General features: G+C 43.4%; 109 protein-coding genes, 1 other RNA gene and 1 other annotated feature (2 of these 111 only partly in view). Of the genes, 22 read left to right on the top strand and 88 right to left on the bottom strand.

What is annotated here, in order from left to right:
- From KCX82_RS07005 to KCX82_RS06980, 6 genes are all read right to left on the bottom strand, one after another.
- Window positions 1-76, bottom strand: the beginning of a protein-coding gene (locus KCX82_RS07005; RefSeq protein WP_227017735.1) for an NADH-quinone oxidoreductase subunit B family protein. Its footprint begins 392 nt before the window's first position; 76 of the gene's 468 nt are visible here — the first part of the coding sequence; it begins with the start codon at window positions 74-76; its stop codon lies beyond the left edge, outside the window.
- Window positions 77-89: 13 nt separating this feature from the next.
- Entirely contained in the window at window positions 90-965 is an 876-nt protein-coding gene (locus tag KCX82_RS07000; protein WP_227017734.1) for a respiratory chain complex I subunit 1 family protein, read from the bottom strand.
- 1 nt (window position 966) lies between these two features.
- Window positions 967-2,868, bottom strand: coding sequence for an NADH-quinone oxidoreductase subunit 5 family protein (locus KCX82_RS06995; protein ID WP_227017733.1), 1,902 nt, complete (start codon window positions 2,866-2,868; stop codon window positions 967-969).
- Between the two features lie 289 nt (window positions 2,869-3,157).
- Entirely contained in the window at window positions 3,158-4,861 is a 1,704-nt protein-coding gene (locus KCX82_RS06990) for an APC family permease (RefSeq protein ID WP_227017732.1), read from the bottom strand.
- Window positions 4,862-5,164: 303 nt separating this feature from the next.
- On the bottom strand, window positions 5,165-6,709 hold the full coding sequence (locus KCX82_RS06985) for an amino acid permease (protein ID WP_227017731.1): 1,545 nt from the start codon (window positions 6,707-6,709) through the stop codon (window positions 5,165-5,167).
- 565 nt (window positions 6,710-7,274) lie between these two features.
- The gene (locus tag KCX82_RS06980; protein WP_227017730.1) at window positions 7,275-7,535 is read right to left on the bottom strand and encodes a pro-sigmaK processing inhibitor BofA family protein; all 261 of its coding nucleotides are present in this window, start codon (window positions 7,533-7,535) and stop codon (window positions 7,275-7,277) included.
- An 82-nt stretch (window positions 7,536-7,617) separates the two neighbouring features.
- Here KCX82_RS06980 and KCX82_RS06975 point away from each other — a divergent pair, with 82 nt between their 5' ends.
- Together KCX82_RS06975 and KCX82_RS06970 are read left to right on the top strand one after the other, a co-directional pair.
- Entirely contained in the window at window positions 7,618-7,881 is a 264-nt protein-coding gene (locus KCX82_RS06975) for a YaaL family protein (protein ID WP_227017729.1), read from the top strand.
- A 122-nt stretch (window positions 7,882-8,003) separates the two neighbouring features.
- Window positions 8,004-8,267 carry a hypothetical protein gene (locus tag KCX82_RS06970; RefSeq protein WP_227017728.1) on the top strand — a complete coding sequence of 88 codons (264 nt, stop codon included), beginning with the start codon at window positions 8,004-8,006 and terminating at the stop codon, window positions 8,265-8,267.
- A gap of 252 nt (window positions 8,268-8,519) precedes the next feature.
- On the opposite strand, the gene KCX82_RS06965 is transcribed toward KCX82_RS06970, so the two are convergent.
- The 13 genes from KCX82_RS06965 to KCX82_RS06905 form a co-directional block, all read right to left on the bottom strand.
- Window positions 8,520-9,665, bottom strand: a complete 1,146-nt coding sequence (locus KCX82_RS06965) for a GTP-binding protein (protein ID WP_227017727.1) — start codon at window positions 9,663-9,665, stop codon at window positions 8,520-8,522.
- Window positions 9,666-9,675: 10 nt separating this feature from the next.
- The gene (locus KCX82_RS06960; RefSeq protein WP_227017822.1) at window positions 9,676-10,482 is read right to left on the bottom strand and encodes an MIP/aquaporin family protein; all 807 of its coding nucleotides are present in this window, start codon (window positions 10,480-10,482) and stop codon (window positions 9,676-9,678) included.
- Between the two features lie 41 nt (window positions 10,483-10,523).
- On the bottom strand, window positions 10,524-10,913 hold the full coding sequence (locus KCX82_RS06955; RefSeq protein WP_227017726.1) for a PadR family transcriptional regulator: 390 nt from the start codon (window positions 10,911-10,913) through the stop codon (window positions 10,524-10,526).
- A 188-nt stretch (window positions 10,914-11,101) separates the two neighbouring features.
- Window positions 11,102-11,701, bottom strand: a complete 600-nt coding sequence (gene recR / locus KCX82_RS06950; RefSeq protein WP_227017725.1) for a recombination mediator RecR — start codon at window positions 11,699-11,701, stop codon at window positions 11,102-11,104.
- A gap of 9 nt (window positions 11,702-11,710) precedes the next feature.
- A complete protein-coding gene (locus tag KCX82_RS06945; protein WP_227017724.1) occupies window positions 11,711-12,070 on the bottom strand; it encodes a YbaB/EbfC family nucleoid-associated protein in 360 nt (119 codons plus the stop codon).
- A 12-nt stretch (window positions 12,071-12,082) separates the two neighbouring features.
- Entirely contained in the window at window positions 12,083-13,669 is a 1,587-nt protein-coding gene (gene dnaX / locus KCX82_RS06940) for a DNA polymerase III subunit gamma/tau (RefSeq protein ID WP_227017723.1), read from the bottom strand.
- Between the two features lie 69 nt (window positions 13,670-13,738).
- Window positions 13,739-13,838, bottom strand: an RNA gene (ffs, locus tag KCX82_RS06935) — signal recognition particle sRNA small type.
- A 576-nt stretch (window positions 13,839-14,414) separates the two neighbouring features.
- Window positions 14,415-15,410, bottom strand: a complete 996-nt coding sequence (locus KCX82_RS06930; protein ID WP_227017722.1) for an AIR synthase family protein — start codon at window positions 15,408-15,410, stop codon at window positions 14,415-14,417.
- A 139-nt stretch (window positions 15,411-15,549) separates the two neighbouring features.
- Window positions 15,550-17,043 (bottom strand): tripartite tricarboxylate transporter permease, encoded by a 1,494-nt coding sequence (locus KCX82_RS06925; protein ID WP_227017721.1) that lies wholly within the window; start codon window positions 17,041-17,043, stop codon window positions 15,550-15,552.
- 15 nt (window positions 17,044-17,058) lie between these two features.
- The gene (locus KCX82_RS06920) at window positions 17,059-17,502 is read right to left on the bottom strand and encodes a tripartite tricarboxylate transporter TctB family protein (protein WP_227017720.1); all 444 of its coding nucleotides are present in this window, start codon (window positions 17,500-17,502) and stop codon (window positions 17,059-17,061) included.
- 90 nt (window positions 17,503-17,592) lie between these two features.
- On the bottom strand, window positions 17,593-18,576 hold the full coding sequence (locus KCX82_RS06915) for a tripartite tricarboxylate transporter substrate binding protein (RefSeq protein ID WP_227017719.1): 984 nt from the start codon (window positions 18,574-18,576) through the stop codon (window positions 17,593-17,595).
- A gap of 91 nt (window positions 18,577-18,667) precedes the next feature.
- Window positions 18,668-20,353, bottom strand: coding sequence for a dihydroxy-acid dehydratase (ilvD, locus tag KCX82_RS06910; RefSeq protein WP_227017718.1), 1,686 nt, complete (start codon window positions 20,351-20,353; stop codon window positions 18,668-18,670).
- A gap of 424 nt (window positions 20,354-20,777) precedes the next feature.
- Window positions 20,778-22,817: a sigma 54-interacting transcriptional regulator gene (locus KCX82_RS06905; RefSeq protein WP_227017717.1), complete on the bottom strand. Its 2,040-nt coding sequence runs from the start codon at window positions 22,815-22,817 to the stop codon at window positions 20,778-20,780.
- Between the two features lie 246 nt (window positions 22,818-23,063).
- Here KCX82_RS06905 and KCX82_RS06900 point away from each other — a divergent pair, with 246 nt between their 5' ends.
- The gene (locus KCX82_RS06900; protein ID WP_227017716.1) at window positions 23,064-23,849 is read left to right on the top strand and encodes an HpcH/HpaI aldolase family protein; all 786 of its coding nucleotides are present in this window, start codon (window positions 23,064-23,066) and stop codon (window positions 23,847-23,849) included.
- 14 nt (window positions 23,850-23,863) lie between these two features.
- On the top strand, window positions 23,864-24,802 hold the full coding sequence (locus tag KCX82_RS06895; RefSeq protein ID WP_227017715.1) for an AEC family transporter: 939 nt from the start codon (window positions 23,864-23,866) through the stop codon (window positions 24,800-24,802).
- Between the two features lie 108 nt (window positions 24,803-24,910).
- Here the strand turns inward: KCX82_RS06895 and KCX82_RS06890 are convergent, their stop codons facing one another.
- From KCX82_RS06890 to KCX82_RS06820, 15 genes are all read right to left on the bottom strand, one after another.
- Window positions 24,911-25,456 carry an N-acetylmuramoyl-L-alanine amidase gene (locus tag KCX82_RS06890; RefSeq protein ID WP_227017714.1) on the bottom strand — a complete coding sequence of 182 codons (546 nt, stop codon included), beginning with the start codon at window positions 25,454-25,456 and terminating at the stop codon, window positions 24,911-24,913.
- Window positions 25,457-25,554: 98 nt separating this feature from the next.
- Window positions 25,555-26,322 (bottom strand): creatininase family protein, encoded by a 768-nt coding sequence (locus tag KCX82_RS06885; protein ID WP_227017713.1) that lies wholly within the window; start codon window positions 26,320-26,322, stop codon window positions 25,555-25,557.
- Between the two features lie 56 nt (window positions 26,323-26,378).
- The gene (locus KCX82_RS06880; RefSeq protein ID WP_227017712.1) at window positions 26,379-27,551 is read right to left on the bottom strand and encodes an ABC transporter substrate-binding protein; all 1,173 of its coding nucleotides are present in this window, start codon (window positions 27,549-27,551) and stop codon (window positions 26,379-26,381) included.
- Complete coding sequence (locus KCX82_RS06875; protein WP_227017711.1) at window positions 27,548-28,723, bottom strand: branched-chain amino acid ABC transporter permease; 1,176 nt, start codon at window positions 28,721-28,723, stop codon at window positions 27,548-27,550. The genes KCX82_RS06880 and KCX82_RS06875 overlap by 4 nt, the downstream gene beginning before the upstream one ends.
- Window positions 28,723-29,661, bottom strand: coding sequence for a branched-chain amino acid ABC transporter permease (locus KCX82_RS06870; protein ID WP_227017710.1), 939 nt, complete (start codon window positions 29,659-29,661; stop codon window positions 28,723-28,725). The genes KCX82_RS06875 and KCX82_RS06870 overlap by 1 nt, the downstream gene beginning before the upstream one ends.
- A complete protein-coding gene (locus tag KCX82_RS06865; RefSeq protein WP_227017709.1) occupies window positions 29,624-30,331 on the bottom strand; it encodes an ABC transporter ATP-binding protein in 708 nt (235 codons plus the stop codon). Before KCX82_RS06865 ends, KCX82_RS06870 begins: the two co-directional genes overlap by 38 nt.
- The gene (locus tag KCX82_RS06860) at window positions 30,324-31,100 is read right to left on the bottom strand and encodes an ABC transporter ATP-binding protein (protein WP_227017708.1); all 777 of its coding nucleotides are present in this window, start codon (window positions 31,098-31,100) and stop codon (window positions 30,324-30,326) included. The genes KCX82_RS06865 and KCX82_RS06860 overlap by 8 nt, the downstream gene beginning before the upstream one ends.
- A 461-nt stretch (window positions 31,101-31,561) precedes the next feature.
- Window positions 31,562-31,732: a hypothetical protein gene (locus KCX82_RS06855; RefSeq protein ID WP_227017707.1), complete on the bottom strand. Its 171-nt coding sequence runs from the start codon at window positions 31,730-31,732 to the stop codon at window positions 31,562-31,564.
- 48 nt (window positions 31,733-31,780) lie between these two features.
- Window positions 31,781-32,656 carry a permease prefix domain 1-containing protein gene (locus KCX82_RS06850; RefSeq protein ID WP_227017706.1) on the bottom strand — a complete coding sequence of 292 codons (876 nt, stop codon included), beginning with the start codon at window positions 32,654-32,656 and terminating at the stop codon, window positions 31,781-31,783.
- Window positions 32,656-32,994 carry a PadR family transcriptional regulator gene (locus KCX82_RS06845; protein ID WP_227017705.1) on the bottom strand — a complete coding sequence of 113 codons (339 nt, stop codon included), beginning with the start codon at window positions 32,992-32,994 and terminating at the stop codon, window positions 32,656-32,658. The genes KCX82_RS06850 and KCX82_RS06845 overlap by 1 nt, the downstream gene beginning before the upstream one ends.
- 258 nt (window positions 32,995-33,252) lie before the next feature.
- Window positions 33,253-35,229 carry an NAD-dependent DNA ligase LigA gene (ligA, locus tag KCX82_RS06840; RefSeq protein ID WP_227017704.1) on the bottom strand — a complete coding sequence of 659 codons (1,977 nt, stop codon included), beginning with the start codon at window positions 35,227-35,229 and terminating at the stop codon, window positions 33,253-33,255.
- Between the two features lie 13 nt (window positions 35,230-35,242).
- Window positions 35,243-37,546 (bottom strand): DNA helicase PcrA, encoded by a 2,304-nt coding sequence (gene pcrA, locus KCX82_RS06835; protein ID WP_227017703.1) that lies wholly within the window; start codon window positions 37,544-37,546, stop codon window positions 35,243-35,245.
- A gap of 113 nt (window positions 37,547-37,659) precedes the next feature.
- A complete protein-coding gene (gene rbr, locus KCX82_RS06830) occupies window positions 37,660-38,196 on the bottom strand; it encodes a rubrerythrin (RefSeq protein WP_227017702.1) in 537 nt (178 codons plus the stop codon).
- A gap of 137 nt (window positions 38,197-38,333) precedes the next feature.
- A complete protein-coding gene (locus tag KCX82_RS06825) occupies window positions 38,334-39,248 on the bottom strand; it encodes a carbohydrate kinase family protein (protein ID WP_227017701.1) in 915 nt (304 codons plus the stop codon).
- Window positions 39,245-40,909: a nucleoside kinase gene (locus KCX82_RS06820; RefSeq protein WP_227017700.1), complete on the bottom strand. Its 1,665-nt coding sequence runs from the start codon at window positions 40,907-40,909 to the stop codon at window positions 39,245-39,247. The genes KCX82_RS06825 and KCX82_RS06820 overlap by 4 nt, the downstream gene beginning before the upstream one ends.
- Before the next feature lie 96 nt (window positions 40,910-41,005).
- Between KCX82_RS06820 and KCX82_RS06815 the strand changes: the two genes are divergently transcribed.
- The 3 genes from KCX82_RS06815 (at window position 41,006) to KCX82_RS06805 (ending at window position 43,593) form a co-directional block, all read left to right on the top strand.
- Entirely contained in the window at window positions 41,006-41,206 is a 201-nt protein-coding gene (locus KCX82_RS06815; protein ID WP_405127675.1) for a DUF378 domain-containing protein, read from the top strand.
- Window positions 41,207-41,354: 148 nt separating this feature from the next.
- Window positions 41,355-41,612 (top strand) — a binding site (T-box leader).
- A 285-nt stretch (window positions 41,613-41,897) separates the two neighbouring features.
- On the top strand, window positions 41,898-43,196 hold the full coding sequence (locus KCX82_RS06810; protein ID WP_227017698.1) for a phenylacetate--CoA ligase family protein: 1,299 nt from the start codon (window positions 41,898-41,900) through the stop codon (window positions 43,194-43,196).
- Between the two features lie 16 nt (window positions 43,197-43,212).
- Complete coding sequence (locus KCX82_RS06805) at window positions 43,213-43,593, top strand: ACT domain-containing protein (RefSeq protein ID WP_227017697.1); 381 nt, start codon at window positions 43,213-43,215, stop codon at window positions 43,591-43,593.
- A 195-nt stretch (window positions 43,594-43,788) separates the two neighbouring features.
- Here the strand turns inward: KCX82_RS06805 and KCX82_RS06800 are convergent, their stop codons facing one another.
- A complete protein-coding gene (locus tag KCX82_RS06800; protein ID WP_227017696.1) occupies window positions 43,789-44,028 on the bottom strand; it encodes a YdbC family protein in 240 nt (79 codons plus the stop codon).
- A 154-nt stretch (window positions 44,029-44,182) separates the two neighbouring features.
- The gene (locus KCX82_RS06795) at window positions 44,183-45,124 is read right to left on the bottom strand and encodes an AEC family transporter (RefSeq protein WP_227017695.1); all 942 of its coding nucleotides are present in this window, start codon (window positions 45,122-45,124) and stop codon (window positions 44,183-44,185) included.
- Between the two features lie 162 nt (window positions 45,125-45,286).
- On the opposite strand from KCX82_RS06795, the gene KCX82_RS06790 reads away from it, so the two are divergent.
- Entirely contained in the window at window positions 45,287-46,840 is a 1,554-nt protein-coding gene (locus tag KCX82_RS06790) for an ABC-F family ATP-binding cassette domain-containing protein (protein WP_227017694.1), read from the top strand.
- Window positions 46,841-47,068: 228 nt separating this feature from the next.
- Here the strand turns inward: KCX82_RS06790 and KCX82_RS06785 are convergent, their stop codons facing one another.
- The 39 genes from KCX82_RS06785 to flgB form a co-directional block, all read right to left on the bottom strand.
- Entirely contained in the window at window positions 47,069-48,634 is a 1,566-nt protein-coding gene (locus KCX82_RS06785) for a methyl-accepting chemotaxis domain-containing protein (protein WP_227017693.1), read from the bottom strand.
- Window positions 48,635-48,857: 223 nt separating this feature from the next.
- On the bottom strand, window positions 48,858-52,190 hold the full coding sequence (locus KCX82_RS06780) for a methyl-accepting chemotaxis protein (RefSeq protein ID WP_227017692.1): 3,333 nt from the start codon (window positions 52,188-52,190) through the stop codon (window positions 48,858-48,860).
- 257 nt (window positions 52,191-52,447) lie between these two features.
- The gene (locus KCX82_RS06775) at window positions 52,448-55,735 is read right to left on the bottom strand and encodes a methyl-accepting chemotaxis protein (RefSeq protein ID WP_227017691.1); all 3,288 of its coding nucleotides are present in this window, start codon (window positions 55,733-55,735) and stop codon (window positions 52,448-52,450) included.
- 242 nt (window positions 55,736-55,977) lie between these two features.
- Complete coding sequence (locus KCX82_RS06770) at window positions 55,978-59,082, bottom strand: methyl-accepting chemotaxis protein (RefSeq protein ID WP_227017690.1); 3,105 nt, start codon at window positions 59,080-59,082, stop codon at window positions 55,978-55,980.
- A 198-nt stretch (window positions 59,083-59,280) separates the two neighbouring features.
- Window positions 59,281-60,312: a protein-glutamate methylesterase/protein-glutamine glutaminase gene (locus tag KCX82_RS06765; RefSeq protein ID WP_465250632.1), complete on the bottom strand. Its 1,032-nt coding sequence runs from the start codon at window positions 60,310-60,312 to the stop codon at window positions 59,281-59,283.
- Between the two features lie 179 nt (window positions 60,313-60,491).
- Complete coding sequence (locus KCX82_RS06760; protein ID WP_227017688.1) at window positions 60,492-60,986, bottom strand: chemotaxis protein CheW; 495 nt, start codon at window positions 60,984-60,986, stop codon at window positions 60,492-60,494.
- A gap of 110 nt (window positions 60,987-61,096) precedes the next feature.
- On the bottom strand, window positions 61,097-61,585 hold the full coding sequence (locus tag KCX82_RS06755; RefSeq protein WP_227017687.1) for a chemotaxis protein CheD: 489 nt from the start codon (window positions 61,583-61,585) through the stop codon (window positions 61,097-61,099).
- Complete coding sequence (locus KCX82_RS06750; RefSeq protein ID WP_227017686.1) at window positions 61,582-62,202, bottom strand: chemotaxis protein CheC; 621 nt, start codon at window positions 62,200-62,202, stop codon at window positions 61,582-61,584. The genes KCX82_RS06755 and KCX82_RS06750 overlap by 4 nt, the downstream gene beginning before the upstream one ends.
- Before the next feature lie 15 nt (window positions 62,203-62,217).
- Window positions 62,218-62,766 (bottom strand): late competence development ComFB family protein, encoded by a 549-nt coding sequence (locus KCX82_RS06745; protein ID WP_227017685.1) that lies wholly within the window; start codon window positions 62,764-62,766, stop codon window positions 62,218-62,220.
- Window positions 62,747-63,535 (bottom strand): ParA family protein, encoded by a 789-nt coding sequence (locus KCX82_RS06740; protein WP_227017684.1) that lies wholly within the window; start codon window positions 63,533-63,535, stop codon window positions 62,747-62,749. The genes KCX82_RS06745 and KCX82_RS06740 overlap by 20 nt, the downstream gene beginning before the upstream one ends.
- 32 nt (window positions 63,536-63,567) lie before the next feature.
- A complete protein-coding gene (locus KCX82_RS06735; RefSeq protein WP_227017683.1) occupies window positions 63,568-64,215 on the bottom strand; it encodes a PilZ domain-containing protein in 648 nt (215 codons plus the stop codon).
- 43 nt (window positions 64,216-64,258) lie between these two features.
- On the bottom strand, window positions 64,259-65,668 hold the full coding sequence (locus KCX82_RS06730) for a DUF342 domain-containing protein (RefSeq protein ID WP_227017682.1): 1,410 nt from the start codon (window positions 65,666-65,668) through the stop codon (window positions 64,259-64,261).
- A gap of 60 nt (window positions 65,669-65,728) precedes the next feature.
- The gene (locus tag KCX82_RS06725) at window positions 65,729-66,430 is read right to left on the bottom strand and encodes a flagellar hook-basal body protein (RefSeq protein ID WP_227017681.1); all 702 of its coding nucleotides are present in this window, start codon (window positions 66,428-66,430) and stop codon (window positions 65,729-65,731) included.
- A gap of 20 nt (window positions 66,431-66,450) precedes the next feature.
- Window positions 66,451-67,209, bottom strand: coding sequence for a flagellar hook-basal body protein (locus KCX82_RS06720; protein WP_227017680.1), 759 nt, complete (start codon window positions 67,207-67,209; stop codon window positions 66,451-66,453).
- A gap of 21 nt (window positions 67,210-67,230) precedes the next feature.
- Window positions 67,231-67,998: a sigma-70 family RNA polymerase sigma factor gene (locus KCX82_RS06715; RefSeq protein WP_227017679.1), complete on the bottom strand. Its 768-nt coding sequence runs from the start codon at window positions 67,996-67,998 to the stop codon at window positions 67,231-67,233.
- Between the two features lie 54 nt (window positions 67,999-68,052).
- Window positions 68,053-70,113 carry a flagellar biosynthesis protein FlhA gene (gene flhA / locus KCX82_RS06710; protein ID WP_227017678.1) on the bottom strand — a complete coding sequence of 687 codons (2,061 nt, stop codon included), beginning with the start codon at window positions 70,111-70,113 and terminating at the stop codon, window positions 68,053-68,055.
- Window positions 70,110-71,180, bottom strand: coding sequence for a flagellar biosynthesis protein FlhB (flhB, locus tag KCX82_RS06705; RefSeq protein WP_227017677.1), 1,071 nt, complete (start codon window positions 71,178-71,180; stop codon window positions 70,110-70,112). Before flhB ends, flhA begins: the two co-directional genes overlap by 4 nt.
- A gap of 15 nt (window positions 71,181-71,195) precedes the next feature.
- On the bottom strand, window positions 71,196-71,963 hold the full coding sequence (locus KCX82_RS06700) for a flagellar biosynthetic protein FliR (protein WP_227017676.1): 768 nt from the start codon (window positions 71,961-71,963) through the stop codon (window positions 71,196-71,198).
- A 45-nt stretch (window positions 71,964-72,008) separates the two neighbouring features.
- Window positions 72,009-72,275 (bottom strand): flagellar biosynthesis protein FliQ, encoded by a 267-nt coding sequence (gene fliQ / locus KCX82_RS06695; RefSeq protein ID WP_227017675.1) that lies wholly within the window; start codon window positions 72,273-72,275, stop codon window positions 72,009-72,011.
- Between the two features lie 17 nt (window positions 72,276-72,292).
- Complete coding sequence (fliP, locus tag KCX82_RS06690; protein WP_227017674.1) at window positions 72,293-72,946, bottom strand: flagellar type III secretion system pore protein FliP; 654 nt, start codon at window positions 72,944-72,946, stop codon at window positions 72,293-72,295.
- A gap of 3 nt (window positions 72,947-72,949) precedes the next feature.
- On the bottom strand, window positions 72,950-73,291 hold the full coding sequence (locus KCX82_RS06685; protein ID WP_227017673.1) for a FliO/MopB family protein: 342 nt from the start codon (window positions 73,289-73,291) through the stop codon (window positions 72,950-72,952).
- A gap of 18 nt (window positions 73,292-73,309) precedes the next feature.
- On the bottom strand, window positions 73,310-73,669 hold the full coding sequence (locus KCX82_RS06680) for a response regulator (RefSeq protein WP_227017672.1): 360 nt from the start codon (window positions 73,667-73,669) through the stop codon (window positions 73,310-73,312).
- A gap of 48 nt (window positions 73,670-73,717) precedes the next feature.
- Window positions 73,718-74,977, bottom strand: a complete 1,260-nt coding sequence (gene fliY, locus KCX82_RS06675) for a flagellar motor switch phosphatase FliY (RefSeq protein WP_227017671.1) — start codon at window positions 74,975-74,977, stop codon at window positions 73,718-73,720.
- Entirely contained in the window at window positions 74,974-75,990 is a 1,017-nt protein-coding gene (locus KCX82_RS06670) for a flagellar motor switch protein FliM (RefSeq protein ID WP_227017670.1), read from the bottom strand. The genes fliY and KCX82_RS06670 overlap by 4 nt, the downstream gene beginning before the upstream one ends.
- Window positions 75,991-76,001: 11 nt before the next feature.
- Window positions 76,002-76,781 carry a flagellar motor protein MotB gene (locus KCX82_RS06665; RefSeq protein ID WP_227017669.1) on the bottom strand — a complete coding sequence of 260 codons (780 nt, stop codon included), beginning with the start codon at window positions 76,779-76,781 and terminating at the stop codon, window positions 76,002-76,004.
- Window positions 76,782-76,839: 58 nt separating this feature from the next.
- A complete protein-coding gene (locus KCX82_RS06660; RefSeq protein ID WP_227017668.1) occupies window positions 76,840-77,688 on the bottom strand; it encodes a motility protein A in 849 nt (282 codons plus the stop codon).
- Between the two features lie 38 nt (window positions 77,689-77,726).
- Window positions 77,727-77,918, bottom strand: coding sequence for a flagellar FlbD family protein (locus KCX82_RS06655; protein WP_227017667.1), 192 nt, complete (start codon window positions 77,916-77,918; stop codon window positions 77,727-77,729).
- A gap of 93 nt (window positions 77,919-78,011) precedes the next feature.
- Window positions 78,012-79,535 (bottom strand): flagellar hook-basal body complex protein, encoded by a 1,524-nt coding sequence (locus KCX82_RS06650; RefSeq protein ID WP_227017666.1) that lies wholly within the window; start codon window positions 79,533-79,535, stop codon window positions 78,012-78,014.
- Between the two features lie 78 nt (window positions 79,536-79,613).
- The gene (locus KCX82_RS06645) at window positions 79,614-80,024 is read right to left on the bottom strand and encodes a TIGR02530 family flagellar biosynthesis protein (protein ID WP_227017665.1); all 411 of its coding nucleotides are present in this window, start codon (window positions 80,022-80,024) and stop codon (window positions 79,614-79,616) included.
- Window positions 80,017-80,541, bottom strand: coding sequence for a flagellar hook capping FlgD N-terminal domain-containing protein (locus KCX82_RS06640; protein WP_227017664.1), 525 nt, complete (start codon window positions 80,539-80,541; stop codon window positions 80,017-80,019). The genes KCX82_RS06645 and KCX82_RS06640 overlap by 8 nt, the downstream gene beginning before the upstream one ends.
- A gap of 13 nt (window positions 80,542-80,554) precedes the next feature.
- Window positions 80,555-81,886 carry a flagellar hook-length control protein FliK gene (locus KCX82_RS23130; RefSeq protein ID WP_227017663.1) on the bottom strand — a complete coding sequence of 444 codons (1,332 nt, stop codon included), beginning with the start codon at window positions 81,884-81,886 and terminating at the stop codon, window positions 80,555-80,557.
- A gap of 47 nt (window positions 81,887-81,933) precedes the next feature.
- Window positions 81,934-82,383 (bottom strand): flagellar FliJ family protein, encoded by a 450-nt coding sequence (locus KCX82_RS06630; RefSeq protein WP_227017662.1) that lies wholly within the window; start codon window positions 82,381-82,383, stop codon window positions 81,934-81,936.
- Entirely contained in the window at window positions 82,380-83,687 is a 1,308-nt protein-coding gene (gene fliI / locus KCX82_RS06625; RefSeq protein WP_264373211.1) for a flagellar protein export ATPase FliI, read from the bottom strand. Before fliI ends, KCX82_RS06630 begins: the two co-directional genes overlap by 4 nt.
- 17 nt (window positions 83,688-83,704) lie before the next feature.
- Window positions 83,705-84,454, bottom strand: a complete 750-nt coding sequence (locus KCX82_RS06620) for a FliH/SctL family protein (RefSeq protein ID WP_227017661.1) — start codon at window positions 84,452-84,454, stop codon at window positions 83,705-83,707.
- Entirely contained in the window at window positions 84,447-85,451 is a 1,005-nt protein-coding gene (gene fliG, locus KCX82_RS06615) for a flagellar motor switch protein FliG (RefSeq protein ID WP_227017660.1), read from the bottom strand. The genes KCX82_RS06620 and fliG overlap by 8 nt, the downstream gene beginning before the upstream one ends.
- Before the next feature lie 18 nt (window positions 85,452-85,469).
- Window positions 85,470-87,017, bottom strand: coding sequence for a flagellar basal-body MS-ring/collar protein FliF (fliF, locus tag KCX82_RS06610; RefSeq protein WP_227017659.1), 1,548 nt, complete (start codon window positions 87,015-87,017; stop codon window positions 85,470-85,472).
- 65 nt (window positions 87,018-87,082) lie between these two features.
- Window positions 87,083-87,436, bottom strand: a complete 354-nt coding sequence (gene fliE / locus KCX82_RS06605) for a flagellar hook-basal body complex protein FliE (RefSeq protein ID WP_227017658.1) — start codon at window positions 87,434-87,436, stop codon at window positions 87,083-87,085.
- Window positions 87,437-87,642: 206 nt separating this feature from the next.
- Window positions 87,643-88,080: a flagellar basal body rod protein FlgC gene (flgC, locus tag KCX82_RS06600; RefSeq protein ID WP_227017657.1), complete on the bottom strand. Its 438-nt coding sequence runs from the start codon at window positions 88,078-88,080 to the stop codon at window positions 87,643-87,645.
- A 2-nt stretch (window positions 88,081-88,082) separates the two neighbouring features.
- A complete protein-coding gene (gene flgB / locus KCX82_RS06595) occupies window positions 88,083-88,484 on the bottom strand; it encodes a flagellar basal body rod protein FlgB (RefSeq protein ID WP_227017656.1) in 402 nt (133 codons plus the stop codon).
- A gap of 487 nt (window positions 88,485-88,971) precedes the next feature.
- Here flgB and KCX82_RS06590 point away from each other — a divergent pair, with 487 nt between their 5' ends.
- The 8 genes from KCX82_RS06590 (at window position 88,972) to KCX82_RS06555 (ending at window position 95,256) form a co-directional block, all read left to right on the top strand.
- Complete coding sequence (locus KCX82_RS06590) at window positions 88,972-89,289, top strand: flagellar biosynthesis anti-sigma factor FlgM (protein ID WP_227017655.1); 318 nt, start codon at window positions 88,972-88,974, stop codon at window positions 89,287-89,289.
- A 40-nt stretch (window positions 89,290-89,329) separates the two neighbouring features.
- Window positions 89,330-89,833 carry a flagellar protein FlgN gene (gene flgN / locus KCX82_RS06585; RefSeq protein WP_227017654.1) on the top strand — a complete coding sequence of 168 codons (504 nt, stop codon included), beginning with the start codon at window positions 89,330-89,332 and terminating at the stop codon, window positions 89,831-89,833.
- 21 nt (window positions 89,834-89,854) lie between these two features.
- A complete protein-coding gene (gene flgK / locus KCX82_RS06580) occupies window positions 89,855-91,414 on the top strand; it encodes a flagellar hook-associated protein FlgK (RefSeq protein WP_227017653.1) in 1,560 nt (519 codons plus the stop codon).
- Between the two features lie 18 nt (window positions 91,415-91,432).
- Window positions 91,433-92,461: a flagellar hook-associated protein FlgL gene (flgL, locus tag KCX82_RS06575; RefSeq protein ID WP_227017652.1), complete on the top strand. Its 1,029-nt coding sequence runs from the start codon at window positions 91,433-91,435 to the stop codon at window positions 92,459-92,461.
- A gap of 65 nt (window positions 92,462-92,526) precedes the next feature.
- Window positions 92,527-93,132, top strand: a complete 606-nt coding sequence (locus tag KCX82_RS06570; RefSeq protein ID WP_227017651.1) for a hypothetical protein — start codon at window positions 92,527-92,529, stop codon at window positions 93,130-93,132.
- 10 nt (window positions 93,133-93,142) lie between these two features.
- A complete protein-coding gene (gene fliW, locus KCX82_RS06565) occupies window positions 93,143-93,598 on the top strand; it encodes a flagellar assembly protein FliW (RefSeq protein WP_227017650.1) in 456 nt (151 codons plus the stop codon).
- A complete protein-coding gene (locus KCX82_RS06560) occupies window positions 93,592-93,843 on the top strand; it encodes a carbon storage regulator (protein ID WP_227017649.1) in 252 nt (83 codons plus the stop codon). The genes fliW and KCX82_RS06560 overlap by 7 nt, the downstream gene beginning before the upstream one ends.
- Before the next feature lie 138 nt (window positions 93,844-93,981).
- Window positions 93,982-95,256, top strand: coding sequence for a flagellin N-terminal helical domain-containing protein (locus tag KCX82_RS06555; RefSeq protein ID WP_227017648.1), 1,275 nt, complete (start codon window positions 93,982-93,984; stop codon window positions 95,254-95,256).
- A gap of 111 nt (window positions 95,257-95,367) precedes the next feature.
- Here KCX82_RS06555 and KCX82_RS06550 read toward each other — a convergent pair whose 3' ends face one another.
- The 4 genes from KCX82_RS06550 to KCX82_RS06535 all read right to left on the bottom strand — a co-directional run bounded on the left by KCX82_RS06550 (window position 95,368) and on the right by KCX82_RS06535 (window position 99,279).
- Window positions 95,368-96,804 carry a Kelch repeat-containing protein gene (locus tag KCX82_RS06550; RefSeq protein WP_227017647.1) on the bottom strand — a complete coding sequence of 479 codons (1,437 nt, stop codon included), beginning with the start codon at window positions 96,802-96,804 and terminating at the stop codon, window positions 95,368-95,370.
- Window positions 96,805-97,096: 292 nt separating this feature from the next.
- Entirely contained in the window at window positions 97,097-97,399 is a 303-nt protein-coding gene (locus tag KCX82_RS06545) for an EscU/YscU/HrcU family type III secretion system export apparatus switch protein (protein WP_227017646.1), read from the bottom strand.
- Window positions 97,386-98,828 carry a hypothetical protein gene (locus tag KCX82_RS06540; protein ID WP_227017645.1) on the bottom strand — a complete coding sequence of 481 codons (1,443 nt, stop codon included), beginning with the start codon at window positions 98,826-98,828 and terminating at the stop codon, window positions 97,386-97,388. Before KCX82_RS06540 ends, KCX82_RS06545 begins: the two co-directional genes overlap by 14 nt.
- A 37-nt stretch (window positions 98,829-98,865) precedes the next feature.
- Entirely contained in the window at window positions 98,866-99,279 is a 414-nt protein-coding gene (locus KCX82_RS06535; protein WP_227017644.1) for a helix-turn-helix domain-containing protein, read from the bottom strand.
- A gap of 166 nt (window positions 99,280-99,445) precedes the next feature.
- Between KCX82_RS06535 and KCX82_RS06530 the strand changes: the two genes are divergently transcribed.
- The 5 genes from KCX82_RS06530 to KCX82_RS06510 all read left to right on the top strand — a co-directional run bounded on the left by KCX82_RS06530 (window position 99,446) and on the right by KCX82_RS06510 (window position 105,320).
- Window positions 99,446-101,647, top strand: a complete 2,202-nt coding sequence (locus KCX82_RS06530) for a chemotaxis protein CheA (RefSeq protein ID WP_227017643.1) — start codon at window positions 99,446-99,448, stop codon at window positions 101,645-101,647.
- A 27-nt stretch (window positions 101,648-101,674) separates the two neighbouring features.
- Window positions 101,675-102,487 (top strand): CheR family methyltransferase, encoded by an 813-nt coding sequence (locus KCX82_RS06525; RefSeq protein WP_227017642.1) that lies wholly within the window; start codon window positions 101,675-101,677, stop codon window positions 102,485-102,487.
- Between the two features lie 68 nt (window positions 102,488-102,555).
- A complete protein-coding gene (gene fliD / locus KCX82_RS06520) occupies window positions 102,556-104,466 on the top strand; it encodes a flagellar filament capping protein FliD (protein WP_227017641.1) in 1,911 nt (636 codons plus the stop codon).
- A 26-nt stretch (window positions 104,467-104,492) separates the two neighbouring features.
- Window positions 104,493-104,870: a flagellar export chaperone FliS gene (locus tag KCX82_RS06515; RefSeq protein ID WP_227017640.1), complete on the top strand. Its 378-nt coding sequence runs from the start codon at window positions 104,493-104,495 to the stop codon at window positions 104,868-104,870.
- 30 nt (window positions 104,871-104,900) lie between these two features.
- A complete protein-coding gene (locus KCX82_RS06510) occupies window positions 104,901-105,320 on the top strand; it encodes a flagellar protein FliT (RefSeq protein ID WP_227017639.1) in 420 nt (139 codons plus the stop codon).
- A 139-nt stretch (window positions 105,321-105,459) separates the two neighbouring features.
- Here KCX82_RS06510 and KCX82_RS06505 read toward each other — a convergent pair whose 3' ends face one another.
- The 5 genes from KCX82_RS06505 to KCX82_RS06485 form a co-directional block, all read right to left on the bottom strand.
- Window positions 105,460-106,740, bottom strand: a complete 1,281-nt coding sequence (locus KCX82_RS06505) for a DnaJ domain-containing protein (protein ID WP_227017638.1) — start codon at window positions 106,738-106,740, stop codon at window positions 105,460-105,462.
- Window positions 106,741-106,757: 17 nt separating this feature from the next.
- Entirely contained in the window at window positions 106,758-107,828 is a 1,071-nt protein-coding gene (locus KCX82_RS06500; protein ID WP_227017637.1) for an HD-GYP domain-containing protein, read from the bottom strand.
- Window positions 107,829-107,926: 98 nt separating this feature from the next.
- Window positions 107,927-108,820 carry a PHP domain-containing protein gene (locus KCX82_RS06495; RefSeq protein WP_227017636.1) on the bottom strand — a complete coding sequence of 298 codons (894 nt, stop codon included), beginning with the start codon at window positions 108,818-108,820 and terminating at the stop codon, window positions 107,927-107,929.
- Complete coding sequence (locus KCX82_RS06490) at window positions 108,817-109,356, bottom strand: DJ-1 family glyoxalase III (RefSeq protein WP_227017635.1); 540 nt, start codon at window positions 109,354-109,356, stop codon at window positions 108,817-108,819. The genes KCX82_RS06495 and KCX82_RS06490 overlap by 4 nt, the downstream gene beginning before the upstream one ends.
- Window positions 109,357-109,370: 14 nt before the next feature.
- Window positions 109,371-110,009, bottom strand: coding sequence for a lipoprotein intramolecular transacylase Lit (locus tag KCX82_RS06485; RefSeq protein ID WP_227017634.1), 639 nt, complete (start codon window positions 110,007-110,009; stop codon window positions 109,371-109,373).
- Between the two features lie 199 nt (window positions 110,010-110,208).
- Between KCX82_RS06485 and KCX82_RS06480 the strand changes: the two genes are divergently transcribed.
- Window positions 110,209-110,700, top strand: a complete 492-nt coding sequence (locus KCX82_RS06480) for a MogA/MoaB family molybdenum cofactor biosynthesis protein (protein ID WP_227017633.1) — start codon at window positions 110,209-110,211, stop codon at window positions 110,698-110,700.
- A 158-nt stretch (window positions 110,701-110,858) separates the two neighbouring features.
- Here the strand turns inward: KCX82_RS06480 and KCX82_RS06475 are convergent, their stop codons facing one another.
- The 4 genes from KCX82_RS06475 to KCX82_RS06460 all read right to left on the bottom strand — a co-directional run.
- Window positions 110,859-111,785, bottom strand: coding sequence for an ABC transporter permease (locus KCX82_RS06475; protein ID WP_227017632.1), 927 nt, complete (start codon window positions 111,783-111,785; stop codon window positions 110,859-110,861).
- Window positions 111,786-112,859, bottom strand: a complete 1,074-nt coding sequence (locus tag KCX82_RS06470; RefSeq protein ID WP_227017631.1) for an ABC transporter permease — start codon at window positions 112,857-112,859, stop codon at window positions 111,786-111,788.
- Window positions 112,856-114,379 (bottom strand): ABC transporter ATP-binding protein, encoded by a 1,524-nt coding sequence (locus KCX82_RS06465; protein WP_227017630.1) that lies wholly within the window; start codon window positions 114,377-114,379, stop codon window positions 112,856-112,858. Before KCX82_RS06465 ends, KCX82_RS06470 begins: the two co-directional genes overlap by 4 nt.
- Before the next feature lie 89 nt (window positions 114,380-114,468).
- A protein-coding gene (locus KCX82_RS06460) for a BMP family ABC transporter substrate-binding protein (RefSeq protein WP_227017629.1) crosses the window boundary here: on the bottom strand, window positions 114,469-115,343 show its 3' portion. It continues 238 nt past the right edge of the window; only the last 875 of its 1,113 coding nucleotides appear in the window; its start codon lies off the right edge, out of view; its stop codon occupies window positions 114,469-114,471.

The raw sequence follows: 115,343 nt of genomic DNA, 5'->3' as shown, positions 1-115,343 counted from the left end.
ATACTTCTATGTCACATCCGTTACAGCTTGAACCGTCATAATGGATGACCCAGGGAGATTTTGTTACATATGACATTAATTACACCTCCTTAAAACGACATAAAATATAGAACCAGCAGATTTACAAATCCAAGTGTAATGGCTACAATCCAGGATGAATTAATCGCAATCTGCCACTTCATTCTTGCATAGCTGTTGTCGATGAGTATTTCTATAAAATAGGTAACCAGACAAACGAGAACAGCTAAAATTGGGCTCCAGCCGGCAGCATAATCGAAGAAGAGATATACAAAGCCCAACAGGAAGATATTTTCATACCAGTGAGCGATCTCGATCATGGCCATGGTTTTACCGGAGAATTCGGTTGTCAAACCTTTAACAAGCTCCTGATGTGCATGATGGGACATGCTTAAATCAAAAGGTGATTTTCTGAGCTTAATAGTTAGAATAAACACAAATCCCAGAAATATACCTGGCAGGAATTTAATTGCCATGACAGGAGCGGAAACGATATCGGCAATGTTGAAACTGCCGTTGATTACGTAGAAACCTACGGCTGTTATCAGCACCATCGGTTCATATGCCATCATCTGCAGCAACTCTCTTTCAGCACCGATCTGGGCATAAGGAGAATTGGAGGAAAAGGCTGCCACTACCAGGAAAATGCTGGCCAGAGTCAGCGTAAAGATGATCAGCAGCAAGTCTCCTCCCGCAAAGAAGAAGCAACCTGTGATGATGATAAAAATAAGGAAGCACATGACATAAAAGTCCTGAACCTTATTTACCGTGATGGGTTCTTTTTCCATCAATTTGAAAAAGTCATAAAACGGCTGCAGTACCGGAGGACCAAATCTGCCCTGCATTCTTGCAGAAATCTTTCTGTCTATTCCGGCTAAAAGCCCGCCTGCCAAAGGTGCAAGCACTAAATATGCCACAACGCCGATAATACTTGTTGTTAAATTCATTTTACAGCACCCCCCCTAATAAGATTGAGAATGCCGTTATAATAACCACAACTGTGGTAATTACTCCTATTACATTCATTTTCTTTTCGCCAAAATATCCTTCCATGTACCAGTTCTTCAGGGATACGGAAATATCCTTGTCCATGGAACCTTTAAATGTCAAATCGTCACCCATATTGGCACCTGCCATATAAATCGGTACAATCTTTTTATTTGTTTTACCGTAGAACAGCAGCGGCAGAAGAATCACAAGAGCAAGCATCGCCGACATGATGTACATGTTGCTGGATGATAATGCCAATGCTGCAACGGAAGAGTAAATTACCTTTAAGAAAGGTACGATCATAAAGGTTGAAATCACAGGGAACAACAGGCAAATCGCGATAGTCAGTATCGTCAGTGCAGTAAGTACAAGCCATTCCTCTTTGTGAACGCCGCTTTGTATGTTTTCTCTTTTTGCCATGATTGCAACCATTTTTCCAAGCCACTTTGTCCAGTAGAAAAGCGTAGCCGCACTTCCGAATACAATCATCATAACCAGCAGTACGTTTCCGGAATCAACAAATGCTTTCATGGTTGCCCATTTTGAAATCAGCATTCCGAAAGGTGCCAGGAACATGCCGCAAATACCGATGATCATATAGGTTGCAAGTTTAGGCATTCTGCCGAACAGGCCATCCATGTCCTCAATATCTCTGCTTCCGATATTATGTTCTGCAGTACCAACGCAAAGGAATAAAAGTGATTTTGTTACCGCATGGAAGATGATCAGCATAATCGCTGCCCATACTGCCGCATAGCTTCCGATACCTCCGCAGGCTACGATCAATCCAAGATTTGCTACGGTTGAATAAGCAAGAACTTTCTTTGCATTGCTCTGAGAAATGGCAGCAAAGGAAGCAATCAGGAAAGTGATTCCGCCTACCAGCATAGTCATTATTCCCGCAATATTCCATCCTAATACCGGAGCAAGCTTTACGATGAGGAATACTCCAGCTTTAACCATGGTAGAAGAGTGAAGCAAGGCGGATGTCGGAGTAGGTGCCACCATCGCACCCAGCAGCCAGCTTGAGAAAGGCATTTGAGCCGCTTTTGTGATTCCTGCAAAGGCAAGGAGCGCTGCAGGCAAAACCACACTGATGCCCATCATACCCATGGCGAGCATCTGATTTAATTCTAAAATTCCGTAGAATTTTCCAAGTACAACGATTGCAAGTACAAATGCAAGACCGCCCAGCAGGTTCATGATCAGAGCCCTGAAAGAGTTTCTGATGGCTTCCGGTGTTCTTGTGTACCCGATAAGGAAGAAGGAACATAAAGTTGTTATTTCCCAGAAGAAGTACAACCATACCAGATTGTTGGAAACAACGATTCCAAACATAGCTGATAGGAATACAAACATCAGGAAGAAGAATAACGGCCTTCTATCCGGTTGGTCATGGTGATGATGCTGGAAGTCTTTCATATATCCCAGCGAATAGACAGTAATTAAACTGCCGATGATACCTATAATCAGGATCATGATAACAGACAGTCTATCCACATATAAATTGTTTGAAACTTCAATGTGGTGACCTACGTTTAGCTCAAACCAAACCATAATTGGAGTTTGTACTGCCGCAAGAACCGAAGCCAGATACTTCTTGTGTTTGATGCCCAGAATAAATATCATGACTGCCAAACATACTTCAACGGCCATCATCACATAACCGATTGTTTCGTTTTCAAAGTCAAAATATTCTCCGTCCGAACCGAAGTATTGGAATGCAAGATAGATGGAAGCTGCCGCGATAATAACAGCGGAAAGCTTAACAATGATATCTCTTGCAGCATCGGCCTTGAGAACCAAAAGAGCTAACGCAATTACAAATGAAAACACGATTAGAAAAAAAATAATGCTCAATTTAATCCTCCTATTTCTTCTAGTGATGAATAAAAAAATCACCCATTTTTTTGATTTCGTAATTTGCTCTTTTTTTATTTCCCTAGAATCAAAATCATACGTATACATTATACGTCTGGTATATCTAAATAACAAGTATTTTGTCAAATATTTATCATTTAATTTTCATAAATTATCGAAAAATTATGTCTATTAAATCATTTAAAACAAAGGATCTAACGGGCAGCCCCGTGCAACGAAAAAACCGGCATAAACGCCGGTTTTTTCGTTGTATGATTTCACTTTACATTTAGGCAACTTCCTCAGTCATTTTGTTTTCGATTTGCTTTTTGGGTTCTACTTTCACCGCGATGAGTGCGCACAGGATTCCTATAATCAGGAACACCACAGCTGCGATTTTAATGGCAGAAAGCATTCCTTCAAAGCTGCTGAAGAACCCGCTTCCATACTCTTCCAGGTAATAATCCGGTCCCCACTCTCCTTCAAACCATGGAAGCCAGGCCATAGCCAAACCGCCAAGTGCGGCAAGACCACAGAAGATGGAGGAGATTTTCTTCAGATCTCCCACAGCAAGACCTGTTTTGGGATTGACAGGATACTTGACAGGATCCTTCTTGGCAAGTCCGCCATACATCTTCTTCCAGATGACATAAAGGACAGGCCCTGATACGATACCCAGCATACCGCCGATGAAATAATCCGTTCCATTGATAAAGAAAGCAATGAAAGCGATAATACATGGTACGATACAAAGAACACAAAGGAACCCATAGCCGCCCGGAATTTTGAACTTTAATTCTTCCTCCGGAATTCTCTTTCTTAAAATCATTGCAGATATAAAAATCATAACGTAAGAAGAAACCAGCAGGAATACGTCAATTACGACTACTGTGGTAAATGCAAACTGGCAAAGAATAATATTGACAATAGCAACGGATAATACGGCCACATAAGGCACTCCATGCTTCTTATCACATTTTACCAGAATGGGAGGTGCAAGATTGTCATCCGCAAGAGCAAAGAAGCCTCTTGAGCCTGATGCAATATAAGTGTTGTAAATGGAACATTGAGCCAATACGGCTACGATAACAAAAAACAGTCCGAAGGAAGGCCCCCAGAATCTCGTAACAACGTCCGCGTAACCAATGGAACCGGCTTCTGTTCCCCAATCGCCCCATTCGCCCATGGACCCGAGTCCGGCCATGGTTGGAAGAATGTATACGCACATGATCAACGGAACGGTAATCATCGTAGCCTTTGGAATTACCTGAGGATTTTCCACTTCTCCCGCAATGGTGGACATGGATTCGTATCCTGAATACATCCACATACCGAGAGCTATGCCCATTCCTATGTAATAAACCCAGTCGGCAAAACCAATGCCGGAAAGTCCCATGATCTCTCCATCTGCAGTGAACGGGAGGAAGGGATTTTGATTCCAGTTCATGAAACCGCAGATAGCAACCATACCGAATGCCACGATAACGAGAACGGAAAGAATCGTGCTGACGATGCCCACATCTTTTACACCGCGAATATTAATATAAGTAAAAACTAAAATCATTCCAATTTTAAATGCCATTTCGGTACCCCAGGATAAATCCCAGGTATTTGCAACATATCCGCCTGCAAGAATGACATAAAGAGTATTATCAATATAAATCGAAATGGTTCTCCACCAGCCCGCCTGGAAGCCCCAGAATTCTCCGCATGCTTCCTGCACCCATTTGTAATAGCCGCCTTCCTGTGGTCTCGCGGAGCCTAATTCAGATGCTACCAGTCCAAGCGGAGTACTCCAAATAAAGGGGAGAACGATCAGCATTATAAGAGTAAGACCCGGTCCTGATTCCGGAATCATTTCCTCTATACCATAGGCACCTGCAGCACAGAGACAAAAGATCATGAAGACAACCGTTGAAACTTTCATGTTGTGTTTTTTCAAGCCATGCTCCCCAACATCAACGGCAGCTGCGCGCTTTTCAATGTCGCTCATTTGCTATTTTCCTCCTTTAAAAAATAATGTAACGATTCTGCATGATTGTAAAATAGTGTAAAGTTTTATAACAAATTAAAACTGAACATAATCGCCACCTAAATTTTACTTAATTTTCTGAAAACACTCAAGAACCATCTTGCTTAAAAGTTATAACACATTTGCTGAAACCCGCATAAAACGAATAAGCGCTGATGCGGACGACCATCCTTGCCGCATCAGCCCTGCCCTAATCAGATCCCTGCAAAGCAAAAACCACTCTGATGTCAGGCATCATGAGTGGTTTCGCCTAGCGTTTTATGTTTAATTCTTAATCGGGAATTTTTCGTCAAAGGTTACTTCATCAGAACCCAGGGTAACCACCGTTCTGATCTTGCCACGCTTCTTTTGGAGCGCATAGACAGTGATTGGCAGGAAGATCGCGATTAGCGAAATGATAAACACCGGCATTCCTCCGTCTTCAAATACCAGAAGAATCATGGCACCGACCTGCAGAGCGATAGCAAAATATGCAAGTCCCGGATACCATTTTGCTTTTACTGTCAGCACTTCATTCGGATCATATCCCCTCTCCTTCAGCTTCTTTCTGAAGGTTACCTGTGACCAGCAGATACCTACCCAGCAAAGAGTACCGGTAAAGCCGGAGATCCCCAAGAGATTGGCATAAAGAGGAAGACCATTTGCTCCCCAAAGTCCTAGTTCATCAGATGCAAATCCAAGAAGGAATACCAGCCAGATTGGGATGATTGTAAATATGGTAGCATTCTGAGGTGTATTGAAACGATTCAGGTTTGACAGGAATTTCGGAGCCATACCTTCAACAGATAATCCGTATAAAGCACGTACGGTTCCATACAGCCCGGAATTTGCACAGCTGAATGCCGCTACCAGCGTAACGATGGTGAACAGTCCTGCTGCCCAACGCAGTCCATATGCGCCTAAGGTATAAGCAAAGATGGATTCATCCAAACCGGCTTCTGCATAAGGTACAACTAAAGTTAATGTAAATACAGGAATCAAATAGATTAAAATGATACGGAACGCGACTCTTCTGCATGCAAGAGGTACATTAGTAGCTGGATCCTGAGTTTCAGCGGCTGAAAGTCCTACGATTTCCGAACCCTGGAAGTTAACAAGTGTCCAGATCATATATGTGATAATAATGAAGCCGCCTGCCGGGAACAGTTTCTCCACTATTGAACCTTCTCCTCCTCCTAACAGGATCTGAGATCCGATAAATCCGCTTCCATCTGTAAACGGATGAAGGTTTCCGCCGATCACGCCCATCCAGATTCCAACAGCACACAGTACGAATACGGCGATCGCTAAAATCTTAATGATAGCCATAACGGATTCGATGTGTCCAAACCATTTTACATGATAAAGGTTTACAGCTGTCAATAAAGCCAGAGCAACAACACCCCATACAAAGGTGCTCCATGCTTCATTTTCAAAAGGCAAAGTAATAAAATAGTTCATAAATACCGCAGTTGCCAATGCTTCTGACGGAACATAGGCTACCCAGTTTGCCCAGAAAGCCCAGCCGATACCGGCAGATGCAGTATCTCCCATGAATTCTCTCGTATAGGATACAAAGGAACCTCTTCTCGGAATATTTACCAAAAGCTCAGCAAAGGATTGCATTACACCATAAATCGTAAGACCGGCAATGGCATAAGCGATTAATACAGCGCCAGGCCCCATTTCAGAGAAAGTAAGTCCCAGACCCAGGAAGTAACAGGAACCGATGATTCCGCCCAGGGCAATCAAAGAAACGTGCCAGGGCATGATCCCACGGCTAAGGGTACGTTCACTTTTCTCTACATTATTCTTTCCTTGTTCTGTCATTGTTTTTGCCTCCTTTTTCTCACATATCAACTATGATTAGATTTTTTGCATTCCGGTATCTGATTTTATAAAAATAATGATTTCTGACTCTTTAAAATTTTCAGATACCTTATTGCGCGAAAAAGCCTTCCGAAGAATAGCCTATTCTATTCCGTTCCCATTGAATTTGCGATTTTTACATACCTCCCTGTTTACAACATCATTCAGATTTTTGGCTAACTAACTTAACTAAAAACATTATTTCAAGTTCCATGCCAAAGTAAGATATTTTTTGCCATGCTATTTAAATTTTCTGAATTCATATGCAATTTCAACGGAATTGCTTGTACCAATTTTTGTATCTTATCTTATTGACCTGATGTCATTCTTATATCTGGTACTACATTACCGCCGCTTTCTCATTTTTGAGATTTTGCAATCTTAATGATTTGGAAAAGAATTTTTCCTGAAAGAGCTTTCATTAGAGCTGATAGACAAAAATATATAAACCTATTTTACAGGTTTTCCGTAAGAAGTCAACACTATAATCCTTCTCCGTTATTCGCTGATGCAGACGGAGAAGGAATCATAGAAACAGAAGAAGAATGGCGCCCGGCAAACCTAAGATCCCGACAATGACTGCTGTAAATACATTTAACGGGATATGGACGTCCCACGTGGTGCCGATCCAGTTTACCACGATAATGAAAATCCCGCCCAGAATACTGTTGGCGACCAGCCGAAGCATAATCTTAATGGGTACCAAAAACATATATCCGATCACATAAAGGGCAAAAATGCCGATGGCATAGGCCAGTAAGATTCCAAGTTCCGTACTCATTTCCATATTATTCGCACCCCCATTGTATAATTTATGACTTTTATGAATAAAATAGAATATATAACTTGACGAAAGGATGCGAGAACAAATGAGTACACCTTTTGACAATATCATGAATACTGCAAGTAAAGTATACCATCAGGTATTGAATGTACCTTACCCCCAGTCCGAAGACGAACAATTAATCAGCTCCATTAAAACTGCCCAATCCGACTGGCAGAGAGCTGAAGCCCTGTTTCATGAGGCAACGGACCCTGATTTAGTAGATCACGCCATCTACGATATGATGGCTGCAAGAACACGATACAGTTATTTAATAAAAACTGCCAAGGAAAAAGGTCTGCATTGGTAGATTCCTAAACTATAAACTTTCAGGCACCATTCATTTCCATCGTTTTCCTGAAACCGGATTTGTTCACACATTCTGTTCTGTTTCATAAAATGAAACAAAACAGAAAGGGGGAATACGTTGCAATGTTTGAGAATCAAAATCAGTGGTCCTCTACGATGCCACCGCCTGATCGGAACATCCCTTACCCTGTCAGGCAAATGGGTGATCCGGGATTGAAACACTGTATCAATCAAATGACTTACATCTGGTTAAAAAACGGAAATGAGTTTTGGTTCTATCCTACCTTTGTCGGAAGACAAACGATGCTGGGATTTAGATGGAGAAGAATGGGCTGGACACGGGATCGGGTCAATATTAAAAATATCCGCTCTTTTCAGTGTTTCTGATCATTTATCCTCTGTAATCTGAACATTCATACTCTGTAAAATATTCAGTGTTGATATAAAAAAAGAGCGAATTACGAAATCAAAGATTTCTATTCGCTCATGTTGCCTGAGGGCAACAATACCATAGTACTTTCTTCGAAACATACGAAAATATCCTAATAGGTAACGATATTTCCTATGTTATAAAAAATCATGGTGCACAAGGTGAAAATCTTATGCCCATGATTTTTATAAATTCAGCAGACTATTTATTTATCCGATTATTCTATCATATCGGTATGTCGGATTAGGCCTCCCCGGGCTCAGGCATTTTATCGAAAGAAACTTTGACGAAATACTGCTTCCGCATACTGACCTCATTTCCTCTTTTACGATTTCTTCCAGCTTTTCCGGAGACAGTTCAACCCGTGCATTCAGCGTCATTTTCGCTTCTAGCCCGCCTCCCGATGTTCCTCGTAGGCTTAGGGTTTTTTCTTTCCCTGTCAGGTTGCCGACAGAACCGCCCTGGTCTGTTTCTACAAATACTTTAACATGCCCCACCGTTGCATTTAGACGGTCGAATCGTCTGCTCAGCGAGTGAAGAAAGTTTTCTTTAAAATGATCCCAGTCAGTATTTTCGCTCTGCAGCTCTACAGTGGCGTTCAGCCAACCCAGGACTGCTTCCCCTTCCGCATAGATATCGTAATCCACCTCTGCCAGATGGTTTCCTGCATCCTGACGGCGGGTTACCTCTTCGAGCCATTGCTCCAATCCATCTCCTCTCGCTGCACTAACAGTAAGAACCGTGGCTAAGGGCCACTCCCGAGCTGCTCTTTTTTTCAAGGGTCCGATATCTTCCTCCTCTATCAAATCAACCTTGCTGATTAAAATGATATCAGCCTCTTCCAGTTGTTTTCTGATAATGTATGCAGCGCTGGAATGAAGTCCTGAGGTTTCTCCGTCCAAAATATCCGACAAGCGAATCGGGTCTATGAGCACTGAAAGCGGAGCTATTGCAAGATCTTCTTTCATCTTCTCCTTTAACGGCTGCAAGATGGTTGCGGAAAGGTCCGTACAGCTGCCTACGGGCTCAGCGATAATATAATCAACCTGTTTGTCCGAATTCATATGCGAAACCGCATCCATAAGGCCTTCGAAATTACAGCAAAAACAACTTCCGCTTACTTCTGCTACAAATCCGCTTGTACGCTTTAATAATGCCGTATCCACCAATTCGGAAGCCTGATCGTTGGTAATAAGTCCGACACACCTGCCATTTTCGGTAAGCTTTTTAGAGATTTCTCCAAGAAGTGTCGTCTTTCCGGCTCCCAGAAATCCACCGACAAATATGATCCTGGCCATTTTATCCCTTCTTTCTATTATTTTTCCAAACTCACTTGATGAAAATTTTTGGTTCATTCAAGAATCTCTACCTGCAGCAATTCGTAACGGGTCTGTTCATTAGCGGTTCTAATAGGCGTGTAAAGAGCAGCCCGGCCAATTGACCGCCGATACAGGGTGCCAGTATGTAAACGAAAAAAAATCCGCCTGTCTGATCCGGGAATGCCGCAGAACCCCATCCAAAGATCCAGGCTACCATCCTTGGCGCAAAATCCCGTGCAGGGTTCAGTCCGGCTTGTGTTAGCGGCCCGACCAGGCAAATAATGGCAGTTACCGTTATTCCGATAAAAATTGGTGCAAGATTATTATCCGGCCTGCCCAGATTGCATCCCTCAGTCAAAGAAAATATGATGAGTACCAGTAGAAACGTGCCGAAGGCTTCTGCTCCCATGGCCAAGGGCATGGAGATCTCCCATTTTCCGGGCTGCCGATAGTATTCCCCAAAGATCTTTGCAATTTGAACGGATTCTTCTGTGCCTCTTACGATACCATGCACATTTTCATAATTCATAATCACGGAAGAAAACATGAGATACAATGTTAATCCGGCAAAAAAAGCCCCCAGGAATTGAGCGAGGAGATAAACCGGAACCTTTCTCACGGACATTCTTCTGCCGGCTGCCATTGCTAAAGTCACTGCAGGATTCAAGTGAGCGCAGGATAGATGTCGCGTGACATAGATAGCAAGACTTACACCGAAACCCCAGACCAGTGCAATTTGCAGCAGTCCTTGATAAGCGTCAAATAAAACCGATACCGTAACAGCTCCGCATCCGAAGATTACCAGTAAATAGGTCCCTATCAATTCTCCGATAAATTCGCGACTATATTTGATATTACCATCTCCTCACATTTTTTAATACCGGGTCAGATTCCTTACTTTAGTGCCTCTTTTGCATCCTCCACAATTAAGGCTATGGTTTTCTGGTAATCTTCAAGCGTTTTTACCCAGTTGGATAGACAGGATTTCCCTTCCTCCGTTATCTTATAGATCTTTTTTGCAGCCCCTGCACCCTCTACGTTCCATTCAGAATCTACCAGCTGCCTTTCCTCAAGGGCTTTCAAAGTTCGATAAATGCCTGCATTGTCGAATTTTTCATTTTTTAAGGAACTTTTATTCTCAAGCTCTTGAATGATGGAATAGCCATGCAGGTTCTGGGTGGCTAAAAGCGACAGAATACTTGGCTGCAAGAATTTCTCCAAATTATTCCCCTTGCAGGAGCATTTGTCATTCACACTTACCTGACTTAGTCTCTTATATGACATGGTCATCACCTCTTTCTATATATTACCATAAAAATTTTATCTTTCAATCTTTACTATAAAATTTTGTTGATTTTATTTCTCCATTAAAAAAATCATGGAGATGGGCGTTGCTGCAACCTCATTCCATGATTTATTTCTTTCATAAGCTGTTTTTGGTTATTGCTGTCAGACTGGTTAAATATTTGGTACTACAGCTCTCTTCTGCCTTCCATGGCTTTGGATAACGTGATTTCATCCGCATATTCCAGATCCCCCCCTACGGGAATCCCGTGGGCGATTCTGGAAACCTTGATTCCGGAGGGCTTGATCAGGCGTGCCGTATACATGGCGGTTGCTTCCCCTTCAATGTTGGGATTCGTAGCAAGAATGACCTCCCGAATATCATTTTGCTGTAATCTGATGATCAACTGCTTCAGATTGATATCCTCAGGTCCGATACCATCCATAGGGGAAATGGCGCCGTGGAGAACATGATACAACCCATGGAATTCTTTCATTCTTTCCATGGCGCTGACGTCTCTCGGGCTTTCCACAACACAAATAATGCTTTGATCCCTTCCCGGGTCGGTACAGATTCTGCACGGATCTACATCAGTAAGATTGCCGCAGACGGAACAATATTTCATATTCCTCTTTGCATCAAGAATCGCTTCGGCTATAGCCGCCGCCTCTTTATCTTCCAATGCCAGAATATGAAATGCCAGCCTTTGGGCTGTTTTGCCTCCGATTCCCGGCAGCTTTGACAGTTCACCAATTAAATTGCTCAGTGGTTTTGCATAATTCTTCATAGGGGACCCTTACATCATGCCAGGAATAGAGAGTCCTCCGGTCAGCTTGCTCATCTCGCTCTGGGACATTTCTTCAATCTGACGCAGCGCTTCATTTGCAGCAACCATGATAAGATCCTGCAGCATTTCCACATCATCCGGATCAACAACCTCCGGCTTAATGACTACCTTGACAATTTCTTTTTTTCCGTTGGCGGTCACGCTTACAGCACCTCCGCCTGCGGTGGCTTCCACTTCTTTGGTTTCCAGTTCAGCCTGCATTTGCTCCATCCTTCTTTGCATCTGCTGCATCTGCTGAATCTGCTTCTGCATATTGCCTGCACCGCCTCCGGCACTTGGCTTTTTCCCGGCTCTCATGCCTTTTCCCATTGTTCCTACCTCCTATTGTATTTCTATGTTAATTCCAAATTTATTACCGATTTCATCCGCCAGCTCTTCTGCCGTTTTTTCTTCTTCTCTTCTTCCCTCATCAGAGCAGACCAAACACTCCATCCGAAGTTTTCTGCCGATATGCTTTTCCATGATCCGTTCAAGATCCGCAGCGTTTTCCTGTGCATATTTTAAAATCAGGTCACTGGTTGCTTCTATGATAAAGCTTTGATTTCCGACCTCTTTCAGCTTTGTGCCTAAGCGAAGAAGATTGAAACTGCTTTTTAAGCTTTCCCCGTCTTCAAAAACTGCATGCCAGAGCGACGAATAATCCATATCTTCAAGCCCTGCCGGTTTTAGAGGAGAGCCTTCTCCTTGGTTATTATTAGAGACCTCCATGCGGTTTTCAGTCTTTTTCTCCTCAGATACTCCGGACAGTTCCTGCACAGGCTTACCCGTCTTAGACTGCATGCTTACTTGCCGGCGGGGCTGCTCCCGAGGGACAGGATAGGCTTCCTCACCCGTTGCCAGCTTCACCACGCAGAGTTCCAGTAAAATCCTCGGCTGCGTTGACCATTTTGCTTCTGATAAAGTCTGTGAAATTTTTATGATACAATCATTGATAAAGGACAAATCTGTCTGCTCACTCTGCCTTCGCACCCGTTCCACGTTTTCACAGGACATATTCAATATGTCCTCGGGATTTTTTATAAACTTGGTCATCAGCAAGCTTCTGAAATGAGAGACCCAATCCTTCATAAACTGACGGACATCTTTCCCGTCTGCAATGACCTTATCCAAAAGAAGAAGGGCTTCCGCCACCTGGTGTCCAAGGATCAAATCGGTCATTTCCACAAAGATTTCCTCTCCGGCTGTACCCAAAAGCTCCAAAACCGCTTCTCTGGTTACCGATTGTTCTCCTGTGGAAATGCACTGATCCAAAAGACTTAGCGCATCCCTTACGGAACCGTCCGCATTGGCTGCAATAAGGCCCAGGGCAGCATCGGATATTTTGACTCCGATTGTACCGCAGATTTCTCTCATACCCTGTTTCAGAATTTGCTCCGGTATTCTTTTAAAATCCAGCCGCAGGCATCTGGACAGGATCGTTGCCGGAAGCTTTTGCACCTCAGTGGTAGCCAAAATAAACATTACCCGCTCCGGCGGTTCTTCCAGCGTCTTCAGCAGAGCATTGAAAGCTCCGGTAGACAGCATATGAACTTCATCGATAATATAGACCTTGCATTTCCCCGCAACCGGCGGATATTTCACACTCTCCCGAAGTTCCCTGATATTTTCCACACCGTTATTGGATGCCGCATCTATTTCAATGACATCCATAAAAGTACCGTCCTTGATGCTCAGGCAATGGGCGCATTGACCGCAGGGTTTATCATGATCACTGCTTAAACAGTTGACACCTTTTGCCAGAAGTCTTGCCGTAGTTGTCTTCCCGGTACCCCTGGTTCCACAGAATAAATAGGCATGTCCGGTGGTTTCTGTTTTAATCTGATTTCTTAATATTTTTACGATATGCTCCTGGCCTAAAACAGCATCAAAGGTTTCAGGACGAAAAGAGCGGTAAAGAGCTGTATACATATTCCGTCTCCTACTATCAGTACGAAAAATCCTTTGCATAAAAAGTGCCCTTTAGCAGCTTCGCAGGCGATGGAGAAGGCTTGTCTGCGGCACATAAGAGGTTCCGCTTATCGCTGCTTCCTTCCGGACCTGACGAGGTTCACAGATTCTTATTGCGCAGGACCCAAACCATGCCAGGCGAAGCTACTAAAAGGCACCCTATTATTATATTTATTTTAATTGATAAAGTCAATATTTTTATCTGCTATAGAAAGCTGGTATTTCTAACCGTCATAAAAAGCTCCGCTGGCCCTGCTCCCGGCAAATGACCTTGCCCGATGCCTGCAGTTCTATTCCTTCATTGTTGAGAACTGCCACGGCCCTGGACTGGCATTTCTAAGCGTCATTGCCAGCTCCGCTGGCCCTGCTCCCGGCAAATGACCTTGCCCGATGCCTGCAGTTCTATTCCTTCATTGTTGAGAACTGCCACGGCCCTGGACTGGCATTTCTAAGCGTCATTGCCAGCTCCGCTGGCCCTGCTCCCGGCAAATGACCTTGCCCGATGCCTGCAGTTCTATTCCTTCATTGTTGAGAACTGCCACGGCCCTGGACTGGCATTTCTAAGCGTCATTGCCAGCTCCGCTGGCCCTGCTCCCGGCAAATGACCTTGCCCGATGCCTGCAGTTCTATTCCTTCATTGTTGAGAACTGCCACGGCCCTGGACTGGCATTTCTAAGCGTCATTGCCAGCTCCGCTGGCCCTGACGCTAAGAAATGACCTTGTATAGTTCGTCGCTGGCAGGGGGATCAATGGGCTGCAGTTCTCCATCCACTGCAAGGCAAATACCTTCCCCCCTGGTTTTTATCCTGCCTATGCAGGACACTAAAATTCCGGCCTCGGACAATGTCTTCATCATCTGCTCTTTTTTTTCAGGCTGAACCATGATCAGCATACATCCGCTGGAAATCAGCCTCAGATAATCCAAGCCAAAGTGCCTGCAGATTTTTGCGGTGACCTCGGCGACCGGAATCTTCTCAAGCCAAACCTCAGCGCCTAGTTTGGCAATTTCGCACATTTCCCAGACTGCGCCTAGAATTCCGCCTTCCGTGATATCGTGCATACCATGAGTGCCGATGGCTCCTGCAAGCACGCCTTCCTTCACCACACTCACCTGCTCCAGCATACGAAGAGCCGACTCCAATTCTTCCTCAGTAAGAACGCTCTTCAAGGAATCTTTGAAGTCTGCTGCAAGAATACCGGTTCCTTCCAAGCCTGCCTGTTTGGTTATGAGAATATAATCACCGGGCTGCATGCTTTCTGCCTTTTGGGAAGCACCCTTCTTGGCCTTGCCCAGGGCGGTTGAAATGATCACGGGTTTTACCACTGCCGGCGTTATTTCCGTATGCCCTCCGATGATCTCCACTCCAACCTCTTCCGATGCTTTACCGGCCTGTTTCATAATGAGCTCAATATCTTCCTCAGTGGTTCCTACCGGTAATAAAACTGTCAGGAGAATGCCCAGAGGCTCTACGCCGTTGGAGGCCACATCATTGCAGGAAATATGTACTGCAAGGCTGCCGATTTCAGAGACAGCACCTGTTATAGGATCAGTGGACAGAACACATTCATAATCTCCGAAATCCGCTACGGCGCAGTCTTCTCCGATTCCGGGCCTTGTGAGGATTTCAGGACGCTTAAAGGTTATATTTTGAAATACGATTTTCTCTAATAATTTACTGTCAAGCTTTCCGGGTTTTAGCATGGTTCTCACCTTCCAACATTTAATGATCTTATTATACCTTTTTTGCCGATAAATTACTACACTCTATCAATTGTTTTCCTGCGACGAATGTATAGTAAAAGCCAGCGCTTTCAGGCGCTGGCCAGTGAAGATTATGACATTATGCTATTTTAACCTTTTTTACTTTATATTTCCGCCAGATAGGAACTGCCAGCAGCAAAACACTTGCAATCAGTAGAATCAGTGAGATAGGACGCTCTACCAGCACGCTGATGCCGGAATACATTTCCGCACCTCTTCTCAGTTGCAGCTCTGCCATAGATCCGAGAATGAAGCCTAATACGATTGGTGCCACACCGTATCCCAGTTTGGTAGCAAAATATCCGATGACACCAAAAAGAAGCATAACCTTAACATCAAAAAGGTTTGAACTTGCACCATATGCGCCGATGGTACACAGAACCAGCACCAACGGAGTCAAAAGGTGTCGCGGAACCTTCATAATTTTTACAAATAATCTGATTCCCACGAACTGAAAAATAAGCATTGCTACATTAGCCAAAAGCAAAGCAAAAAAGATACCATAGACCACGTCCATGCTGTCCTTGAAAAGTAATGGTCCTGGTCTTAGCCCATGTATCAGCAAGCCTCCCAACATTACCGCAGTACAGGTATCCCCAGGAATGCCTAGAGCAAGCATTGGCACCAGCGCACCTCCTGTCATGGCATTATTGCTTGTTTCGGACGCAACAACACCCTCAATATTTCCGCTCCCAAAGGTGTCAGGTTCCTTCGACATTCTCTTAGCCTGATCGTATGCCACAAAGGAAGCAATGCTCCCGCCTGCGCCGGGAAGGATTCCAACAAGAGTTCCAATCATCGAGGAACTGAGGAGAATCTTCCACTTGGAAACCAAAAGGCTAAACTTGGGAAATTCACCCTTAACCTTTCCCTTTACCGAAAGTTCCGCAGGTTTTTCCTCGCCAACTTTTTCTGCCTCGCTAAAAGCTTGGGAGATAGCAAACAATCCAATGAGTACCGGCAATAGACTTAACCCACTGAGAAGGTTGGCATTGCCGAAGGTCAGTCTTGACATTCCGGTCACTTGATCAATGCCCACAAAAGAAGCAAAAACCCCTATAAGGCCTGCCAGGAGTCCCTTTATCATGGATTCTCCAGAGATGCTGGCTATAATGGTAAGCCCTAAAATTGCCAGCGAAAAATATTCCAAAGGCCCAAATTTCAGAGCAAACCGTGCAAGTTGAGGTGCCAGCAGGGATAAGACAAGCAAACTGAAAATCCCACCGATAAAAGAGCAGATTACCGAGGTTCCCAAGGCAAGCCCGGCTTGTCCTTTCTGAGCCATAGGGAAGGCATCAAAAGTGGTACATATGGAGGATGGAGTACCTGGAATCCGAAGCAGCGTTGCAGAAACCGAACCGCCAGCAGTCCCTCCGCAAAAAGCACCTACCAGCATTCCCATACCTGCCACCGGTCCCAGACCAAAGGTAACCGGAATCAAAAGCGCCACCGCCATGGTGGATGTCAATCCCGGCAGTGCTCCGAAAATAATGCCCAATACTGTTCCCAGAATAGTAAACAGCATTGCCTCAGGCTGAAATGCAGTCTCCAGTCCTAATAATAAACTTGACATTGTCTTCTCCTTTCTTTATGGCAATAATACTCCAAAAAAATTATTAAATAGATAGTATAGCGCTATTGTTGCAATTACAGAGAATATTGCAATTTTTATAAGACCTTTGTCTGTTTTTCCATAAAAGAAGGATGATAATACAAACAAAAATGCGATGTTGGATATAGCAAATCCAACATATTCCAATGCTGCTATGTAGAGAACAAACAGCACAAAAGTAACAAAAGTTCTGATAAACTGTGCCTTCGTCGCAAAGGCTGTGCCGGACTCCTCTTTATTTTTGAGAGTCATGCCAATCACAGTGATGGAAGCAATGATAATCAGAAACAGAACAGCATGAGGGAAGACCTTTGAGCCAATCACTTCATACCCAGCCTCTTTTATAACATTAACCCGTGTCCATAAAAAACCCGAGATTAAAATCAGAACCGTAGAGGCAATAATGTTTGCTTTACGCATACCTGAAACTCCTTACTAATTCTTTTCAACGAAGAGAAGGCGGTCAAGGCCGGCTTCCCTTCAATTTATTCGAAAGGATGAACCTTACATTTATTTTTCTTCAGTCAATCCAAGTTCCTTCATCAAAGGACTGATCCATGCATCCTCAGAATCCAGCCAGGATTCAAATTCATCTCCCGTTATACAATCTACTCTTGCCAGGAGGATTTCTTCTACTTCAGCCTGGAATTCCGGGTTGTTTGCAATTTCTGTCAAAGCTTCCTCCCATTTTGTTTTTACTTCTTCCGGAAGACCCTTAGGAGCAGAAATTCCTCTCCACTGATAAGTAGCAAAATCGACGCCCTGTTCTTTGGCTGTGGGAATATTGGCAAGAGCATCACTAGGATGTCTTTCATCAGACATAATTGCAAGTGCCTTTAATTCACCTGCTTCAAATTGAGAAGCAAATTCTCCAGGCTGCTGCATACAGAAATCCACGAAGTCTCCCATTACACCAACAACAGCCTCAGAACCGCTGCCGTATCCGATATTACCTACCTTCATGCCGGTATCGTTGATAAATTTTGCTGCTGCAAGATGAGTAAATCCACCAAGGCCTGCAAAACCAACTTTTAATTTCCCCGGATTTGTCTTAGCATCCTCAATTAAATCCTGCAGACTGGTATAAGGGGAATCTTTTGACACAAGGAGAACTTCATCTTCTATAATCATTCTGCCCAAATTATCGAAATCCTGGTAGGTAAAATCTACATTGCCCGAAGCTCCAATTGTTAAAGATGCACCGTTTGAAATAGTCACTGTATATCCGTCCGGCTTATTCTGAAGAGTCTGGGTAAAGCCTATCGCACCACCGCCGCCGTTTACATTTGTAACCACGACGGTCTGTCCCCACAAGTCTTCCAGATACTTAGCAACTAGTCTGGCGAAGATGTCAGTGGAGCCGCCAGCACTGTAACCTACAATCATATTAATGGATTTTGTCGGGAATTCAACACTTTGCGCTTTTGCGTCACCGCCTGCTTCTTTTTTGCTACTGCAGCCTGCCAAAACTGCTGCCAGTAACGTAATTGTCATAATTATTGCGATCAATTTTTTCATTTCTTCTTTACTCCCTTTCTTCTCTTTTCTATTCCATTTACTGATTATCAATAGCGATTCTCAAATATCATATCTTTGAGCCGTCACCAAGTTGTGCACCGTCCCATACGCTTCCAACTAAATTACTGTACCTTGTCAGATATTTCCCAACAGCTTTTGGCGGAAGCGGCTGCCATGTTTTTCTTCTTTCCGTAAGTTCTTCGCTGCTTAATGCAACTGAGATCTCTCTTTTAGGGATGTCGATATGGATCATGTCGCCGTTTTTAATCAAAGCGATAGGACCTCCTGCTGCCGCCTCCGGAGAAATGTGTCCAATGAGAGGCCCCCTGGAGGCACCAGAGAATCTGCCATCTGTGATCAGCGCGGTGCTTGTGCTAAGTCCCATACCAACCAGAGCAGTAGTTGCGGCATGCATTTCTCTCATACCAGGCCCGCCCTTTGGCCCTTCATATCTTATGACTATGACGTCCCCTTCCTGAATCTCGCCCTTCTTCATTGCATCAATGGCATCTTCCTGAGATTCATACACTCTGGCGGGTCCTGTATGGACTTTCATATTCTCTACAATTGCAGACTGTTTGCAAACTGCACCCTCAGGAGCAAGATTACCTTGCAGTATTGCAATACTGCCTTCCTCATGAAGAGGCTTATCCAGTGTTGTAATGATATCATCAATGATGGACTGCCTATTTACTGGGTACTGGCCTAAGGTAATTCCATTCACAGTCATTACCTTTAAGTCTAAATGTTTTTCTCCTAATTCCTGTATAACCGCAGGAACGCCGCCAGCTTCATCAAACTCCTGCATGGCATATTTACCGGAAGGCTTCACATTGGCAAGGTGAGGAGTCGACCTGCTCACTCTTTCAAAATCCCGGGGAGTTACCTTATATCCAAATTCAGAGGCAATTGCCGGAATATGAAGTGTCGTATTTGTTGAACCTCCGATTGCCATATTAATTGTCAGCATATTCTCAACGGAAGCTTTCGTAACAATATCCCTGGGCTTTATATCCTCCTTAACAAGCCTGACCACAGTAATTCCGGATAGCTTTGCTTCCCGTTTCTTTCTGGAATATACCGCTGGAGTAGTAGAACTTCCAGGTATGGTCAATCCCAGCGCTTCTGCAAGACAAGCCATGGTATTTGCTGTCCCAAGCATGGAACATCCACCCGCAGTGGGGCAGATAGCTTCTTCCATTACCTTCAGTTCCTCTTCAGAAACACCGCCTGTAGAAATCTGCGCACTAACTTCTCTGATCTGGTGGATTGCAAGATTCCTTCCTTTGTATCGACCCGAAAGCATGACACCGCCGCAAAGGATGACCGCCGGAATATTCAGCCTTCCCACTGCCATGATAGCTGCCGGAACAATCTTATCGCACGTCGCAATGATAACAATTCCATCCAGGCGCTGTGCTTCCGCCGTCACCTCAATTGAGTCCACAATAACATCTCTGCTGGGCAGCACCGAACACATTCCTATATTCCCCTGAGTGATACCATCGCATATTGCTATGGTATTGAACTCAAAAGGAATACCGCCTTCTCTTCTGATACCGTCTTTTACTGCCTGCGAAAGCTCCTGCAGATGCATATGCCCCGGATGCATTTCATTAAAGGTGTTAACAACACCGATAAAAGGTCTTTCTAATTCGTCTTCAATGAGTCCCACACATTTTAAATGAGCTCTGTTACCCGCATGCTCAGGACCTTCCACAACATCCCTGCTGCGGTAAGATTTTTCATTCATTCTTGCTTTCTTCCTCCTTGTGTCTAAATCATGATTACAATCAGTGCTGCTTAACGCCACCCTGATTTTCGCCTGTAATCGTATGGCCACAAGAATTGTTATAGCAAAAGCTGCGCCAAAATTTAAAATAAACTCGCAGTATTTAGCAGATTTATAAAAAATTCTTAACCGGATTTTACTGTTAATGTTGCCGTACTGATTCAAAGCACTGCCTTTCACAGGTTTTTTCCACATAACTATATTCGGTCAAAATATTTTAAATGAAGATAATAAATTACTTTATTTTTTTATTTTTTAAACCCTAAATAATTTGTGCCAGGCAGGTTCACGTTTCCTATTGCATCATTTTGTTTCATTATATTTAATCATTATTCATTTTATTTAACCTTACCAAGTACAACACTTAATCAGCAGTATCTCTGCCTTACTTCATTTGAGGCCAATACTTTTTCATTTTTCGCCATAGTGTCGCCCTACTCATCCCAAGCATTTCCAGCGCACCGGTTCTATTATAATTGCAAAGCTCCAAGGCATTCATAATCCTGGCGGCTTCAAATCTCTCTTCTCTGTTTACACAATTTGCAAAAATATCTTCTATCCCATCTATAGCATGTTCTGTGAGAGTAAGGCTCTCTTCCTTCCTATCAGCATCTTCTTTATCCATCAGTATCGGCCGTTTTACGTTTCGAGAGTCTTCGGATACGCAGCAATCGGCAGCTTGCAGTAAGCGACTCATTTCATTTGCATCAATGATACCGCTTTTATTCAGTACGATTGCTCTTGTGCAGATATTTTTCAACTGCCGTACATTTCCTTTCCATTCCGCCTTCTCCAGCACCTCTTTGGCATTGTCCATCATAATGATATTAGGCATGCCATAGTACACTCCATATTTATTGATAAAGTGGTCAGCGATCAGCGAGACATCCTTACCCCTTTCCGACAGATCTGGCAACTTGATGGTTAATACATCCAATCGATAATACAGATCTTCCCTGAATAAATTCTTCTTTACAAAGTCACTGAGTTTTTTATTTGTAGCTGCAACAACACGAATGTCTATCGGAATAATTTTATCATCTCCCAGCCGCATGACCTCCCGCTCCTCCAGTACCCTTAGCAGCTTGCTCTGCAAATCGATAGGCATTTCTGCAATTTCATCAAGGAATATAGTCCCGCCATGAGCCTGCTCAAAGAGTCCTTGCTTTCCGCCCTTCATGGCGCCGGTAAACGCTCCCTCAACATACCCGAACAACTCACTTTCCAAAAGATTCGCCTGAATCGCTGCACAGTTAATGGCGACAAAGGGTCCCATGTTCCGATTACTGAAATTGTGAATACTCTGTGCGAAAAGCTCTTTTCCTGTACCTGAGTTTCCTAATATCAATACATCCGAATCAACCACGGCAAACCGTTTGGCATTTTCAATGGTTTCAAGAATCGCCTCGCTCTTTCCAATGATGCTGTCAAAGTTATGCTTTGCAACATAACCCTTTGTATTGATTTTTTTACGGATGACTCCTTCCATCTGTTGAACCCGCGTGATATCCTCCGAGGTTACAACCAGACCGGTTGCTTTGTTCTTAACCTTAACCTCAGCAAGATTTACAGTCATTGTTATATTTCCGTATTTCACCAGTTCATCCTTGCAAGGCTCTTTTTTTTCAATTAATTCCAAAAGCATTCCCTGCTGGATAACAGATTTCACGGGTTTGCCTATAGCATCATTGTCAAGACCCAGCATTTCCTGGGCAGTAACATTGCATACAGTTAGATAACCGTTGTTATCAACTTCCAGAATACCGCTTTGTGCATAATCCAGAATAGCCTGAACCCTCTTTGCTTTAGCCTGCTCTACCAGTGAAATCTGCGCCGCACGCTTTGCTTCTCTCAGCGCCTGCCAGAATGCTTCCTTTCCAGTTCTGATCACTAATGCACAAAGCCCCATTTCTTCTGCATAGGAGCAGCTTTTCACTCCTCCTACTATGATCTTGCAGCCATCTGCAATAGCCTCGTCCACCCTTTCCTTTGCATCATCCGGGGTTTGTCTGAAGTAAGGGCGAAGTTCCATTCCCACTATTTCTGCCATGCCTTCTACACCGTAAATCATACGTTCACTGCCTATTACGCCGGTTTTGTAATTACCATATCGTTTTTTCGCCTCAAACAAACTCCTTACCAGATCGTTTCCAACTACCGGAATCTCAACCACCGGGATGTCTCCCACCTGTCTTTTTATGATTGCTGCGGTAATTCCACGTGATATAATCACATCAATATCCTTTATTTTTTCCATATCTACAATATTATTAGGAACTAGGATTTCTTCCACTGTATATTCAATATCTTCCCCGTCATGAACAGCGATTTGATTCTTTCTGTTAGAGTCTTTATCGGCTCTGATGACCTCCTCAGCAACATGGAAGAATCCGCTCCACGGAAACATCATAGCAATATTAATCATTTTTACCTCCTCAGGAATTCACTTCGTTTCATTTTATTTCATTTGGTATCATTTCGCAAACCTTTTGTTTTTTTAGCTGCTTGACTAATCCGATCATATATACTATGCTAAAGAAAATCATGATTTCGCCTATAATTATAATGCACCGCTTTGGCCAGGTGCTTTTTTGCGTGTAATAAACGTAATAATAACGAATGAATGAAAGAGGTAAGAAAGATGAGTCGAAATTTTTTTGATCATACAATAATGAATAAATTAAAACATCAAGAACCTGTTTCTGCAGCTTGGGCACAGCTCGGAAGCAATCTGAGTGCAGAAATATTAGCAGAGGCCGGTTTTGAGGTCCTTGTAATCGACATGGAACATGCTCCTATAGACATGTCCACTTTAATAACTTTAATACAAGCCACAAAAGGCACTGATTGTGTTCCTTTTGTCAGAGTACCTTGGAATGATATGGTTTGGTGTAAACGTGTTCTTGACGCAGGTGCATATGGAATTCATATCCCCTATGTTTCAACAAAAGAAGAAGCGGAATATGCCGTTAAATCCTGTAAATATGCACCTCAGGGTTTTCGGGGAATTGCAGGAAGTCAGAGGGCAGTGAATTTCAGTTTAAACAAGTCTGAATACTACGAGCGCGCCAATCAGGATATTTTAGTTATGGTTGCTATTGAAACTCCCGAAGGAGTTGACAATATTGATGACATCGCTTCAGTAGAAGGAGTAGACGGAATCTTTATCGGTCCTTCAGATTTGTCTACCTCTATGGGGTTTCTGGCAAATCCTGCGGCACCGGAGGTGCAGAGTGCTATCAGAAAAATCGAAGAAGGTACAAAAAAAGCCGGCAAGTTTTTAGGAACCATTGCACCTGATATCCATACTGCGAAAAAATTATATGCACGTGGTTACAGTTTAGTTTATTTTATGTCTGACGCAACGGATCTTGCAAAGCTTGCAGCGACTTCCGTAAAAGAATTTCAGGCAGAATTTCAAAACAATCATTCTCAAAAAGACAGGACAAACAAGTAATATGGGGTAGGCTAATGGAAAATCTTATAATATCATTTAACGCCGTGATCCCCATGTTCATCTGGATGGTTCTGGGCTATTGCATACGCTTGAGAGGGTTGTTAAGCGAAACCTCCCAGAGTCAGGTTAATAATCTTGTGTTCAAGGTCTTTATGCCGACTCTGCTTTTTTATAATATTTATAAAACTGATATCGACATGGCACTTCAGCCTAAATTGATGTTTTATATATTTGGGGGCATCCTCTTGATGTGGCTTTTGGCTATCCTCATAGGCGTAAAGGCAGAAAAATACGCTCAGAAAAGGGGAGCTATGATTCAGGGAATGTTTCGCAGCAACTTTATTCTTTTCGGACTGCCTTTGGTAATCAACCTCTTTGGAACCGAAGGCGCAGGAATTACAAGTATGGCCATTGCCATTGTTGTTCCTGCCTATAACATTCTATCCGTTATTACATTGGAACTCTTCAGAGGCTGCCGCATTTCCATCAGAGAAGTTCTTGCAGGAATTGTAAAAAATCCATTAATTATAGCTTCATTCATCGGAATGGGCTTCTTGTTCCTGAAAATTCCAATACCTTATTTTCTCGAGAGTGCTGTATCCGGACTGGCCGATATAGCCACTCCCCTGGCTCTTGTTATTATGGGTGCGGCTTTCCAGATTACCGTGGTGAAGGAGAATTCTCGTAATCTCATCTTATCAATCATAGTGAAACTGGCCGTCATGCCGTTAATATTTGTGACATCAGCCATTTTTACAGGTTTCAGAAATATAGAACTGGCTACAATTATGATAGTATTTGCAGCACCTACAGCGGTAGCATCCTTTCCTATGGCAAAACAAATGGGCAGTGATGCGGATCTTGCATCGGAAATCATAGCATTTACTACCTTGATTTCCTGCTTTACTATATTTCTCTGGATCTTTGTTCTCAAGCAGATTGGATTGATATAGGTGCTAGGATTCAGGAGCTGCCGTTCAGATTATGTCAGCTCCAAAAGGCAATATAGAATTTTAATAGAATGGGTTCTCGCTGAAACCCATTCTAAACAGCTATGTTAATTAGGGTGCTATGGGGCGGCTTGCATCCAAGGGGATATTGAAGAAATCCGTCAAGGCCAGCACTAGAATTCTTGCAATCCGAAAAATATTTTCGCGGATCCATTCTGCGTCTTCCGGGTTTTTGTTATTCCCAAGATCCACAATCACAGCAAGTGCTCTGGTGCGAATAATGACATCTTCGGTTGCCGTAGGTACGATATTGACATATTCCGGCTCAGGATAAATAATCCAGAGACTTCTGGCTATTTTATAAGCGATGGACTGCCCGTCAGGACTGAACATATTGTAGTATATGATAGGTCCGTGCAGAGCCTCCATAGTGGGCTCAGTACGTAAGGAAAGATGCAGGTCGAAAGGCTCACTATTGGATTGCCGTATGATATCTTCCACTGTATCATTGGGATTATTTCTGACAAAATTAATTCCGGCAAGCCTTAAATAAGGGACCATGGCATCTGCGATCCGATTCATATACTCCTCTTCACTGCCGCCGCCAACAAAGGTATTTGTCTCATCCGTTGAGGGATCCAAATAAATGGTAGGCATGGGAATACTCCCTCCTTTTTTCATGATCCATTCATATTATGATCCCCCCTGGAGAGTTGTGATTTGTTATGGGTTCTCCCTGAGAGCTGTGATTTGATTCATTTTTCTCTGACTGCCGTTGTACGATAATCCCAATTCACTACATCCAGCTTTTGAATGGCATCCACAATGCAGTCAACAAGGGCATGCGTCATTTTTTTTCCTTTTTCGGCAGTCCCTTTCGTTGCATCACCGGTATTTGCCGTATTGGTCAATTCCGAAAAGTCCCATTTGATTTCAATCTTTTCCGGCAGAGAATCCGGTACCACGCAATGGGCCTGGTCCTTTTCACACCACTGGGGAAACAAATGATAGGCAATGGAGGTTTCTCCTTCTCCCGCATGGCCCAAACCGTTCCATACCTCGAAAGTGTCCGGCGGAAGGAGCTCGCCTGCCGTTACCCACCATTGGGGCAGAGAGGCAATTCTTGCCTCCGGATATTTTTCCTTTATTTTTCGCGAAGCAATTTCCATGGGTGCAATATTACCGTCATGTCCGTTCATCAGAAAGATTCTGGTAATTCCGTTTCTTAAAACGGATTCCATAATATCATAAATCACCTGGGTTACCGTATCATAGCCTAAGGTCAGCGTGAACGGAAAAGAGTCATAGTGGCCGCTGTAGCCCACATTGACGGGAGGCAGCACCAGCATGCCTTCCACCCGGTCTGCCACCAGGCAGGACAATTGATAGGATACCAGCGTATCCGTACCTTCCGCCAAATGCATTCCATGGGCCTCACAGGAGCCGATGGCCAGGATCACCTTGTCATAATTTCCGTTGAGCACCTGATTTGCCGTTAGTTTTAACAATTCATGATTTGCCATGTGATGTTACCTCTCCCTTTCCAAACCTTCTCTTACAGATATTGTTTTTTTCATTGCTATTTCAGGAAGACTTCCTTCATAAATACGAATTTGCCGTCTTCTACCTTATTTATGGTAACAGATTTCGTCGGAACGTGGCTTCCGTTCTCGTAGGTTACGGTACCGGTCACTCCTTTTAAGCCCTCCGTAGCGGCGATGGCATCCCGAATGGCTGCAGGATCTGCAGGATCTGAAGCACGGGATAAGGCATCGGCAATGAGGTACATCGTATCATAGCCGAGTCCGGCAAAAGCATTTTCAGGTGCAACACCGTAGGCTTCTTTATAGGCCGCAATGAAATCCTGCATCAAAGGATCCTGGTTATCCAGAGAAGCATGGGTTCCTACATAGGTATCGTTTGCAGCATCTCCCGCAATCTCAATGAGCAGCGGCGTATCGAATCCGTCTCCGCTGATGATGGGAAGGGTAACGCCTTTGTCGCGGAGCTGTTTGACCACCACACCGGCATCATCGGGCACACCGGAGATGAATATGATTTCGGCACCGCCCTTATTCGCTATAAAACGATCGATCTGAGCGGAAAAATCAGGATCCTTGTTCATGTAATTATCCTTCAGCACAATTTCCCCGCCGTTGGCCGTATACCTTTCTTCAAAGAAATGGGCCAGAGTCTTGGTAAATTCCATGGATTGGTCGGTTAAAAGATAGCACTTTTTCAGACCCAGATCATCGAAGGCATAATCTGCGGCAGCATAAGCCTGCACGTTATCTCCAAAGGGAGCGAGAAATGCAAAATCCCCCACTTGGTCGGGCAGCGTAGGCAAGGTAGCGCCGGAGGTAATAAACGGAATGCCCTTCTCCTGGCATATGTTCCCTGCTGCCAGCGCATAGTTGGAATCTGATAAGCCTGCAACGACGACGCACTTGTCTACATCGATCATCTTTTTGGTATTGTTGGCTACCGTAGTTTGTTCGGTTTTTCCGTCGTAGGACACCACATTGATCAGCTTTCCGTTAATTCCGCCATTGGCATTAATTTGATCCGCAGCAAGCTTGAAACCGTTGTAGGATGGCTGATCAAGAGATGCCTGACCCCCTGTCAGATTGTACAGCGCTCCGATATTGATGGTTTCTTCTGCCGGTTCTTTTTCCCCGCCCCCGCAGGCAGCAAAGGAAAAGATCATAGCGAACGCCAACAGCATTGCCATTATTTTGCGAAACCTTTTCATTTTCTTATCTCCTCTCTCTTATTATGGTCAGTACCGAATTTCTTCGATAACCTGCCAGTCACCTCAGCAGGCAGATGGATCAGCCCCACTGCCTTATTTTTGAATATGATACAAAGGTTGATGTATTCCGATTTTTTCAGCAAACTGCTGTAGGTCCTTCTTGAAAAGATGGACTCAAGAATGATTTCACTGTACCCCATGATTCCCTGGCGCCGGAATATAATGATGAGAATGAGAAGTACTGCAATAATCAGATTGGATGCTCCGTAAAGCTCCGGAAGCCGTACCCCAAAAAAAGTTGCTCCATTTTCCAAAGGAGCCAGAAATTCCGGAAGAAATGTCATCAAAAAAGAGCCCACTACAGCGCCGCTTAAGGAAGACATGCCCCCGATAATGGAAGTTTCCACTATTTTAAAGCTGGTATCGATATAGAAAAACTTTGCCGATATAACACTTTGCATATGGCCCCAAAGCCCTCCGGCCACACCCGCCATAAAAGCACTGATGCAGAATGCCGAAATTTTTTTGACCGTAAGGTGAATGCCCAGAGTTTGTGCCGCCGTATCATCATCTCTCATTGCCGCAAGTCCGCGCCCGTAAGCGCTTTTGATCAGACGATACAGGATAAACAGGCAAAGAATTGCTGTTGAGAATATTACCCAGGTGGAGGCGTAGTCGGGAAGACCGGTAACACCCCTGGCTCCGTTTGTCAGCTGATCCTCATTATCCAGAACCGCTCTGACGATAACAATAAGCCCTATGGTAGCCACGGAAAGGTAATGACCTTTAAACCGCAGAACGGGGAAACCGATCAGCAGCGCCGTGGCTGCCGCCAGGGTGCCGCCAAGGAGCAGCGCTAACGGAAACGGCAGGTTCAGGCTGATCAGCCATTCCGGAAGTCCCGGCATGGCGATCATTTTTTGCTCTGCAGATAAAGTCAGCATGGCGGAAGCATAGGCGCCAATAGCCATAAAGGCGGCATGACCCATGGAAAACATCCCGGAGAAACCGTTGACCAGATTCAGGCTGGCCACCAGTATGATATTAATTCCGAAAAGATTGATGAGTCCTGCATAATAATTACTGCTGTTTCTTCCGCATAGAACGATGACTGCCAGCGGCAATAATACGAAGATTATCAGTTTAAACAAGTCGCTGTCCCGCAATCTCATCAGCTTCGCCCTCCATCCTTCGTTCCTAAAATTCCGTTGGGACGTATGAGCAATACAACAATCAGCAGAATAAAGACAAAGGCATCCCTGTAGGGCGTAATTTCCGTCGGCATGAGTCCTGCGAAAAGCATCTCCGCAATACCAAGAACAAATCCTCCCAGAACCGCCCCGCTAAGACTGCCGATGCCTCCGAGAACTGCTGCACAGAAAGCCTTTAAGCCCGGAACAAATCCCATCAGCGGATCAATGGTTTTATATTCCCCTGCCAGCATCAGTCCTGACAAGGCCGCCAGCCCGGAACCGATGGCAAAGGCGGTGACAATGACTGTGGTAATGTTGATTCCCATCAGTCTGGATGCATTCATGTTGTCGGAGCAGGCTCTCATCGCCATTCCTATTCTTGTATTTTTTATTATATAGGACAGGATCAGCAGGATAAGAAACACGGCAATGAAGGTGATTATATTCATGGTAGAAAGCTTTACCGTACCGAAGCTATGAAGATAGGACAGAGAATCGGGCAAATGAAAAGCCTTTCGCTGGGGTGAAAATATCATCACCATCAGATTCTGCAGAAAGATGGAAACTGCCAGAGATGAAATCAACGTGGTCTCCTCGCCTGCTGTACGCAGGGGACGATAGGCCACCCGTTCCGCAGTGAGTCCGACACAGACGGCTATGATCACAGAGATGATGACAGTTGCCCAAAGGGGCATGCCGAATGCCGTAGATAACACTAATATGGTATAGACTCCTACCGTCATGATATCTCCATGGGCAAAGTTTATCAGTCTCAGAATGCCATATACCATGGAATACCCGATGGCCACCATGGCATATACACTTCCCAGCTTTAACCCATTGACTAACTGGCTGAAAAAATAGGTAAACTCCTCTATTTCAATCACCTCCCAGATACGCTCTTTTGACGTTGGCATCTTCTATCAGATCGCTGCTTTTCCCTTCCATGACGATGCTTCCGGTTTCCAAAATATAGGTACGATCGGAGATTTCCAGGGCATCGTAAGCATTCTGTTCCACCAGAAGCATCGTGATTCCTTCCTGCTTCAATATTTTTAAGGTGTCAAAAACCTGCTGGGTCATCAAAGGTGATAATCCCATAGATGGCTCATCCAGCAAAAGCAATTTCGGATTGCTGAGCAAGGCCCTTCCGATGGCAAGCATCTGCTGCTCGCCTCCGGACAAGGTGCCCGCAAGCTGGCGAAGCCGTTCCTTCAGAATGGGAAATAAGGTGATGGCTCTTTCAAAATTTTGAGCGATTACTTTTTTATTTCTTTGCAAATAAGCTCCCAGCTTCAGGTTTTCTTCAATGGTCATACGGGTAAAGATCTGCCTGCCCTCCGGCACCTGTACAATGCCGCCGGAAACGATGCCATGGCTTGGAAGTTTCGTAATTTCCTTTCCTAAAAAGCAAATACTTCCGGTTTCTGCTTTTATCAGTCCGGATATAGCTTTTAGGATGGTGGATTTCCCGGCTCCGTTAGCGCCGATCAGAGACACCAATTCTCCTTTTTTGATATTCATGGAGACTCCATGAATGACTCGGATCGTATCATATTTCACACTCAAATCCTGAATCTCAAGCATCTTTTTTTGCCCTCCCCAGATATGCCTCGATAACCTTAGGATCTTCTCGGATCACTTTCGGTTCTCCTTCCGCAATAATCTGCCCTGCAGCCATTGCGTATATATATTCACACAGGCTCATGACAACCTTCATATCGTGTTCAATGAGCAAAATGGCCAACTCGAATTCTTCCCGAATCTTTTTCAGTCTCTGCACCAGTTCCAGGCTCTCCTGAGGATTGAGGCCTGCGGCAGGCTCATCCAGAAGCAAAAGTTTCGGAGAAGCCGCCAATATTCGGGCGATCTCCAATTTTCTCTGGGCTCCGTAAGGCAGAGAATCGGCTCTTTCCTTTGCATAATCTTCAATGCCCATAAGCTCCAGCATATTCAGCGCCTTCTCTTCCAGCTTCCTTTCTTCCTGCCGGAACCTTGTCATCCCTAAGATTGCCTCTATATTGGAATAGGATTTATCAATCTGTGCACCGATCATCACGTTCTGAAGGACAGATACCTTTTTAAAGAGACGAAGATTTTGATAGGTTCTCAAAATTCCCAATTTGGCGATTTTATCCGGCCTCTCTCCCGTAATCTCTATTCCCCGAAAGAAAACAGACCCTGCAGATGGTTTCAGGACTCCCGAAAGCATATTGATAACCGTGGTTTTCCCGGCTCCGTTTGTGCCTATCAAGCCATAGATCTGATTCTCGGAAAGCTTAGCCGAAAAGCCGTTTACCGCCTTCAATCCTTTAAAATTCTTTTCAAGTCCGTTCACCGTCAGCAATTCAGGCATTTTTTCTTTCCCCTTTCAGAAAAATAATGTTTGTACATTATATATCCAAGCTGTTATTTTTAGGCCAAGTTTTTTCTGTCATAATTGTGGAGATATGTTTTCTAGTCCATTTCAAACGTATAAAAAAGCTGCCCCTAAAGGCAGCTATACAATATATAAAATGTATCCGTTTCTTCTATGATAAAGTTTCGAAGGCAATAAAGTTAAAAGAAAACGATTCACATGATAAACAAATTCCGAACAGAAAAAACGTGTATTGTCCTGATGTTTTTTGTTGAACAGGTTTCCGGCCAAACCAAGATAATTGTAGCTGTAGATATGGCTGTTCAGAAGAAACGTCCCAATTTGTCCTGAAATGTTCCGGTACTGCACAGGTGTTACCGGTATTTCAAGGATGACGCCGGGCAGATTGGAGCAGAACTTATAAATTCCGTCATCCAATCTTTCACGTCTGAAGCACCCTATGAAAGGATTCGAGGCTCGCCGCCTTCCGAAGCTGAACATATATTGCATACTTCTATCGGCGACAGAGCGGCATGGGTATATTGGTGACCCTTTAACATGTGGATTGTCCGTGACAGCGCCGTCTGGCTGCGGGACAATACCACATAAACTGATTGATTTGCGTTCATTTTAGTCTTTTTCCTTTCACCGGCCCGGTTCACCGCAGGCACATACGCTTATTCTCCCTTCTTGGAGAAAGCTGACAGAATAAGCATCTGGCCAATGACTCCTGCTGGAAAAGCCAGCCAGGAAAATTTGATACCGACGGTGATGGTTAAGATGATGAAAACAGCAATGGCAGCGATCCAGAGCGCCCCGGAAACAAGACCAAATCTTTCTTCCTGGGCCGGGTTCGCGAAACGCTGCATTTCACGCTCCATGGCTTTCTTGCGAAACTCCACCACCCAAGGCTTACTCCTGTCTTTTTCCGTCAATATCAGGAATACCCCCAAGGCCAGGCTGGGTAAACCGAATGGAATGAGCGTTGCGACAGCGTACGGCAACCCAAGCCCGTCAAGAAAATAGGTCATGATGAAAACAATGATGCCGAACAGGAAAACGCCTGAAACACCTACATACCAAAGCGCACGTTTCCAGGACATGGCCTCCCGTGCTGCTGTTTCCTGTGTCAATCCGAGGAAGACAAAGCCTAAAACAGCAATCTCACTGAAAATTAGCAGTGTTCCCAAAAATGCATTTATTTCGCCTGAGAAAGACCATGCAAGCGCAGCCGCGATGATGCCAAAACAAAGAATTACCCCGCATAGAATGTAAAGTACCATACGCCAAGGTTTCATATAGCTTTTCGTTTTCATATACATTTCAGAAAATACCTCCTGTCTCTTTTTAAGGCTCAGTTCATCCGCCAGAGCAGATACGTCGCCAAGCTCTGAGATTGCCTTGTTAAAGGCTGCCTTATCATCAAGCCCCTTTTTCATAAGGCTTTTGATTCTGTCGTCCATATTACTTTTAATTTCTTGCTTGAAATCAGCCAGTGCTTCTGTTTCCTCGTAACCTGAAAACAAAGTATCGATATATTGTTTTATATCCATTATTCTTCCCCCTTTAATAAATCATTTAAAATTGTCTGCGTAAACTGCCAATCCAATATGTTTTGCCGATACAGCTCGCGTCCTTTTTCCGTGATGCGATAATATTTCCGTCGGGCTCCCCGTGTTTCATCACCCCAATAGGAGGTAATGTACCCTTCTTTTTCAAGACGTTTGTAGCTGGAGTACAGCGTAGTTTCCTTCAGCTCATAGGCTTCACCTGTTCGTTCCAAGATTCTGTTATAAATTTCAAAACCGTACCGATCTGTTTGCATCAGGCTCCCCAGTACAATGGTATCCGTATGGCCTCTGAGCAGATCCGATGATAATTTTGGTTCCATAGTTCATATCCTTTCTGTCATAGATGCTATGAATTGGGTAATATTTATCTGTCGTTATATATTATCTATCGTATTACTACGACTGTCAAGTATATTTTTTAAAATTTTTTATAAGTATGATAAGCGAATGTGATAAAAATACCTTTAAAAACAAAAAACAGCCGCGCTTCTAACGCGTGGTTTTCTGCATACAAAAAAACAAGCCTTTTATTTCAATAGCAGGCTTGTCATTTCTGTTTTAATATTACTGCTTTAATATTACTGCGGCCGTATTCCCTTATCCAGCCATTCCACCATTTGATTTTCCGTGATAATCGGAACGCCCAGTTCTTTTGCCTTTTTGTTTTTAGAAGAATTCGACAGGATATCGTTATTGATAAGGTAGTCTGTCTTTGATGTGACTGAATCTGTTACTCTGCCTCCTTTTTCTTCTATGGTATCCTTCAACTCATTTCTGTTCTTAAAGTGTTCTACGGTGCCGGTAATAACAAAACTCAAATCATTCAGGAATCCATCTGTGACGGCAGCTTCTTTTCGGATTTCAAAGGTTACTTCCTGTAAGATATCCCTGATTCTTTCTCTGTTTTTCTCATCACTGAAAAAGGTGACGTAAGAATTGGCCATAATTTCGCCGATTCCATTGATTTGGACCAACCGTTCTGCCGCAGCATTTTGAATCCGATCCCAATCGTAATCAAATTCTTTGCAGATGGTTTTGGCATTGGACAGACCGATGGTTGGAATACCTAAACTGTAGAGCAATCTCACCGCATTGGTTTTACGTGCCTTGTCTATGGAAGCAATCAGGTTTTGATAGGATTTCTCTCCGAAACCCTCCATTTTTACGATCTCTTCCTTGTGCTTTTCTATTCGGAAAATATCCGCAGGTTCTTTAATCAGTCCCCTTGAGATAAATTTTTCTATGGTTGCCTCAGAGAGACCGTCAATCCCGATGGCGTCTCTGCTCACAAAATGTGTAAAGGACTTTACATGCTTCGCCGGACACTCTTCATTGGTACAGAATAAAGACTTAACGCCGTTCTTCTGCCTAATCTCCGTACCCCCGCTGCATACCGGGCAATCCTCAGGGATGTCCAGTCCTCCGCTTCTGGTCAGGTTTTCCGAAATCTGAGGGATAATCATATTGGCTTTATAGACACCTATGGTATCTCCGATTCCCAGTTCCAATCCTTCCAGAATGCTCAAATTATGCACACTGGCCCGGCTCACCGTAGTACCCTCCAATTCAACGGGTTCAAAAATTGCTATAGGATTGATCAGGCCGGTTCTCGAAGCACTCCATTCAATCTCAAGAAGCTTCGTTTCCTTGATTTCATCACGCCATTTAAAGGCTATGGAATCTCTTGGAAACTTTGCGGTAGCCCCTAGGGATTCCCCGTAAGCGATGTCGTCAAAGGTCAGCACCAGCCCGTCGGAAGGCAAATCGTTATCCGTAATATGCTCTGCAAACCAGGCAACCGACTCTTCCAGATTTTCAGAATCTACTCTCCGATATTCGGCGATATCAAAGCCCTGACTTTCCAGCCAGCTCAATTGAGATATGCGGGAGTTCCCGAAGTCTACCGCATCTGCTTTCACAACGGAAAAGGCAAAGAAGCGGACGTTTCTTTCTGCCGTTATCTTGTTGTTCAACTGTCTGACGGAACCGCTGCAAAGATTTCTTGGATTTTTATACTTTGCCTCTACTTCTTCGATTTCCTGGTTGATTTTATAAAAATCAGAGTAGCGGATCACCGCTTCTCCTCTTAAAATCAGATTTCCCGTGTAAGTAATGGAAACGGGCAGATTGGCAAAAACCTTCGCGTTATTTGTGACAACTTCACCGACGACGCCATTGCCTCTGGTCACTGCCTTATTCAGCTTGCCGTCCTGATAAGTCAAAACAATCGTCAAACCATCCAGTTTCCAGGAGAGCATTCCCACTTTATCTCCAAGCCAGTCCTTTAAAGCCGCTGCATCTTTTGTTTTATCCAAGGAAAGCATGGGCTTTTCATGTTCTTCCTTCGGCAGTCCGCTCACCAGCTCGTATCCTACATGAACAGTGGGACTGTTGGAAAGAACAACACCGGTCTCTTTTTCCAATGCTTCCAGTTCATCATAGAGCCTGTCATACTCTATATTGGGCATGATTTCCCTGTTTTCCTGGTAATAGGCCTTTGCAGCCTCATCCAGGATTCTGATTTTTTCTCGCATCAATTGGAGTTTGTCACTCATAGGGCTTGCTCCTTTAAATTTTTTTAATCGGAGCAAGATCCTTCGCCAGTTTCTTGACTCCTACGGAATCAAAAGCAATGGTAATGGTGCTCCCGTCTACGGAAATCACCAGGCCTTCACCGAATTTGCTGTGACTTACCTTGTCTCCGTTCTGATAATCTCCGCCTTTAGAGCTTTGAGAAGTTCTCTGGTTTTCCTTGATATATTTTAACTGATCAAAAGGACGGAAAATTTCACCGCTGTTAAAGCCGTCATTTCCTCCCTGGCTCCATCCCGGATTTCTGTAATTGCCGGGGAAACCGTTGAGGGACGTTCCGGACATGCTTTTCTTCTGGTAAATAGCATCACCATCCACCAGAGATTTATCCAGTTCCTTTAAAAATTGTGATTCCTTGGTATAGTCTGTTTTACCATACAGGGTACGAAGCTGTGCACTAGTCAGATATAGCTTCTGCATCGCCCTTGTCATACCCACATAGCAGAGTCTGCGCTCTTCGTCAATCCCTCCGGGCTTCTCCAACGACCTCCAGCCAGGGAAAAGGCCATCCTCCATGCCTGGTATAAACACCACAGGGAATTCCAAGCCCTTGGCACTGTGCATAGTCATCAGCACCACCGCATTTTCATCGGCATCGTGGTTATCGATCTCCGCGATTAAAGCGATCCTTTCCATAAATTCGGACAGGGACAGCTGAGGATTTTCATTTTCATAATCATAGATGACAGACTTGAATTCCAGCAGGTTTTCAACACGTCCTTCCGCTTCCACGGTGTCCTGCTGCTCCAGACTTTTTAAATATCCTGTTTTTACAAGAAGACCGTCGTAAATATCGGAAACCCTTAAATTTTCTTTTTCCAGACTGTATTGTTCAATGGTTGCCACCATCTCTTTAATGCTCTCCACTGCTTTGGAAGGCAAACCGTCTACAATCTCCTCATCGGTCAGCAGCTGGAACAGGCTTTCATTTCTTACTGAAGCAAGGGTTCGCAGCTTCTCTAAGGTTTTCTCTCCGATACCTCTTTTGGGCTCGTTGATGATTCTCGCCAGGCTCAGATCATCGGCAGTATTCTGCACCAGACGCATATAAGCCATAATGTCTTTAATTTCTTTCCGGTCGTAATACCGGATTCCGCCCAGTACCCTGTATGGAATATCTCTGGCGGAAAGAGCCTCTTCAAAGGTTCTGGACTGGGCATTGGTCCGATATAAAATTGCAAAATCCTTATATTTCAATTCTCCCGTTCGGAGTCGGTCGATTTCCTGTGCAATGTATCTGGCCTCATCCTTCTCATCCTCAGCACGGTAGTATTTTACCTTCTCTCCTTCTTCTTTATCGGTCCAGAGCTTTTTATGCTTTCTTCCTTTATTGTTCTCTATTACCGAGTGGGCAGCTTCCAGTATATTGCCGTGTGAACGGTAATTTTGCTCCAGCTTGATTACTTTTGTATTTTTAAAATCCTTTTCAAAATCAAGAATATTCTTGATATCCGCGCCTCTCCATTGATAGATGCACTGATCGTCATCTCCTACAACGCAGATATTGTTATGTGCTTCCGCCATCAGCTTAATAAAGCGATACTGCATATAATTGGTGTCCTGGTACTCGTCCACCATGATATAACGGAAACGATCCTGATAATAAGCCAGCACCTCGTCATCCTTTTCAAAGAGCTGAACCGTCCTTAAAATCAAGTCATCGAAGTCCATGGCATTGTTTTTCTTCAATACGTTTTCATAAGCTGCATAAAGTCCATGAACCGTTTTGCCCTTAAAGTCATCTCCGTTTTCCTGACCAAACTTTGCCGGGCTGATGCCCTTTTCCTTGCAGTCGCTGATGATGCTCAGGACATAAGCCGGGGGATATTTTTTTTCATCTACATTTTGCTCTTTGATGCAGTTCTTTATAACTACTTTCTGGTCTGTCGGATCATAAACCACAAAATCCTTGCTATAACCGATCCTTTCGGCATAGGTCCTTAAAATCCTCAGGCATGCGGAGTGAAAGGTAAGAATCCACATATTGACTCCCGCGCCTATGAGGTCTTCTACTCTGTCTCTCATTTCTTTGGCCGCTTTATTGGTAAAGGTAACTGCCAGAATATGATAAGGGGATATGCCTTCCTCCTTGATCAAATATGCAATCCTGTGTGTCATGGTGCTGGTTTTACCGCTGCCCGCACCTGCCAGGATGAGCAAAGGGCCTTCTTTATGTATGGCAGCTTCTCTCTGCTGCGGATTTAGTTTGTTCAAATAATCCATATGTTTTCCGTCAATTACCTTTCTATCTTGTTTTCTGTTCAGGCTTTGATCACCCAAAATTTCCTTCCTATTTTACCATAAAAAAAGCGGCTGCGCCACTTCTACGTTTGTGAATCCTGTCAGCCGAAAAAAAGAAGCCGGTGGAAACCGGCCTCTTGGTTTATTCTATTTTAATAATTTCTTGATTTTAATTCAAAGTATGCCTTCGGATGTGCACATACCGGACATTGTTCAAAGGCTTTCTGGCTTGTATAAACATATCCGCAGTTGCCGCATTTCCATTCAACGACTGCATCCTTCTCAAACACTTTACCTTCTTCAATGTTTTTCTTTAGGGATCTGTATCTTTCTTCGTGTTCTTTTTCAACGGAAGCCACGCCTTCCATCTGTGCCGCTATTTCAGGAAATCCTTCTTCTCTTGCTACTTTTGCCATATTGGCATACATATCTGTCCACTCATAATTCTCTCCGTTAGCCGCATCTTCCAGATTTTCCGAAGTCGTGCCAATCCCATGGGCTAATTTAAACCATAATTCCGCATGCTCTTTCTCATTGGCTGCAGTTTCTGCAAAAATTGCGGAGATTTGTTCGTAGCCTTCCTTTTTTGCCTTTGAAGCATAATATGTATACTTATTTCTTGCCATGGACTCTCCTGCAAATGCTTCAAGCAAGTTTTCCAGTGTTTTTGTACCTTTTAAATCTTTCATGATTTTTTTTTACCCCCATTTTCAAAATTTTATATTCAATCGTGACGATATAATTATACCATAGCCCTATTTTTCTTAAACATATTTTTTTCCAACATTTTTCTTAACCTGCTGCAGTGAAAGGGTAATAAAAATGTTTACTCCGAAAGATATGCTTTTAGTTTTTCCTGAGACATCATGCTGTTTACCGAGGTTTTAGATTCCAGCGTGACGGCGGCGGCTGCCATTCCATATAGGGCTGTTTCTTTGACGGAAAGTCCCTGCACAAACCCATATAGCACAGCTGCCGAGAATGCATCCCCTGCTCCGGTGGCACTGACCACTTTTACCGGTTTCGGCCTGAGGATTCCGGAATCTGTACGATCTGTAAAGTAAACTCCGCCGGCCCCCAGTGAAATAAAGACTCGTTCAACACCTTCCGAAAGAAACCATTGTCCCGCTTTTTCCAGTTCTTCTTCACTGGTTATTCTGATACCCGAAAGTACCTCCGCTTCCATACGATTGGGTTTTATGGTGTGAAACCTGCCTATGATGTTTTTCGCTCTTTCCGCTTTGGTTACGGAAACAGGATCCAGGAATAACGGAATTCCGGAGAGCTTGTCCGCCGTATCCGCCAGGGTTTCCGCCGTAAGATTGGTATCAATCCCAATGATTGCCGAATCCCCGATATCCTCTGCTACCTCATCTATAAAGGTATTGGAAATACGTTCTAATACATCCATATTGCAAAGAGCCAGCTCCATATCACCGACAATATTTAAAATCGACATATACACCGCCGTGTTTTCTTCCGGCAGAAGTTTCACATGCTCAACGTTGACTCCCAACTCTTTCAGCTCTCTTAAGGCGCCCCTGCCGGGGAAATCGTCCCCGGCCACAGAAACAAAGCCAACATTGGCTCCCATCCGCGCCAGATTCTCGGTGATATTTCTTCCCACGCCGCCATAGGACAAGGTAATTTTTCCGGGATTGGAATCACCATGGATCAACCGGTTATAGGGAGTTCCCTCTATATCTGCCGTGATTCCGCCTATAATGCTGATTTTTTTCATACAAAAATGCTCCCTCCGATGAATTCTCTTAAGATGGAATTATTCGCGATGATGGAATCATCTTCAATGGTTTTAAAGAACTGCAAAAATTTCAGCATTCTGACTGCTTCACTGTATTCCGGCTCTTCCCGGGTGATATTCTTGAGAAGAGGCTCCGCATACTTTTTCAATACTGCAAGCTCATAAATATGAACGGAATTGAAAAAAACATCCGCCTCACCGTTAAAGGGGAAAATATTTTTATCCTCTCCTTTACGTACCTTGGGCCAAGCCCTGATAGTGCTTTGGGCAGAATGACCGCGAAACTGGTAATCTCTTACCATACGCCTGAGCATTCTGGCATCCGTTGTGGGGATTCTGTTATGATCGTCAATATTCAGCTGCGTCAGCGGGCTGATATAGATTTTAAATTTTTCTTCTTCTTTGATTTCAGCGGTAAGATCCTTATTTAAGCCGTGAATCCCTTCGATTACAATGGGCTGCCCTTTTTTTGCCCGGGTAATACGCCTGCCGAAAACCTTCTCCCCTTTCAAGAAATCGAAGGTTGGGATATCCACTTCCTCGCCCATCAGCAAACAGTTCATATTGTCGTTGAACAGCTTGATATCCAGGGATGTGATATCCTCAAAGTTAGGCTCACCGTTCTCATCCAGAGGGGTTTGACTCCGTTCCACAAAATAATCATCCGTTCCCAGATAAAGGGGCTCCAGTCCATTGACTCGAAGCTGTATGCAAAGTCTCCGTGCAAAGGTGGTTTTACCGGAGGAAGAAGGACCTGAAATCAATATGATCCTTTTTTTCTGCTTCGTAATCATATCGGCAATCTGCGCGATCTTCTTTTCATGCAATGCCTCGGAAATCTGTATGATTTCCTTATAGCCTCCGCTTTCCACCTTCTCATTCAAATCAGCTACAAAGGAGATTCCCATTAGTCTTCCCCATATGGTAGCTTCTCCGAAGGCCTGATACATTTTTGTTTCATCCACATAGGGCGGAATTTTATCCGGTGCGGAAGGATGCGGGAACCGAAGAAGGACTCCTCTTCTGTATCTCATCAGTTCAAAATACTGAATATAGCCGGTAGAAGGCACCATCTGTCCATAAAAGAAATTTCGAAATCCCTCCAAAGAATAAAAAGGCAGTTGATTCACATCAATGGCTCTTTCCAGCATTCTCGCTTTTTCTTTATGATCATCATGAATGAGAACTTCAAAGGCATCTTCCTTGGATAAAATCTCCTTTACAAAGGGAATATCCCGGCGAACCAGTTCATGCATTCTTGCCTCTATTTCCCTTACTTCCTTATTCGTGATTGCTTTCTGACTCTTGATATCCGTATACAGGCCCTTGTTTAAAGAATTTTCGATCCCTACCGAAACTTTGCCCAGCACATCGTGAATCGCTTTTAAGTAAATTAATGAAACACTTCTTTGGTAGATGAGATTTGCAGCCTGATCACGCATGTCCAGAAATTCAATGGTACAAGGGTTTTCAATTTTCTTGGTAAGCTCACTGATTTTATTGTCCAGTTTTGCCGCTAAAATTGTATATGGTAAATTCTGATACTCCTTTACAAGATCTTCTATCGTTGATCCTTGCTCAACAATTCGTTCCTGGAGTTGTCCTCTTGGCTCTGTCTTTACTTTGATATTGATATCCATATTTCCTTTCACTCCCTTTCCTATGTACGAATTGCGTTAATTATAACATAAATTTTGTAAAAGTGGGCATAATAGTAGCTGAAAGGAGTGATATCTGTGAGGAATTTAGCTCTTATATTAATTATCATTGGTGCTGTAAACTGGGGTTTAATCGGTTTTTTCAGATATGATTTAGTCTCCAGTGTTTTTGGTGGTAATCTTGAAATTGTAAGCAGGGTTATTTTCGCCATCGTCGGTTTAGCCGGATTATATGCAATTTCCTTTTTCTTCAGAAACAGGGAATCAACGCAATCATAAGCGCCAATACAAAGCAGGGGGCAGATTTACTGCCCTTTTGCTTTTTGAAAAACAATTCAATTTTTCTATTCTTATAATTTTGATTTCAAATATTGACAAATGAAATTTACTACGATAATATATTATCCAACTATATGAAATATATTTAACAAAAGCGTTGACAGGGTAAAGTAAGTTATGTTTTTCGTTCACAGAGAGTCGGATAAGATGAGAACCGATAACGAAAGTTTAACCCAAGTTCCCCCTCGAGCTTGCATGTTGAACAGCAGCATAAGTTTGTATTGTTTCGCAAACTGAGAGCGAATAAGTAGATGTGCACGGTTTCCTCCGTTATCAGGATACGGATTTTTTGTCCAGAGTGGCTGTTAAGCAAAAAGAGTGGTACCACGGGTTTCCCGTCTCTTACGAGACGGGAACCCGTTTTTTAGTTATGTCTTGTTTAGTTTCTAGCAACCGCATCTATCGCTGATACCAAGGATGCCTGGTTGACAGAATATGATCACGAGTAAAAGAAAGAAGAAGAGAAGGCTGTCGTCAATGCCTCCGACACGATCATGACAAAAACCCATATAGTAATACCTCCTTAAATATTTGATAATATAGGGTTGATTTTTAGTATTACTATATGCAGAAACAGAAAATAGGTTACAGACTAAACAGTAAAGAAAATAAATTAAGGGAGAGTGAAAACATGATTTGGAATGAACCAATGGAATGCATGAGCAGAGACCAGATGCATGATTTGCAAAGCAGGCGGTTAAAGGATATGGTAGTACGCGTTTATCACAATGTTCCTTTTTACCGAAAAAAGATGCAGGAAATAGGTATTGAGCCTGGTGATATCAAATCCGTAGAGGACCTGGTCAAGCTGCCCTTTACTACCAAACAGGATCTGAGAGATAATTATCCATTTGGCTTATTTGCCACTCCGAAAAGCGAGGTAGTCAGAGTTCACGCTTCCTCAGGCACAACCGGGAAATCCACCGTTGTAGCTTATACCAGAAAAGATGTGGATACCTTTGCCGAAGTGGTAGCCCGCAGCCTTTGCTGTTCCGGGGTAACCAGAGATGATATCGTTCAAGTGGCTTATGGGTACGGGCTCTTTACCGGAGGTTTAGGTTTGCATTATGGTGCGGAAAAGCTGGGAGCAGCAGTAGTACCGATTTCCGGAGGCAACACAGCGAAACAAATTATGCTATTGCAGGATTTCGGCAGTACGGTTCTTGCCTGCACCCCATCCTATGCGGCCTATCTGGCAGAGGCCATAGCCGAAGCGGGTATTGATCCTGCGACACTTCCTTTACGGGTCGGTGTTTTTGGGGCGGAACCCTGGAGCCAGGAAATGCGCATGAAAATCGAAGAAGGCTTAAAAATCCAGGCCTTTGATATTTATGGATTAAGTGAGATTATCGGACCGGGAGTATCCAATAGCTGTGAATGTCAGAAGGGTCTGCATATTGCGGAAGATCATTTTATTCCGGAAATTCTGGATCCTAACACCTTGGAACAGGTTGCACCAGGTACCACAGGAGAATTGGTTTTTACAACGGTAACCAAAGAAGCGATGCCCCTTCTCCGATACCGTACCAGAGATTTAAGCAGTCTTGATTACACTCCCTGTGACTGTGGCAGAACAAATGTAAGAATGGCGAAGATTTTCGGACGTTCCGACGATATGCTGATCATTAGAGGAGTCAATGTATTCCCATCCCAGGTAGAAAGCGTCCTTCTTGAGATTCCGGAGGCTAAGCCGCATTACATGCTTATCGTAGACCGGCAAGGCACCCTGGATACACTGGAAATTCAGGTTGAAATTGATGACAAGTATTTCTCAGACGAAATCGCTCAGCTTACCAATATCCGAAATAAAATCAAGCAAAAAGTGGAGAGTATTCTCGGAGTTAGTGTTATAATAAGCTTGGTAGAGCATAAAACAATAAAGAGAAGTGAAGGCAAAGCACAGCGAGTAATCGACAAACGCAAAATATAGAAAGGATGGGAATGGAATGGTTATCAAACAACTATCTGTTTTTCTGCAGAATGAGCTGGGCAGACTGGAGGAGGTAACGGATATCCTTTATCAGAACGACATCAATATCTCAGCCTTAAGTATTGCAGAAACTGCGGAATATGGTGTCTTGCGAATGATTGTAAGCGATATTGAAAAAGCGGCTTCCGTCTTGAAAGAAAATGATTTCTCCGTTAAAATTACCGACGTCATCTGCATTGAGGCTCCGGACATACCGGGATCCCTGCATAAAATCCTGGAAGGTCTAACCGGCGCTGGAATCAACCTTTCCTATATGTACGGCTATTCCAATGGGGGAAAAGCCAGGTTGATCCTGAAAGTCAGTAATCCTGAAAAGGCCCTTGAGATATTACCATAGACAAGATTTCAGGGGTTTTTATAGAATCCTCTGACAAGGAACAGCGAAATACAGTTAAAATATGGAATCATGCACCCTCTTGTATGTACCTGCAGGTACCGTTGGAGCTTATACAAGCTGCAGCGGCCGTGTTCCTGAGGAATATACGAGAGGGTGCATTTTTTGAGCACCTTTTCATCTATCTGTGTTTTTAGTTTAAAGTTCCAGGCCGCCTAAAAGCTCGTACAAAGTTTTTGTCTCCTCTTTGGTGAAAGTGACGCCTTTACTCATATGCGCATGCTCCTCGTCCCAATCCCGGATGTCATACTTCGGAGCATTGCCGTTCCAGGAAACGTAGTTCAATTCTTTCTTCCACCCTGTGGTGTTTACCGCAATAACACCGATGTGCTCAACTACTTCAAATGTAATCTCTTTATCCTTTTCTTTCACTGCCATAATTTCTTTCCTTTCTGTTTCATCTATTCAAAACACCCCTTTTAGCCGGCCGAAACCGATCCAATGCCTTGTAGGTTAATAATACTATAATTGTTATAATTTGTCAATTATAAATATGTAATTATTTTCCATAATTTTTTTTTTATTTTTTACTTTACCCGGCCAGGTACATGGTAAGAAGAATGGCAATAAACGGAATGCTGATCAGCGAAAACAGCGTCGTTAAAAATACTCCCTCCGCTGCAAGTCTGCTATTGGCCCCATGGATATCGGCAAGCACCACAATAACCGCCGCAGAAGGCATCGCCATGGCAAAGACGACCACACAAAACACGAGTGGAATAAAATGAAAACTCATAAAGATCAAAAATAATATCCCGGGCATAACCGTCAGCTTCAGGATAGTCGCCAGGAACAGCTTTCTGTTCTGTAAAACCTCCCGAATACTGCTCCCTGCAAGCTGAATGCCGATGATAAGCATGGAAAGCGGTATCGTCATAGATCCTACCGTATTCAGAAAGTTCTCCAAAACTGGTGAAAACTCTATACCGAAAATAAAAATCAAGAGACCGATCACACAGGAAATAACAGGGATGGAAAAGATGGATTTCAATGTATCCTTCGCGTTCATTTTTTCTTCTCTGTCATACAGCATCAGCAGCAAACCGACGGAATACAAATAAATACAAAAGATAGCATTGGCAACGATCATAAGAAACAATCCAGCTTGCCCAAAGACAGCCAGAGCTAACGGATACCCCATAAATCCGTTATTGGTTAGGGCCAGCAATGTCCGGTAGACACCCTGGTCATTTTTTTCAACCTTCATAATCTTGACGATAGGAACAGAAAGGATACTGCCTGCTACAAGCATCAGCAGCATCAGCAACATGACCTGTTTAACGGAAGCAAGGGAATCGGAAGTTAAGTCCTGCTGGCTCATGGAATAAATCACCAGACAGGGGCTGGAAATATTCACTAAGATTTGCGATAAATATTTACTTGATTCCAGAGGCAGCCATTTTATTTTATTTGCAACAAATCCTATCAGAGTGATGCTGAATACGCTTAATATATTAATAAAAATCATGAACATCCTGAAATACCCCCGGTGCTAATTTGAACATACTCTATTTAGAATATTGCAGACTTCGCATAAAGTCAAGCCGAAACCTTTGCGTCAAGCGGAAACCTTTGTTGACAGGCAACGGAATAAAAGATAGAATAATGAGGTATTTTTCAATTACAGGAGATAAAAATGAGTTTATTAGTCGTAGAGAACGTAACCCATGGCTTTGGTGCAAGGCGAATTCTGGAGGATGCCTCCTTCCGCCTTCTGAAAGGTGAGCACGTTGGTCTTATCGGAGCGAATGGGGAAGGAAAATCCACTTTTTTAAATATTATTACAGGACAGCTGGCACCGGATGAGGGCCGTATTGAGTGGTCAAAACGAGCTACAGTGGGATATTTGGATCAGCATTCTTCCCTGAAAAAGGGAATGACGATCCGAGAAGTCCTGAGAGAAGCATTTCAGCATATGTTCGATTTGGAACAGGAAATGCTCTCTATCTATGAAGCCATGGCCACCGCAGAAGAAGGCATAGATGATTTAATGGAGGAAGCAGGGGAAATCCAGCTCATATTAGAGCATAGCGGATTTTATACCCTGGATACTAAAATTGAAGAAGTGGCAAATGGACTAGGCCTTGGCAGCATTGGACTGGACAAGGACGTTTCCGATTTAAGCGGCGGACAGAGAACCAAGGTCCTGCTTACGAAGCTTCTGCTTGCCGACCCATCCATCTTGATATTGGATGAGCCTACCAACTATCTGGATGCAGAACATATCGAGTGGCTCACCAGATATCTGCAGGAATATGAAAATAGCTTTATTCTCGTTTCCCATGACATGGAATTCCTGAATTCCGTAGTCAATGTTATCTATCACGTGAACGACGGGGAGCTGACCCGATATTCCGGCAATTATGAGAAATTCATGCAAATGTATGCTGTAAAGAAAAACCAGGAATTGAAGGCCTATGAAAAACAGCAGCAGGAAATTGAACGGATGGAGGACTTCATCGCCAGGAACAAAGCCAGGGTTGCTACGAGAGGTATGGCAAACAGCAGGCAGAAAATGCTGGATAAAATGGAAGTTCTGGAGCGTCCAAGGGAAAAACCAAAGCCATCCTTTGAATTCCGTGATGCCAGAACCCCCAGCCGGTTTATCGTGGAAGGCAAAGAGGTCACGCTGGGCTACGGGGAGCCTCTTACAAAATCTGTAAGCTTTACTTTGGAAAGAGGGCAGAAAATTGCTGTTGTAGGAACCAACGGTCTGGGGAAAACCACCTTATTGAAAACCATTCTGGGAAAAATCGAGCCTATAGACGGTAAAATAGAGTTGGGAGATTTTCTCCAGCCAGGATATTTTGAACAGGAGGCAGACAGGGACAACTCAGAAACAGCTTTAGAATCCGTATGGCGTGAATTCCCGTCCTATACCAATGCTGAGGTACGCGCCGCCCTGGCAAAATGCGGGCTTACCAACGAGCATATCACAAGTCAGATGAAGGTCCTCAGCGGCGGAGAAAATGCCAAGGTACGTCTTTGCAAGCTGATGCAGCGTGATTCCAACTGGCTGATTCTCGACGAACCGACCAATCATCTTGACGTGGAAGCAAAAGAGGAGTTGAAGCGGGCTTTGATTGCCTTTAAAGGAACCATCCTTCTTGTCTGCCATGAACCGGAATTTTATAGAGATTGGATTACTGATGTATGGAATGTAGAAGATTGGACCCTTAAAATAATCTAGTGCTCTGTAACTCCTAAATGTTGTCACAGATGCAGCATATATTCAAAATGAAAAAGGGCTTCCGAAACAGATAAAGTAAGGAAAATCTGTTTTGTGAAAGCCCTTTTTATAACCGTGACAGCCCTTTTTATAACCGTAAAAGCTCTTTTTATAACGAAGTAGATATTGTTTTTTACCCTTTTTTTACGATACTGTTTTGTAACTAGTCCCAATTTTATGGAAAAAAAATTATTTCAACTCGCTCCAATACATCTCCGTTTCCAGACGGTGTTTGTTCACCGTTTTCATGGTTTCGATAGCCTTTACTGCCTTATATTCCATGCTCTCCACCATGGTTTCAATCTCCGTAGCAATCTCTCTTGACTGCTCCGCAAGATCTTTGATCTGTTTGGATACTACGGCAAAACCCTCGGCGGTACTATCTCCATACATCTTTGATACGTTGCCGACTTGAAAAATACCGGGCTTTCCTTTTCGTCCCACGCCTACATATTTAAAAATTCTGTTATCCAACGCCCGCAATGCCGGCGGCATTGCCACCACCAGCTCTGGACTCGCAAGCAGACGATAGAAGGGAGCAGTCTGTCCTTCGTTCATAAAGACATATCCTTTTCCGCCGGCCACATTGGTCAGCTCGACCTTTCCGTTGGCATCCGTAATCCAAATTTCACCGACCCCAATATAATCGGCAAAGGGAACCATTTCTTCACAGGTCATGTCGGGTCTTCTCTCAATGTAGGTTGCTGCCAGCTTTGCTTCGACTGCCATATGTACATTCAGCAAATTATCAAAATCCTGTTTGTCATTAGTAGAATGTGCTGCTTCGATAGCAGCTCTGACGCCAAGCAAATTTGTTTGTCTGGCAATATTGATGAGTTCTGTCAGCGGTGAAAGGATTCCTCTGAAGTATTTGCGTATTTCCCGCAGTCCGTTATCCAGATTGATCAGACAGACTTTCATAGATTGGAGTGCCTCTTCCTGAGACATGGATGACTCGTTCTGCTTTGCGCTCTCTGCAATTTCCAGATTACTTTCAATGATTTTTTCTGCTTCATCATAGCTTTGTTTCAAGTTCGTAATCTCAGTAAACAGCTCATTGGTCAGTCCGGTAATTCTTGCGGACATTACCTTGGATACATCTGCAAGCCGTTTGGCTTCCTGTGCAACAACTCCAAAGCCGTCTATGGCCAATTGACCCTTTGGCTTTATAAAATGGGCACCGATTTGTATCACTCCGGGCTGATCCCTTCTGGCTATGGCTACCACTTTAAAATGCGTGCTGTCCAAGCCATTTCCGGTAGCAGGCAATTCTATTTCCAGCTGCGGATCATGAAGAATTTTTAGAACTTCTGCAGAATTCAGCTTTGCGTTATTCCATGCAGGCATATTGGTAAATTTTACGATACCTTGGTCATCGGTTATATAGAATTCCTCAATGCCGGTTTCTCTGGCAAATTTAACTCCATCCTGAAAAAGGAAATCAGGATCGTATTCTAATATCTGCGCCAGGATCCTTGCCTGAATCAACAGATTGTTCGCCACAATTTTTTCGAAACTGGCAAGCAAATCAGATGCGTGTATGGTTTCAATAGAAGCATTGATGGCCAGTAAATTGGTTTTATTGGCAATCCCCTGTACCGATTTGATTTTTTCAAATACTTGGTTGATGGAATCCATATATTCTTCCATGATTGCTTTGATTACGTAAGATCCCTCTTTTATATTCCGTATTTTGGTCTTTAGTCCGTCATAATTCGTTTTTCGTTCCGTATTTATTGCTTCACCTGTCTGCATATTCCCTACCTACCTTTCTGAATTACGATTTTCTGCTCAACAAAGTATTCTAAATATGTTATCGGTTTTTTTCCGAATTTCTTGAGAAGAAATATTGAGAAATTGAAAATAGGGCCTTACTTTTTTCGGTAAGAACCCTATTTTATACTTTTATTTATGAATATTTTTTAGAATGTGACGATTATTGAAAAGTTACCGGTTATCGAAACACGGCTGTTTCAGATCAATATTTATCCATTTCGTTGGAATCCAGCATGATTCTTGGGCCGGTGGCCTGAGCGGATTCCGGTGTCTTCCCGCCCTTGCCTAAAAGCTTTATTTCTCTGGCTCCGATTGCTTTGACAGTCTTACTTAATTTAAACCTTGACACCATTTCTTTCAAAAGCTCAGCCTGGCTGGACAGCTGTTCACTGGCAGCCGCGCTTTCCTCTGCTGTTGCTGAGTTATTTTGGGTTACTCCGGATACCTGCTCTATTCCCATGTTGATCTGAGAAATTCCGGTTGCCTGCTCGTTGGAGGCATTGGAAATCTCACTGAGTTTGGAAGCAGATATAACGGCGCCATCGGCTATTTCTTTCAGGGCTACAGCTGTCTCATTGGCAATTCTCGTACCATTTTGGACCTTGCTGATGGATCCCTCGATGAGTTCCGTGGTCTCTCTGGCTGCATCAGCACTTCGGGCAGCCAAATTTCTGACCTCCTCTGCAACTACGGCAAAGCCTTTTCCGTGCTGGCCCGCTCTTGCAGCTTCCACGGCTGCATTGAGGGCCAGGATGTTGGTCTGGAAGGCAATATCATCTATAACCTTGATGATCTTCTGGATATCTGCGGAGGACTGGTTGATTTCAGCCATGGAAGCAAGCATTTCTCTCATGCTTTCATTTCCTTTCGCACCGCCTTCCTTTGCACCCTGTGCCAACTGGTATACTTCATTTGCTTTGACGGCATTTTCTTTCGTCTGAGAAGCAATCTCTGCAATAGAGGCTGTCAGCTGCTGGATGGAGCTGGCCTGCTCAGTGGAGCCCTGGGATAAAGCCTGGCTTCCGTCGGAAACCTGTCTGGCACCGGAAGCAACCTGTTCCGCAGAGTCGCTGATATCTCCCAGAACCTGATTTAAGGTCAGGATAATGTTATTGAGAGAGTCTTTGATTTCGATAAAGTCTCCCTTATAATCCGCTGTGATGGAAATTTCCAGATTTCCGTTTCCAATCTCGGATAATACCATATCAATTTCACTCACATAGGTTGCTATATTCTCAATGGTTTCATTCAAGGATTCTTTCAGCACGGCAAACTCGCCCTGATAGGAACCCGTCATGGATGCCTTCAGATTGCCTTTTGCCATTTCCTTCAGTACGGAAGAGGCTTCTTCTATGGGGTCAATCACTGCGTTCAAGGTGTCATTGATGCCTTGTACCGCCACCGCATATTCACCGCGGAATTTGTCCACATCCGCACGGGTTTGCAGTTCTCCCTTTACGGCTGCATTGGACAGTTTCTTTGTTTCCTCTACCAGCAATTTGATATTTTCAATCATCATTGCCAGAGATGGGGTCAGGGTATCCTTTTCACTGTATTGACCGGTTTCTTTCAGCTGATCCAGATTGATGAGGTTCCCGACAGATACATTATTAATAATGGAGATTACCTGATTGATGGTGTAGGAAACTGTATTGATCGACTGAGAGATCTCGTCATAGATTCCCAGATACTTGCCGTCAATCTTACCGGTAAAATCGTTAAGGCTCATTCTGGACAGAATTTCATTTCCTTCCACCAGTGCTCCCAATCCTCTGATACTGCCGTTAATGCTTTCCTTGATTCTATCAAAGTCCCCATAATAAGTGTCGGTAATTTGTTCCGGTATTTCACCTTTTCCGATCTTTTCCATGTAGTCTGCAGCTATTTGGAGCGGCCCAATTACAGCATCCAGAGCTTCGTTCATACCGCTTACGATTTCCGCATAGCCGCCTTTTAATTTGCTGAGATCTGCCCGATACGACAAATCTCCGTTTTCTGCCGCCTTCGTCAGCATTTGGGATTCTCCAAGCAAGGTATATAGGGACACCCGAACCATATTCAGGTTATCGATGAGGACTCCATATTCTCCTTTGTAATGATTCTCCAAAACCTCCAGATTACCGCCGTCAGCCATTTCCTGAATATATCGGAGAGCAGTGCGCAGCGGGCTTACAATGCCATCCAGGATATTGTTATACCCGCTGATAATTTCCTGATATCCCCCATGGAAGCGATCTGCATTTCCCCGCATGTCAAGATTGCCGTCCACTGCCGCACGAGTCAGATCCTCTGCCTCTTCTACCAGGTTTCTAAGCGTTTTAATAACGGAAATCATGCTGAATGCAAGAACGTCCCTGTCAGATCTGGGAACGACCTCAAGGGATAAATCCCCGGAAGCAATCTTGTCTGCCGCCAAAGCCTGCGCCTTAATGTTGTCTGCCATTTTGCCAAAGGCAGACGTTAATTCACCGATTTCGTCGTTGACATCCTTAACGTTGTCGATATTCACTTCCACATCCCCCAACGCCAGTTGATCGGCGGCAAGGGCCAGTTTTTTAATCGGTTTGACGATTTTGGATGAGGTAAAGACCAGCAGTAATAAAATAATCACCAGAGCAATACCAAAGATCAGCAGAATAATGGTTTGAACGGCAAAATACGTGCTGTTGAATTCTTTCTCGGGGAGGCCCGTTACAACCACCCATCCAGTCTCACCTACCGGGGAAAGATATCCATGGTTTTGCTTTCCGTCACTGGTATATTGGATATTCCCCTCCGTTTTTTCGAGAATGGCTGTTTTAATATTTTCAGACATCTCGGTTTCGGATATATTCACATTTTTATAGGTCTCGTTGGGATGATAAATAACCTGCCCGTCGCCGCTGGCAAGGATATAGAAACCGGTCTTTCCCAGCGTATAGCCTTTTAGCATGGAGTTGATACTGTCGATACTGAAATCGATCCCCGTTACGCCGATGAGCTCCTTGGTTCCGGCCTTATAAACAGGAGCAATGGCACTGACAACCATTAGCTTTGTTGCAGTGTCTTCGTAGGGGGCCGTCAGAATCACACCCTGTTTTTTAAGCAAAGGCTCGTACCAGGGTCTCTTCGTTGCATTCCAATCCGGAGCCGACAGATATCCGTCAGACTGGGTAAGCTGACTGGTATCCATGTCTACAATCCAAGCAGCCATAATGTTCTCAGAATCAGTCTGCTGTACGGCGATCAGTGAATTTTTCACTTCGGCAAATCCCGGAGCACCGGTTATGACGATTCCCGGTACCGTATTTTGAAAGAGTGCCTGAAGCTGGCTGTTCGTCGCCATTTGATCCGCAATTTCCATATACGTAAGAAAGGTTCCGGCTATCTCATGGGAAGCAGCCTGGGATTCCGCGGAAAGTCCGTTTTCTGTCTGCTTTGTGACAGACTGATTAACGGCAGTTAGTGCGATGGCCGCTGCAATACAATAGGTAACGACTACAGGAATTCCGACCATACATAAAATTTTCGTCATTAAGCTTCTTTTCGTTTTCATCATGCCCCACCTCTTCATTATTAAGTTTTAGACTTTTGCTACTCACTCAAGTTCCTTACATTACTTATCGGAAAATTCGGACAAAACTTAATAAAAAAAAACAAATAATTCCATATTTCACCAATAATTTTCATCACAGCTAAATTGATTCAAGCTCGTCCCTGTATCCGGACCCTTAGATCCATCCTAAATTTCCATTTAACGCACCTCGATAATGATTCTGCCATATGGGAAACCCATATGGCAGAATTTATAGCTTAGTACTTATCAAATTCATCCTGATCGAACATAATTCTTGGTTTTGCTCTTTCCTCAGCTGCGCCGGCAAAGCCAGGGGTATCACCTTCTTGCAGAAGCTTCCGGTCAAATCCCGGCAGCCCGGTACTGCCATTATGAAGCTTAAATCTTCCCACCATTTCCTTCAGCAGCTCTGCCTGGCTTGAAAGCTGTTCACTGGCAGCAGCACTTTCTTCTGAAGTTGCAGAGTTATTCTGCACCACCTGTGAAACCTGCTCAATCCCTTTATTGACCTGGGCAATCCCTGAGGCCTGTTCATTGGATGCGTCGGCAATATTGGTTACAAGACTTGCAGCTTTTTCGATACCTTGTACGATCTCATTGAGAGAAGAAGCGGTCTCATCAGCAATCTTTGTTCCGGCTTGGACTTTGGCAATGGAACCCTCAATGAGTTCGGTGGTTTCTCTTGCTGCTTCCGCACTTCTGCCCGCCAGGCTCCGAACTTCCTCCGCTACTACGGCAAAGCCTTTCCCGTGCTGACCTGCTCTTGCAGCTTCCACCGCTGCGTTCAGAGCCAGAATATTGGTCTGGAATGCGATATCATCAATGACTTTTATAATCTTCGATATGTTTTCTGAGGAACGGCTGATTTCTATCATGGAAGCCAGCATTTCCTGCATTTGACCGTTGCCCTTCCTGGCGTTTTCACTTGCTTCGGAAGCCAGATCACTGGCCTGGTTCGCATTGACCGCATTTTGCTTTGTCTGTGATGCGATCTCCGAAATGGAAGCAGTCAGCTCCTGAATGGCACTTGCCTGTTCCGTAGATCCCTGAGAAAGGGCCTGGCTTCCGTCTGACACTTGCCTTGATCCGGAAGCTACCTGTTCTGATGCCTGGTAGATATCTCCCAGAATCTCACTTAAGGTATTGATGATCAGATTCAGTGATTTTTTGATTTCAATAAAATCTCCTTTATAATCTCCGGTAACGGCAAGGTTCAGGTTGCCCTTTCCAACCTCTGCAAGTACACTGGAGATCTCATTGATATATGTGAGCAGGTTTTCTGCTGTTTCATTCAATGCATCTTTGATTGCCGCATGATCGCCCTGATAGTACCCATTGACTCTCACATGCAGGTTCCCTGCAGCCATTTCACGAAGTACGGAGGAAGCCTCTGCGATAGGCGCGGTAACAGCATTGAGGGTTTCATTGATACCTTCTATCACTTTACCGTACTCGCCGCTGAATTTCTCCGTATTTCCCCTTGCATGCAAATTTCCTTCTATTGCTTCTGATGCCAGGATCGTGGTCTCCTCGACCAGTGCTTTGATCGTTTCCATCATGATAATAATGGCAGGCATCAGGGAATCGTTCTCGCTTCTTCTGCCGATGCTCTTCAGCTCTTCTAAATCTGAAAGATCTCCTCTCGCGATATGGTTCATGATCTCAATGGTATGATTGATGCTTGCACCTACCATGTTGACGGAATGAGCAATTTCTGCATAAATTCCCGAATAGGTTCCTTCCACATTTCGGGTGTAATCATTGTGGCTCATGGCTTCCAGAATTTCTTTTCCTTCAACCAATCCGCCAAGACCGGAAATGCAGGCATTAATGCTTCCTTTTATGTGGTCAAAATCACCATAGTAGGTATCCGTAATGGTTTCCGGAATCTGCCCCTTCCCGATTTTTTCCATGTATTCCGCTGCCATTTGCAAAGGTTCAATTACGGAATTCAATGCGCCGTTTATTCCGTCTACAATTTGAGCATAAACGCCTTTTAATTTGCTGACATCCGCACGATAGGACAAGTCTCCCTCTGCTGCGGCTCTGGTAAGCTTTCCTGATTCATTGATCAGGGTGTACAGGGATTCTCTTACCATGGTAAGGTTGCCTATTAATTTTCCATACTCTCCCTGATAGGTGTTTTCAAGCAATTCAAGTTCGTCACCGTCAGCCATCTTCTGAATATAATGCAATGCAATATCTAAAGGCTCTACAATGGCATCCAGGGTGGTGTTGAACCCTTCTACAATCGCTTTATAACCGCCGCTAAATTTATCCGTATCACCTCTGGTATCCAGCCTGCCCCCAATAGCCGCAGAGGTAAGCAGCTCGGCTTCCTTTACCAATTCCCGCAAGGTTTCAATCACAGATATCATGCTGATGGAAAGCACATCCTTATCCGATCTTGGTTTGATTTCCAGGTTCAGATCTCCTGCCGCAATTCTCTTTGCAGCCTCTGCCTGTTCTTTGATATTGCCTGCCATGGCACCGAAGGCTGCCACCAGTTCTCCTACTTCATCTTTCAAGTTGGTCTCCACATTGACATCCACATCCCCCAAAGCGACCTTATCTGCCATCTCCTTCAGATCTCTGATGGGCTTGCTGATTTTATTTCCCAGGAATACTGCGGCTGCTATGCCGGCGGCAATGATAGCCAGGGCAATGATAAGAATCGCAATACGCAGATGATTGACTCCTGCAAGCACATCGCTTTTGTAATTTCCGATCCCCAGAGACCAATCCGTATTGGGTACCGGCACCATCGCCGTAAGCCGGCTGTCACCGTCCAAATCATAATTAGCCATTCCGGGCTTTCCAATACCAAGCTCTTTTAGTGAGATACCGAAGTTTTTCAAGGTGCCCCCGGTTTCAATCTCTTGAAAAACATTCCTTTGATCCAGCACCATCTGCTTATTGGGATGCGCATACAAGGTGCTGTCCGCTCCCAAAAGGAAGGCATATCCTCTTTCTCCCAGTCCTAAGTTGTCTGTAAGCTTATTTAATGCGGTTCCGTCCCGCCTTCCGATCAATGCTCCCGAAACCTGTCCATTCACTTCTATTGGCACAGCCTCCATGATCACCGGTTCTCCGGTCACACTGCTGATAATGACGCCGGAGATGTTCGCTTCTCCGTTCAGGGCCTTTTTTATGTACTCCCTGTCGCTAAGGTCTGCAGATTCGCCGCTGATTACATAAAGGGCCTTTCCCTCCGGAGATACAACAGCCATATCCAGGTATCCGAGGCGTTCTACATCTCCATAGAGTGAAGCTCTTTGGGTATTCCAATCCATGCCGGCATTCTCAACTTTGCCTGCTACCTCAAGGAGCACCGCCAGGTTCTTAGAAACAGATGATTCTATATAGTTGGCACTTTCTTCCGCATAATGCAGCATCATCTCCTCCTGCTGGCTTATCAGAGCATTGGAGCTCAGCTTTAGTGCAACTAATCCCAATACAGACGATAATATGATGACGACAATTCCAATAAATAATGCTATTTTCTTTGATAAATTCAATTTCATTTCTAGCCCTCCTTTTATATTGAATTAGTTGTTCGCATGCGTACTGATCTTTTTTCAGCAATGACAAAAGCCTTCCCCTGACAAGCGTCTTTTTTGCTGTTATATGTTTTTACCCAAATTCATGGATAAACTATCACCGGGAAAAAGAAAAAAAGACAAGGATCCCCGCCAATCGGCGGAAATCCCTGTTCTGATTCTTTATTTTACCTTGTTTCAATAGATACCGTATCCGTCAAATTTTTTTAGTATTTATCCATTTCCTCATCGTTGACTAATATTTTCGGAGCATCTTGCGTCCCGGCCTCAGGTTCTTGATCTTTCTCAGACTCCGAATCCTTTTCCGGCTCTGTTTCCTGATCTGCCGGATTCAGCAATCTCGGAGCATCTCCGGTCAGGGTATTGAAGCCCTGGAACAGTTCGAATTTGCCGACCATTTCCTTCAACAGCTCTGCCTGACTCGATAATTCCTCACTGGCAGCAGCACTTTCCTCAGCGGTAGCCGAATTGTTCTGAACAACCTGCGAAACCTGTTCGATCCCCCGATTGATCAAAGCGATGCCTGATGCCTGTTCATTGGAAGCCGTTGCGATATTTCCAACGAGATCTGCAGCCTTTTCAATACCGGCTACAATTTCATTCAGGGCTGTAGCCGTATCATTGGCAATTCTGGTTCCGGTCTGCACCTTGCCGATGGAACCTTCGATGAGATCCGTTGTGTTTCTGGCTGCTTCAGCACTTCTGGCCGCCAGGCTTCTGACCTCCTCTGCGACTACTGCAAAGCCTTTTCCGTGCTGTCCTGCCCTCGCTGCTTCCACAGCGGCATTTAAGGCGAGGATATTGGTCTGGAATGCGATATCGTCAATGACCTTGATAATCTTGGAAATGTTTGAGGAAGATTGGTTGATTTCTTCCATGGCATTGAGCATTTCTTTCATCTGGTCATTTCCCTGTGCCGCATTATCTTTTACATGAAGGGCCAAGGAACTTGCCTCATTGGCATTGACCGCATTTTGCTTTGTCTGGGATGCAATTTCCGTAATGGAAGCCGTCAGCTCTTCTATGGCACTGGCCTGCTGTGTAGAGCCCTGTGAAAGGGTTTGGCTTCCGTCCGACACCTGCCTGGATCCGGAAGTAACCTGTTCTGCGGCGTTATTGATATCTCCCAGCACTTCGCTCAGGGAAAGGATAATGCTATTCAATGAGTCTTTGATGGTAACAAAGTCTCCGCGATAGTCTGCGGTAATATGTACATTCAGATTTCTGTCGCCTATTTCCGTAAGAACGGCGGAGATCTCGCTGATATAGTCCAAAATGTTGGAAATGGTCTCGTTCATGGTGTCTTTAATGATTTTGTAATCACCGAGATATTCGCCCTCCATCCTTGCATGGAGATTCCCGCTTTCCATTTCCATCAAAACAGCCAAAGCATCTTCGATTGGTGCAATTACAGCATCCAGAGTAGCATTGAAGCCTTTCATGATTTCAGCGTATTCCCCGCTGTGCTTCGTTTCATCCGCTCTGCTTCTCAAGTCTCCCTCGACTGCTCTGGTGATCATGATTCTTGCATCGTCGGCTAAATTTCTGATTGCTTTTACACTTTTATTTAGATTTTCATTAATGTTTTCAAAATTTTCACCAATTCCGGCAGTATCCTCGTCTGTCTCATTGACAGAGGTTTCTATATTGAGATCACCGTTGGCCAGCTTCTCAAGATTGACGATTAAGCTTTCAACCTCTCGATCCTGATAGGCCGCCTGCTTCTTGGCGATTGCAGCATTTTTCTCTGCCTCTCTCATGGCTTTTTTAATTTCAGTTTGATCAACCATAAGCTCTAATGCCCCTATGATCTCTTGCTCTTCATTCCTGATCGGAAGTGCTGTGTAGGATATTTCCAGATCTCTTCCGTTTACATGGGCAACGGTATCTCCGTTAAGCTGCTCCCCTTCCATCAGCTTTTCCAGCAGAGTATAATTCTGCTCATTGCAGTCATCTGTTTGGAAGCTTTCATAAAATTTCGTACCGATAAATTCATCCACTGACATGCCGGCCAATTCAGCTGCGATTTTATTGCTGTATAAAACATTGTACTCTTTATCCATGATAACTACAGGTGAAGGCAGAATACTGGTATGGCCAACCAGGATGTCAAAGGTCTTATTCACGCCCTCGATAATTTTTGCAAAATCTCCTCCATGGGTGCTGCTGTCGGCTCTCGTATTCAGTTTCCCATATACGGCTGCGGTTACCAGCATGTTCGTATCCGAAATCAAGTTATTAACAGCATCAATACAAGTATTCAAGCTGTTTTTTATATCATTGAAATCACCATTATATTCTTCTGTGATTTTTTCAGGGATGTATCCCTTGCTGATCTGATCCAGATAGATAGCCGATGTGTTCAACGGGCCTGTCAATGCATCCAGGGTATTATTGACACCCAGGATAATCTGGCGGTATCCGCCCTGGAAGTGATCAGCATTGCCGCGGGTATCCAGTTTTCCTTCAATGGCACCCATGGTAAGAGCATTGGCTTCGTCGATGAGATCTCTGAGAGAGGCAACGATTCCGCGCATACTGGCTGAAAGTACTCCAAGTTCATTTTGTTTATCATAGGTAATTTCAATATCGAGATCTCCGTTGGCCAATTTGGTACTGACCTCCACCAGCTCATTAACCGGTGTCAGGATTTCCTTTTCCAGTCTCTTGCTAATCTTTGCGGAGACTCCGATAACGATGAGCAGGCAAACCACCATGAGGCTCACCACTAAAATCTGTGCCTTCATTGCATTGTCAAGATAATCCGCAGCGGCTTGCTCGGCTCTTTTATTTAAAACATTCAGCGTCAGTTCTGCGTTGCTGAATATGGGAATCACTTCATTTCTCATAATGATGAGAGCTTTTACATATTCATTGTCGTTATTCTCATCAAAGGTAATAAGATGCGTGCTGATCCGTTCCAAAATCGGCTTCGTGCTTTCGATCTGCCTCTGAAAAACATTAATATCGTATAATTCCTTTTCCGGGACGATTGTTTTTAGCTCCTGAACTTTGTCATTCAAATCGGTTACGATGCCATCCAGCCGATTCACCGCATTGGTGATTAATGTCGGATCATCCTCGGCAATTCCGGTATAAATATTCCGCTGCAGATATTCAAGCTGTACCCCGATCTCACCGACTAATTTCATCTCCTTATAAGGTCCGTCATAAAGGCCTCTGGCATAAGATACCAAGATGATATTGGATACAATGCAGATTACCATCATTAAAATAATTACAAATGTGACTCGATTGAAGCCGCCTTTAATTCTTTTCCCCAATCTTAGTTTCTTAATTGTACTATCCATTTCTATCCTGCCTTTCTATGTAAAATTATAAGTTCCCCAATATAGATATCGGCAGGAGCATAGTAAACTTAAATAAAAAAAACCATATTGTGACAAAAATATGGTTTTTTCACTATGGATTCTGATAATTCCAGTATTTTCTTTATTTGATTTGTATCAGATGATCCCATTATTTTCTTTGTTTGATTGGTTATTACATTATAATTCAAGAGCCAGGTGATCACAAATCTCCTGTGGAATTTTATCCAAGGGCAATTGTTTGTCTACAGCACCGATATTGTAGGCTACCATAGGCATTCCATATACCACAGAGGTCTTTTCATCCTGACCGATGGTGTATGCTCCCTGTTTCTTCATGTTCAGCAAACCCTTTGCCCCATCACTCCCCATGCCGGTCAGGATGACACCGATTGCTTTATTCTTTGCAACTTCAGCAACGGAATCAAAAAGTACGTCAACAGAAGGACAGTGGCCGCTTACCTTTTCTCCCCTGGCACATTTTACGAAGTAACCTGAAGCTGATTTTGCCAGCCTCATATGGAAATCACCCGCCGCTACCAGGACTCTTCCAGGTTTCACAAGATCCCCGTCTGCGGCCTCTTTCACCTCCAGCTTGCAGGAATTATTCAAACGGTCTGCATACATTTTTGTAAAAACAGGCGGCATGTGCTGCACAATCAGAATTCCCGGCATATCTCTCGGCAGGGTTTTTATGATATTGTAAATTGCCTCGGTGCCTCCGGTAGAAGCGCCAATTGCCAGGATGGTATTGGCGATATCCGTCCCTTTATCGGTAACCAGCTTTGCCGAAACGTAATCTTTCTTAAATTGTCCGACCTGAGCTGTGGATGCAATTTTAATCTTCACAATCAATTCATTAATAAAGGAGTTCATGCTTCCTTTTTTAGCTGCATCCGGTTTTGTAACAAAATCCACTGCTCCGGCGTTCAATGCTTCAAAAACATTGTTCCCTACGGAGCTTACTACAATCACCGGCAACGGATACTGGGGCATCAGCTTTTTTAAAAATTCTATCCCATCCATTTTCGGCATTTCAACATCTAAGGTCACAACATCTGGCTTTAGTTCTAATATTTTGTCTCTTGCCATAAATGGATCCGAAGCAGTTCCAATCACCTCAATACCAAAATCCTTAGCGAATTCTCTAGCCAGAGTTTCTCTAAACAAAAGTGAATCATCCACAATGAGTACTTTGATTTTACGAGTCACTTTCAATTAAATCCACTCCTTTCCACTTGCTATTTTTTAGTTGAACAACACAGTCTGCCACATAATGTTATGACAGACTGCTATTATTTTATCATATGATACCCAATCTTCCTACTACCAAACCGCAGTTTGGATCTAATTACATTTGAGGGTATTTTTTTATTCATAAAGAAAGCTTTTTACTGAAGACTTTCGATCATTTCCATTTCGTCGCTCTGCAGCAATTTTTCACAGTCAAGAAGAAGCTGAACCTTTTCTCCCGCTTTTCCGATTCCCTTTATGTACCGATTTTCGAAACCTGTTTTGCTTGCCGGAGGGGCTGCAATATCCTGATCGTCAATGGTCAATACTTCATCTACATTATCTACGATCAAGCCTACGGAAACCTCATTGATATCGATTACAACAATACAGGTTCTGTCGTCATATTCCATAGGTTCTTTTCCGAATTTTAATCTTACATCAATAACCGGAATAATTTTCCCCCTTAAATTTATGATTCCTTTTACGTAATGGGGAACTTCAGGCACCTTTGTGATGGACTGAATCCCAATAATTTCGGTAACATATTTTATTTCAATGCCGTAAACCTCATCTTCCAAAGTAAAAGTAAGAAACCTGCCGTGCTGGGTATCTTCTTCCAAGGTTCTGTTTTCATCATAAATATCAGCCATTCTGCTATCTCCTTTCAATTATAAGGTCAACCTGTTACAAATTATAAGTACTCTCCTATATATCGGCATGGAAGTCAAAAACTTTACAAGAGTCTTATGAGAAATGTCTCTTAAAACTCTTTTACATTTCTGCTCAAAGACTGCACTTTCATAATACCTGTTTCCAAATCGAAGTATACGGTTCGTCCGTAATTTAAACCTGTATCTTCAGCAAGTAAAGGAATTCTTAAGCTTTGCAGCACCGATTTTACACTTTTTATATTTCTGTCCCCAATGGTTCCAATAGCACTTCCCTGCTGTACCTCGAACATCTGGGCGCCGCCTGCGATTTTAGCAGTAAGCTTACTGACATTGGCGCCGTATCGTCTCATTTCCTGAATCAAATCCACAATTGCTGTGTCTGCAAATTTCATTCTATTGATTTCATTTTTTGAAAACATGCTGCTCTCGGGGAGCATGATATGGGATAGTCCGCCGATTTTCATTTGTTTATCATATAAGCAAATACCAATACAGGAGCCTAAAGCATACGTTACCAAAACATTCGGATTTCTGGAGAATTTATAATCTGAGATACCAACTACCAGCAATTCGCTCATATATCAAGTCCTAATCTTTCCATAATTATTTTTAAGGTTTCTATTTCCGCGAACATAATAATATTACTTTTTAAGTGATTTTCTTCAGCAGAGAAGCTTTCCTCAATGAACATGACTTTATCGCCTACCGATCCGAATTCGATGATCGGTACGCTCATGAGGGCTCCCGCCATATCAATTGCGATATAAGGAATGGATATATTGATGACAAGTCCTGTCAGTGTAGAGATCGAATTGATGTAGGATGAGCCTAAAATATTGCCGATCTCTTTGATTGCTGAAAGCTTCAGTTCACTAAGCAGGTTGTCGTCATCCTCCGTATCTCCCACCAGGATGTCCATGATATTTTTCGCATCCTCCATATTCAGAAGAAACATGATCATTCCATTGGCTTCGCCTGAAAAATTAACAAGCACCCCTACCGTCATGGTTTCTGCACCGCCCAAAGCATTGATGGCGGTATCAAAATCCGTGATCCTGACTCTGGGAAGGCTGATATCCACTCTTTCATCCAGAATCGTAGCAAGGGCAGAAGCTGCATTTCCGGCCCCGATATTACCAATTTCCCGCAATACGTCGATATGTATATCATTTAATTCATCGTAATTCTTTAACATATTATTACCTCTTCCTTAATGTCTTGGGGAAGCCTTTACGCGAACACAGGCTTTTGTTAATGCGGCCATAATGTCCGTCTCATATTGCTTCTTATAAATATCAAGCTGAAAATACTGTTTCCCCTCATCGGTTGTAACGTACTTCGTAGGCAATGAATTTAATGCCAATGCAAGGACATCGTTCACACATAAAGGACAAGTACAGACTCTCAGACGAACCATTACCTCATTTACCATCTCGGTAGTCAGAAGTTCTGCCAAATTTACCAGTCGTCCGCAGCTCTCGTCTGTAAAACGGCTATTCATTTCCTGAGGGTCTGAAGCAGAAGCTTCAGCCTGAACTCCGGAGTTCCCAGTTTCGTCTCTCCTGATTTCAGGCTTGGCCTCAGTTTTCAACTTCACCTCAGTCTCCGGGGCTTTCTTTTTCTCGGGTATGATATCGTTGGATTTTTTTACCGGTTCCTGCTTTTTTGACGGCTCCTCTTCCAGGAGGCAGTCTTCAGAATCTTCCTCTGTGGTAAGAAGCTTTAAAACCTGCTCTGTCTTATTGCTTTTCCTTGCCATCCAATTTCATTCCCTTCTCAGAAATCAGCTCCTCCACAAAATTCCTGTAGTCCTTGGTAGAAGTGGCTCTTGGGGCATATTGATAAATGCTTTCTCCATGTGCAGGTGCTTCGGCAACTGCTACAGAAGATCTGATTTTTGTTTCAAATACCTTGGTATTCAGTTCTTTTGCAATAATTTCCGCCATTTCTTCCACATCCTTGGTCAATAGGCGTCGTTTATCATATTTATTTAAAAGAATTCCAAGTACTTCAATTTTGGGATTATAAATATTTTTTACAAGGGCGATGGTCTCACTGAGCTGTGAGATCCCTAACAGGCTTAATATTTCGGGTACCATCGGTATAATCAAATTATCTGTTGCCGTATAAGCGTTGACCGTTAATATATTTAATGCCGGCGGCGTGTCAATAATGATGTAATCATACTGATCCACAATAGGTGCGATTCCTTTCTTCAAGAGATACTCTCTGCCGATTTGAGAGAATTCCAGTTCCGCACCGCTTAGCAGTATATTTGAGGGAATGATATCAATGCCATGGTTGTTCTGAATAATTTTATCGATACTTACGGTACCTTTCATCAATTCATAAACTGTCGGGCTGTTATCGATCTCGGCACCCAGACAAAACCCAAGGTTTCCTTGAGGATCCAGGTCGATGGCTAAAGTCTTATACCCCTTTTCCGCCAAGCCGCTGATAATAGCACTGGCCGTAGAAGTTTTTCCAACACCGCCTTTTTGATTTGTGATAACAACAGTTTTTGACATCTGTTTTTCCCTCCATTTCTAATTTGTTATGATTATTCATCTTCCAGATTTTCTTTCAGCCTTTTGTGATTTTGGATTTGAATTTTAAACACATACTCACATAGGATACGCTGTTCTTCATTGCCTAAGTTTTGAAACTGGCAGCCATATCTATATCGGAAACCAATTTTATAGCTTTCTTTTTCCCTTCGGAGCACGATGGCTTCTGCTATAAAACCAGGTTTTAAATGACTAAAATCAAGATAAAGTCTTTGCTTTTTAAAAAAAGTTTTATTGGAGTAAATGCAAGCTCCTCCAAGGCTTAGATCTCTGATTTCAACATTCTCATTCACCAGAATGCTTTTATTTCTTTTCCCTAACGCGTGAGCTTTAATCAATCTTGTTTTAAAATTTGTCTTCACTTTTAGATATTTTCTTCTTTCCTGCTTTTCATCTATGCTTTCAACATCGAGATTCAGCTGGGATGCTGTTGAAAGTGTAACTTTTCCGGTCATTAAAACAATACCGTCTTCGAGATAGCCGATTACATCCACCAGTGTCTGATGGGCAATCAACTGAAACTGATCTCCCATCAAGGTGATTCGGTTATCCATGGAACTAACAGCAGCAGACGATATTTGAATCCCCTGCTCTTCGTAGAAAACATCTATTTTTTTAAAATTTTGAGATATATTTGCCAACCGCATCACCTCTTCTCATCTGTGCCTTCTGTCCTGATAAATCCTATAAAACACCCTGTATGATCTCACCTTCATGCCAATAGATCCTGCAGTGATCCAGATTATCTAAATCAAACCGGAATCTGGTCTCACCGAATAAAATTTTTACACCCTGATACAATTTTCGCTTACAGGTAATCTGGCCGTGGTATTCCATGTTCCATTCATCTTGCAGTTTTTCTATCTGGAAGGTTTTGTGGTCAATTTGCTCTTTTAAAGCTAAAATCTGTCTTCTGATCAATGTCAATTGATCGATCAGTTCACTGTTCCCGCCCATTTTGATCAATTGATTAATCTTGGAAGCATTTTCAATTAAAGCCTGCGCTTTTTCATTGCTTTCATCCCGCTCTTTCTCTAATGCTTTAATCGCTTCTTCATCAAGCATCTTAACGCCCAGGACTTCGATTTTTGTGATTCGTTCCTTTTCGGATCCGATATCCTTTGCCTTGAGCTCTCCGAGGAGCTTGATCTCTCCTCCTACCACCAATTCATTGCTTCCTGACAAAGTAATATCTCCCATGCAGGTAATTTTGCTGTCTATGATATAATCTGCCGAGATGCTTCCATCAACGTGAATAATCGCATTTTCTATGTATTTGCAGCGCAGATCTCCATGAATCACAATGTTGCTTTTGCCGCCGCCGTTAATCCCCTTTGAGATCAAAACATTGCCGTCTGCTTCTATGATGGCATCCTCCACCACACCTTTTACGATGAGATTGCCGCCGGACTTAACGGAGAAGCCGTCACAAACGTCACCATCCACGGTAACATCCCCGGTAAAATGAATATTTCCCGTCTGCTGATCAACGTTTGTGGTAATTTTTAACATATCATTGATATCAATTGTATCTCTAAGAAATCTTACCACACCGTCGCAGGTTGCGACAAGCTTTGTTTCATTTTCTGTCAAAATTGTATTTTTTCCGACAGGGGATGGAGGGGTTTTCCCTCGTTTTGCCGGTACCGCTGCGCCAAAAATATTGACGCCTTCCACCCCTTCCGTTTCTTTTTTAATTTCACAAAGGAGCTGATCTTTTTTTACAAGCTGAAAATAATCCAGATTCTTGTAATCCACGACGATACCATCCATATCGTAATCCGGCTGATATTCTGAATCCCTTTTTATATAGAAAGTAACGACTCCATCTTCGCCGTGTTCGGGATAGAGCCCCCTGGCCACTTCTATTTTAATATTATAGATTGGCCTCATCGCTAATTTTTCTACAGAACTTTCTTTGATGCCGTAGACGATACCACCGGAATGTAAAGCTTCAAGAATCTGCTCTTTTGTGATCGGGTCTGCGCCCTCATCACCTTTTGTCAATTTTACATATCCGATCATACAATCTTCACTTATTAGAACTTCTACTTTACATAAATTCATGATGTCCGGAGTTTCATTCTGACTCATCTCGTCCTCCTATCTACATATACTTTATGAGCTATGTTTTTCTAATTTCGTGTTAGCTGACTACCTCAGCTGATTCGTCATCTTCTCCATTTCATCTGTAGCCTGAACGATTCTTGAATTAAAGGAGAAACCCTTTGATGCTTCTATCATTTTTACCATTTCCTGTGCGATCTGCACTCTTGAGCCTTCCAGGTACCCTGTCTTTACATTAGGCTCTTCCATTTCCTCCGCTTCACCAGAAGATTCTGTCACAGCAAATTGGTTTCCGCCGACAAGCAGCAATCCGTATTTATTCTCAAATACAAAGACACCTACTTCAGCGGGATCAAAGCCGTCTTCCAGTTCAATTCTGTCTCCGTCACGATCCAGCACATAATTTCCGGAAGCATTCACCAGATAAGGATCATCATCTTCCATACCGATTTGAAACGTACCATCTCTGGTGTACGTGACGGTTCCGTCCTCTCTGTTTTCAATGGCGAAAAAACCGTCTCCCAGGATGGCCATATCCATCTCTCTGTCGGTTTTGATCAAGTTTCCCTGAGTAAAGTCAATCCCTGTTTTTTCCACTTTCACGCCGTGTCCGCTGCTTATGGTATTTCCGTCTCCCCCATTAAGATTTGCATACAGCAATGATAAAAAAGATGCCTGCTGGGGCTTGAAACCGGTAGTGCTGATATTTGCCACATTATTGGCAATTGTATTCAAGTTTGTCTGTTGGCTGATCAACCCGGAAGCTGCAGCATAAAATCCCCTGATCATATTACATTCCCTCCTTTTGCTTACCCTATTTTTCCTATTTGATTGACACACATCTGATTAATGCTGTCAAATATTTTTAAAATCTGGGTACAGGATTGGTACTGGTTCTGCCCTGCAATAATTTTGCTCATTTCCTGTGCCATATTGATATTGGATTTTTCTATGGTTCCCTGCAGGATCTTATATTCTTCAGGCTCTGCCTGCTGGAATCCGTTATCGCTCTGGTAAACCCCGTTTCCGACGTGGGTTAATTTTGTGCCTTCCCGTTCTGTAGCAATGTACAGCGTATCGATTTCATCGCCCTCTTCATCCAGAATCACTCCTTCAGAAGTGACGGTAAATTTATCGCTTTCCAATTCAATAGGGCTCCCGCCCTCATTCAGAACTTTACCTACGCCAGGCAGTACCAAATATCCTTCATCATTGATCTCGAACTGCCCGTTTCTGGTGGCTACCTCTCCGTAGGTATCGCTTTCGATAAGGAAGAAACCGGCTCCCAGGATGGCAAGATCCACTGATCTGCCGGTAGATTCCAGATTTCCCTGTGAATAATCCGTATATTCCGAACTATTGACCGTCATAAAAGAACCGGGGCCGATGTTCGGAGCACCGCCGGAGGCTTTCATTCTGGTAACCAGATGTTCTCCAAAGCTAGATTCCACGGTTGCCTGACTTTTATAGCCGGTAGTTCCTGCATTGGCAATATTGTTGGAGATCGTAGTAAACGACTTCTGCTGACTTAGCACTCCTGCAGCTGCAGAATAAAATCCTCTATCCATAAATGTACCTCCCTTATGGTATTAATAATGGTTCAATCTGTGCTTTATCTTAATAATGGATGCGGAATGGATCTGGGATACTCTTGATTCCGTTATCCCTAAAATGGTAGCGATCTCTTTTAATTTTAAATTCTCATAATAGTAAAGCGATATCACCAATCGTTCCTTTTCATTGAGCAAATCGATGGCTTCCATCAGTTTTGACTTCAGCTCTTCATATAAAATCTCCGATTCAGGAGTATCCTTGTCCCTTTGGTTAAAAATCAGAGGCGATGCATTCATCATTTTTTCGTTAATGGCCTCTTCATAAGAGAGAACGATGGAATTGTGCCGCTGCTGGAGAATCCGTTCCAGATGGGTAACGGAAATCCCCATTGCTTCCGCCATCTCCGTTTTAGACGGTTCACAGCCGGTTTTCGCATACAGTTTTCCATAAACTTCATCCAGCTCTTTTGCCAGATTTCTCTGGTTCCTTGGCACCCAATCCTGTTTCCTCATAAAGTCAATAATGGCGCCTTTTATTTTTAAAGAAGCGAAGGTTTCAAATTTATTGCCCAACTCCGGATTGAACTTTTCTACCGCGTCAATCAGTGCGATCATTCCCTGATTAACCATGTCGTCCAACTGACCAAAGTTGCTGTAGCTTCCTTTAAATCTCAATACAATTTTCCGTACCAGGCCGGTATATTGCAGTACAATTTCATTTCTCGCTTCAATACTTCCTGTTTTCTTATAAACTTTCCATTGCTGTATATATTTTTCTTCTTCGAAGTTTACGGCCGAAGTCACTTAGCTCACCATCCTTCCCATCCGCAGAAAGCTGTTACCTTCTCCATGCCAGTTCTAATCCTTGATTTGAATAATACCAATTGCTTGAATTTGAATATTGGAATCGATCTCATTGAAGGACAATACCGTCAGATTTGGCAGGAACTGGTCAATGAGCCTTTTAAAATATATCCTTACAATAGGTGAGGTCAGGATTACCGGCTGATGGAGTAATTCCTTAACCTTTTCAATTTGCTCCGTAACACTTTCTACGATTTTCTGAACCATCTGAGGTTCGATGGCCAGATAAGTCCCGTGTTCACTTTTTTTCGCTGAGCTTAAAATGGCATTCTCTATCCCCTGATCCAGGGAGATTACCTTTATGCTGCTTCCATCCGTATATTTTCTTGTGATGGTTCTCTTCAGCTTCTGTCTTACATATTCGGTCAGCATATCCGTATCCTTGATGGCTATTCCCTGATCTCCCAGAGTTTCCAGTATGCTCTCCATATCCCGGATGGGAACCCCTTCCTTCAAAAGATTCATCAGGATTTTCTGAAGATCCGAGATACTGGTAATAGCCGGAATGACATCATCCACAATAGCCTGGTTGCCCTTGGATACATTCTGAAGCAGAATATTGATATCCTGCCTGCTGACGAGCTCGTGTATGTGACCTTTGATTACCTCGGACATATGGGTAACGATAACGGATAGTGCATCGATTACCGTATAACCATAGACTTCGGCCATTTCCCTTTCACTCTCTGTGATCCATTTGCCGGGAATCCCGTAGGCAGGTTCAATGGTATCAATTCCTTCAATAGGGCCGGTGCTGTTTCCGGGATCCAATGCCAGATAGTAATCTACCAGAACCTCTCCCCTGGCCACTTCTTCGCCTTTGATCTTAACCAGATACTGATTGGGATTGATCAGGCCGTTGTCCCGAAGCCTTACTGTCGGTACCACAACTCCCATTTCCAAAGCGAATTGTTTTCTGAAGATGACGATACGGTCAATAAAGCTGCCGCCGCTGCCTTCATCCACAAGGGACAGAAGAGAGTAACCGAATTCCATTTCAATGGGCTCCACCCCGAGCAGGTTATACACATTATCTATATTTCTATAGAAATTGACTTCATTGCTTTCTTCACTGATCAGCTCGCTCATTTCCTCCAGTTCGGCCTTTTCCTTCTTCACTTTAGCAGAACGAATCAGGCTGATTCCCAAAGCGATCAGGACAAAGCCCAGAATTGAGATCTGGATAACAGGCGCACCGGGGATAAAGCACATGGTTAAAACCACAATGCCGGAAATCAGCAGTACATTGGGCTGAGATAAAAATTGCCTCTTAACATCCTCATTGAGATTGCCTTCTGAGGCCGCCCTTGTAACAATCATACCGGTAGCGGTTGAAATCATCAGGGCCGGAATCTGACTCACCAGTCCGTCACCTACGGTGGCAATGGAATAAACACTGAGTACTTGTGTAAAAACCATGCCGCCCTGAATCATACCGATGATGGTTCCGGCGATGAGATTTACCATTGCGATGATAATGGATGCGATAGCATCTCCTTTTACCAGCTTGGTAGCTCCATCCATTGCTCCGTAAAATTCAGCTTCTCTTTGAATCACTTTTCTTCGTTCTCGCGCTTCCTGTTCATTGATGATCCCTGAGCTTAAATCGGCATCAATGGCCATCTGTTTCCCCGGCATAGCGTCCAGCGTAAATCTTGCAGATACTTCGGCAATTCTTTCAGCACCTTTGGTAATAACGATAAATTGTACAATAACAATAATAATAAAAACAATAAATCCAACGATGGCATTTCCGCCCAGTACAAAGTTTCCAAAGGTTTCAATCACCTGGCCTGCATGTCCTCCCTTTGAGAGGATCAGTCTCGTAGAGGAAATATTCAGAGCCAGCCTGAGCAGCGTCGTAATGAGCAGCAGTGACGGAAAAATAGAAAAGTCCAGCGGCCCTGCTATGAACATTGTCGTCAGCAGAATAATCAAAGAGATGGCAATGCTCATAATAAACATAAAGTCCAGAAAAAATGGCGGCAGCGGAATAATTATTAAAGCCACAATTAAGATGACAAAGATCACCACTACATTTTTCAAAATTCTCATACTTTCTTTTTCCCTTTATCCTTATTGCTATAAACCCATGCCATGACTTCAGCCACAGCCTGATAAAACTCTCCGGGGATATAGCCATTCACCTCAACTATTTCATATAACCCCCTTGCAAGAGGTTTATTTTCTGTAATCAGGATCTTATTCTTTTCAGCGACCTCAATGATCCGCTTTGCCATAAGATCCTGCCCCTTGGCCAAAACGATGGGCGCGGGGTCTTTTTCTATATCATACTTTAATGCAATCGCAAAATGGGTAGGATTTCTTATAATAACATCAGCCGAAGGCACCTGCTGGATCATCCTGTTCATACTCATCTTACGCTGTTTCTCTTTTATTTTTCCCTTGATGAACGGATCTCCTTCTGTCTGCTTATACTCATCCTTGACCTCTTGCTTGGTCATTCTAAGTTTCTTTTCATAATCATATTTCTGATAAGCAAAGTCCAGAATTGCCACGCCAACAAAGATCAAGCAGATCTTATAAACCAGCGACAGGACTCTGTCCATCATGAAAGAAATATTGCTGTCCAGACTAGTATTTAAGATATCCGGTGTCACTACCAGAAGATCCTTAATGCTGGAGTAAATCAGCCACATGATCACAAATACCTTGATCAGCGACTTCACCAGCTGGACGACGGACCGAAGGGAAAGCAATCGTTTGGCCCCTTCAATAAAGCTGATTCTGCTGTATTTAAATTTCAACAGATCTCCGGATACCAGAAAACCGGTTTGCGCCCCTGCCATAATGACTCCCGTAAATGTCAGGACCACAGCCAGGGGAATGGTGGTTATAAAAAATACAACGATGGCTTCTCTGAAAATCTGCATGCAGGCTGCTATGGTAAGGTCCTGCAATCCTTGCATATGCTGCAGCTGGTTGATGTACAGGTTCTTTATCTGCGTGGTAATGAAAAGTCCAAGCTTGCTGATGAGGACAAAGCCGATGATGATGACGGCGATGCTGACAACATCCTTGCTTTGAAAAGTGTTTCCCTTTTTTCTCTCATCCCGTCGCTTTTTCGGGGTGGCTTTTTCTGTCTTATTGGTTTCTGCCATAGCTGTAATCCCCCCTTACATAAAATACTGCAATACCTCCTGAAGCCGTTCCAGCATGATGGTATTCATTTTGCTCAGGTATTTTACAAGCAACGGAATGATCGTGACAAGGACAATCATCCCAACCATCAGCTTCAATTGCAGATTTACCACGAATACGTTGATATTGGGTACTACCCGCATTAAGATCCCGACAGCTACTTCCACTACAATTTCTGTTACTACAATAGGCAGAGCCAGTTGTACGGCATAAACCAGAATATACCCAAAGAGTTCTATAAAATAGGGGCCGATTTTACTGCTGATGGTTTCAAACCCCACAGGAATTACATTGTATGACTTTATGGCCACAGCCAGCAATGCTGCGTGACTGTTTGTGATAAAAAACAGTAAGGTATACATAATGGTTATGAGATTTCCGCTGATAGAAATCTGCGAGTTGCTGGTTGGGTCATACATAAGTGCCATACTGATACCCATCTGCAGGTCAATCAGTTCTCCTCCGAGATGAAAAACGGAAAGAAACATCTGTATCACGAAACCCATTGCGAAACCCACTGCAAATTCTTTCATCATGGAAATCAATATGGTTAAGGTGGAATAGTCCATCACATAGATTCCTGAAAGCGTATAGGCCGCGTTTAATGCGATGCCAAGAGAGAGTCCCACCTTCACCATTGCAGGAATATTCCTTCTTCCAAAAATAGGGTTCAGAAATACAACTCCTGCCATTCTGCAGCTTACAAACAGAAAAATATAATAGCTGTTTAAATCAAAATTCAAACCTGTCACCTACGTCTTCCAAGTTATAGAATTACCTTGTACCTGTTAAAAAGTAACTGCAATAAACTCAAAGATACGGTTGACGAAATCTACCAGCTGCTGCAGCATCCATCCGCCAAAAATGATTAATACCAGCCCAATGACGATAAGTTTGGGAACAAACGTCATGGTCTGTTCATTAATCGAAGTCGCCGCCTGTATAATAGAAATAAAGAGGCCTACCAAAATACTTACCAGCAATATCGGTCCTGCTACTTTGAAACCGGTAAGAATCGCATCTCTGAATATTTCAGACAACTGTAATGTATCCATGGGAAGTACTCCTTTCTTCAGTTATAAGTCATTACCAAGGTTTTGATCAGGAGTCCCCAGCCGTCTACTACAACAAACAGCATGATCTTAAACGGCAGGGATATCATTACCGGCGGCAGCATGATCATTCCCATTGACATCAGAGTACTGGCAACGATCATATCAATAATTAAAAACGGTATAAAAAGTAAAAATCCAATTAAAAACGCTCTCTTCAGCTCACTGGTGATAAAGGCCGGAACTACAATATGTAACGGCAATTCAGCAGGTGTCAGATATTGCATCTCTTCGTCTGCAGATAAGTTGATAAATAAATCAACCTCATCGGCCGTAGTTTGTTTCAGCATGAATTCCTTTAATGGAACCGATGCGCGATCCAGAAACTCCTGTGATTCTATTTGTCCGTCATTGTAAGGCTTCAGTGCAGTTTCGTTGATCTCGCTCAGAACCGGCTGCATAATAAAAAATGAAATAAACAAAGCCAATCCGATCAGTATCTGGTTCGGCGGTGTCTGCTGCAGTCCCAACGCATTCCGTAAAAATGAAAAAACGATGATTATTCTGGTAAAGCAGGTCATCATGAGCAACATAAACGGTGCTACACTGATGAGTGTCAAAATGATCAATATTTTTACTACGTCAGAGCCGCCACCATTTACGATAAATTCCATAGTCTAGTCAACACCTCTCCATTTTTTGTACATGCCGAGCAAGCTTTTCAGGTTATCCTTAGCTGTTTCCTTTTCCATGGGGAAAGGAAGGTTCTCTTCCAGTTCTTTCATAATCTGTATGTTTCCATCACTCACTCCAACCATATACTGGGTGCCTTCCACGTCAATAATCAGGATTGAACCAGTCTTGCTTACACCCAGTCTGTCCACAACCTTGATATGCCTTCCGCCTGCCAGGGGTCCTATCTTTCTTGCATACCATTTACTGGCATAATAGGTGAGAAGAATGATGCAAACAGTTCCTGCAAGAGTAAGAAACATCGAAATAATTTCCCCAATATTCAATCTTGTTCCTCCTGACTGTTAACCCAGTACGTTCTTTACTGTTTGAATCAATCGTTCCGGTTTAAATGGTTTTACGATAAAATCCAGTGCTCCCAGTTTAATCGCTTCCACTACCATGCCTTCCTGGCCCATAGCAGAACACATGATAACCTTTGACTGTGGATTGATCTGTTTGATTGCCTGCAATGCCTGAATACCGTCTTTGATAGGCATAGTGATATCCAGCAGCACCAAATCAGGTTTGTGCTCCGTATATTTCGCTATGGCATCCTCTCCGTCACCTGCTTCTAAAAAGTCTGTGTACCCTGCTTTTTTTAAATTGTCCTTAACCATCATTCTCATAAAAGCCGCATCATCAACAATTAAAATTTTTGACATTGTTTTTTCCCTCTCTTGTTATTAAAATAATCTGTTAGCTGTTATTGATTATAGTTCGGAGTTGTCTTTTGGTTTTACGATCTCCGTAATCCTTACACTATAGTTGTCATCGACTACCACGACATCGCCTCTTGCAATAAGTCTGCCGTTGGCCACAACATCCACCTGATCTCCTGCCTGTCTGTCAAGCTCTACGATATTTCCCAGGGTAAGCTCCGCGATGTCCTTAATCTTCTTTCTAGTCCTTCCGAGTTCCACCGTAATCTGTATAGGTACCGACATGATAAGATCCAGATTATTCTCACTGAGATTCATATCGCTAGCCTTTTCGCCGCCCAGAGGCTTAAAGCTATAGGGTGTGGTATGTACTGCCTGCTGAACCGGTTTTTCAACATAGGAGGGTACTGCTCCCATCTGTTGATAAGGATATCCCTGCGGCTGCGGCTGCATCGGCGGATAACCCTGCGGGTAGCCCTGTACGTAGCCCGGAGGCTGCATAGCTGCATAATCAGGCATCTGCTGTACGGGCGGTGTCTGCATAGCTGCATAATCGGGCATCTGCTGAACAGGCGGTGTCTGCATGGCTGCATAATCGGGCATTTGCTGTACGGGGGCTGTCTGGGCTGGCGGTATCTCCGGTTGTGCCGAGGCGGCTGCTGCCTGAGGAGAAACCTCTGCCGATCCGGTACTTTCCGATGGATCCACATCATTAGCGCCCATGGAAAGCTTTACCATTTCCTTTGCCAGCTGCGGATCCATAGCACTGATGAACTCGCTTTCCACAAGGCCGTCAATGCTCAGGTTGAATTTGATGCTGACCAGGGAATCTCCCTTCAGGGAAAACAGCTGACGTACACTCTCAGGCTTTGTTGTATCCATCACTTCCGGAGGAGAAATGTTCACAACCTGTCCCAGGAAGGAGGCCAGAGCGCTGGCTGCAGAACCCATCATCTGGTTCATGATTTCACAGATAGCACTGATACTGATCTCATCCAACTCCACGATTTCCTCGGGATCCATTGAAAGCAAGTGACTCAGTATCTTTTTCATATCCTCCTCTCTCAAAAGGAGCATATTCGTACCGTCAAAGCCCTCTACATATTTAATCAGAACGCCGATTACCGGTTCCAAATAAGAAAATTCGAATTCTTCAATGCCTATCGTCTCAATTCGCGGGGTAGTGATATTGACCTTTTTATCCAGTATGGTAGACATTGCTGTAGCAGCAGCTCCCATGCTGATATTCATTACCTCACCGATTACGTCGGCCTCCATCTCCGTTAGTTTGTACTGATCATTCATTGTCATCTGACAGGGTCACTTCCTCTCCTTAAAGATTCTTTTATCGCAATGGCCCTCTTTTTATTAAAAGATCCCATCTCACCTCTGTACCATGTGGTAGTTCCAACAGCCAAATCCACCAATGCATCTTGAGGTTTATTCAGCTTGATGATATCCCCTACCTCTAAATCAATAAGCTCTTGTGACAGCACCTCAATGGTCCCAAGGACTCCGATAATTTCCAGGTCTGTCTTGTTGATTTGATTCATGATATCTGCTCGTCTTTGCGCCTCTGTAAGCTGATCACCCTTCCTTGCATTTCTTTTGGATTGGGCATCCTTCTTTTTGAAGAGCCTGTCTAAAGTAACAGCCGGAATACAGATATTGATTTTGCCCTGGGTATCATTGACTAAAATATTCATGACCACGATGACCACATTCTCATCTGCGCTGATACCCTGCAGGATTCTGGAATTGGTTTCCAGCTTCATCAATCTCGGCTGAATTTCAAGATAATCGAACCAGACATTTTTCATTAAATTGACCATGCCTTTGATCAAATACTCAAGAATTCCAAGCTCAATTTCTGTGTACTCACGATCCAATTCCAATGGTTTCCCGGATCCTCCAAGGAGCCTGTCAATGCTGCAGAATCCCACATCCTTGGAAATATCCATAATCACCATGTCTTCTTCATCATCGCCATCTTTGACTGCGAAGTCTATGACACCGATGAGCACAGAATCAGGTAACGCATTATTAAATTCATAATAGTGCTGCTCTTCCACCTCAAGAATTTCCACAAGGGTATAGGTTTGCAGGATGCCGGTGATATGTGATGACAAAATTCTAGCATAATTTTCATAAATGCTGAACAATAATTTTAATTGTTCCCTGGTAAATAATTTAGGACTTCTGAAATCATAATCCTTAACCTTTTTACCAGCAGCTCCTTGCTCCGGCTCCTCCATTTCCTTCATACCGCTTGTCAAACTACTTAAGAGGCTGTCAATCTGACTTTGTGAAAGAATTTCCGTCATAGTCTAGTCTCCTACTCGTCTTTTATTTCGTCACTTAACTCATATATTTTATCTAACTCTTCCTGTAAGTTATCTTCTTTGGCCACCAGGATCTCCACTCTTCTGTTTTTTGCCCTGTTGACTTCCGAATCATTTGGTGCCACCGGCCGAAACATTCCGTATCCCACTGCCATAAGTTTGGCAGGATTTTGAATATATCTATCTTCAAAGTATTTTAATACTGCGTTGGCTCTATCGGTAGACAATTCACGGTTATCCACGGTGCTGGTGCCTGGCGCCGCTTCTGCCGTGTGCCCGTCTATTCTAATATATTTAATATTCGGTTCCACGTTCCTCAAAGCTTGTCCCACAAAATCAAGGATTTCTTTGCCGCCCTCTTTGAGTACTGCTCTATCCGCTTCAAAGAATAACGTGGACATGAAGCGTACGAATACGATGTTTTCTCCTCTTTCCACCTGAACGGATTTTTGTAAATTATTGGTTTCTACATATGCCTTTAAATACTCATAGAGATCATCCAGATCTTTAATATCCTCAATCTGTTCTCCTTCTTTTCCGCCTGGTGCTACGTCCGGATTTCCTGCCTTTATGTCACTTTCTTCCAAGCTGATCTGCTCCAGTGTTTGCGGGTCCGCAGTAAAGGCTTTGACAAGCAGCTTATATTTTTCCTGATCCAATGAGGACATGGAAAAAAGTAATATGAAAAATACAAGAATCAAAGTGATCATATCTGCATATGTATTGAGCCAGGCATCCTTATTTACTTTACTTTTCTGTCTTGATCTTGCCATGTCTGTATCCCTCTTCAATATTTATTGCTTCGTCTGCTAACATTGATTTATTTTCATATTACTTAGAAGGCTTTTCTTTCTTTTCCTTCTTCTTTCCTTTTTTGCCGTCGTCTGCTTCTCCGCTATCCTTCTTCACTTCTTTCTCTTCCAGGAAATTCATCAGTTTTTCCTGTATGAATTTTGGATTTTCTCCCTCTTTTATGGAAATTACCCCTTCGATAATCAATTCTTTGAATAGCATCTCCCGTTCCTGGGCGATTTCCAGTTTATTTGCCATAGGAGTAAAAATACAGTTGGCTATCAACGATCCATAAAAGGTTGTAATCAGTGCAACGGACATGCTGGAGCCCAATGCTTCCGGACCGTTTTCCAAATTCATGGCCTTTAACATGTTAACAAGTCCGATGAGGGTACCCAGCATACCAAAGGCAGGTCCTAAGGCCGCACCCACTTCATAGAACTTTCTTTCTTCCTGGTTCCGCCTGTCGATATAGGATAATTTTTGATCAAACCAAACCTTCAGCTTGTCCGGTTCAATGGCATCCACGATCATCAATACGCTTTCCTTCAAAAATTCATCCTCGAATGCCATTGCTTTATCTTCCAGCGCCAAAAGCCCTTTTTTACGTGCTTCCCGTGATAATTCGGTAATGATTTCTATGTACTCGTAAGGATCCTTCTTATCCTTGAGCAGAACCATCTTTAAATGCTTTGGAATGTTCTGAAAGTTTCTAAAAGGAAAAGCAGCCATTAATACGAAAAGTGTTCCGCCAAAGGTAATAAAGATACTGGATACGCTGAAAAAGTTAGAGAGCATTGCAAAATTAATTCCATTATCTGTGAAAGTTATTCCAAATAGTATAGCTCCTACTGCTGCGACATACCCTATTAGCGTGGTAATTTCCATAAATTTTCTCCCTGTAAAATATTTTGGCTTAACAATGTTTATCTGTAAATACTTCTTTTATATGCAACAACCTTGGAAACAACCTCTCCGCAGCTTTCAGCCACGACAAAGTGTTTGCCGTTTACAAGCCGGATGGTGGTATCCGGTCTCTCTTCAATGGTCTCGATGAGTTCACAATTGAGAATAAATTTTTCATCATTGGTTTTGTTTAATTTTGTTAACGTAATCACAAATACTCCTCCTAAATGATTGTTCAGAAGCACTTTTCCCTGCAATCTACTTTACACGAAAGTATTCACAGGAAAAAGTGCATCTTTGTTAAATTATCTCTTCATGCTGACCAGTTCGGAAAGCATTTCATCGGAAACGGTAATCATTCTTGTATTAGCCTGGAAGCCTCTCTGGGTGATAATCATCTCAGTAAATTCTCTTGATAAATCTACATTGGACATTTCAAGAGCACCGGATCTGAAGGTACCGGTTCCTCCGTTGCCCGGAATGGTTGCTACCGGATCTCCCGAGTTGGTGGTCGCAACAAAATAGCCTTCTCCATCCTGGGACAGACCGTCAGGATTGGTGAACTTCACAACCGCGATATTGGCAATCTTTTCAGGCACTCCCGCACCAGGTCCCACTCTGCCGATCACGGTATCAGCGCTGAATCCTCCGTCTAAAACAGCCTTAAACTTATCGGAGTCAATGGTAAACCCGATATCTCCGAAGGCAAGGTTGTTGTCCGGTGTCGTGGCATCGAATACCCAGGTCTCGGGGGTGGTGTTTGTCACCGTTGTACCTGCTTTATCTGTCGTTTTAAAGGTGATATCATAGCTGTCTACGGTAACATTTCCTAAAGTCATATAGGTGCTTCCGTCAGTAGGTATGTTATATCCTACAGCAGTGCTTGGTGTTGCACTCTGATCCACAGGAATTGTAACGGTAGCGCTAGTGCCGCCTTTTGCATCCATGACTCCGGTAAAGGTAACCGTATTCGGGGTAGTGCTCGTATTGATTGTTCCGGTAGCAGATTGTGAATTCCCATCTTTGTCTGTATAACTTAATGTGTAAGTTGTACCATCAGAGGTAACGCTCATATTAGCTGCACCAATATAGGCATTAGAACTAACAGTAATTGGTGTATCACCAGTATAATTTGCATTATCTGCAGCAAAAGTCTGCTTCACACTCATCGTAATGCTGCCGCTATAATTGGAGTTAGCGGAAACCGTCGGTGTACCATTCATCCAACCGGTGTTGGAGCCTGGGACCACGGTAGTATCACCCTCTTTGATGGCCGTGATTTCTCCGTTCTGTCCAATGGCAATTCCTGTATATTTATCTAATTCTTTAGGATCCACTTTAATCGGTACCAGATTCTGAGCGGATGTGGTTCCGTCGGAGTTTAACTGGGCATTTTTCGTGGTGTCGTCCAGCTTGAATCCCAGTACCATATTACCGTTGCTGTCAACCAGATTTCCAGCTACATCAAAGCTCAAAACACCGACTCTTGTATATTTGATAACGCCATCGCTGTTTTTTACAGGCAGATAGCCGTCACCGTTGATGTACACATCCAGAGCCCTGTCCGTCGTTGCGCTTCCTGCTCTTGTATTCAGTACATCGATGGAGTTCACCTTTGCACCATAACCCAGTTGAGTAGGATTGGTTCCTCCTCCGTTGGTGGTAGGTGCCGATGCACCGTTCATCGTCTGATAAAATACGTCCGAGAAGGTAACACGGCTGGCTTTGAAGCCGTAGGTGTTCACGTTTGCAATATTATTACCGATAACATTCATCTTGGTCTGATGTGCTGACAGTCCTGAAACTGCGGAATACATTGATCCTAACATTTTTTATCCTTTCTGTGCCCACTCCTTTGAGCTTATCTGTCGGTCAAAGCTCAATACAGCTTCCTCTAAAAGGTCCGGCTATAAAAACAGGGCACCATCAATATTTGTAAATAAGTTGTTTTTCATTTCGTTTTTATCGACTACTGTGATGACTACTTTATTTGGGGCATTTACAATAAATGCCGAATCATTCATCACAATCAAAGCGTCTTTAATCCCCTTTTGCTGTGCTTTGTCACAGGCATCCCCCAACCGGCTCAGATCACTTTCACTGATCTTTATATTTCTTTCCTCGGTTCTCAGGTTTGCATGCTTTGAAAATGATACCCCCTGAGAGATCTGCTCTTTCAGGATTTCCTGGAAGGATCTTCCCTGATAGGTCTGGGCAGCGGCCTCAGCGGTTTTTCCCGTGACAGAATTTATTTTTTCCGTCTGTCTGACAATGGCATCCGTCAAGTTGTATCGGTTGTTGATTATTTCATTAGACATTTGTATCATCCTCTTCCGATCCGCCGGTATTTCCGTTGTCTGTCGTTCCGTTATCGGTATTGTTGCCGGAACTATCCTTCACGTCGCTGTCAGGTATGATAATATCCGGCTCCTTCACGATCATGATGCTGCTCAACGCGTAGGCATTGCCGTCTACCACAATTTCCGTAGATCCATTGTATAGATTGACTCCCTCTACAATTCCCCTTATCGTATCGATCGTACCGTCACTCTTGCTTTGTGCAAGTACGACTTCCTTGCCGATGAGGCTGACTCCGTAAGATGCCGCAGAGGCCTGCGTCAACTCTGTCATCGCCTGTATCATGGAAAACTGCGCCATCTGGGAGATGAACTGAGAGTCATCCATGGTATTGTACATATCTTGATTGGACATCTGTGCTACTAAAAGCGACAGGAAATCATCCATGGATAAATAGTTGCTGCCGCTGGTGCTTCCGGAACTGCTTGCTCCGCTTGTTCCGCTGGCGGTGTAATTATTGATACCACTAACCGACACTTTCATTCCTCCTTTACACAATATAATTCATTCTTTGATAATAACCCTGAACTCCCTGGTTCCCCTCAAGAGCTTCGACTACTCCGGGTTCCTCTGTTGGTGTTTCATATCCCCTTATGAAATCCGTCTGGTTCCCGAATTGCTCCTGCTGTTTCCGCTGGGAGAAATCCATGGTGCTGTTCATGGCAAAGGCTTGATTTTGGTAGTTCTGGCCGTCTGTGTTCTGCTGATTCATCTGCTGGCTCACCTGAACACTTTCAATCCGGACATTTTGCAGTCCTAAGTTCTGTACCAGCTTATCCACCTGGCCGGATAACAGCGATTGGGTTTTTGCATTGGCCGCCATGATGTCGATGATGAGCTTACCTTCGTTTAGCTTGAGTTTGATGTCAATCAGTCCAAGATTTTCCGGTTCCAGCTGCATTTTAAATTCAACAGGTGCTTTGGCGTCTAAATGGTTCATGATTTCACTGCTGATCTGACTGTAAGGTTCCGATGCCTGTGTACCCTGCACGCCTTGCTGGGTTATCTCCGATATGCCAGCTGCAGGTACCGCTGTACCTTGCGCATTCTCTGCAAAACCGGATGTCCATTTTTTTGTCAGCTGATCTGCCTCATCAAGGTTCTCGAAATTCGGCAAAGTCTGCTGATCTAACCCTGAATCCGTTAATTTTCTTTCCTGACCATTCAGCATTTCTTCAGATCCTGTCGGGAAAATTTCCCCGGTCATCCCGCTGCCGAATTGACTGTCTCCGGAACCCTGCATCATCTGCTCCGGACCAAAATTCCTGGCTTGGAAGATTCCTTGATCAGCTTCCGTACCATTTACGAGAGCCGCACTGCCGGCTGCCGTAACAGATTCAACGTTTACCCCTTCCGGCAGATTACCTTTCATGCTTAGATTATCAGAAACATATTGAACTGCCATATTTCTAGTGCTGTTTTGCATCGAGTATAAAATAGCAGCCATATTGTTCTGCATGGTATCAAAACCATCGGTAAAAAAAGCATTCTCGCTGTCCTGGCCAGTGGTGTCATGAACCTGTTGATCTGACAGGTTTTCTGTCTCAGTCTGCCCTGCGGACTCAATGAAAGACAAATTTCCTGAGAAAAGCATCTTAAGAAGCATGTCCGAGTCCATGGTTTCCTCTTCCGGATTCTGCTGCGCACCGAAGAGAGACTGCAGGCCTGCTGCTTTCGTTCCCTGTCCAAGAAGCTGGGAAATCATCTGCTGAAATACAGAGCCTGATCCTGCTTCACCGCTGGGAGTGCTTACCGTTTGATTGCTCGCGGTGGTACTGTTATTGATACCGGAAATCAAGTTGAAATTGATTCCTGCTTCCACTTTTACACCTCCTTTCCCTTAAGATTGATTTATAGAAGCAAAATCTGTCAGAAACTGCGAATCATCATTTTTGCGGTGGAGACAAACTCCTCCACTTGAAGTTCTGCCGCTTTGAGATCCTCTTTTTTGTACTCGTCATAGCGGGATGATTTGATGGTTTCCAGCGATTTTGTTTCCAGCTTTAAGTTTTTGATCGTATCGATCTGGTTGTCAATGCGCAATGATAGCTTTGCGATTTCTTTTTCCATCTGTTTGATTTGCAATTTTAAATGTTCCTTGTATCGAACGTGAAGCTGGCATGCTGCCGGTGTTGTTTTTTGAAGCATTTTATCTTCAAGCTCACGGCAGCAGCAATCCAGATCTGCCTGCAATGCGAGAAGTTTCTCCTGGGAAACTTTCATTTCCTCATTCAGCACTGCCAGCGTCATCATTTCACTGTCAAGCATCTGCCCTTTGTAGGATAGTAATTTTTCCAAATGAAACTGAAACTTTTTCATTGAATCGCCACCTTCATTAATTCAACACTCTGTGGGTAATCTACTTTTTCATCCACCTTCTGCTGCAGAAATTCATGAATGCCGTCTATTTTCAGAAGCGCCTGATCCAGGGCTTTGTTGCTGCCGCTTTTGTATGCGCCGATGTTCACCAGATCATAGTTCGCATCGTAAATAGACATTAAATTTCTCATCGTCCCTGCGGCATCAATCTGGTCCTTGTCTGCAATATCATTCATTAACCGGCTGACGCTGCCTAAAACGTCTATAGCAGGGTAGTGGTTCCGCATTGCAATCTTTCTTGAAAGGACGATATGGCCGTCGATGATTCCGCGTACCGTATCCGAAATAGGCTCATTGACATCGTCGCCCTCTACCAGTACGGTATAAATCCCTGTAATGGAGCCGCATTCAAAATTTCCGGTTCGTTCCAGAAGCTTCGGCATCATGGAGTAAATGGAGGGCGTATATCCTCTGGCAACCGGCGGTTCTCCGGTAGCCAGGCCAATTTCCCTCTGCGCCATAGCAAATCTGGTAAGGGAATCCATCATGAGCAGCACATCCTTGCCCTGATCCTTAAAATACTCTGCAATGGTAGTCGCTACCATGGCACATTTCATTCTCTGCATAGGGGGCTGGTCTGAAGTGGCCACCACCAAAACGGATCGAGCCAGTCCTTCTTCACCCAGATCTCTTTCCAGGAATTCTCTGACTTCTCTTCCTCTTTCTCCCACCAGGGCAATCACGTTGACATCTGCCTTTACGTTTCTTGCAATCATCCCCATCAGGGTGCTCTTCCCGACTCCGCTTCCGGCAAAGATGCCCATTCTCTGGCCTTTTCCTATGGTCAGGAGCCCGTCGATGGCTTTTACGCCAAACTCCAATATTTCCTGAATTCTAGGCCTCGAAAGCGGGTTGGCGCTGGTACTCTGTACTTCATACTGCGTGTTGCAAAGTACGGGCCCCATGTCATCCATGGGTTCGCCTACCGCGTTGATCACTCTTCCGATTAAAGATTCGGAAACGCCGATCTTCAGGGAGGAGTTGGTGGATTCTACCAGATTCCCAGGGCTGATCCCTTCCGGTTCTTCATAGGGCATCAGCAATACCTTGTTGCCCCGAAACCCAACAACTTCAGCGCTGATGGATTTTTCCAGGCCTCTGTTATAAATCCTGCACAGGTCGCCTACCTTACATTCGGGACCCGTTGATTCGATCATCATTCCGATTACCTTGTCAATTTTACCAAAATATCGAAAGGAGTCCGTATTGCGGATGGTTTTGTTATATTTTTTTAAATTTATCAAGGAGCATTCCCTCCCTATCAGGACGCTTGTTCCACCGATGCCTCATCCACTGCCAATTTTAATTGCTCTGTCTGAACGGGAACGCTCATGTCGATGATACCGGTTTCCGTTTCCACCAAAATGATGTCTTCTTCCTTTACCAAAACCACCTTCGCATCCTTGGACAGGCTTCTGATTTTTTGGATGATGGATTTATCCAAATAAATACCAAGAGATTTCTGATATTCCGAAAGGGTGATTTTGATATTCCCCTGGTTCTCCAGAATGATCTCCTCGATCATTTTCAGCACTGCCGAATCATCGGATTGAACCTCCTGCCTGATGATTTTGCCTGCGATTTCAAATGCAAGGTTCACCAGATCCTGTTCCTGTGTCTGCATCGTCTCTTTCTGAACTGCCTTCATGGCTTCTATCAGCCGCTTGATTTCGGCAAGCCCAGCCTCTGCTGCCTGCTCTGCTGCCATTCTTCCCTCTTCAAGGCCGCGCTGAAAGCCTTCGTTAAAGCCCTTCAGTTCTGCATCAAGCATCATAGATTTGCTGCTTTTCAATGCACTGTTCACCAAAGAATTTGCACGATTGTTCGCTTCCGCTTCAATCTGCTTAGACTTTATCATTGCTTGTCTCAGGATTTCTTCTTTCTTTTCTTTCACTTCATTTCTGACGGCCGTTTCCATATCGTAGCTGCTGCTTTCATGGACTGTTGTACAGTACTCCACCTTGTATGGTACGTCATAAAGTGCCGCTTTGGCTTTCACAATACTAGACAATGATATCATCCTTTCCACCCTTCGTTATGACGATCTCGCCCTCTTCTTCCAGTCTTCTGATAATCGCCACAATCTTCTGCTGTGCATCGTCAACATCTCTGACTCTGATGTTATGCAGATATTCCATCTCACTTCTAACGGTTTCACCCATACGCTGGGACATATTTTCAAAGATGATGGCAGAGACTTCTTTATTGGATCCCTTAAGCGCAATAGCCATTTCTTTGGTATCCACTTCTCTGAGGAATCTCTGAATAGCCAGAGGATCGAGAATAATGATATCTTCGAAGACAAACATGCGCTTTCTGATTTCTTCGGACAATTTTGGGTCACTTCGGTTAAGTTCATCAAAGATAAACTTCTCAGTTCCTCTGTCAATATTGTTCATGATTTCAGCGATGTAGTTAATTCCGCCAACTTCCAGAAGATCTACAGATACTACGGATTCGAACTTTCTCTCCAGTATGGTTTCTACCTGTCTGATGATTTCAGGAGAAGTTCTGTCCATTCTTGCAATCCGCTCTACCACATCCACACGGATGTTTTTCGGCAGCTCCGCTATAATGGAAGAGGCCTGATCCGCCCTGGCATAAGATAAAATCAGAGCAATGGTCTGCGGATGTTCGTTGACGATCATATTCATTAAATTTTTATAATCTGCTTTTCGAATAAATTCAAAAGCTTTTGTTCTTAAAGATTTCGTTACTCTTTCCAGCAAAGCGGTACCCTGCTGTACGCCAAATGCTTTTTCCAATACATTCTTTGCATAAGCGATACCACCCTCCAGATAAACCTTTTGTGCAACGCAAAGGCCATAGAATTCCTCTACTACACGATCGGCGATTTCCGGCTCTATACTCTCCTGCTTCGTAATCTCATAGGTCAGCTTTTCAATCTCATCTTCCTGCAGATGCTTGTAGACACTTGAGGCAACATCAGCTCCAAGGGAGATTATGATTTGTGCTGCCTTTTGTCTTGGTGTCAAATCATTTATCATACACTACCACATCTCCTACTATTCTTCATTCCGTAACCAGGACTTGATCATCTGAGCGGCTATTTCCGGATTTTCTTTCGCGAATTCCTTGATTTCCTCTCTTCTTACATCCTGTACCGGTGTAATATGCTGGATCTTTTCTGCTTGAGCCTCTCCGAAGAGTGCATTCAATGCCGCTTCCTTCTCAAGGGCTTCACTTTCTCTCAAGGCCTGTTCTTCCAGTGCTCTTCTGCGTCTTCTCAACATGATGAATACCAGAATTCCTATTAATATCAGCAGAACGCCGCCGGCGATGGCTCCGTAAAGAATCATTTTATTGATTCCCGGTTCTTCTTCAACTACCGTATTTTCCTGTTTCTGGAACTTGAAATTCTGAACCGCTACATTAGCAGGATCAACACCTGCCGCAAAGGCCACAAGCTGCGTTATGCTTTGCTGTTCACCGGGATCAAAGAACGGCTTGTCAATAGCGATTCCGATGGAAATTGTCTCTACCACGGCACCGGATTTTTCCGACTGAGATTTAGTCTGGCTTACCTGATACTTGATATCCTCACTGGTGCGGGTGGAAGTACTCTGACCGGTGCTCCCCCCTACCGGGTAGGTTGGAACCTCCGAATTGGTAGTGGTTCCCGGAACTCCCCCATTTCCCTGGGTGGAGGAGGCAGACTCGTCTTCTCTTGATTCTTCGCTGATGACTCCCGAGTTGTTGCCGTCCGGTGACGGTATGTAAGTCAATTCTTCTCTTATAAGTGCGTCGGTATTGACCGTTGCCGAAACGGAGATCTTAATCTGGGAACTATCGTAGGGACCTTCCAGTACGGCCAGTATTTTCTTTTTAATATCGTTTTCAATCTCTCTGGTAACATTTATTTTGGAGTATTCTGCATTGTTGCTGACACTATTTCCCAGAAGATCGTTTCCTTCCCCGTCGGAAAGGGCGATATTATCCTTGGAAAGTCCGGAAACGGATTTTGCCACCAAATTCTGAATACCCAAAATCTGACTCTCCGTAAGGGTACTTCCCTGCTTCATATGAATAATAACGGAAGCGGTTGGTTTTTCTTTTTCCTGCAGATAAAAACCATTCTCGCTGGGGGTAGTGATGGTTACCACAGCATCCTTCACACCGTCCAAAGTCCTGATACTGGCAGCGATTCTCTCCTGCAGCTGCATATTGACATACTGCTTTCGCTCATAATCCGTCGTTAAAACACCGCTGCTCTGCTCAATCAAATAATAGCTCAGGCCGCTTTTCGGATAACCCTCTGTTGCAAGGGCCATTCTTACTCTTGATTCATCTTCTTTTAGAACCATGATGGAGCCATTCTCATATTTCGCATCGACATCCATTTCCTGGAGTTTGGCCAGAATTTCCTGGTTTTCCGTCTGTGTCAGCTCATCAAAAATCGCAACATAGTCCTTTGAATTCAGGAGTATGCTAAATATCAAAGCAACAATAACAGAAACAACGATGCCCCCGATGATCAGCCTTTTTACGATCGGCGAAGTGCCGCCCCAAAATTTCTTAAAAGGCTCCAAGGTCTTCTTTATTTGTTCATTCATATATTCTATTCATCCATCTGTAATTAAAATTGATTTGCAAATAATTAGAACAAGGCATACACAAATTAGAGGTTTGTTCTCATAACCTCTGTATATGCATCAAGAATTTTATTTCTAAGCTGGACCATCGTCTGAAGAGCCACATCAGCTTTTGCTGCATTGATGATCATCGTATGCATATCATCCACATTTCCTATGGATAGATTATAGGCATCTAGCTTCGTTGCGGCTTCCGTCTCTTCTACATTTTTGATAACGTCCTGGAAAACTTCCTTAAACCCAAGGCCTTTGTTTTCCCCGGATCCAGACCCGATTTTTTCAGAATTTAAACTTATAGACTGGATACTATTCGTATTGATACTGGAATTCATTGGAACAATAAACATCACACATACCTCACTTATTACAATCTTTTTCACACACACTTACATAAAACACATTCCATCTTTTACATCTTCTACATCTTTTACATCTACACACACTTTGTTTTTACATTTACATCTTTTTTAGTTCATTTGTTACACAATCACTGATTCTAGTCTTTTTTGTTTGTTACTATTGGGGTATTTGAGTATTTAGAGATTATTTAATTATACTGATTTGAAAGTTTATTAATGTTCTATCTTCACCTTCCTATTTCCAGAGCTTTGAGTACCATAGCTTTTGTTGCATTAAAAGCTGTCAAATTTGCCTCATAGGCTCTGCTTGTACTGAGCATATCGATCATTTCCTGTGCCTTGTTGACATTGGGCAGCATTACGTAACCTTCTTCGTTAGCATCAGGATGAGTCGGATTATAAACGGGAACGAAAGCCGCCGTATCCTCTACGATCTGCTGAACCTGCACGCCGCCGGCATTTAAGCCGCTTGCTTTGTCAAGAGCACTGCGAAAACTTTCCGTATCATTGATACTGTTGAGTACTACCATTTTTCTTCGATACGGTGTTCCGGATGAAGTTCTGGTCACTTCCGCATTTGCGATATTTTGAGAAATCACATCCATTCTCAGTTTCTGTGCCGTTAACCCGGAACCCGAAATATTTAAAGAGCTTAAAAAATCCATCGTCATTTCTTCCCTTCACTGATTGCGTATCGTAATCTGGAAAACATATCCGACATGCTTCTGGTCAGATATTGATATTGAATTTGCGTTTTAGCCATTTCAATATTTTCAAGTTCCATATTTACGTTGTTCCCGTCTGCCCTTTCTAACGTGGCATAATCGGAAGCAACGCTGATATCTGCATTTCTTATGGATTCCTTGCCCTTGGAAATCTCTTCGGCATTCATTGCCTTGCCTCTTAGCCTGTTTACTTCGCGATCCAGGGAATCCTCAAAGGATACATTCATTGCTTTGTAACCCGGTGTTTCATAATTTGCGATATTATTGGAAATCGCTTTTTGCCTCTGCCATGTCCCATCCAACGCTTTTTGCAATATCGCCGCTGTCAGAGAATCACCTATCATGCCTCACCCTCCTTTTTCCATTTGGCAAACAATTCTGATCATTATGTACCAAATGATTTCTTTAGAAAAAAATTCCTGCATAATGCTACATAAATTGACACAATATTTTGTTACTTCTATCTAGGATTCTACTACATTTTACACAGTTAGACAATTATTTTTTTTATGCATAGGGGGCATGGATTTCTCTTTTTAAAATATCGATTTTCAATTGATTTTTTACATCAATTTGTTGATATATAGAATTTATTGTCGATTTATAGTTTATTTTTAGGGGTCAAAACACATCAATTCAATTTATAGTTTAATAATTGTTGGTTTTGCATAAATATGCTACTTTTTTTATCGAATTCAAAGTTTTTTGTTGATATTCTAAAGTTTTCATGATTCTTGCCGATATAGGTATTGTAACAAAATGATGACAACTATGTTCTTTCCATTATATACCATAAAAAATAGATTCATTACGAAAGGAGGTCCGTTAAAAATGGAAATATCATTTGTAAATAAAAGTAAAACAATACAGCCGCAGCAGGTACAAGATCAGGCCTCGGATCCTGCAAGAAATATCAATACGGAAGAAAATAAGAAGTATGTAATAAAGAATAAGGTAGACAGTGCGGAAATTTCAAGCAGCCATACCGGATCTTTCGACGACAAACGATTGTCCGTAGCAAAATCTGCGATTCTCTATGATGTAACCGTAAATACATCTGCCAGCAACATTAACGAAATCAAGAACAGAATTGAAAAGGGCACCTATGATGTACCTGCAAATCTACTGGCCGATGCTATGCTAAAATAACTGCTTGAATGAAAAGACCAACGGAGGAGGGTGAAACGCTATGGATAATAAAACAGCCGCTTTCAGTCAAACGCTGAATGACTTTTACGGATACCTGAAAGAAATACTGAAAATGTACCAGGACGTCATACCGGTGCTGAAAGAGGAACTGAACTCGATTTTGCAGGACAATATCGAGGAGCTTAACGAAAACCTTCGTTCCCAGCAGGTGCTCCTATTAAAGACCAGAAATTTTAACAATACCATTCACGAATACCAAAAGAAATTAGGTATTCAGGCAAGAAATCTGTCTGAAATGATCATGCAGATCCCTGAAAAAGATCTGCAGATGCAGTTTTACGCATTGCTGGGAGAATTTGACCTGACCATGACGGAAGTCAACTTTTACAAGGAAAAATGCAGGGTTCTGCTGCAGAGCAAATTATATACAATAGAAAAGACCCTATCTAAGCAGGAAAACCAGAAAGATATCACAACCTATGATCAAAATGCATCAGAGGTTCAGGGAACGCTTTTTCCCAAATCCTTTGAAACAAGAATTTAACCGATACGGGGGAATACGATTATGAGATCAACATTTCTAGCTTTTCATACAGCGAGCAGAGCCATGGCGGCAAGTCAGGCCAATATAGATGTAACAGGAAACAACATCTCCAATGTCAATACGGACGGCTACACCAGACAAAGAGTGGATTTAAACTCTATTTCTCTCTCCGGCAAGCAGAAATATGCCGTCTCCGGTTCCCGTGCCAATGTGGGTATCGGTGTTGAAGTTTCTAATATCAGTCAGATCAGAGATCCTTTTCTGGATGCCAGATTCAGAAAGCAAAATGCAGAAAACGGCAAATATGACACGCTCTTATCAGGGTTGTCTGATTTGGAGCTTGTTTTCGATGAAATTGATGTGAACGGGCTTCAGAGTGAGCTTTCCTCCTTTATCAATCAGCTTCAGACTTTTTCCCAAACCCCTACCAGCAAGGATATTGCCATGGTCGTCAGAACCGCTGCTCAAAAAGTAACTGAAATTTTAAATGTCTTTGCCAAGCAAACGCAGGAAGTCAAAGACCAGCAGGTTTTTGACCTGAAGAATGTTGTTGTAGACAACAGCTTTAATACTACGGTGAAAGCCATTGCAGAGCTGAACACCCAGATCAGAGAAGAACTCATTCATGGCAATACACCCAATGAGTTATACGACAAACGAAACACCTTGATTGATAATTTATCCAACATGGCCAACATCAAGGTGATCACCACTCCGGAAAAGGTTTCGGAAAATCTAACAATAGAAAATCTTTCCATTTCCATTTACGATCCTGCCACCAGTACTTCCATCGGCGTCGTAAAAAATGGTTTATATAATACCCTGTCCGTTAACGAAAGCGGAGCAAACGTGAAAATCGAAATCAACAGCTGTTTTGGAGACTTCAGTGATAATGACATCACACAATATATCTCGGGTGGATCCATCAAAGGATACCTTGACCTGATCAACGGAAACGGCGCTTATGCAAATACGGCTGCCGGAGAGAACGGTTTCAGGGGAGCCATGTATTATAAGAATACCATGGATACCTTTGCTGCGAACTTCGCACAGCTGATGAACGATCTGAACACTGATGCCAGCGGCACAGTGAAGCCTTTGTTCAAAGCCACTGACGGCAGCGGCAGTATTACCGCTGGCAACATCGCAATTTCGGACGAATGGCTGGCAGATTCTACGTTCATCACCACCACCCTCTCCACTTCCACCGTGGAGACCGGCAGTGCGGACAACATCCTAAGAATGATCTCCGCATTGAAATCGGATATGAAGTTCTATAGAAATGCTTCAGATCCCCTCTCTCAAGTGATGTTTGAGGGGACGATGGCAGAATATCTGACCGGCTTTACAGGAGAACTGGCACTGGATATCGAGTTGAATAAGAATTTTTCCGATACTGCCAACAGTGTCCTGAACAATCTTTATACCAGCAGGGAATCCATTTCGGGTGTCAACATGGATGAAGAAGGAATCAATTTGATGGCATATCAGAAATCCTACAACGCTGCGGCAAGATATTTCACCGTTTTGGACGAAGCCGTGGATACCATCATCAACAACATGGGTATCGTCGGAAGATAATATGAAAGGAGCCTAATCATGAGAATTACCAATAAAATGATTACAAATAAATATATCCGGACCGTCAATACGCTGTCCTACGATCTGGATAAACTGAACACCCAGGTAGCCTCCGGCCGAAAGTTCATGAAAGCTTCAGAAAATACCTCCGCTGCCGTCAAAGCGTTTCAGATTAGAAGAGACATGAGCAGCGTTGAGGGTTATCAGGCAAATATTGAACATGCCAATGCTTCCCTTACCAATGCGGAGTCCGCATTGAACCACATGGAGGAATTGATGCAGGAAGCAAGAGAAAAAATCCTGGCTGCCCAGAACGGAACCAACAGTCAGGAAGAAAGAAAGGTTATAGCCACACAGATCAAAAATATACAGCAGCAGCTATTGCAGACATTAAATTCCCAGGCATCCGATGTCTATTATTTCGGCGGCAGCAATACGGACACGCCTCCCTTTTCCATCGATACCGCTACAGGCAGCTTAATGTACAACGGCAATATCTTAAATGATATCGTATCCGGTTCAGATGAAGAAAAAGCTTTGGCCAGTGACTCCATGTATGTGGATATCGGCCTTGGACTTCAAATCATCCCGGATCCCAATGATCTTACGAAAACCATCGTGGATCCCAAATCTGTCTTCCAGTATACGCTTCCCGGTATCAATATCGTCGGAAGCGGAACTACCACCGTTGACGGTGTTACGGTTTCCAACAATCTTTATGACTTGCTGGGACAGATTGCATCCGGTTTGGAATCCGATACTTATACCTACGAAAGTGTGGATATCCTTTATGGTCAGTTTACCAAGACCTCAGCTCAGATTGTTTACGGCCTGACAGAAGTCGGTGCAAAGACTTCCTATCTGGAATTTATGAAAGGAAGATATGAAACTTCTACCCTGAACAATCAGGAGCGCCAGCTGTCCATTGAAGGCGCGGATCCAACCAGTACCATTATCAAATTCAAATCTCAGGAAGTTGCCTATCAGGCAGCCCTGCAGATGGGAACCCAAATCATTCAGCCATCTATTTTTGATTATTTACGCTAATTATATTTCCTAATTGGAATTTAGTTCATAAATTCTGGAAATTTTCCGCAAGGGAGGTGAACGAAATGCAACCGCTAATTACCATTGAAACCGTACCCATTAAAATTGAGTATGTTGAGAAGGAACCCTATCGGAGTTCTTCTGTGCAGACCGCCAGTTTGAAGATCTCCCAGCAGGAAGATCAGATGACGATTCAAAGCAATCCCATCAGCATCCCTCTGCAGGACAGTTTTGAGCCGAGTTCTTCTATCGATTGGAATCATCTTTACTATACGGCGACGGCTCAGTATTCCAATGACGGCAATCTCCAAATGAACGTCCGCATCGAGAACAGCACCGATAATGACTATCAATTTCAGCAGTTTCAGAGGGGGATCGATCATATCATAGATTCTCTGCCTAAGACGACAGACTCAAATTATCAGTTCCAGAGTATGCAGATCAGTTTCGATATCAGTCAGCTCCCAAGCGGCATGCCCAGTGTCAGCAATCTCGATACCAGCTTTCTTCCGCCGGATTTGGAATTAAAGGTAGTGGAACGTCCGAAGGTAATCATCAAATATGTAGGCGGTCCGCTTTATATTCCGAAAAGTGCGGATCCAAATTACGTACCGCCGGAATACCATGACCAGATCTGTGACGGCAAAACAGCTTTTGATGTAAAAGCATAAGGAGGACTCTATGATTGATATCAACACCAGAGATTTCGGCATCGTACAGGTGGAAGACGACGCCGTCTATGAATTTCCGGACGGCATTTACGGCTTTGAGGAAGATACTAAGTTTGCAGTGTTTTCCAGACCCTTTGAAGACATCTCCTTTTTATATCTTCAATCCGTGCAGAACCTGGTTCCCTGCTTTCTGGTATTTGAGCCCTGGGATCTCTATCCTGATTACCATCCCAACCTTTCCCAAGAGGAACTGGAAGCCTGTCAGGTAGAATCCGTTGAAGAACTGATCTTTCTGGTCATTGCTACGGTGCCTTCCTCTATAGAGAACCTCTCCATCAACGTGAAAAGTCCCGTGGTCTTAAACCCCAAGACGAAAAAGGCCAGGCAGGTGATTCTGCAGAATCCGGATTATGGGGTGAAATATCGACCTTTTCAAAGGGATGGAAAGGCAGGGCCGTCATGTTAGTCATCAGCAGAAAGCCGGGAGAAACCTTAGTCATCTCTGAAAATATCCGGATTACCGTTTTGAGTTCCGGCAACGATAAAGTTACCATCGGCATCGATGCGCCCAGGGATGTAAAAATTGTCAGGCAGGAATTGGTAGAAACCATCGAGGCAAATAGAGCCTCTGCGGAAAAGATTGATTCCGACAATATAAAAAATATAGCGAACTTGATAAAAAATAACAAAAAAATAGAAAATAATGACTAAAGTATATCCGGCATTAGCCGATATATATATCAAAGCAAATCGCTTTGGAAAAAGGGTTCCCTTAGCGTACGGAAGGAAACCACGCAAATAGTACCGCCGAGAAGGATCTCGGCGAATCGTTTCAAGGAGGAACACAAAATGAGAATTAATCACAATATCGCTGCTCTGAATACTTACAGACAGTTAAGCGGAAACACAGGCGCTACAGCAAAATCATTGGAAAAATTATCATCCGGTCTCAGAATCAACAGAGCTGGTGACGACGCTGCCGGACTTGCTATCTCCGAAAAAATGAGAGGCCAGATCAGAGGTCTTGACCAGGCTTCCAGAAATGCAAGCGATGGTATCTCCCTGATCCAGACTGCTGAAGGTGCATTGAATGAAACTCACAGCATTCTGCAGAGAATGAGAGAGCTTGCTAACCAGGCTGCTAACGGAACTAACACTACCGAAGACCGTGGTGCGATCCAGCAGGAACTGACAGAACTCACAACTGAAATCGACAGAATTGCTAGCACTACTGAATTCAATACGAAAAAGCTTCTGGATGGTTCTTTCGCAGATTCCTTCCAGATCGGCTCCAACTCCGGTCAGGATATGAAAGTTGCCATCGGCGCTATGACTTCAAATGCTTTAGGCTTAAATGGTGGAGTTGAATTAAATAAAGTTACTGATGCTGATGCTGCTAAATTGAGCCCCGGTACTTACACAGTTGAATCAGATGGTACCAATGATCTATTAAAAAGCGCAGCAGGTGATACAGTTGGAACAATTGATCTTACTACCGGTATCATCACTTTGGCAGACACAACGAGTGAAATCGATCTCGGTCATGCAGTTACTCTTGGATCATCAGTTAAAATTGACGAAACAGGTGCAACACTGACTCTTGCTAAGGGTACTGGAGCTGACGTAGGCAAATTGGCAGCTGGAAACTATAAAATTTCCGGTACTAATTTAGTAAATGGTGATAAATTAGTTGGAACAATTACTGTTGCTACTGGATCATTACAGCTTGCAGATGGTTCTGGTACTGTTGACTTAACTCAGTATGGTTTGACAGCTGGCGCCGGAGAAGATTTAGATGATGGCGACACTTTCACAATCAAAGGCGTAGACGTATCCTCAGCTGCAAATGCTTCCGGATCCTTAGATACTCTTGACGCTGCAATTAAAACTGTATCCGATCAGAGATCCAAGCTTGGTGCTTACCAGAACAGATTAGAGCACACAATCAATAACTTAGGAACATCTTCTGAAAACTTATCAGCTGCTGAATCCCGTATCAGAGACGTGGATATGGCGAAAGAAATGATGGAATTCACAAAGAACAACATCCTTTCCCAAGCTGCTCAGGCAATGCTTGCTCAGGCAAATCAGCAGCCTCAAGGCGTACTTCAGTTATTACAATAAATATAACAGAAGACACACAATCTACACATCAGCAAAAAGCCACCGAAAGGTGGCTTTTTGCTATCTAAATATATAAACAAGGTTTGCATTTGCGGAGCAATAGTGTTTTTTTTATTGATACTGCATTACTTCAAAGTTCTGGATCTTGTCATGCGCTATATAATCAACCCTAGTCATGAACGGTCCGAGGTTAAAGTTCTTATTGAACATGTAAAATCCGGATCCGTTGCTTGAATACCAGTTTATAAAAGCATTTACTTCTGACATCTGCAGATCATATTCCTTTTCAAGACCATTCGTCATTGTAATGACCAGAAGTGCCTTACCTGTGGATGTCGAAGGAGCCTGTGGTGTAGCACTGGCCTCGTTGGAGTTTGCACTCTCTCCTCCAGCCGATACAGCTGTAACGACATAGTAATAGGTTGTGCCGTTAACCACATCGGTATCTGTGTAGGATGTACCAGTCACATTACTGATTGTAGTATAAGGACCGCCAGGTGTGGTTGATCTCTTCACGTTATAGCTTGTAGCGTCTGCTACTGATCCCCAAGAAAGGTCAACTTTGGAGTTCCCGCCTATGGCAGTTAGGTTGAGGGGTTGGGTTGGTGTTGTAACGTCAGGTATAACTTGTAAATATTCAAGTCTATTCGAAACAGTTCCATTCCTGTCTCCACCTATCACATAAATCTTATCACCTATGACAGCAGAAGTGTGGTTTCTGGTAGTTCCAAGTAGTGGTGTGCCTGTTGACCATGTATTAGATTTAGGATCATAGACTTCTACTGTATTTACTCTATTCCTTCCTGAATCATAGCCACCCATTACATAAATCTTACCACCGATAACGGAGGAGGCTAAATAAGATCTCCCCGTCGGCATCGGCTCTCCTGTTGACCATGTATTGCTTTTAGTATCATAAATCTCAACGGTCTTTATCCCAACGCTCTCTGAATTCCCACCACCAATTACGTATATTTTATTATCAATTACAGAAGAGGTAAGATTGCTTCTACTTGTTGGCATCGGTTCTCCTGTTGTCCATGTATTGGTCGTAGTGTCATATACCTCCACCGTATTAAATGGATTATCTCCTGGATTGGCACCTCCAATTACATATATCTTATTACCTATCGCAACAGAGGTTGCGCTTGCCCTTGCCGTTGGCATCGGTTCTCCTGCTGTCCATGTATTAGAAGTAGAATCAAAAATTTCTACGGTATTATAATATATTCCATTGTAACCACCTATTAAATAGATTTTTTGGTCTATTGATGACAAACACATATTAGCTCTTGTAGTAGGTATTGACGTTCCTGTTGTCCATTTATTGGTAGTTGTATTATAGATTTCAACAGTTTTTAAATAACCCGCACCACTGATTCCTCCCATAACATAAATCTTATCTTCAATCACAGCAGAACCAATGAAATGTCTTGCTGTTGGCATTGATAATCCTATATGCCAAGTAGGCTCTGCCGCACAAGCCCCTGCACTGGACAACCCGAACACCATAATCAGTGTCATTAAAATTGCTATCAATCGTTTCATTTCTTTTACTTCCTTTCTTACTACGATAATTACTATAACTGATTGATATTGATATATTTAACATTACCACAGGTTAGATTGTTTTAACATTCTGTTTTTACTAGTATGTATAAAGTATAATATAAGTTTACATAAAAAAAGCCGACCTTACACCTTATGAGCATCAATTCCTTACTGATATTCGTTCCGATACTTTGGAATAAAACTCAGGAAATTCCTCAAAAGGTAGGGTCAACTTCACTTGTACTTTGCAAAGCTAAAGTATTATTTGATTTTTATTTTATATTTTATCCTATCGTCTCGTTTCTTCCGCCACATTCAGCAGTGAGATATAAATATCCACCACAATCTGATACAGCTCCGGCGGGATTTCCTGTCCCAGCTCCAGCTTAGCCAAAAGGGTTGCAGCGCTGTCGTCATGATAGATGGCAATTCCATTCTCCATGGCAACCTGCAGGATCTTCTGGGCAATATGTCCGGTTCCCGCCGCCACCACACAGGGAGCCGTATTTTTAGCCTGATCGTACCTCAAGGCGGCTACACTCAGCGTAGAAGCTTTATTTTTTACTTTGAGAGGCTCTTTAGATTTTGACATCAAATCCTACCTTTCTCTGTGCCAGCTTAGGGAAACGCTGCAGGATTGACTGACTTTCCTGATAGGCTTCCACCTGATAGCTTGTCAGGCGATATCCCTGGTCTTCTATGATACCCTTCATTCTTGCCCTGATCTCCTTTAAGTCGCTAATCAGAAGTTCCGGACATCGGATATCCAGATCGATTTTTTTATCCCGTTCCAGTAGGTCTACCTCAAAATTGCCGTATTTATCGGACTGAATGGTAAAGAAAATGTTTCTTGCCTCATTGGCCTCCCCTTTTCGCTCCTTGCAGTCCTTATCCACAAAGAACTCCCCATAAGTGTTTTCATCAAGGAAGCGGAACGGAATGATAAAATGCATCAATGGCATGACAGGGCTTTCATTTTGCAGCATATACATCAGCAGATTCTGTGCAACTCCTGTGATTTTAGTGGGTGCTGCCGAATCCAATGCTTTGGACAAAAGTGAAGGCAAATCCGTATCCTCAGTTTCGACTCCGAAATTACCAAGAAAACTTTTTTCGGCACCTTCGCGCGTTCCCTTCTCCCTGGCTTCCCTGCCAAGTTCAAAAAGCTGCTGCTTCATTTCAGCAAGGTCGTCATCAGTCAGGTTGGTAAGAGGCTTCAACTCATCCCCTAGCTGGTAAATAGCTTCCTCAAGCCGGGCTGAATCTGCCTTGTCATATCTTACAATGTGGTGAATGATGGCTACCACAGGACTATGTATTTTTTCACTGCTCTGATATTTTCTGACCAGCCCTCCCAGAATGGGTATAAATTCATTTTTCAGAAAGGCTCTGATTTCTTTTGGGTTGTCTTTATTCAGCTGAATCATCATATCCAGCTTCGTAATGTGCTGCTGAAGCTGCTCGGCATCACTTTTAAACAGCTTTCCGCACAAGTCCTGGCTTTGTTTCACGATGGAACGCAGAGAGCTGTCCTGATTTACAAAACAATCAAAGTGCTTTAGGATGGCGATGACCGCCTCCTTGACCCTGGGCTGGCCTTCCATCTTTGCCAGCATCCGCAGGCTGTCAAAGAATTCACCCTGAAATATGGTTTCCCCTTTCTCCCTGGCAAGAAGCTCTCCCAACAATTCCTGCGGACGAATAAACATTTTATCCAGAAAGCTTTCCGTAATGATGCCCGAAGAAGTTTCGAAGAGTTTTGCCATGAGCACCAGTTTTCTGATGCTGTCGGCCTGGGCCCTGGTGCTGTTCATCAGGGGTGCAAAAATTTCCTTGTTCAGATTTTGAAGCAAGGTTTGCCTGGAGCCCTCTTCATCTGCATTCTGAGCCTTGGGCTGATTTTTCACCACCAGATTGGGATTGGTCAAATCAAAGACAGCATCCGTAGGAAGCTGCTTCGGTAAATTATGTACTTTATTGTTGACAGAAATAGGCGAAGTGATTTTTAAAATATCGGCCACAACAGGTCTCCTTTTCTAACAGGGGAAAACATCATGTTTATCTTTTTTTCAAAGCTTCCAGAAGCTTGATGGCTACCACAACATCATCACTTCTTGAGTCCATGGTAGTCTTAAGCAATCGCTTTACCTCAGGCCGTCTTTCTACATATTCAATCAATTGCTTGTTTTCCTCATCCTTCTGCACTTTTTCTTCATCTTCGTTTTCTGTCAGAATCTCTACAAGGCTGACATTCAGGATGCGGCAGATATCATTGAGACGCTCCATGTCAATGGAGTTCTTTCCTATTTCCCAGGCAGACACAGAGCTGTGAGTCACATCCAAAGCTTCTGCCAGTTCCTTCTGGGTCATTTTTCTCATTTTTCGATACAGTTTAATGTTATTTCGTGCAATGCTGTTTATTTGGTCCATTGATCGTTCCTCCATTGCTTTTTCTATTTCAATTTTAAACATAAATCTGGCTACCATTATATCTCTAATCTATGATAAAATCAATAAATCGACAATATATTTTGACGTAACGTGTAAAAGATGCTAATTTTTATTCCAACATTGTCGATAAATAATAGGAAGAGAAAAAAATAGAATCTGCTAAATATAGGAAAAAGGTGGAATGACGATGAGTGACTATGATTTTACGAATGATTCCATGTTGGAATTATACCTATTCGAATCAACAACCCTGCTAGATCAGTTAGATGAAATATTGCTCCAGTCAGAAAAAGAAGAAAACCTTTCTACTGAAAATGTCAACGAAATCTTCCGTATCATGCATACGATAAAAGGTTCTTCTGCCATGATGGAGTTTGATACCATATCACACGTTTCCCATAAACTGGAAGACTTATTTTATGTTATTCGTGAAAACGGAATTGATGATAATTATTTTAACGAGCTTTTCGATGTTGTATTAAAAGTATCCGACTTTTTAAAGGAAGAAGTAGAAAAGATTCAGCAGAATCAAAAACTTTCCACAGAGAACGAGGACCTCATCGGCGAGATCCTGGATCTTCTGGACAAAATGAACGGACAGAGTTCCGACAGCAAAGCCAAAGCTGCCAAACCTGCCGGCTCCAAGCCTGCCGCAGAGAAAAAGGCTTCATCAAAGAAAAAAGCGGAAAAGGCAGCTCAGGAGCCTGCGGAAATCAGTGCAACAGAAATCACTGCAGCAGAAAGTGCCGCATCCTATGAAACATCGGCTGAAAGTACAGCTTCCGAGCCCGTTTCGGCGGCGGATCCATCAGGAGACGGAAAGACCTTCTACCTGCATATCCGTTTCACAGAAGATTGCCAAATGGAAAATATTCGGGCCTATATGCTGGTAAACAAGCTGGACACCTTGGGTCAGGTACTGGAAACCATTCCGGACGAGTTGAGTACCAATCCTGAAGCCTCCGAGATTATTTCACACAGCGGGTTTTTCTGCAGCTTCCAGACAAATATGACAGCGGGAGAAATAGAAGCCGCTGCAAAGGGCACCCTTTCTGTATCAAAAGTGGACTTTATCAGTGGATTGCCAAAAGATACGGATAAAAAGGAACCGGAAGCTTCTATGCCGGAGGAGGAACAGAAGAAAACAGGAGCTGTTGCCAAAAACAATCTAAATGATTCCGATTCTTCTTCAGATGCCGGTAAAGCAAAATCCGGAAAGCAAAATCTGATCAACGTTGATTTAAATAAACTGGATACCCTCATGGATCTGGTCGGCGAAATTGTAATCACCGAGTCCATGGTTTCCGGAAATGCCGATCTTGCAGGTTTGGAGCTGGACAGCTTCAACAAAGCTGCAAGGCAGCTGAGAAAGCTTACAGACGAGCTGCAGGATATTGTAATGTCTATCCGAATGGTGCCCATAGCCGCTACTTTCCAAAAGATGCGCCGTATCGTCAGAGATATGGGTAAGAAATTATCAAAAGAGGTAGATCTTATCGTAATGGGTGAAACCACCGAGGTAGATAAAACCATCATCGACGGTATTGCCGATCCATTGATGCATTTGGTCAGAAATGCCATGGACCACGCTATCGAGGATAAGGCCGGCCGTATTGCCGCTAAAAAGGATCCTGTAGGGCAAATCATTCTTTCTGCCCAGAACGTAGGCGGAGATATTATCATATCTGTCAGTGACGACGGCAAAGGACTGGATACGGAAATGATTCTGGCCAAAGCAAGGGAAAAAAATCTCCTGACCAAGCCGGAAAACGAATATACCGAAAAAGAGATCTTCAACCTCCTTACCGCCCCGGGCTTTTCCACTAAGGAGGCCGTTACGGAGTTTTCCGGAAGAGGCGTGGGTATGGACGTTGTGAAAAAGAATATCGAGAAAATCGGCGGAACCGTAACCATCGAAAGCGTAAAGGGCTCCGGTACCAATATTTTCTTCAAGATTCCATTGACACTTGCTATTATTTCAAGTATGGAAATCAAAGTGGGAGGCAATGTATATGCCGTTCCCATTACCAATATCCGGGAATCCTTTAAAGCTACCACCAAGCAGCTGCTGAAGGATCCTGACAATAATGAAATGATCATGATCCGCGGTGTCTGCTATCCAATTATCCGGCTGCATAAGATTTTCCACCTGGAGGATACCCTGACCAAAATTGAGGATGGAATTCTGCTGCTTGTGGATTCCGGAGATCAGCTGGCATGCCTTTTTGCAGACGAACTGGTGGGCAAGCATCAGGTGGTGGTTAAGCCGCTTCCTGTATACCTGAGCCGTTATTCCGCCAAGGGAAAAGGAATTGCAGGCTGCACCATACTGGGAGACGGCAGCATCAGCCTGATCCTGGACGTACAAAGTATTATCAATCGCTATTAGCAAGACCATGGAAGGAGCCTCTCATCTATGATCTATCTGAAAGATGACGAATTTAAAACAATTACCAGCTATATCAAAACACATTATGGCGTGAATCTCACCCAAAAACGACCTCTCATCGAGGGACGTTTAAGCAACTACATCTCTGATCTGGGCTTTGATAATTATATGGATTATTTTGAATATGCCAAAAACGATAGAGTCAATGACGAGATGACCATGCTAATCAATAAACTGACTACGAACCATACCTATTTCTTTCGGGAAAATGAACATTTTGAATTTTATAAGGATATCGTACTGCCCTGGGTGGACAAAACCCTGAAGGTCCGTGACCTCAGAGTCTGGAGTGCAGGCTGTTCTTCCGGACAAGAACCCTATACTCTGTCCATGATCACCCAGGAATATCTGGGATCTGCCGCACAGGAATGGGACAGCACCATACTGGCTTCGGACATTTCCAATAAGGTTTTAACCATAGCGAAAAACGGGATCTATTCCAGGGAAGAATTGTCCGATGTTCCCCACAGCTGGATTAAAAAATATTTCAGAGCTCATGACGAACAGCGTTTTGTCGTCTCCGAAAATTTAAGAAAAAACGTGGCCTACCGAAATTTTAATTTATTATCACCTTTTGAATTCAAAAAACCGTTTCAGGCGATCTTTTGCAGAAATGTGATGATTTATTTCGATATGCCTACAAAAAATGAAATCATCAATAAATTCTATGATGTATTGCTTCCGGGCGGATATTTCTTTATCGGACACAGTGAATCCTTGTCCGCCTGTGATCATAAATTTAAGTATATTAAGCCGTCAATTTATCAAAAAGGCTATTAATTTGCACTTTCTGGTTAAGTTTTCCAGAAAATTGTCGATATACTATATGTACAAGGGGGTGTATTTATATGGCAACAGTTAATTCAACAAGCAGCAGCACATTATCTTCTCTATCCGCAAAAACAGGTCTTGGCGGCCTGGTCTCAGGAATGGATATTGACGAACTCGTTGAAAATATGACTGCAACCAGCAGGGAAAAAATCCTGAAACAACAACAGAGTGTTCAAAAATTAGAATGGAAGCAAATCGGATATCGCTCGGTGTCTTCAGCACTGAAAAAGTTTCAGAGCAGCTATCTGGATGTATTGTCTTCCACCAACTTCAGAAGTGCCTCGTTTTTTAATACGGTAGCGGTAACCTCATCTTCCACGGCAGTAACCGCTTCCTCCACATCTTCGGCAAGTACAGGCACTATGACCATAAATTCCATCAAGCAGCTGGCTACCTACCAAACCGTGAAGGGACCTGCCTTAATCTCAAAAGGACTGACGGGATCACTGGCTACCGAAACTGCCGGTACCTTAACAAGTGCCGATATACAATCTTTAGCGTCAAGTCTGGACGGAAAGTCCCTTTATGTTTCACTTGACGGTAAAACAAAAGTCATTACCTTTGATATGTCTTCCATAGACGGCACTAGTACTGCTGGCGATCTGCAGCAGGCTTTTCAGGCTACTTTAGATACAGCATTCGGAACGTATACCAATTCCTCAGGGGAAACCAAAAGTGTCATTACAGCAAGTATCGTGAATGATCAATTGACATTCTCATCACCGGGGTCTACTGCCACCGTATATGGAATTGGGGATGATACTTCCGTACTGAATGCACTGGGCTTCAGCTTCGCACAGTCCAATAAGCTTTCTTCACACGCCATGATTGGCGACCTGCCCCTCTCAACTGAGCTGGCAAGTCAGGATACTTACACGTTTTCCATCAACTCCGTGGAGTTTTCAGTCAGCAAGTACGATACATTAGAGTCCGTCATGAGCAGGATCAATAGCAGCAAAGCAGGTGTAACCATCTCCTACTCCTCTATTACCGATCAGTTTACCATGACCTCGAAAACCAGCGGCTCCGGTGATAATATCGTTATTAATGAAGATGCAGGTGGTCTGATGCATGCTTTCGGTCTTACGGGCGACGATGCAGCTATGACTTATGGCAAGAATGCCATATTGTCGGTAAACGGAGAGGAAATTGTCAGAAGCTCCAACAGCATTACCATTGACGGAGTCAATATAGAACTCAATAATACCACCGATGAAGCCGTTACTTTAACGATGAAGACAGATACCACTTCTTTAATGAACTCTATTAAAAAATTCGTTGAAGATTACAATTCCATGGTGGACTTGATCAACGGTCTGGTGAAAGAAAAGGTATACAGTGATTACGCTCCGCTATCCGATAAACAAAAGGATGAGATGAGTGAAACAGAAATCACAAAATGGGAGGAAAAAGCCAAGTCCGGCCTCTTAAGAGGAGACAGCATCCTGAAAGGAATTTCCTCAAAGATGAATCTTTTGATGACAGGGCTTACCGTGAATGGTACTTCCCTTTATAGCATGGGAATCACCTCCGCAGGCTATACGGAAAACGGAAAGCTTCAAATCGATGAAGAAAAGCTGAAGACAGCATTGGAGACAAAGGGAACGGAAATCAGAGAGCTCTTTGCTTCAACAAATGGAATCAGCAATCAGCTTAATTCTATCATCAATGATGCCATTAAAACCTCCGGGCCCCAAGGGACTCGCGGAAGTCTGATTGAAGCAGCCGGTATGGAATCCACCATGTCCGATACGGAAAATAATATTACGGAAAAAATTGAAAGAACCAATAAGTATATAACGACACTGCAGACAAGACTGACCAACGAAGAATCCAGACTCTGGAAGAAGTTTACCGCTATGGAAACGGCTTTGCAGCAGCTGAATACCCAAAGCTCAATACTGACTCAGTTTTCCAGCGGATCTTGATATAAAGAGAGGGAAAGGTAATCATTATGCAAGCTAATTTATATCAGCAATATAAAACGCAGTCTTTAGAAACGCTTACCAAGGGAGAGATCGTTGTAAAGCTCTTTGAAGAAGCGTCCAAACAGGTAAGTACTGCCATATTCTTCACAAACAGAGGTGAATCTGTAAAGGCCTACAACTGTATCGCAAAGGCGCAGAAAATTATCTCAACGCTGAATTTTTCCTTGGACATGAAATATGCAATTTCTCTGGAGCTAAACGATATGTATCTTTTCCTTTTTAATCAGCTTGGGGTTGCAAATGCCAATCAGGATGTAGCTTTGATGAAAGAACTTTTAGTGATTATTGATGAATTCAAGGTCACCTTCAGGCAGGCTGAAAAGCTGGCAAGAATCAATAAATAGACAGTTCTTGGAAACGGAAGGATTTTGTATATGAGCAATCTTACGGTGAACGAATTCTATTCCAGAAAAATGGCGCTTTTAAAGCAATGTCTGACTTTGAGTGAAGAGCTGATGAGCAGCCTGGACAATTGGGAATCATTGGATGATATCCTATACAGAAGAAATAAGATTATAGAAGAGATACAGCTGATGGAGTCTGCTTCTGACGGCGAACTTCTCCTTGGCCTTTCAGACGAACAAAATAAAGAAATAGATCGGTTGATTAAGCTTATTCTGGATTTGGACCGGGATACAGGGAAATTGATCCGGAAGGAACAGGATACTATCCTTGAATCGATAAAATCCAATGTTCAGCAGCAGAAAATGATGCAATACGGTTCCCAGTCCATGTCTCAATACGGTTCTCCATCCATGCCTCAAAACGGCAGCCGGATGAATTATAAAAAGTAATCAGAGAATAAAAAAATAATAGAATTAAAAAAGTAATCAGTGAATAAGCAAGTATCAAGACAAAAGACCCGAACAAATGGCCCGAATTAACAAAGGGACCCGCCGGCATGCCGGCGGGTCTTCACTTACAGTTCTATTCTTAAAAATGGTTCTTCCCTCGTTTGTTGAAACCGAGAATATCCGACAATTTGTATTTTCCTAATTTTGCAGCTTTCTCTTCGGCTTCGAGCGGAGAAGTTTCTTCTTTTACCTTCTCTCTCGGAACGACTCTTTCCATTGCTTCTTTCAGGCTAAGTTCTACGTCGCCGATATTCAAATTTGCTATGGCAGTGCATAACTGAAAGCTTAAAAAATCATCTTTCTGGCATAGTTCCAGCAATTTGTTCAACGCCTCTTCCGCATCCTCCTGCTTTGTTTCCGTAAAGAGAATCCCAAAGGAGGAATCATCACACCTGCCGATCATGTCGGTTTTTCTGATGTTTCCGCATAAGATCTCAGAAATGTAAGAGATGCAGGCGTCCAGTTGATATTCTTCCAGGGTGTCATCCTGGGATTGGGAAGGCTTTACGGTAACTACCGCCATGGTGAGAGGATTGCCGTACCTGCAGCTCCGAAGCATTTCCCGCTCTGCCTGTTCCTTGAATCCCGACAGGCTTAATACTCCCGTCAGAGGATCAATTTTAGCCACAGCCTTCATGAAGATCTCATCCTTATCCATTTTGGGCAGAGCCTGAGCAAGATATTTAAATTTCTTAATTGTTGGCTTTAAATCCAGATATCCAAGGCAAACCCTGCAGCCATCCCCATTAAAGGCCACATACTTCTGGGTGACCTCCTCACTGATACGGCCGGTTACGATCTGCATTTCCGTAAGTGCTACGGAAAACTGATAGATCACAGGATAAATAACCCCGGCATAATCACAATTTTGATATTTTCTAAAAAAGGTGATTTTATAGTTGCCAAGGCGGTACATTTGTGAGACAGCCTTCTTCCATTCCAGAAAGTCTTCCCGGGGAATATTGTTTTGATCAACAGAAGTTAATTTTTGATATGCGCTCTCCCAGGACTCATTTACGGTATCGCGGAAGAATTCGTCAAGAACCTTAGCGGCAAGATCGGTATCCAGTTTCTCGTCTCTGACGGTATGTTTTGCCGGACTTGGTGTAGGTGTAGGTGTAGACGCAGGCTTTACCACCTGATTTTTCAGCCATTCGATATGATAAATCCTGCGTTTTTTTTCATCTCCCAGGATTCCATAAGCAATATTGATGAATTTCATTTTTTCTGCGGCTGACGGGTTTTGATTTAAATCAGGATGATACATTTTGCATAAGCAACGATATGCTGCATCGATTACATCCTGTCCTGCATCATGATGAACCTGCAGCGTTCTATAGTAATCATTGTGTTTTGTCATCATCATGTCCCAGTTTACTAAACAATTTCAATAACGGTTATATTTAAAGATTGATAATCTGCTAATTCAATTTCGTAGGGGTCAATATCCTGCTGTTCCTTATCCATAAAAATTCTCACTCTGGGCCTCATGCAGAGATCCTCATAATTTTCCACGACAATGCCCGTAAGCCCGTTGCTGAGACGTACACAAGTTCCAATAGGATAAGGCGCTATCTTTTTTACAAAAACCTCTACCACCCTGGGGTCGAACAAAGTCATAGTAGAAGCCATTATGTATTCCATGGCATCTGACGGCAGCAAAGACTTTCGATAGGGACGATCCGATGTCAGTGCGTCATAGACATCTGCCACCGCTATAATCCTGCCGTACCAGGAAATCCTCTCCCCTTGCAGGTTGTTGGGATATCCTCCGCCCTCATACTTTTCATGGTGATCCAAGATTCCCATATAAGCAGCATTGGAGACACCATAACCCTTTTTAATATGATTGCAGCCCAATAAAGAGTGAGTTTTGATTTCCTCAAACTCCGTATGAGTGAGCTGACCCTTTTTATTTAAGATATCTTTATTGATAAATACTTTTCCGATATCGTGAAGAAGTGCTGCAAATCCGAGATTGCACAGTTCATCCCTGTCCATATCCAAGGCAACTCCCAGTACGATAGAAAGAACAGCAACATTTACGGAGTGATAATAGGTATAATCGTCAAAGACCTTCATATCGATCATATTGACCATGAGATTTCTATTTTTGAAGATCTCGTCCACTATGTTTTCAATCTGAAGCTTAGCCGATTTAAAGTCATTTTTTACATTTTTATTTCCTTTTTCACAGTGTATAAAAATATCTTTGATGCCCTTCACGGTCTGGGCTCTGACACTGTCATTGATCACTGTGATAATGGGGATATCCTTTGAAATATCATCGTCAATATAAACGCCGTTGTACTGCAATCTTTCAATTGATTTTACATATTCACCGGTAAGAACCGTTCCGCAGGATAACATTAAATCTCCAGAATTACTGTAAAGATTATCTCCTAAAATCATTCCCTCTCTGAGGCAATAGGTTGGCACAAATCTCATATAATGCGACTCCTCGTCTTAAAAATTACAAAATGAATTGATGCGTTAAATATTGATGCGTTAAATATTGAAAACAAATTGAAATGTCCACCATGGTATTATACCATCTTTCGACAAAAAATACCATCCTGAATTTGCTTAATGATCCTATCTTTATTAAATTTTGGATCTGTAGGAATGCTTCCAATCGTCAAGTTTTCATCAAATTCCGGACCATGGAAATCAGATCCGGCTGTTATGATCAGATCGTTCTCCTCTGCCAGTTGTACCAATCTTTCCGTTTCGTAAAGCAGGTGCTTGCTATAGTAGCATTCCATACCGCAAAGCCCCTGTTCTTTCAGCCTGGCAATCAGCCTTTCCAGCCTTGCAAAAAAATCTCCGCCTTCCTCTCCCCTGCCTAAATAAGCTATTTTAAGAGGATGCGCCAGAACCGGGATTCCCCCCGCATCTTGAATGAGTTCTATCGCGCGTTTCGTTTGGATTTTTTCCCTGTGAATACGTCTGACCTGAGGAGCACGCATAAACTTGCCTTCCTGAAAGGCCTCCTTAGGAGAGGAGATATAGCCCTTTTTCATCAAGGCCATAGCAAAGACGGGTTTGCCCACATAATCCTGCCCTTCCCTAAGCTGAAGATCCTCCTGGGTTATCTGGCACCCGATTTCATTGAGAGCTGCAAGGAGTTTTTGATTTCGTTCCTTGCGCTTTTCTCTGATGACTGCAATCTCTCTTTTTAGTTCTTCATTGTGGATATCGAACCCATAGCCCAAAATATGCATGTAACCGCCGTATTCGTCTTCTGTAGACAATTCGATACCGGGGATCACCTGAACCCCCCACTTCTTTCCTGCTTCCAACCCTTCTGAAATACCGCCCATACCGTCATGATCCGTGATGGCTATGGTATCCACTCCGTTTTTTTTCGCTAGCAGTACAATCTCTTCCGGGGACAAGGTTCCATCGGAATAATGAGTATGCAAATGAAGATCGATCATACCAGCATAGCCTTTCTAAGGGTTGCAGCGGTATGCTCATCCTTTAATAATTCAACAAGCTTCAAAGAGAAATCCATTGCTGTACCGGCACCTCTTGACGTCACAAAATTGCCGTCGACAACAACTCTCTCTTTAGAAAATTCGGCACCGATCAAATGCTCTTCCATACCGGAGAAAATAGTAGCCTTTTTACCTTTCAACAGGGACAGGTTTCCCAATATCATAGGGGCCGCGCAGATAGCCGCGATCCACTTGCCATCCTCGGCAAACTCTTTTATTCTGGCTTCCAGCCCGGCATGGGCCGCAAGATTTTTGGTGCCGGGCATGCCGCCGGGCAGAACAATCATTTCGCAATTGGAATAATTTGCATTTTCATATAGTATATCGGCTAAAACTGAAATTTCATGAGCTCCGGTTATTTGTCTATCATCTGAAACAGAAACCGTTTTTACATCAATTCCGGCTCTCCTCAAGACATCCACCACCGTAAGGGCTTCTATTTCCTCAAATCCATTCGCTAAATGCAGGTAAACCATATCTATTTCCTCCTTTACCAGAACATTCTTCTGGGTTTTGTCATTCTCCATGTAACGGATCCTGTAATAAAGAGTATGACTGCAGATATAAATGTAGTCGCAGCCAAAAATTCTACAACAAAGGATTCTGTAAAAATTTGTGTCAGCAAATTGTCCTCATTAAATTTGAACCGGAAAATAAACTGCTGCATGAAATCCCGAAGAGAAGGAACCAAGTAGGTTATGATCGGCAGGATGATCATAACAAGATAAACCAGGATTCCGCTTTTAAAAGCCGTCCGCAGGAAGTATTTTCGATTGTTTGCCATAAAGACGCCGTAGCAAATCACAGCAATGAGAAGCATCCCTGCGAAAGCATAAAGTAAAATATTCAGCAGTTGTTTGAAATGCTCCATAGAAACTTGCTCCATGGTATGAAATACGTTTTGCTCTTTCCCCTGATAATCCGCTATTAATTCAAAATTTTCTACTTTGCCTATCATAAAGTCTGAAAAAAAGTGACCAAATTCTTCATCTTTCAGTTCTAATTCCAATTCGTCGGTAAGCTGAACACGATTGAACTCATACACGTATAAGTCCGGCATTCTCAGTACGATATTATACGCACCGGTAATCGATATCAACGGAATGCATATAATAAGCAGTATCAACATTATTCTGTACGCAATTTTCATAAAAAACCTCTACTTTTCCCTAAAATTATTTTTTGTCTTTCCGACGACGCTTGTACTTTCTATTACTATCATATAGAATATTTGTATAAATTCAAGATATAATTTTTTTCCGGTTGAAAACCGGGTTATTTTGGCATAATTTGCTGAAAATAAGAAAATGAACGGAGGATGGAGAATTATGTATCAAGTAGGAATCATAACGGCAAGCGATAAGGGTTTTGCAGGTGAAAGAGAAGATCTCAGCGGGCCGGCTATAAAGGAAATTATAGAGAAAGCAGATCAGTTTCAATCAGCTAAATATGTGATCCTTCCCGACGATAAAGACATGCTGAAAAAAGAGATGCTCCAAATGGCAGATGAAGATAGCCTGGATCTGATTTTAACAACCGGAGGCACCGGATTTTCGCACAGAGATGTTACACCGGAAGCAACACTGGAGGTGATCGAAAGACGTGCTCCGGGAATTCCGGAGGCCATGCGTTATCTTTCCCTGTCCATTACGCCGAGAGCAATGCTGTCAAGGGCAGAAGCAGGTATCCGAGGGAATACCCTTATCGTAAATTTACCCGGAAGTCCCAAGGCCATCAAAGAAACACTGGAATACATTCTTCCGTCTGTGAAGCACGGACTGGACATCCTTCAGGGCCATGATTCCAATTGTGCAAGATAAATAATAAATATGGAACTTTAGTTCAAGTGCCCTTTTGAAATTTTCTGAAGACGCGTTGTCCGCATTCTATGTGATTAGCATAGTCTCATGACGCGCTGCCACCAGCGGCTGAAGGAAATTTCAAAGGGCACTTATATTTTTAGTTTTGTATTTATTATTTATCTGTCTTCTCTGAAGTATGGTACTGAGAGATCAGCCGGTCCCATATCTTCTTTCTTATTTTTTCTGGTACTGATTATGACGATGAGGATGGTAGCCGCATAAGGAACCATGTCTACGATATACTGGGAGATATGGATTCCCATGCTTTGCAGCCGATATCCCAAAATGTTCAGTCCCCCGAATAAAAAGGCTCCGATCAAAGCTTTGGAAGGCTTCCATGATGCAAAGATAACCAGGGCCACCGCAATCCAGCCACGGCCTGCAACAACATTTTCCTGCCACACCGGTATGGTTACCAGAGACATGTAGGCTCCGCCCAGTCCGCATAGACCGCCTCCTGAAATAATATGCACATATTTATAAAGAGTCACGTTTATACCCGAGGCATCCGCCGCTGCGGCGTTTTCCCCTACAGCTCTTAAGTTCAGGCCTTTTTTCGTTTTCCATAGATAAATGGAAATCAATATGGTAATCAGGTAACCGAAGTAAATAAAGATATCCTGATGGAAAAATACGGGACCGATAACCGGAATTTTTCCAAGAAGCGGAATCTCCATCTTGCCAAACAGCGCTTTCACGCCGGCGGGGGCCGGTACTCCCATAAAGCTCTTGCCCACAAAGCTGGCATAGCCGGTTCCGAAGATCGTCAAGGTCAGTCCGGTTACAACCTGATTTGCACGGAGCGTAACAGTCAGTACGGCATACACTGCGGCACCCACCGCTCCGGCACAGATGGCACCCAGCAGGGCAAGAAATGGATTACCCGTCCATAAGCCTACACCAAAGCCCATAACGGCTCCCATGAGCATCATTCCCTCAACACCGAGGTTCAGATTTCCTGCTTTTTCAGTAATAAGCTCTCCCAGTGTGGCAAAGAGCAACGGTGTACCTGCAATGACTGCAGCTGCTAAAAATGCGGTCATCTATGCCACCTCCTTTACAGCGTTCTTTCCGGCAAAGGAAACCTTATACTGCAGGAAAAACTCACTTCCCAACACGAAGAATAAAATAATGCCCTGTATCATATCCGCCACGGATGCCGGTACAGACATTGCGATCTGCAGGTACGCACCTCCCTGGAGGAGAATTGCAAAGGCCACGCATACTGCCAATATGATTGGGGCTGAAAGCCGTCCCAACCAGGTAGTGATAATCGCGGTAAAGCCATACCCTCCGGAAAGAGACGAAGTCAGAGTCCTTTCGATGGCGGATGCCTGTATCATTCCGGTTAGTCCGCAGAGCCCCCCGGAGATCAACATGGAGGTGATGATGATAGAGTTGATGTTCATTCCTGCATATCTCGCAGTTTCCGTGCTTTCTCCCACAACAGTGATCTCATAACCCTTTTTGGTATGATTGATGAAGAAATAAACGAAAGCAACCAAAATCAAAGCGATGATCCAACCGATATGAACCCCGAATAATTTGGGAAGCACCGCATTCAGTTCAAAATTTGCAATCTTTGGGAAGCCTTGAGAACCCGGATCCTTCCAAGGCCCATACTGCAGGTAGGTTACCCACTTGATGGCTATATAGTTCATCATTAAAGTAAATATCGTTTCATTCGTTCCAAATTTTCCTTTGAAAAAAGCCGGTATAAACGCCCAGATTCCTCCAAAAACCATAGCACTGAAAGCCATCGCCAGCAGCATCAAAGGTGCCGGCAGGGTAGCCGGTGCATTCAGGGCAACCAAAGCGGCTCCGAAGGCACCCATCATAATCTGTCCTTCTCCGCCGATATTCCAGAACTTCATTTTAAAGGCTACCAGGATCCCCAGGGATGTGATAAGCAAAGGCACTGCTTTGATGACGGTCTGCTGAATTCTCATTTCAGTTCCCAGCGCACCCTTTACGATCTCACTGAATACGGTAATGGGATTGAATCCCAGGATCAGGATGACGAGCCCCGCACAAATAATGGAGAGAATGATTGCGACAGCCCGGATGATTGCTTCTTTGTTTCTGGGAAGCTCGGCCCGTTTGCTTATTTTTATCATACTTCTCCCTCCTGTTTCATGCTGCCGCCGGTCATAAGCAGTCCGATTTCTTCCTTAGAGACCTTGGACGGATCCACAATCCCTGTGATTACACCGTTGCATAAGACCATAATACGGTCACAAAGGTCTATGAGTACATCCAGATCCTCTCCGATAAAGAGAACCCCTACGCCTTTTTCCTTCTGTTCATTTAACAAATCATAAATTTTATAAGATGCGCCGATATCCAGTCCGCGAACCGGATAGGCTGTGATCAGCACCTTTGGATTGGAATCAATTTCCCTCCCCAGCAGTACCTTTTGAATATTTCCTCCCGAAAGCTTTTTTACAGGAGAATGAATGCTGGGGGTCTGAATGTCCAGCTTTTTCACAATTTTTTCCGCTTTCTCCGCACATTCGGTTCTCTTTAATAAGATCCCGGGCTGATTCTGATAATCCTTCAGTATGATGTTGTGAACGATGTCCATGGTTCCTACCAAGCCCATGCCCAGTCGGTCTTCCGGAATAAAGCCCATCCGGATGCCCAGTCGAATGATATCACGTGGAGTCTTCCCTACGATATTGTCTCCTTCAAAGAAAATCCTCCCCTTATCTGCATGGATCAGGCCCGCAATGGTTTCGCAAAGCTCTTTCTGTCCGCTGCCGGCTACACCGGCAACACCCAGAATTTCGCCTCCATACAAAGTAAAGCTCACATCTTCAAGCGCATGCTTTTTTTCACTATCGATTACATGTATATTGTCAACCTCAAGAAGAGGTTTTTTTCCTTCTAATGTCTTTTTTTCAATGGCAAGATCCACCTTTTTTCCGACCATCATTTCAATGAGATTCGGAACTTCAACGGTGGCAGTTTTTACAGTCTCCACAGAATGACCTTTTCGAAGCACGGTGATACGATCACTGATTTCCATAACTTCATTCAATTTGTGGGTAATAATGACCACGGCACAGCCCTGATCCCGCATATTTCTGATAATCTTAAACAGCCGTTTGATTTCCTGGGGAGTAAGCACAGCGGTAGGCTCGTCCATAATCAGGATTCTGGCTCCTCTAAACAGTACTTTAATAATCTCCAATGTCTGCTTTTCTCCGACAGACATCTCATATACCTTTTTATCAGGATTAATATCCAATCCGTAACGGTCTGATATTTCCTTCACTTTTTTGGTCAGATCTTTTCCTTTGGTAAAGAATCCTCCCTGTTGTCCCAAAATAATGTTTTCTTTGGCAGTCAGTACGTCCACCAACTTGAAATGCTGGTGAATCATTCCGATGCCCAGCGCAATGGAATCCTTTGGCGAAGAAAAGTGAACTTTTTTCCCGTGTATAGAAATAGAACCGCTGTCGGGGCTATAAATCCCCGACAGCATATTCATCAACGTGCTTTTTCCTGCACCATTTTCACCTAGCAGTGCATGGACCTCGCCACTATATACAGTTAAGTTCACATCTTCATTGGCTTTAATCACCCCAAAGGTTTTGGAGATATTCTCCATTTGAATTGCAATATCAGATTGCATTGAAAGCCCTCCAGATGTTTAATTTATTTGTATCAGTATAGGCAAGTATGTCCGCCGTACTGTTACGATCTTTCGTCTGTTTCAATATTTTAGTTGGATGCTCCTGTTGCCCCTTCAACAAGGTAATCAATGCTCCAGATTCCTGCTCTGTCAAGAGTTTCACCTTCCTGCACCCGAACTTTACCAGTGTTGTCTTTGATTGGTCCTACGAAAATAGGATGTTCGCCGGCCTCAATCTGGGCACGTACTTCCGCAACTTTGGCTGCTGCTTCCGGAGTTACCAGATCAGACAATTCAGCAAGGTCTACGTAACCGTCAGCCATGGTTCCATAATAGCTTTCAGGCTTCCAGGTTCCATCCAGGATTTCCTGTACTGTTTTGATGTAGAATGCTTCATGATGCCAGATTGGAGCTGTTAAGAATGCTCCCGGTGCTGCTTCTCTGCTGTCCATGTTGTAACCGATAGCATAGGCACCTGCCGCTTCCGCTGCAATCTGAGGTCCGGTTGTATCGCAGTGCTGTTCCAGAACGTCACAGCCCTGAGCAAGTAAAGCTTCTGCAGCTGCCTTTTCATTGGCTGCGTCAACCCATGCGTTTGTGTAAACTACTTTTACTTCCGCATCCGGATTAACGGATCTTGCACCAAGAGTAAAGGCATTGATTCCGATCAGCAATTCTGTGTAAGGGAATGCTGCAACATAGCCGATTTTATTGCTTTTGGTCATCATACCGGCAACGATACCTGCTAAATATCTAGGTTCTTCCATTGCTCCGAAATAGTTTCCGAAGTTGGTGTCATTCATTTTATTACCTGAGAAGTGAATGAAAATGGTGTCCGGATATTCCTGAGCCAATTCTTCAAGAGTGTCCATGTATCCAAAGCTTGTCCCGATAATCACTTTGGCACCCTGATCCATCATGTTCAAAGCTGCGCTTTTTACTTCCTGCTTTTCTTCAGGAACGT

This window comes from Sinanaerobacter chloroacetimidivorans, from assembly GCF_018128545.1.
In the GTDB taxonomy this organism is placed as follows: domain Bacteria; phylum Bacillota; class Clostridia; order Peptostreptococcales; family Anaerovoracaceae; genus Sinanaerobacter; species Sinanaerobacter chloroacetimidivorans.
The sequence above is the reverse complement of the archived record's forward strand: the minus strand, read 5'-3'. Positions and strand labels throughout refer to the sequence as shown.

Coding starts and splice junctions, on each gene's coding strand:
- KCX82_RS06775 (WP_227017691.1), bottom strand. CDS start 55,735: ATGAAATTGAATTTATCAAAGAAAATAGCATTATTTATTGGAATTGTC.
- KCX82_RS06865 (WP_227017709.1), bottom strand. CDS start 30,331: ATGCTTGAGATTCAGGATTTGAGTGTGAAATATGATACGATCCGAGTC.
- flhB (WP_227017677.1), bottom strand. CDS start 71,180: ATGGCAGAAACCAATAAGACAGAAAAAGCCACCCCGAAAAAGCGACGG.
- KCX82_RS06875 (WP_227017711.1), bottom strand. CDS start 28,723: ATGAGATTGCGGGACAGCGACTTGTTTAAACTGATAATCTTCGTATTA.
- KCX82_RS06560 (WP_227017649.1), top strand. CDS start 93,592: ATGTTAGTCATCAGCAGAAAGCCGGGAGAAACCTTAGTCATCTCTGAA.
- KCX82_RS06510 (WP_227017639.1), top strand. CDS start 104,901: ATGAGCAATCTTACGGTGAACGAATTCTATTCCAGAAAAATGGCGCTT.
- fliF (WP_227017659.1), bottom strand. CDS start 87,017: ATGAATGAACAAATAAAGAAGACCTTGGAGCCTTTTAAGAAATTTTGG.
- KCX82_RS06805 (WP_227017697.1), top strand. CDS start 43,213: ATGGTTATCAAACAACTATCTGTTTTTCTGCAGAATGAGCTGGGCAGA.
- KCX82_RS06645 (WP_227017665.1), bottom strand. CDS start 80,024: ATGTCTAATGAAATAATCAACAACCGATACAACTTGACGGATGCCATT.
- flhA (WP_227017678.1), bottom strand. CDS start 70,113: ATGAGAATTTTGAAAAATGTAGTGGTGATCTTTGTCATCTTAATTGTG.
- KCX82_RS06665 (WP_227017669.1), bottom strand. CDS start 76,781: ATGGCAAGATCAAGACAGAAAAGTAAAGTAAATAAGGATGCCTGGCTC.
- KCX82_RS06955 (WP_227017726.1), bottom strand. CDS start 10,913: ATGTCATATAAGAGACTAAGTCAGGTAAGTGTGAATGACAAATGCTCC.
- KCX82_RS06740 (WP_227017684.1), bottom strand. CDS start 63,535: ATGTCAAAAACTGTTGTTATCACAAATCAAAAAGGCGGTGTTGGAAAA.
- KCX82_RS06550 (WP_227017647.1), bottom strand. CDS start 96,804: ATGAAACGATTGATAGCAATTTTAATGACACTGATTATGGTGTTCGGG.
- fliP (WP_227017674.1), bottom strand. CDS start 72,946: ATGGAATTTATCGTAAATGGTGGCGGCTCTGACGTAGTAAAAATATTG.
- KCX82_RS06855 (WP_227017707.1), bottom strand. CDS start 31,732: ATGAACGCAAATCAATCAGTTTATGTGGTATTGTCCCGCAGCCAGACG.
- KCX82_RS06820 (WP_227017700.1), bottom strand. CDS start 40,909: ATGGATATCAATATCAAAGTAAAGACAGAGCCAAGAGGACAACTCCAG.
- KCX82_RS06930 (WP_227017722.1), bottom strand. CDS start 15,410: ATGCTAAAACCCGGAAAGCTTGACAGTAAATTATTAGAGAAAATCGTA.
- KCX82_RS06570 (WP_227017651.1), top strand. CDS start 92,527: ATGCAACCGCTAATTACCATTGAAACCGTACCCATTAAAATTGAGTAT.
- KCX82_RS06965 (WP_227017727.1), bottom strand. CDS start 9,665: ATGAACCAAAAATTTTCATCAAGTGAGTTTGGAAAAATAATAGAAAGA.
- dnaX (WP_227017723.1), bottom strand. CDS start 13,669: ATGTATACAGCTCTTTACCGCTCTTTTCGTCCTGAAACCTTTGATGCT.
- recR (WP_227017725.1), bottom strand. CDS start 11,701: ATGAAGAATTATGCAAAACCACTGAGCAATTTAATTGGTGAACTGTCA.
- KCX82_RS06475 (WP_227017632.1), bottom strand. CDS start 111,785: ATGACCGCATTTTTAGCAGCTGCAGTCATTGCAGGTACACCGTTGCTC.
- KCX82_RS06800 (WP_227017696.1), bottom strand. CDS start 44,028: ATGGCAGTGAAAGAAAAGGATAAAGAGATTACATTTGAAGTAGTTGAG.
- KCX82_RS06975 (WP_227017729.1), top strand. CDS start 7,618: ATGAGTACACCTTTTGACAATATCATGAATACTGCAAGTAAAGTATAC.
- KCX82_RS06980 (WP_227017730.1), bottom strand. CDS start 7,535: ATGGAAATGAGTACGGAACTTGGAATCTTACTGGCCTATGCCATCGGC.
- KCX82_RS06970 (WP_227017728.1), top strand. CDS start 8,004: ATGTTTGAGAATCAAAATCAGTGGTCCTCTACGATGCCACCGCCTGAT.
- KCX82_RS06770 (WP_227017690.1), bottom strand. CDS start 59,082: ATGGATAGTACAATTAAGAAACTAAGATTGGGGAAAAGAATTAAAGGC.
- KCX82_RS06890 (WP_227017714.1), bottom strand. CDS start 25,456: ATGCCTACCATTTATTTGGATCCCTCAACGGATGAGACAAATACCTTT.
- KCX82_RS06465 (WP_227017630.1), bottom strand. CDS start 114,379: ATGCAATCTGATATTGCAATTCAAATGGAGAATATCTCCAAAACCTTT.
- KCX82_RS06555 (WP_227017648.1), top strand. CDS start 93,982: ATGAGAATTAATCACAATATCGCTGCTCTGAATACTTACAGACAGTTA.
- KCX82_RS06780 (WP_227017692.1), bottom strand. CDS start 52,190: ATGAAAACGAAAAGAAGCTTAATGACGAAAATTTTATGTATGGTCGGA.
- KCX82_RS06990 (WP_227017732.1), bottom strand. CDS start 4,861: ATGAGCGACATTGAAAAGCGCGCAGCTGCCGTTGATGTTGGGGAGCAT.
- KCX82_RS06925 (WP_227017721.1), bottom strand. CDS start 17,043: ATGTCAAGTTTATTATTAGGACTGGAGACTGCATTTCAGCCTGAGGCA.
- KCX82_RS06870 (WP_227017710.1), bottom strand. CDS start 29,661: ATGCCAACGTCAAAAGAGCGTATCTGGGAGGTGATTGAAATAGAGGAG.
- KCX82_RS06515 (WP_227017640.1), top strand. CDS start 104,493: ATGCAAGCTAATTTATATCAGCAATATAAAACGCAGTCTTTAGAAACG.
- KCX82_RS06915 (WP_227017719.1), bottom strand. CDS start 18,576: ATGACAATTACGTTACTGGCAGCAGTTTTGGCAGGCTGCAGTAGCAAA.
- KCX82_RS06650 (WP_227017666.1), bottom strand. CDS start 79,535: ATGTTAGGATCAATGTATTCCGCAGTTTCAGGACTGTCAGCACATCAG.
- flgL (WP_227017652.1), top strand. CDS start 91,433: ATGAGAATTACCAATAAAATGATTACAAATAAATATATCCGGACCGTC.
- KCX82_RS06525 (WP_227017642.1), top strand. CDS start 101,675: ATGATCTATCTGAAAGATGACGAATTTAAAACAATTACCAGCTATATC.
- KCX82_RS06505 (WP_227017638.1), bottom strand. CDS start 106,740: ATGACAAAACACAATGATTACTATAGAACGCTGCAGGTTCATCATGAT.
- KCX82_RS06630 (WP_227017662.1), bottom strand. CDS start 82,383: ATGAAAAAGTTTCAGTTTCATTTGGAAAAATTACTATCCTACAAAGGG.
- flgC (WP_227017657.1), bottom strand. CDS start 88,080: ATGGATTTTTTAAGCTCTTTAAATATTTCGGGTTCCGGGTTAACGGCA.
- fliY (WP_227017671.1), bottom strand. CDS start 74,977: ATGACAATGAATGATCAGTACAAACTAACGGAGATGGAGGCCGACGTA.
- KCX82_RS06535 (WP_227017644.1), bottom strand. CDS start 99,279: ATGTTTAAAATTGAAATAGAAAAAGCAATGGAGGAACGATCAATGGAC.
- KCX82_RS06785 (WP_227017693.1), bottom strand. CDS start 48,634: ATGCAGACAGGTGAAGCAATAAATACGGAACGAAAAACGAATTATGAC.
- flgK (WP_227017653.1), top strand. CDS start 89,855: ATGAGATCAACATTTCTAGCTTTTCATACAGCGAGCAGAGCCATGGCG.
- KCX82_RS07000 (WP_227017734.1), bottom strand. CDS start 965: ATGAATTTAACAACAAGTATTATCGGCGTTGTGGCATATTTAGTGCTT.
- KCX82_RS06810 (WP_227017698.1), top strand. CDS start 41,898: ATGATTTGGAATGAACCAATGGAATGCATGAGCAGAGACCAGATGCAT.
- ilvD (WP_227017718.1), bottom strand. CDS start 20,353: ATGAATGAAAAATCTTACCGCAGCAGGGATGTTGTGGAAGGTCCTGAG.
- KCX82_RS06490 (WP_227017635.1), bottom strand. CDS start 109,356: ATGGTTTACCTGCATTTAGCGAATGGATTTGAGGAAATAGAAGCCCTT.
- flgN (WP_227017654.1), top strand. CDS start 89,330: ATGGATAATAAAACAGCCGCTTTCAGTCAAACGCTGAATGACTTTTAC.
- fliQ (WP_227017675.1), bottom strand. CDS start 72,275: ATGGATACATTACAGTTGTCTGAAATATTCAGAGATGCGATTCTTACC.
- KCX82_RS06945 (WP_227017724.1), bottom strand. CDS start 12,070: ATGGGAAAAGGCATGAGAGCCGGGAAAAAGCCAAGTGCCGGAGGCGGT.
- KCX82_RS06755 (WP_227017687.1), bottom strand. CDS start 61,585: ATGAGCGAATTGCTGGTAGTTGGTATCTCAGATTATAAATTCTCCAGA.
- fliW (WP_227017650.1), top strand. CDS start 93,143: ATGATTGATATCAACACCAGAGATTTCGGCATCGTACAGGTGGAAGAC.
- KCX82_RS06760 (WP_227017688.1), bottom strand. CDS start 60,986: ATGGCTGATATTTATGATGAAAACAGAACCTTGGAAGAAGATACCCAG.
- KCX82_RS06795 (WP_227017695.1), bottom strand. CDS start 45,124: ATGTTCATGATTTTTATTAATATATTAAGCGTATTCAGCATCACTCTG.
- KCX82_RS06745 (WP_227017685.1), bottom strand. CDS start 62,766: ATGGCAAGGAAAAGCAATAAGACAGAGCAGGTTTTAAAGCTTCTTACC.
- KCX82_RS06670 (WP_227017670.1), bottom strand. CDS start 75,990: ATGACGGAAATTCTTTCACAAAGTCAGATTGACAGCCTCTTAAGTAGT.
- KCX82_RS06850 (WP_227017706.1), bottom strand. CDS start 32,656: ATGGATATAAAACAATATATCGATACTTTGTTTTCAGGTTACGAGGAA.
- KCX82_RS06470 (WP_227017631.1), bottom strand. CDS start 112,859: ATGATAAAAATAAGCAAACGGGCCGAGCTTCCCAGAAACAAAGAAGCA.
- KCX82_RS06880 (WP_227017712.1), bottom strand. CDS start 27,551: ATGAAAAGGTTTCGCAAAATAATGGCAATGCTGTTGGCGTTCGCTATG.
- flgB (WP_227017656.1), bottom strand. CDS start 88,484: ATGATAGGTGATTCTCTGACAGCGGCGATATTGCAAAAAGCGTTGGAT.
- KCX82_RS06720 (WP_227017680.1), bottom strand. CDS start 67,209: ATGGATAGAGGATTTTATTCTGCAGCTGCAGGAGTGCTAAGTCAGCAG.
- KCX82_RS06895 (WP_227017715.1), top strand. CDS start 23,864: ATGGAAAATCTTATAATATCATTTAACGCCGTGATCCCCATGTTCATC.
- KCX82_RS06845 (WP_227017705.1), bottom strand. CDS start 32,994: ATGGAACCAAAATTATCATCGGATCTGCTCAGAGGCCATACGGATACC.
- KCX82_RS06885 (WP_227017713.1), bottom strand. CDS start 26,322: ATGGCAAATCATGAATTGTTAAAACTAACGGCAAATCAGGTGCTCAAC.
- KCX82_RS06680 (WP_227017672.1), bottom strand. CDS start 73,669: ATGTCAAAAATTTTAATTGTTGATGATGCGGCTTTTATGAGAATGATG.
- KCX82_RS06725 (WP_227017681.1), bottom strand. CDS start 66,430: ATGATCAGGGGATTTTATGCTGCAGCTTCCGGGTTGATCAGCCAACAG.
- KCX82_RS06790 (WP_227017694.1), top strand. CDS start 45,287: ATGAGTTTATTAGTCGTAGAGAACGTAACCCATGGCTTTGGTGCAAGG.
- KCX82_RS06900 (WP_227017716.1), top strand. CDS start 23,064: ATGAATAAATTAAAACATCAAGAACCTGTTTCTGCAGCTTGGGCACAG.
- KCX82_RS06985 (WP_227017731.1), bottom strand. CDS start 6,709: ATGACAGAACAAGGAAAGAATAATGTAGAGAAAAGTGAACGTACCCTT.
- KCX82_RS06480 (WP_227017633.1), top strand. CDS start 110,209: ATGTATCAAGTAGGAATCATAACGGCAAGCGATAAGGGTTTTGCAGGT.
- KCX82_RS06590 (WP_227017655.1), top strand. CDS start 88,972: ATGGAAATATCATTTGTAAATAAAAGTAAAACAATACAGCCGCAGCAG.
- KCX82_RS06905 (WP_227017717.1), bottom strand. CDS start 22,817: ATGATTAATATTGCTATGATGTTTCCGTGGAGCGGATTCTTCCATGTT.
- KCX82_RS06660 (WP_227017668.1), bottom strand. CDS start 77,688: ATGGAAATTACCACGCTAATAGGGTATGTCGCAGCAGTAGGAGCTATA.
- fliD (WP_227017641.1), top strand. CDS start 102,556: ATGGCAACAGTTAATTCAACAAGCAGCAGCACATTATCTTCTCTATCC.
- KCX82_RS06495 (WP_227017636.1), bottom strand. CDS start 108,820: ATGATCGATCTTCATTTGCATACTCATTATTCCGATGGAACCTTGTCC.
- KCX82_RS06500 (WP_227017637.1), bottom strand. CDS start 107,828: ATGAGATTTGTGCCAACCTATTGCCTCAGAGAGGGAATGATTTTAGGA.
- KCX82_RS06920 (WP_227017720.1), bottom strand. CDS start 17,502: ATGCGTAAAGCAAACATTATTGCCTCTACGGTTCTGATTTTAATCTCG.
- KCX82_RS06545 (WP_227017646.1), bottom strand. CDS start 97,399: ATGTCAAAATCTAAAGAGCCTCTCAAAGTAAAAAATAAAGCTTCTACG.
- ligA (WP_227017704.1), bottom strand. CDS start 35,229: ATGAGTGACAAACTCCAATTGATGCGAGAAAAAATCAGAATCCTGGAT.
- rbr (WP_227017702.1), bottom strand. CDS start 38,196: ATGAAAGATTTAAAAGGTACAAAAACACTGGAAAACTTGCTTGAAGCA.
- KCX82_RS06730 (WP_227017682.1), bottom strand. CDS start 65,668: ATGAGTCAGAATGAAACTCCGGACATCATGAATTTATGTAAAGTAGAA.
- KCX82_RS06530 (WP_227017643.1), top strand. CDS start 99,446: ATGAGTGACTATGATTTTACGAATGATTCCATGTTGGAATTATACCTA.
- KCX82_RS06485 (WP_227017634.1), bottom strand. CDS start 110,009: ATGTTGATACTGCTTATTATATGCATTCCGTTGATATCGATTACCGGT.
- fliG (WP_227017660.1), bottom strand. CDS start 85,451: ATGATAAATGATTTGACACCAAGACAAAAGGCAGCACAAATCATAATC.
- KCX82_RS06825 (WP_227017701.1), bottom strand. CDS start 39,248: ATGAAAAAAATCAGCATTATAGGCGGAATCACGGCAGATATAGAGGGA.
- KCX82_RS06860 (WP_227017708.1), bottom strand. CDS start 31,100: ATGCCTGAATTGCTGACGGTGAACGGACTTGAAAAGAATTTTAAAGGA.
- KCX82_RS06750 (WP_227017686.1), bottom strand. CDS start 62,202: ATGTTAAAGAATTACGATGAATTAAATGATATACATATCGACGTATTG.